The organism is Kitasatospora sp. NPDC085879 (assembly GCF_040686255.1).
Classification (GTDB): domain Bacteria; phylum Actinomycetota; class Actinomycetes; order Streptomycetales; family Streptomycetaceae; genus Kitasatospora.
The window spans coordinates 1-115,343 of the sequence record NZ_JBFBJZ010000015.1 but is presented as its reverse complement, the minus strand read 5'-3'; the positions used below and the strand labels follow the sequence as shown (position 1 = coordinate 115,343).

The window sequence follows — 115,343 nt, the reverse complement described above, 5'->3', positions numbered from 1 at the left end:
GATCAACAAGATGGTGTCCGAGGAGGACCTCATCAACACGGTCGCCACCGCGTACGGCAACGGCTGGCGCCAGGTGAAGCTGTACTTCATGTGCGGCCTGCCCACCGAGACCGACGAGGACGTGCTGCAGATCGGCGAGATGGCGAAGAACGTCATCGCCAAGGGCCGCGAGGTCACCGGCGGCAACGACATCCGCTGCACCGTCTCCATCGGCGGCTTCGTGCCCAAGCCGCACACGCCGTTCCAGTGGGCCCCGCAGCTGAGCGCCGAGGACACCGACGCCCGCCTCACCAAGCTGCGCGACTCCATCCGGCACGACCGCAAGTTCGGCAAGAACATCGGCTTCCGCTACCACGACGGCAAGCCCGGCATCATCGAGGGCCTGCTCTCCCGCGGCGACCGCCGGATCGGCGCCGTCATCCGCGCCGTCTACGACGACGGCGGCCGCTTCGACGGCTGGCGCGAGCACTTCTCCTACGACCGCTGGATGGCCTGCGCCGACAAGGGCCTGGCCGGCACCGGCGTCGACGTCGACTGGTACACCACCCGCGAGCGCGGCTACGAGGAGGTGCTGCCCTGGGACCACCTGGACAGCGGCCTCGACAAGGACTGGCTCTGGGAGGACTGGCAGGACGCCCTCGAAGAGGTCGAGGTCGAGGACTGCCGCTGGACCCCGTGCTTCGATTGCGGCGTCTGTCCTCAGATGGACACGCACATCCAGGTCGGCCCCACCGGCAAGAAGCTCCTGCCGCTGACGGTGGTCAACTCCTAGCACCGCACCGGTACAGTCCGACGGCCCCTCCCGGCACATCCGCCGGGAGGGGCCGTCGCACGACACGAGGGGGACGGATGACCGAGGACCGACCGGCCGAGGGGTGCCTGGTGGCGGCCGTACGGGTGCCGGCGCGGATCTTCGCGCTGCTGGTGGTCGTGCCGCTGCGCTTCCTGTGGGAGCTGCTGCTGGCCGTGGTCCTGCGACCGCTCGGCCGCGTGCTCGGGTGGCTCGCCGTGCAGGTCGGCCGGGTCCTGTACTGGACGGTGGTGTGGCCGCTGGTCCGGCTGTACCGGTACGTGCTCACCCCCTGCGGCCACGCGCTGGCCCGGCTGCTCCGCACTCTCGTGTGGGCCCCGTTGGCCTGGCTCGGCCGGCAGGTGCTGGCCCCCGCGGGGCGGGCGTTCCGGACGGCGCTGGCCTGGCTGGGACGGTACCTGGTGGTCGTTCCGCTCGCAGCCCTGTGGCGGTACGTGCTGGAGCCGTGCGCCCGCGGTCTGTGGTGGCTGCTCACCGTCCTCGCCCGCGGACTGGGCGTGCTGCTGCGCGTCCTGCTGGTGGTGCCGCTGGCGTGGCTGTGGCGGGTGCTGCTGTACCCGGTGCTCCGCGAGGCGGGGCGGGCGATCGGCTGGGCCTGGCGGATCGGCGGGCGGATCTGGGGCTTCCTGGTGGTGCGGCCGTGCCGCTGGGTGCGGCGCGAGGTGTGGTGGCCGGCGAAGGCCGAGATCGCGCGGGTGCTGCGGGAGGTGCGGCGGGCGTTGGTGGGGTGACCCGGTTCGGGCGGCGGGTCCGGGCGCGTACCCTTGTCCTGACAAGCAACCGGACTGTCCCGACACAGCAACCGGCCGTGACGGCCGGACGGGACACCGATCTAAGGACTGAGTAGCCCTGGCACGCCGCACGCCCGACGGTCCGCCGCCCGCGCCGACGGTGCAGCGCATCCGTCTCCGCTACACCAAGCGCGGCCGTCTGCGCTTCACCAGCCACCGGGACTTCCAGCGGGCGTTCGAGCGCGCGCTCCGCCGCTCGGCCGTTCCGATGGCGTACTCCGCCGGCTTCACCCCGCACCCCAAGGTCTCCTACGCCAACGCGGCCCCGACCGGCGTCGCCAGCGAGGCGGAGTACCTGGAGATCGGCCTCGCCGAGCTCCGCGACCCGGAGTCGCTCCGGGCCCAGCTCGACGAGTCGCTGCCCGCCGGCCTGGACATCGTGGACGCCGTCGAGGTCCGCACCGCCAACTTCGTCGAGCGCCTGGAGGCCTCCGAGTGGCAGCTGCGGCTGGCCGGTGTCGACCGGGAGCAGGCGGCCGGTGCGGTCGCCGCGTTCCTGGCCGAGGAGGCCGTCGAGGTGCAGCGGATGACCAAGAACGGCGTGCGCGTGTTCGACGCCCGTGGGGCGGTCGCGGCGTTCGAGGTACTCCCGTCGCAGGTCGGCGATGGTAACGACACTGGCACGGAGCGTGCCGACGATGTTCGTCCGGGCGCAGCCTGTGCGATACTGCGGCTGGTAGTACGACATGCCACACCCGCCGTACGACCCGACGACGTTTTGTCCGGTCTCCGTGCGACGGCCGACCTGGCGCCGCCGGTCCCCGCTGAGGTGACCAGGCTGGCGCAGGGGCCGCTCGACGAGGAGACCGGCACGGTGACCGACCCGCTGGCGCTCGATCGCGCCGCGGCCCCGGCAGGCCGATAGCGGCCGCAGGGCCGCGCGCCTCTGCCGAGCGCCGAGTGGGCAGGGAGCCAGGGCTCACCACCGGGCCGTGGCTCCCCGGTCCCCGCGGCTTCCCAGGGGAGCGAGCGTCGTCGCACGCAGCCGGGCCCCCAAGGGCCCGACCTGGACAACGAGAAGACTGGTCAGACCAGAAGACTTTTCGGTACCCCGCACCGTGCGGGGCGCCGAGCGAGACTACGAGCTCCTGTGCGGCCTCGCGTCCGCACGGCGGCACCGTGGGAGTCGGCGCGCAGTTTCCGCGACCGGCCGTGACCCAGGTGCCCAGCCGTGCCCGGATGCGGAGCCCGGGGGCCTGACGGGAGATCCACCCGCATGCTCGAGAACACCGAACCGCAGTCCGCTGCGGAACCGGCCGACACCCCTGCCGACGGTACCGCCGCGACCCCGCCGCGCCGCCGTCGCCGCGCGGTCTCCCGCCCGGCCGGCGCCCCGCAGGGTGCCGCCGCCGAGGCGGCCGAGACCGTCCTGCCGGCCGAGTCGCAGCCGGCCGGCGCCGAGGAGGTCCCGGCCGAGCCGGTCGCCGCCGAGGCCCCGGCCGCCGAGAAGCCCGTGCGGCCCCGCCGCAGCCGCAAGCGCGTCGAGGCTCCGGCCGGCGCGCCGGAGGCCACCCCGATCGTGGTGACCGGGCCCGAGGCGACCGCCGAGCCCGCCGCGGCCGAGGAGGTCCCGGCCGAGCCGGTCGCCGCCGAGGCCCCGGCCGCCGAGAAGCCCGCCCGTACCCGCCGCACCCGCAAGCGCGCCGAGTCCCCGGCCGGCCCGCCGGTCGCCGAGGAGGCCCCGGCCGAGCCGGTCGCGGCCGAGACTCCGGCCCCCGCGGAGCCGGAGCCCGCCGCGGCCGAGGAGGCCCCCGAGGCCCCGGCCCGCCGTACCCGCCGCCGCCGGGTGGTCGAGCAGGCCCCGGTCGTCGCCGAGGAGCCTGCCGAGCCCGTCGAGGAGGCCGTCGAGCCGGTCGAGGAGGAGGCCGAGGCCGCCGAGGAGCCCGCCGAGGCCCCGGCCGTCGCCGAGCAGCCCGCCGCCCCGGCCGCCGAGCCCGAGCCGGAGCCCTCGCACCGGGTGCGCCGCCGTGCGGTCCGCCCGTCCACCGCGATCTTCCAGGCCCCGGTCTTCCAGGAGCCCGCGCCCTACGTCACGGCGGCCGCGCCCGCGGCCCCGGCCGTGCCCGCCGGCAAGGCGGCCGCTGCCGCCGCGCCCGAGGCGACCGGCGAGGAGGAGGAGTTCGAGTACAGCGGCGTCGGCCGCCGCCGCCGTACCCCCGTCCGGGTGCAGGGCCCGGCCCGGCAGTCAGCCGCCCGGGCGCAGGCACCCGCCCGCGCCGAGGTCGTGCCCGCGGAGAAGGAGCCCGTCGAGGCCCCCGAGGCCGGCCCCGAGCAGGAGGGCGAGTGGGAGGAGGACGGTCGTCCGTCCCGCCGCCGTCGTCGTGGTGGCCGTCGTCGCCGCCGCGGTGAGGCCGAGGAGCCGGAGGCCGTCGAGGCTGCTGCCGAGCAGCCGCAGGCCGAGGACGAGGGCACCGAGGAAGGTGCCGAGGACGAGGAGCCGGAGGAGGACGAGGACGACCTCGCCGCCGGGCTGTCCTCCTCGCGCCGCCGTCGTCGCCGTCGCCGCCGCGGTGGTGAGGGTGCCGCCGAGCAGCCCGAGACCACCGAGGACGGCGTCCGCACGGTGGTGAAGGTGCGCGAGCCGCGCCGCCGCTCCACCGAGCCGTCCTTCGACCCGGACGAGGTGCAGTCCATCAAGGGCTCCACCCGCCTGGAGGCCAAGAAGCAGCGCCGCCGCGAGGGCCGCGAGCTGGGCCGCCGCCGGGTGCCGATCATCACCGAGGCCGAGTTCCTGGCCCGCCGTGAGTCGGTCGAGCGCGTCATGGTGGTGCGCCAGAACGGCGAGCGCACCCAGATCGGCGTCCTCGAGGACGGCGTGCTCGTCGAGCACTACGTCAACAAGGAGCAGGCCACCAGCTACGTCGGCAACGTCTACCTGGGCAAGGTCCAGAACGTGCTGCCGTCGATGGAGGCCGCGTTCGTCGACATCGGCAAGGGCCGCAACGCGGTGCTCTACGCCGGCGAGGTCAACTTCGGCGCGCTGGGCGGCCACGGCGGCCCGCGCCGGATCGAGTCGGTGCTGAAGTCCGGCCAGTCCGTGCTCGTCCAGGTCTCCAAGGACCCGATCGGCCACAAGGGCGCCCGCCTGACCAGCCAGATCTCGCTGCCCGGCCGCTACCTGGTGTACGTGCCCGAGGGCTCGATGACCGGCATCAGCCGCAAGCTGCCGGAGAACGAGCGGGCCCGTCTGAAGCAGATCCTCAAGAAGATCGTCCCGGACGACGCCGGCGTCATCGTGCGCACCGCCGCCGAGGGCGCCAGCGAGGACGAGCTGACCCGGGACGTCCAGCGCCTGCAGCAGCAGTGGGAGGACATCCAGAAGAAGGCCGCCACCGGCAACGCCCCGGCGCTGCTCTACGGCGAGCCCGACATGACCGTCCGGGTCGTCCGCGACATCTTCAACGAGGACTTCACCAAGGTCATCGTCGCCGGCGCGGACGCCTGGGGCACCATCCATGACTACGTGTCCAACGTGGCCCCGGACCTCACCGAGCGGCTGCAGAGGTGGACCTCGGACGTGGACGTGTTCGCCACGTACCGGATCGACGAGCAGCTGATGAAGGCGCTGGACCGGAAGGTCTGGCTGCCCAGCGGCGGTTCGCTGGTGATCGACCGCACCGAGGCGATGATCGTGGTCGACGTCAACACCGGCAAGTTCGTTGGCCAGGGCGGCAACCTCGAGGAGACCGTCACCCGCAACAACATCGAGGCGGCCGAGGAGATCGTCCGCCAGCTGCGGCTGCGCGACCTCGGCGGCATCATCGTGATCGACTTCATCGACATGGTGCTGGAGTCCAACCGCGACCTGGTGCTGCGCCGCCTGCTGGAGTGCCTGGGCCGGGACCGCACCAAGCACCAGGTGGCCGAGGTCACCTCGCTGGGCCTGGTGCAGATGACCCGCAAGCGGGTCGGCCAGGGCCTGCTGGAGTCCTTCTCCGAGCCCTGCGTGCACTGCAACGGCCGCGGCGTCATCGTCCACATGGACCAGCCGCACACCCACGGCGGCGGCGGTACCACCCCGGCGGCCGGCGAGGCCGGCAGCGGCAAGCGCCGCCGGCGCGGCAAGGGCGGCGCCCAGGCCGAGCCGCACGCCGAGGCCGCGGTCGCCGTCGAGGCCCCGGAGGACGAGGCCCTTGAGGCCGTCGAGGTCGTCGAGGTGGCGGAGATCGCCGAGGCGCCGGTGGAGGTCGTGGTGGCGGAGGCCGTCGTGGCGCCGCCGGCCGAGGCCGCCGAGCCGGCCGCGGCCCCCGCGGGCCGTCCGCGCCGTCGCGCGGTGCGCAAGGCGACGGCCCCGGCGGGTGCGCCGGCCGAGGCCGAGATCGTCGTGCTGCAGGCGCGGGCCGAGGCCGCCATGGAGGCCGCGCTGTCCGCCGCCGCACAGCAGGCCACCGAGCCCGCCGCGGAGGCCGTCGCGGAGCCGGTGGCCGAGGAGGCCGCGCCGGTCGTCGAGGCCGCCGCCGAGCCGGTGGAGACCGCCGAGGAGGCCGTCGAGGCCGCCGTCGAGCCGGTGGAGACCGCCGCCGAGGAGGAGGCCGCGGAGCCCGCGCCCAAGAAGCGCGCCACCCGCAAGACCGCCGCCAAGAAGACCGTCGCCGCGAAGAAGACCACCGCGGCGAAGAAGACCACCGCCCGCAAGACCGCCACCAAGCGGACGAGCGCGGCGGCCAAGAAGGCCGCGGCCGCCGAAGGTGACGGCGCCGCCGAGTAACGCCCCGCGACCCGGGGCGGCCCCGTGCCGCCCCGGGCCCGGTAGGGCCCGGTTTGCCCCCGAGCAGGCTGGTCCGTATTCTTGACCCTCGGCGTCTTACGCCATGCTCCCGAGCACCTCACCTCCCGGTACCGCACCGCGGCGACGGGGGAGGCTCATGTGTCCGTACCCATGGGCTGGCATCGGTGAGCTTCGACCGAGTACAGAAAGCAGGTACCGCATGTACGCGATCGTTCGCGCCGGCGGCCGCCAGCACAAGGTCGCCGTTGGCGACGTGCTGGAGATTGACCGCATCGACGCCAAGCCGGGTGACTCGGTCGAGCTGTCGACCGTCCTGGTCGTCGACGGTGACGCCGTCACCTCCGACCCGTGGGTGCTCGGCGGCGTCAAGGCTCACGCCGAGGTCGTCGAGGAGACCAAGGGCGACAAGATCGTCATCCTCCGCTACAAGAACAAGACGGGTTACCGCCGTCGTCAGGGTCACCGCCAGAAGTACACCGCGGTGCGCATCACGAGCATCGACTCCGTCAGCAAGTAAGGGGATAGCGAGATGGCACACAAGAAGGGCGCAAGCTCTACCCGGAACGGCCGTGACTCGAACGCCCAGCGCCTCGGCGTGAAGCGCTTCGGCGGCCAGGTCGTCAGCGCCGGCGAGATCATCGTCCGCCAGCGCGGCACCCACTTCCACCCGGGTGCCAACGTCGGCCGTGGCGGCGACGACACCCTGTTCGCGCTGACCGCCGGTGCCGTGCAGTTCGGCAACCGTCGCGGCCGCAAGGTCGTCAACATCGTGGCCGTCGAGGCCTGAGTCTGACCTCACGTCAGGACTCGCCGTGGAGGGTGGGCCGGAATGATCCGGTCCAACCTTCACGCTTTACAGCAGGACAACCTTTTCCGTCGTACTGGAGGCACCCCCATGACCACCTTCGTGGACCGCGTCGAGCTGCACGTCGCCGCGGGTAACGGAGGCCACGGCTGCGCCTCCGTTCACCGAGAGAAGTTCAAGCCGCTCGGCGGGCCCGACGGCGGCAACGGCGGCGAGGGCGGCAGCATCATCCTCACCGTCGACAGCCAGATCACCACCCTGCTCGAGTACCACCACTCGCCGAAGCGCAAGGCCACCAACGGCAAGCCGGGCGCCGGCGGCAACCGCACCGGCGCCGACGGCCAGGACCTCGTCCTGTCGGTGCCGGACGGCACCGTGGTGCTCGACCGGAAGGGCAACGTGCTCGCCGACCTGGTCGGCCACGGCACCAGCTTCGTCGCCGCCGCCGGCGGCCGCGGCGGGCTCGGCAACGCCGCCCTCGCCTCCGCCCGCCGCAAGGCCCCCGGCTTCGCCCTGCTCGGCGAGCCCGGCGAGGCCCGCGACATCGTGATGGAGCTCAAGTCCGTCGCCGACGTGGCCCTGGTGGGGTACCCGAGCGCCGGCAAGTCCTCGCTGATCTCGGTGCTCTCCGCCGCCAAGCCGAAGATCGCGGACTACCCCTTCACCACGCTGATCCCCAACCTCGGCGTGGTCACCGCCGGCTCGACCGTCTACACCATCGCCGACGTGCCGGGCCTGATCCCGGGCGCCAGCCAGGGCAAGGGCCTGGGCCTGGAGTTCCTGCGCCACGTCGAGCGGTGCGAGGTGCTGGTGCACGTCCTCGACTGCGCCACCCTGGAGCCGGGCCGCGACCCGCTCACCGACCTGGAGACCATCGAGGAGGAGCTCGCCCAGTACGGCGGCCTGGAGGACCGGCCGCGCCTGGTCGCGCTCAACAAGGTCGACGTGCCGGACGGCCAGGACATCGCCGACCTCACCCGCGCCTCGCTGGAGGAGCGCGGCTACCGCGTCTTCGAGGTCTCCGCGCTCGCCCACAAGGGCCTGCGCGAGCTGAACTTCGCGCTCGCCCAGATCGTCGCCGAGGCCCGCGCGGCCAAGCCCGTCCAGGAGTCCACCCGGATCGTGCTGCGGCCGCAGGCCGTCGACGACGCGGGCTTCACCATCACCGAGGAGGACGGCGCCTACCGCATCCGCGGCGTCAAGCCGGAGCGGTGGGTCCGCCAGACCGACTTCTCCAACGACGAGGCCGTCGGCTACCTCGCCGACCGGCTCGCCCGCCTCGGCGTCGAGGAGCAGCTCTGGAAGGTCGGCGCCCACGAGGGCGACACGGTCGTCATCGGCCCCGAGGACGACGCCGTCGTCTTCGACTGGGAGCCGACCATGGCCTCCGGCGCCGAGATGCTCGGCCGCCGCGGCGAGGACCACCGCTTCGAGACGCAGCGGCCCGCCGTCGACCGCCGCCGCGACAAGCAGCGCGGCCGGGACGCCGCCGAGGAGGAGTTCCGGGCCTTCGAGGCGCTCTCCTCCGGCCGCCAGGCCATCGAGGGCGACGACGACGAGGACCACTGAGTCCCGGCGTCCGCCAGCTGATATCCCGACGAGCCCGCTGCGCGGATCGCGTAGATTGCGACCGAGCAGCGGGCTCGATGCAGCACGACCGGAGGACACTGATGACGGGTCAGACACTGCGGCAGGACGTCCTCGCCGCGCGACGGATCGTCGTGAAGGTCGGCTCGTCCTCCCTGACCACCGCGTCCGGCGGGCTGGACGCCGACCGGGTCGACGCGCTCGTCGACGCGCTCGCCAAGGTCCGCGCCCGCCCGGACGCCCCCGACGTCGTCCTGGTCTCCTCCGGTGCCATCGCGGCCGGCCTCGCCCCGCTCGGCCTCGCCAAGCGCCCCTCCGACCTGGCCCGCCAGCAGGCCGCCGCCAGCGTCGGCCAGGGCCTGCTGGTCGCCCGCTACACCGCCTCCTTCGCCCGGTACGGCATCCGGGTCGGCCAGGTGCTGCTCACCGCCGAGGACGCCAGCCGCCGCTCGCACTACCGCAACGCCTACCGCACCCTCGACCAGCTGCTCGCGATGGGCGCCATGCCGGTCGTCAACGAGAACGACACCGTCGCCACCGCCGAAATCAGGTTCGGTGACAACGACCGGCTCGCCGCCCTGGTCGCCCACCTCGTCCGCGCCGACCTGCTGCTGCTGCTCTCCGACGTCGACGGCCTGTACGACGGCGACCCGGCCAAGCCCGGCACCAGCCGGATCGAGACCGTGCGCGGCCCGCACGACCTCGACGGCATCGAGATCGGCAGCGCAGGCAAGGCCGGAGTCGGCACCGGCGGCATGGTCACCAAGGTCGAGGCCGCCAGGATCGCCACCGGCGCCGGCATCCCCGTCGTGCTGACCGCCGCCAGCCACGCCGCCGAGGCGCTCGCCGGCCGGCCCACCGGCACGCTCTTCCAGCGCACCGGCAGCCGCTCCGCCGACCGGCTCCTGTGGCTCGAACACGCCTCCACCCCGCGCGGCGCGCTCCACCTCGACGCAGGCGCCGTCGACGCCGTCGTCCTCGGCGGGAAGTCCCTGCTCCCGGCCGGTGTCACCAAGGTCGAGGGCGAGTTCACCGCGGGTGATCCGGTCGACCTTCTTGGTGAAAACGGCCACATCGTCGCCCGCGGACTGGTCAACTTTGATGCGAGGGAGCTGCCCCGGCTGCTCGGCCGCTCCACGCGGGAGCTGGCCCAGGAGCTCGGTGCCGCGTACGAGCGCGAGGTCGTCCACCGCGACGACCTGGTCGTCCTGCGCGGCTGACGGGGCGACCCGGAGCCGGCGACCCGGAGCCGGCGCCCGGGCAGGGGACGTCGCCGAACAGGAGGCCGCCGATGGCAAGCAGGCGCCCGGGAACACTCCCGGGGGAGACGTCCGAGCGGCGGCTCACCAGCATCGCCGGCGGCCGCGCCGCCGGCGGCCCGCCCGGTGAACCCCCGCAGACCGCCCGCGAGTTGCGGCCGCACACCGGTGGCGAGGACGGCACGGAGGAGCAGGGCAGGCTCTGGCACGTCGTCCTGTCGGTGGCCGGCCGGGCCACCCCGATCGCCGAGCTCCGGGCCGGCCTGGAGCAGCTGGCCCACGACCACGCCTTCTTCCTGACCGCCCGCTACGCCGCCGACCACGCCGAGATCCGGTACTGGGAGCAGGCCCGCGACCTGCACGACGCCGCGGCCATCGCACTCCGGCTGTGGGGCGAGCACAAGGCGTCCGCGAACTTACCGCCCTGGGAGATCGTCGGGCTGGAGGTCGTCGACCGCGCCACCTACCACCAGCGGGTGGCGGAGGGCTTCGGCGATCCGCCACCGCACCTCGGCGGTGTGCACCCGTACTGACCGGCCGCGCCGCGGCCCACGTCTCAGCCGCCGAAATGCCGGCCGGGGCGGGGGCCGCGAGTCGCTACCCTTCAGGCATGACCAGCGACCACGCCACCACCGACAGCCCCGTCCTCGCCGTCGCGCGCCGAGCCCGTGAGGCGGCCGCCGCGCTCGCCCCGCTCCCGCGCAGCGCCAAGGACGCCGCGCTGCTGGCGATCGCCGACGCGCTGGTCGCACGGAGTGCCGAGATCACCGCCGCCAACGCCGAGGACGTCGCCCGGGCCCGCGAGGCCGGCACCCCCGAGTCCGTCGTCGACCGGCTCAGCCTCGACGACCGGCGGATCGCCGCGATCGCCTCCGACGTCCGCGACGTGGTCGGCCTGCCCGACCCGGTCGGTGAGGTGGTGCGCGGCTACACCCTGCCCAACGGCCTCGACGTGCGCCAGGTCCGGGTGCCGCTCGGCGTCGTCGGCATCATCTACGAGGCCCGCCCCAACGTCACCGTGGACGCCGCCGCGCTCTGCCTGAAGTCCGGCAACGCCGTCCTGCTGCGCGGCTCCGCCTCGGCCTACCGCTCCAACACCGAGCTGGTCGCGGTGGTCCGCGACGCGGTCGCCTCGGCCGGGCTGCCCGCCGACGCCGTCCAGCTGGTGCCCGGCGAGAGCCGGGACTCGGTGCAGGAGCTGATGCGCGCCCGCGGCCTGGTCGACGTGCTGATCCCGCGCGGCGGCGCCTCGCTGATCCGCACCGTCGTCGAGGGCTCCACCGTGCCGGTGATCGAGACCGGCACCGGAAACTGCCACGTCTACGTCGACGCGCAGGCCGACCTGGCGATGGCCGTCGGCGTGCTGCTCAACTCCAAGGCCCAGCGGGTCAGCGTCTGCAACTCCGCCGAGACCCTGCTCGTCCACCAGGACATCGCGGACGCCTTCCTGCCGCTCGCCCTGGAGGCACTGGCCGGCGCCGGCGTGACGGTGCACGGCGACGACGCGGTGCTGAAGGCCGCCGAGGGCACCGCCGCCACCGCCGTCCCGGCCACCGACGAGGACTGGGAGACCGAGTACCTCTCGTACGACATCGCGGCCGCCGTGGTGCCCTCGCTGGACGCCGCCGTCGAGCACATCCGCCGCTGGTCCTCCGGGCACACCGAGGCGATCGTCACCACCTCGCAGGCCGCGGCCCGCCGCTTCACCCAGCTGGTGGACTCCACCACCGTGGCCGTCAACGCGTCGACGCGGTTCACCGACGGGAGTGAGTTCGGCTTCGGCGCGGAGATCGGCATCTCCACCCAGAAGCTGCACGCCCGCGGCCCGATGGGCCTGCCCGAACTGACCTCCACCAAGTACATCGTCACTGGTGACGGCCATGTTCGGGGCGAGGCGCAGCCGACCGTCGGCTCCTGAGCCGGCCGGCGGGCCCTCCCGGCGAACAGGGCAACTGACGGGAGGCCCAGACAAACCGCCCGCCCGGTAATACGCTGAATCCCGTGGCTGAGGATGTGGGGGGCTCGCCGAACCCCGACGGCGCCGACCACGGTGGTGCGGACGACGAGTTCGCCACCGTGGTGCTCGACGAGGCCTTTGTCCGGTCCGCGGCCGTGCACGAGCCGAGTGCCCTGGAGCGGCAGCTGGCCGCCGCCGAGGCCCGGTTCGAGCCGGAGGCCGCGGGCCCGGCCCGGCCATGGGACCTGACCGCTCCGGAGATGGCCGGCACCGGCGACGTACTGCCGCTGGAGCTGCGCCCGCACCCGCGCGGCCTGGACGACGACCGGCTGTACCCCGACCCGTGGTCCGGCACCGACCGGGCCCGCCGCCGGGCCCGCTGGTCCCGGACGGTCGGCTGGGAGCCACTGCGCCACGACGGGCGCCATGTCGCGCAGCAGCGCTGGCACCGGCCCGTCGCCTGGGTGCTGGCGGTGGTCATGGGGGTGGGCGTGGTGGCCGTCGCGGTGGCCGCGATCTACCGCGGCGCCGGCGGCGCCGGCGAATCGCCGCGGCGTCCGGAGGTGGGCACCAGCAGCACCCCGGGCTCGCCGCCGGCCACGCCGCTGCCCACTGCCGTGGCTCTGCTGAGCGGCTGAGCAGGCCCCGGATGGCGTCGCGCCGGGACGCCGGCCGGAAGTTGCCCGCGGCCGGTCGAACCCTGGCCCTGCCGGTTCTACCCTGGTTCTATGGGTGACCCGCGCGAGCCTCCGGAGGGTGCGCCCGAGGGCGGTTCCGGCAGCGATGACGAGTTCCGGTCCGTCGTCTTCGACGAATCGTTCGTCCGGGCTGCCCGGATCCAGGAGCTGTCGGCGCAGGAGCGGCTCGGCGGCACCTACCGGGCGACCCGCCCGCGGATCGGCCTCGGCCCGTTCGGCACGCTGCCGCGGCAGGCGGTCGCGCTGCTGCTGGTCGTCTTCCTCGCCTTCGCGGCGGCGGTGTACTTCGGCGTCAGTTCGCCGCACCGTCAGACCGCCCCGCCGTCCGGTAACCAGCTGACCACCGGGCTGGTCGCGCTCAGCCCGACCGGGCCGGTCGCCGCGGTCGTCGACCCCGAGCACCCCTTCGCGGCCCTGCCCGCCGGCTACGGCGAGGGGACCATCGGGCTGGCGCTGCCCGCGGGCGCCGCCACCGCCCACTTCACCAGGGCCGACGTCAACCGGGCGCTCTCCGTGGTGCAGCGCTACCTCACCGCATCCGCGCTGTCGCCGGCCACCCTCGTCCAGGGCGACACGGCCGAGGCACGCACCCTCGTCACCCCGGGTGAGCAGGCGCAGTACGACGACAGCGTGAACAGCCCGCAGGACGACCAGCACCACGCCGCCACCGGCTGGCTGGTCCGCTTCGACCCGGGCCAGGTGGCGCTCGCCGACGACGCGGTGCGCACGGCCGGCACCGTCCGGGTCGGGGAGGCGGACAGCGGCACCCTGGAGATCACCACCGACCACACCTTCGTCTACGCGGTGCGGGCGGCCGGCACCTCGGACGGGCCGGTCAGCCTGTTCACCGTCCGCCGGGAGCTGCGGTTCGACTTCGACCGGCTGGACCTGAGCTCGGACCGGATGCGGCTGGTCGACGCGGCGGTGCAGGCCGGGCCGACCGCGTGCGGCACCCGGATGAGCGGCTACCTGCAGCCGCTGCTGGCGGGCAGCACGGCGACCGCCCCGCAGGCCGTCGACCCGGGCGACCGCAGCCGGCCGGCCTGGCAGGTGTGCGGGGTGCTCGGACCGCTGACCGGACCACCCGCCGGGCGGTGAACCGCCCCGGCCGGCCCGGGCACCCCGCCCGGGTCACTCCCGGCCGGCGCCGTCCGAGCCGTTCGCGCCGTCGGGCCCCTCGGAGCCGCCGCTGCGGGCCCCCGCGAAGGTGTCCCGCAGCTTGCCGCCGACCGTGCCGACACCGCCGGCCACGTCCCGCAGCAGGCCCATCAGCGGGTCCTTGCTCTCCTTGACCGACTGCGAGTACGAGTCCGCGGCGGCCTTCCACTGGGCGCCGACCGACGTCTGCGGGTCGTCCCCGCGGCGCGGGTAGGCGCCGGCCAGGATCGAGCGGTACTCGTCGCTCTCCGCCCACTTCTTCAGCTTGGCGACCCGGACCACCGCGAACGGGTGGGTCTGCGGCAGCACCTGCAGCAGCTTGAGCACACCGTCGCGCAGGTCGCCCGCGCGCTCGTACTCCTCGGCCTGCTCCAGGAAGGCGTCGACGTTCATCTCCGCCAGGTCGTGCCCGCCGGCCAGCTTCATCAGGCCGCGCATCGAGGCCTGCAGGTCCTGCCCGGCCAGCAGGCCGGCCCGGTCGCAGGAGAGCTCGGCCTTGCGGAACCACTCCTTGAGCGCGGTGATCACGCCCATGATCGCCAGGTTGCCGAGCGGCAGCCAGGCGATCCGGGCCGCGATGTTGGTGAGGATCAGCAGCATCGTCCGGTACACCGCGTGGCCGGACATCGCGTGGCCGACCTCGTGGCCGATCACGGCCCGCAGCTCCTCCTCGTCCAGCAGCTCCACCAGGCCGCTGGTCACCACGATGATCGGCGTCTCCATGCCGATGCACATGGCGTTGACCGTCGGGTCCTGCGTGACGTACAGGTCCGGAACCTTCTCCAGGTCGAGCACGTAGGCGGCGTCCCGCACCATGGCGTGCAGCTCCGGGAACTGACGCTCCGAGGTCCGCACCGCGGTGGCGAGGAACATCAGCCGGACACTGCGCTCGGACACCAGGCCCGCGAGCTTCTTCAGGACGTCGTCGAAGCCGCTCAGCCTGCGCAGCGCCACCAGCGCCGAACGGTCCGCCGGGTGCTCCCAGGCCCGGGTGGAGATCTCCGGGAAGCGCTGCCGGCGGCGGCTCGGCGTGTTGCCGCCGTCCTTGGAAAGGTCGGTCATCTGTGAGTACCTCCTGGTCGTCGCCGGCACCGGCCCCCGGCCGGCCCCCGCTGCTGATGGCTCCAACGTCCGTGCGTGCGTACTCGTCCCCGGCGGACCACGGTACGCCCCGGGGGCGGTGGCGGGTGTCCGGTACGCCCCGGCTTACGCTGGACGTCCGGAGCGAGATCCGGAGCGAGAGGAGCACCCCCGATGTCCCCTGCCACCCTGGCCGACCTGGCCGGACCGATCTCCAGCGAGAACGGGCCCGGCCTGTTCCTGCGGATCATCGTGATCGGCTCCATCGTGGGCGTGGGCCTGCTGGCCTGGATCCTGGTGCGCGCGGGCCGCGACAACTGACCCGACCTGCGGCCCCCGCGCGCCCGGCACCTATGAGGGGTCAGACGCGGTGGGCCGCCGCGCGGTTGCGCGGGGCCCACCCGTACGATGAGGCCGCGGGCCGTACGGCCCGCACCCCTCGTCCGCCCCCGAGCCGAGAAGGTCCTGCCGACCATGAGCACTGCCGCACTGCCCGCCCTGACCCAGCTCGCCGAGGGCGGCAACCACGAGAGCCTCAACCCGTACCTGACCGGTGGGGCCGCGCTGTTCATCCTGCTGCTGCTGCTCTTCCTGACCACCCGCTTCAACCGCGACCGCTGAGCCGGCCGCGCACCGCGGGGGAGCGCCTGCACAGAAGCTGCGCGCTCCCTCCCGCGGACCTCTCCGGGCGGCTTGCCGCCCGGTGACGCACGTCGCGTAAGGTGTGGCGGCATGGGACAGCAGGCCGAGACCACCGGTGCGCCGCGGACGCGGAAGCGCCTCGGCGTGATGGGCGGCACCTTCGACCCGATCCACCACGGGCACCTCGTCGCCGCCAGTGAGGTGGCGAGCGCCTTCCACCTCGACGAGGTGGTGTTCGTGCCGACCGGGCAGCCGTGGCAGAAGTCCGACCGGCAGGTCACGCCGGCCGAGGACCGCTACCTGATGACGGTCATAGCCACCGCCGAGAACCCGCAGTTCTCGGTCAGCCGGATCGACATCGACCGCGAGGGCCCGACGTACACCGTCGACACCCTGCGCGACCTGCACGCCCTGCACCCCGACGCCGAGCTGTTCTTCATCACCGGCGCCGACGCACTCGCGCAGATCCTCTCCTGGCGCGACTCCGACGAACTCTTCGAGCTCGCCCACTTCATCGGCTGCACCCGCCCGGGCCACACCCTCTCGGACGCCGGCCTCCCGGTCGGCGGGGTCTCCCTGGTCGAGGTGCCGGCGCTGGCCATCTCCTCCACGGACTGCCGCAACCGGGTCGCCAAGGGCGAGCCCGTCTGGTACCTCGTCCCGGACGGCGTGGTCCGATACATCGACAAGCGGGCGCTCTACGCGCCGGCCCAGCCTTGATCCCGGGAGGGACGGCGTGACCGGAACGGCAGACCGCGGCGGGCCGCAGGGCTACCAGCACGACCCGTACGGGCAGGGCTACGACCCCTACGGCCAGCAGGAATGGCCCCAGGAGCAGCCGCAGCAGGACCCGTACCAGCAGGGGTACTACCAGCAGCCGCAGCAGCCCCAGCAGCCGCAGGCCTACCAGCAGGACCCCTACGGCCAGCCGCAGCAGGACCCGTACCAGCAGGGCTACTACCAGGAGCAGCCGCAGCAGGACCCGTACCAGCAGGGGTACTACCAGCAGCCGCAGCAGCCGCAGGGCTGGGACCCGTACGCCGGCCAGGGCGGCCAGCAGGGATGGGTTCAGGACCCGTACCAGCAGGGCGGCGCCCCGCAGCAGACGCCGCAGCAGACCCCGCCGCGGCAGGCCCCCGGGCATCAGCCCTCCCGGCGCCCGCCGGTGCCGCAGCCACCGCTCCAGCAGGTCGCCCCGGCCGTCGGCGCCGCCGCCGCGGCGGGGGCGGCCACGCGGGCCGCGGCGCCCGGCCGGACCGCCGCGCAGCCCGCCGCCCAGCCGCCCGCGCAGCCCTCCGAGCAGGTCGGCGGCAGCCGCCAGGCGCGGCGCCCGGCCCCGGGCGGCGAGGACGCCTTCGCCACCGGCGAGTTCACCTTCGTCGACGAGGAGTCGGAGAGCTCCGAGGACGTCATCGACTGGCTGAAGTTCGCCGAGTCCCGCAGCGAGGTCCGGGCCGAGCGCCGCCGCCGGCTGCGCAACCGGCTGATCGGGCTGGCCGCGACCGTCGCCGTGGTCGGCGCCGGTGTCGGCGGCTACCTGTGGTGGACCGGCCGGAACTCCGCCGGCTCCGCCGCGGCCGCGGCCGGCGGGCGCCAGGTCAACGTCGTCCACCTGCGCGATCTGCAGGGCAAGGTCAGCACCGCGCTGCTGGTCAACGACGCCTCCGGGCACAAGGGCACCGTGCTGCTCATCCCGGACACCCTGCGGCTGCCCGGCGACTCGGCCACCACCACGGTCGCCAAGGGTCTGGACGACGTCGGCTCGTCCGGAACCCGTGAGGGCCTGGCCACCGTCCTCGGCGCCCCGGTCGCCGGCACCTGGCGGCTGGACACCCCGTACCTGACCCTGCTGGTCGCCCAGCTCGGCGGCGTCAAGGTCGACACCAACGTCGAGGTGAAGGCCGCCGACGGCAAGGTGCTCGCCTCCCCGGGCAAGGGCGTCAGCCTCAACGGCCAAGCCGCCGTCGCCTACGCCACGCTCCAGGCGCCCGGCGAGGGACGCGACGCCCAGCTGGCCCGGTTCGGGCAGGTCATGGCGGCCGTGCTGCACGCCATGCCGACCGACCTGGACGAGGCCACCGAGGACGTGCACCGGATGAACGCCGTGCTCGACCCCTCGCTGCCGGAGAAGCCGCTGGCCGGCGTGCTCGCCCAGCTCGCCCAGCAGGCCGACGGCGGGCACCTGAACACCGAGCTGCTCAAGGCCAAGCCGGACGGCACCCTGGACGAGGCCACCGCCGGCCGGCAGGTCAAGGACGTCCTCGGCGGCACGATCAAGAACGCCACCACCAGCGGCAGCACCACCCGGGTCTCGGTGGTCGACGCCTCCGGCCAGGCGAAGGCCGCCGAGTCCGCCTCGGTGCAGATCACCAACACCGGCATGGAGGTCGTGCCGAGCAGCGGCAAGGCCGGCGCCGCCCAGGCGACCAGCGAGATCCGTTACACCGACGACACCCGGGCCGACGCCGCGAAGACCCTGGCCGGCGCGCTCGGGCTGAAGCCGGAGGCCGTGAAGAAGGTCACCGATCCGCAGAACGCCGACCTCGTCGTGGTACTCGGCAAGGACTACAAGGGCCTGCCCGCGCAGTAGCCCGCCCGCTCCCTGCAGGGCCTGTCCGAAGGGCCCCCGGTCAAATCGATCGGGGGCCCTCGGCGTTCGTGAGATCCTGGGGTGGAGAACCGAGTAGCCGAGCCGGAAGAACAACGTGACTGCCACTGACCGGAGCCAGGAACTTATCAACGTCGCCGCACAGGCGGCGGCCGAGAAGCTGGCACACGACATCATCGCCTTCGACGTCAGCGACGTGCTGTCGATCACCGACGCATTCCTCATCGCCTCCGCGGCCAACGACCGCCAGGTACGGGCCATCGCCGAGGAGATCGAGGACAAGCTCCGCGAGGAGCTCGACGTCAAGCCCGTGCGCCGCGAGGGCGAGCGAGAGGGCCGCTGGATCCTCCTCGACTACCTGGACATCGTGGTGCACGTCCAGCACTCCGAGGAGCGCTCCTTCTACTCCCTCGACCGACTCTGGAAGGACTGCCCCGAGCTGCCCCTGCCGGCCGACGCCCTGGCCACCCGCAACCGCCCCGAGGGCGCCCGCACCGACGCCGCCGGCAACGCGGTCGCCGAGGACGAGAGCTGAGCCGCGCCGCGCGGGGACCGCGCATCGTCTTCTGGCGCCACGGCCAGACCTCCTGGAACCTCGAGTCCCGCTTCCAGGGCAGCACCGACATCCCGCTCACCGACCAGGGCATCTTCCAGGCCCAGCGGGCCGCACGGCTGCTCGCCGGGCTCAGGCCCGACCTGCTGGTCTCCTCCGACCTGCAGCGCGCCGCCCGCACGGCCGCCGAGCTGGCCCGGGTGAGCGGCCTGGAGGTGCACCACGAGGAGGGCCTCCGGGAGACGTACGCGGGCGAGTGGCAGGGCCTGACCAACGCCGAGATCCGGGCCCGCTACCCGGAGGAGTACGAGGCCTGGTCACAGGGCCACCCCGTGCGGCGCGGCGGCGGAGAACTCGCGACCGAGGTCGCGGACCGGGCCGTGCCGGTGGTGCTGGCCGCGGTCGAGAAGCTGCCCGAGGACGGCACGCTGGTCGTGGTCTCGCACGGCGGCACCATCCGCACCATGATCGGGCGGCTGCTCGGCATGGAGCCGGTGCTGTGGGAGCGGTTCGGCGGCCTGTCGAACTGCTGCTGGTCCGTGCTGGGCCAGGGCGTGCGCGGCTGGCGACTGCTGGAGCACAACGCCGGCACGCTGCCGCAGCCGGTCATCGGCGATGAGACCTGAGCCCGCTCCGGCAGGCGATTTCGCAGTTCCGGGCCTGACCGGTAGAGTCTTCCTCGTTCGCAGCGAGGAACGCCGACCGAAAGGAAGGCGGGCCACCGGGACTGCGGGGCTATAGCTCAGTTGGTAGAGCGCTTGCATGGCATGCAAGAGGTCTGGGGTTCAATTCCCCATAGCTCCACTCCGCACCAGCGGCCGAAGGCCGTTCGTGTCGCGGGGCTATAGCTCAGTTGGTAGAGCGCTTGCATGGCATGCAAGAGGTCTGGGGTTCAATTCCCCATAGCTCCACAGGATCCCGAGAAGCCACCACTCCGTCCGGAGCGGTGGCTTTCGGCGTTCCGGTGCTCGGTTTCTCTGCGGCTCAGCCCGTTCGGTGCTCGGCTTTCGCGCCGCTCCGCATCTCCGGTGCCCGGCCCGCGGCGTGCGTGCACTCCGCGAAGACGCCGGCCGGCTCGGCGACCATCCGCTCCAGCCGCAGCCGGTCCTCGGGGCCCTCCGGCGTGTAGACCACCAGGTACGCCTCCGGTGCCGCCGGGATGGTCAGGTACGAGGCCTGGAAGTGCATCACGCCCACCCCGGTGTGGCGGAACACCTTGCGGGAGGTCCGCGGCGGCGCCACCTCCTGCCGGGCCCACAGCTCGCGGAACCGGTCGCTGGCCGCCGAGAGGTCCCGCACGTAGCTCTCCCAGGCGGGCTCGCCCACGTGCCGCCCGTACGCGGCCCGCAGCACCCCGACCATCCGGGGCAGCTCCTCCTCCCGGTTGACGAACGGGTTGCAGCAGTCCGGCATGGTGAACGCGCACCACATGCTGTTGCGCGGCTCGCCGGACCCGGCCGGCCCGGTCGCCCGCGGGAAGAGCGCCCGGTACGCGGCGTTGTGGCGCAGCACGTCGAAACGGGTGTTGCAGATCGCCGCGGGCAGCGGGTCGAGCTGGTCGAGGATGGTCTGGGTGGCCCCGTCGAGCTCCGGGTGATCGGTGTCGGCCGGCGACGGCAGCCGTACCCCGGCCAGCCGGAACAGGTGCTCGCGCTCGGCGGCGTCCAACCGCAGTGTCCGGGCCACCGCCTCCAGCACCTGCTCCGAGGCGTTGATCGGGCGGCCCTGCTCCAGCCACGTGTACCAGGTGACCCCCAGCCCGGCGAGCTGCGCCACCTCCTCGCGGCGCAGGCCCGGCGTCCGGCGCCGCAGGCCGGGCGGCAGGCCGACGTCCTCCGGGTGCACCCGGGCGCGACAGGCCCGGAGGAACTTGGCGAGCTCCTCGCGTCGCAGGTCCTTGCGGTGGGGCGCCGCGGCGGTCTCCGAATCCAGCACGGTCATGCCTCCCATGGTCGCCCACCGCGGGCGCCGCCGACAGGTGCTCCCGGTACCAGGATCCGCAGGCTCTAACCACCCGTACCGGGCCGCGCGCACGCTGGCGGCATGACGGACCTACGCACCCCTGCCGCCCCTGTCACCCCCGCCACTGCCGTCTCTCCCGGCTCTCCTGCCGCTTCCGGCTCTCCGGGCTCTCCTGCCGCCCCCGCCAGACCCGGTCTGGTGCTCGGGCTGGTGCTCTCCGGACAGTTCATGGCCCTGCTCGACGTCTCCGTCGTCAATGTGGCCGCCCGAGCGTCCGCACCGACCTGCACGCCTCCGGCGCCGCACTGCAACTGGTCATCGCCGGCTACACCATCGCCTACGCGGTGCTGCTGATCACCGGCTCCCGGCTGGGCGCCCGGTACGGCTACAGCCGGATGTTCCGCCTCGGGCTGGCCGCCTTCACCGCGGCCTCGCTCGCCTGCGGACTGGCGCCCGCCACCGGCTGGCTGATCGGCTTCCGGGTGGCCCAGGGCATCGGTGCGGCGGTGATGGTGCCGCAGGTCATCAGCGTGATCCAGCGGCTGTTCACCGGCGCCGCCCGGGTACGGGCGCTCGGCCTGTACGCGGCGGTGCTGGCGGGCGGCCTGGCGATCGGGCAGGTCGTCGGCGGGCTGCTGGTCAGCGCCGACCTGTTCGGCACCGGGTGGCGGCCGGTCTTCCTGGTGAACGTCCCGCTCGGTCTGCTGCTGCTGGCCGCCTCCCGGCGGTTGCTGCCCGACCTCCCCGGGGACGCCGGCCGCGGCTTCGACCTGCCGGGCCTGGTGACGCTGGCCGCCGCGCTCGGCCTGCTGGTGGTGCCGCTGGTCCTCGGGCACGAGCTCGGCTGGCCCGTGTGGGGCTGGGCGATGCTCGCAGGCAGCGTGCTGATGCTCGCTCTGTTCGCCGCCGTGGAGCGGCGGGTGGCGGTGCGCGGCGGGCAGCCGCTGATCGCCGAACGGGTGCTGCACGCTCCGGGACTGCTGCCGTCCGCCGGTGCGATCTTCCTGATCATGGCCGGGTTCGCCGGCTTCATGTTCGCCTTCGCCCTGCACCAGCAGGCCGGGCTCGGCAGCAGCGCCCTGCGGGCGGGGCTGCTGTCGGTGCCCGTGTCGGTGGGCTTCGGGGCGGCGAGCCTGCTCTGGCAGCGGCTGCACCGGTCGCTGCCGGTGCTCGGCCTGGCCGTGGTGGCACCGGGCTATGTCCTGATCGGCCTGCTGCTGAGCGGGGGAGGGCCGGTCGGTCCGGCCGCGCAGGTGGCGCTCGCCGTGACCGGACTGGCCGCGGGCTGCGCCTACAGCCCGCTTTTCGCCCGGGCGCTCGGCCGGGTCGCCCCGGTGGACGCCGCGGACGCCAGCGGCGTCATGGTGACCGTGCTGCAGCTCGGCCAGGTGATCGGGGTGACCCTGCTGGGGACGGTCTTCCTCGGCGCGGTGTCCTACCCGGCGCCGGCGGACGTGTCCGGTCACGCCCTGCTGGTCACCACCACGGTCATCGGCGGCGGGCTGGTGGTGGCAGCGGGTCTGGCAGGCCTGGCCGGGCGGACCGGGCGCGCGGAATGAGACCGCGGCCCGGGCCGGTTCGTCCGTGACCGTGACCGTGACCGTGTCCGCGCCTGTGCCCGTGGCGTGCTCGTGTGCCCGTCCTGCCCGCGGCCGGTGTGGGCAGGACGGGTCCGGGGTGGCCCTCGTACGGCGCTGAGTGGCGGGGCCTGAGCGGCCGCGCCGGGCCCGGAGGTCGGCCCGGTGCTCGGCCGGGTGCTCGGCCTGGTGGTCAGGCGGTGACGGGCAGGCGGCTCAGCAGTTCCCGGCCGTCCGCGCGGACCGCGGTGGCGAAGGTCAGCTTCAGCTCCCGCTCCTCGCCCGTGATCGAGAGGTGCGTGGTGAGCAGCAGGCCGAACGCGGCCTTGGCGGCCGGGGAGGCGGTGACCGCCTCGCGGGGGAGCGCCATGACCAGCTTGGTGGGCTTGCCGCTGAGCTGGTCGACGTCGAAGAAGAGCAGCCGCCGGTCGGTCAGGGCCAGGTACACCGGGCGCGGGGTGGCGATCGCCGTCACCGTACCGGCCGTCAGGACACCCACCACGGCGGTGGTGGCCAGGCGGCGGGCGGCGGAGACCGTACCCACCTTGGTGAGGGTGGCGAACTCGACCTGCTCGTCGGCGATCAGCAGCGGTGCGGCGGCCTTGAGCAGCTGCTGCCGGCGGCGGTTGTTCATGGTGCTCCTCGGTGTGCGACTGCCCTGATGGCCGGTCATCGGCGGTCAGCCTAGGGAGGTTCCAGCACAAGCGGAGTCATAGATTCCGTAAATTCTTCGTCAAGTGAGCGGTGGCTTGCCCGAATTCGTACGGGTTCGCACCATCGGTTCCGCGGTCCGGCGGTTCGGCCGCCGCCTACGATCGCCGCCCATGAGCACCGAACCGGTCTTCGACCCGGCCGCCGCGCTCCCGGAGCTAGGCGCCGTCCGGTACGCGGCACGGCAGGGCGACTGGCCCGCACTGTGCGCGGCCTTCGCCGACTGCCGGGAGGACCACGGCCTGCTCGTCCTCGCCGACGAGGCCGTCCGGGTGCCGGGCGTCGAACACCTGCTGCGGCAGGTCCTCGCACGCCGGCCCGACGACACCCTCGCCACCGCGCTGCTGGCCGACCGGCTGATCCAGGTCGGCTGGCAGGCCCGCACCACCCGGCGCGCCCAGGACGTCACCCCGGAGGGCTGGCGGGAGTTCCGCGCCCGGCTCAACGAGGCCGAGCAGCTGCTGATCGGCGCCGTCGCCCGCAACCGCGCCGACACGTTGGCCTGGACGCTGCGCATGACGATCTCGCGCGGCATCTCCCTCGGCATCAACGAGACCCGGCGCCGCCACCGCGCGCTGACCCGGGTCGCACCGCACCACTACGCCGGCCAGCGCAGCCTGCTCCAGCAGCTGCTGCCCAAATGGGGCGGCAGCTGGGAGGAGGCCCACACCTTCGCCCGCGACTGCTTCCGCACCGCCCCGCCCGGCAGCATCAACGGCGCCCTGCTGGCCGGGTACCACGTGGAGCGGATGACCTCCTACGACCGGACGGCCCGGAACGCGTACGCCGCCCGCAAGGACGTCCGGCAGGAACTCACCGAGGCCGCCCACGGCTCCGTCCTGCACCCCGACTTCCGCGCCCGCTTCGGCCGGATCACCGCGCACAGCTCCTTCGCCCTGCTCGCCTCCCTCGGCGGCGACCGGGCCGCAGCCCGGGCGCACTTCCAGGCCATGGGCCCGTACGGCAGCACCGAGCCGTGGGAGTGGTTCGACAACGCACCGGAGCGGGCCTTCCGGGAACACCGCGACCACGCACTGAGAGGCTGAGCCGTGATCCACCGCTTCGAGGTCGACGGCGTACCGGCCCTGCACGCACCGCGACCCGGCCGCACGGCCGCCGGCCTGGTGTTCCGGGTCGGCCGCGCCGACGAGACCCTCGCCCGCGCCGGCATCACCCACCTCGTCGAACACCTCGCCCTGCACCGCAGCGGCGTCCAGGTGCACCGCTTCAACGGCGCCACCGGACAACTGCACACCCACTTCCTGCTGGAGGGCGACGACCAGGAGATCCGCGCCTTCCTGCAGAGCGTCTGCGAGTCGCTGACCGCTCTGCCGATGGACCGGCTGGAGACCGAGAAGGCGATCCTGCGCACCGAGGAGGCCGGGCGCGGCACCGGCGCCGCCGAGGCGACCGGCCTGTGGCGGTACGGCGCCCAGGGCCACGGCCTGGTCAGCTACCCCGAGTGGGGCGTGCCCGGCCTCGACCCGCAGACCGTCCAGCAGTGGGCCGACACCTGGTTCACCCGCGAGAACGCCGCCCTCTGGATCGCCGGCGAACGGGTGCCGGACGGCCTGCGGCTACCGCTGCGCCCCGGGCGCCGGATGCCCGCGCCGCAGCCGACCGCCGCCCTGCCCGACACTCCCGCGTACTTCGCCGCCGGGCAGGGACAGGTCCTCTTCGACACCGTGCTGCCCCGCAGCGCCGCCGTCGACCTCTACACCGCCTGCCTGGACCGCGAGTTGTTCCAGGACCTCCGACAGGACGGCGGCCTCTCCTACACCGCCGGCGCCGACCACGGACACCGCGGCGACGGCGTCCTCACCGTCACCGCGCTCGCCGACGCCCTGCCCGAACAGCAGGACGCCGTGCTCGGCGGCTTCGTCGACGTCCTCGCGCGGCTCGCCGTCGCGGGCGTCGCCCCGGACACCCTCGACGCCCTGCGACGCCGCGCCGACTCCGCCATCGCCGCCCCCGACACCGACCCGTCGCGCCTGCCCGGCTGCGCCGCCGACCTGCTGCTCGGCCTGCCGGTCCGCAGCCGGGACGAACTCCGCGCCGAGCTCGCCGCCGTCACCGCCGAGGACGTCCGGACGGTCGCTCAGCAGGCCCTGGGCAACGGTCTGTTGCGCGTGCCCGCCGGGCACCGCGCGGACTGGGCCGGCTATGCGACCGCACCGCTGCACTCCGCCGCAGCCGTCGAGGGCAAACGCCACCGCTCCCGCAAATCGGGCGGACCCGACCTGGTCGTCGGCGCGGGCGGTGTCAGCCTCGTCCACCAGGGACAGGCCGCCACCGTCCGGTACGACGCCTGCGCCGTCCACCTCGCCTGGCCCGACGGCGGACGGCGGCTCATCGGGACCGACGGCATCTGCGTCGAGATCGAACCGGCCTGCTTCGCCGTCGACGCGCACACCCTCGCCACGATCGACGCCGCGGTGCCGCAGCAGGCGTACGTCCGGATGCCTCCGCGGTCGACGCCCGCCCGCACCGCCGGTCGCGCGGGTTCGTGGGGCTCGGTCGGTTCGGGGGGTTCGGCCGGTTCTGGGGGCTCGGTCGGTTCGGCGGGGTTGGCGGGCCCGGCGCGGTCCCGGACCGCGGGGCCCGCCGTCCGCTCGTCCCCGGTGCAGCTCGTCGTCAACATGGTGCTCACGCTCGTCGCCGGAATCTTCCTGCTGTTCGCCCTCGGCGGGGCGCTCGGCGCCGACGACGAGTCGCGCGGCGACCCGGTCTACTGGGCTGTGATCGTCGTCGCAGCCGGCATCGCCGCGGCGCTGCTGCGCAGTGTGTGGCGGCGCAGTCGAGCGCGCGGGCGCTGAGACTCTCCGCGTGCCCGGTGGAGCGTCTCCTGCGTCAGGCCGTGACCGGCCCCGGTGCGGGGCCGGCCGTGTCGGCAGGCCCGGCCGTCGGGGTCGGCCCGGCCGCCCGGCGGTGGGCACCGAAACGGATTAGGGGAGCACCCCGGTGACCGTGTAAAGTGGTGCGTGTCGCCGGGGGAGACCACCGGGGGCCACGGCAAGGGGCTATAGCTCAGTTGGTAGAGCGCTTGCATGGCATGCAAGAGGTCTGGGGTTCAATTCCCCATAGCTCCACAGAAAGTGAAGGGCCGTTCCCTCCGGGGAGCGGCCCTTCGGCGTTCCCCGGCCCGTGCGACCGACTTCACCCGCGGACCCTCCCGGCCCGCTACGGTCGAGACATGGCCGACCTGGTGCGCAAGCGGAACGAAGAGCTCGCCCGGATACTCCACCAGCTCGGGTGGAGCCCCGAGCGGCTCGCCCGCGAGGTGAACGCCGCCCTGCCCGCCGGCCTGGCCATCAGCGCCACCGCTCCCTACAAGTGGCGCGACCGCGGCATGGTGCCCCGCGCCCCGCACGACCAGACCGTCTGCGAGGTGCTCGGCCGCGCCGTCGGCATCGCCGTCACCTACGAGCAGCTCTGGGGCCGCATGGGCAGTGGTCGCGGCGCCAAGATCCTCTCGCCGCGGCTGCTCACCGACCCGTGGACGGCCGACACCGCGCAGACCGCGCTCCGCGAGGCCGGCACCGACGCCGCCCCCGTCCGACTGACCGACCTCTTCCGCGGCGACGAACTCGAACAGGCCGCCCGGCACTGGGCCTCCCCACCGCCCGAGGTCACCGGCGGCGCCGGCGCCCTGCGCATCGCCCCCGAACAGCTCGCCGACCTCCGGCTCTCCTACGAGAGCAAACGCCGCCTGGAACGCGCCTATGGCGGAGGCCTCATCCTCGACCTCGCCAAGGCCGAACTCGCCATGGTGGGCAAGCTCCTGGAACTCGGCGCCTACGACGAGAAACTCGGCCGCGAACTCTACGGCGCAGCCGGCCGGATCGCCCGGCTGGTCGGCTGGGCCAACTACGACATGGGCAACGACGCCGCGGCCCAGCGCGCCTTCGTCGCCGCACTGCGCGCCGCACACATCTCCGGCGACCCGCGACTCGGCGTCGGCGTGGTCGGCTGCCTCGCCGTCCAGGCGACGTACAACTCCGGTGGGCGCGGGCTCGACGCGGTCGCCATGCTCTCCACCGCGCTGCGCGCCGCCGACGAAGTGCTGACCCCCCGTGAACGGGCACTGCAGCTGGGCCGGATCGCCCGCGCGCACGGCCGCAAGGGCGAGCAGATCAGCGCCGAGGCCGTGGCCGAGCGGGCCTTCCAGGCGCTCGCCGGCCAGGAGGAACACACGCAGGACCACGCCCAGGACCATGCCGACCTGGCCGGCATGGTGGGGGAGATGCACCTCTTCCTCGGCGACTTCGAGCGTGCCCGGGCGATGCTCGGCGAAGCGGTCGCCGCACTGCCGGCCGAGCGCGCCCGGACCAGGGCCCTGCTGATGGTCCGACTCGCCGAGGCGCATCGGCGCAGCGGAGAATTCGAGGAGGCCGCCAGGATCGCCGACGAGGCCAGGCAGCTCGCCGCCGGAATGCAGTCGGCGAGGGTTGCGCGGGCGTTGCGCGCCTTCGACACGGCCGTTCGCGAGGAGGTCCCGCTCGCGGGCTGATGGGGTGGACGAGTCGTACCGGTGGGGCTGTACCGGTCGGCCGGGCAGGTCGTCCCAGTGGTTCCGGCGGGCCGACCGGGCGGGGTGCCCTCGGTGGATGCACGGGTGCCTCTGCGAATGCGCGAATGGAATGTGCGGGTGGGATGCGTGGGTGGAATGCGCGGTGGGGGCAACGGGCTGTTGCGGTACCCTGACCCCATGCGAACCGTGCGCCTGCTCCTTAGCCGGCCGCGCTGACCAGGACCGGCGAAGTGCCGGAGTCGGCGTGGCGACCCCTCCTGCGAGGGGTTTTTTGCTTTCCGAGCATGTGCTGTTCCGAGTGTGTGCCGCTGGTTCGCCACTGATGACGACGGAGCCCGAAGGACCATGAGCGAGACGACGACCCCTGCTTCCGGCGCGGCCGAGGCCGCTTCCGAGCCCTTCCGCTACGGTGCCGCGCTGGCGGCCGAGATCGAGTCCCGCTGGCAGGACCTGTGGGAGAAGGAGGGGACGTTCAACGCCCCCAACCCGGTCGGCCCGCTGGCCGAGGGCACGGACGGCGGCGTCGCCGCGAAGCCCCACAGCTTCATCATGGACATGTTCCCGTACCCGTCCGGTGCCGGTCTGCACGTCGGCCACCCGCTGGGGTACATCGCCACCGACGTCTACGCCCGCTTCCAGCGGATGACCGGCCACAACGTGCTGCACACGCTGGGCTACGACGCCTTCGGCCTGCCCGCCGAGCAGCACGCCGTCGCCACCGGCCAGCACCCCCGGATCACCACCGAGGCGGCCATCGGCAACATGCGCCGCCAGCTGCGCCGGCTGGGCCTGGGTCACGACTCGCGGCGTTCCATCGCCACGATCGACCCGGACTACTACCGCTGGACGCAGTGGATCTTCCTGCAGATCTTCAACTCCTGGTACGACGATGCGGCCGGCAAGGCCCGCCCGATCGCCGAGCTGATCGCGCAGTTCGAGTCCGGCGAGCGCGAGGTGCCGGGCGGCCGTGCCTGGTCCGCGCTGTCGTCCGTCGAGCGCGACGAGGTGCTGGGCGAGTACCGGCTGGCCTACGCCAAGGAGGTGCCGGTCAACTGGTGCCCGGGCCTGGGCACCGTGCTGGCCAACGAGGAGGTCACCTCGGACGGCCGCTCCGAGCGCGGCAACTTCCCGGTGTTCAAGTCGAAGCTGCGGCAGTGGATGATGCGGATCACCGCGTACTCCGACCGCCTGATCGCCGACCTGGACGTGCTGGACTGGCCCGAGGCGATCAAGCTGCAGCAGCGCAACTGGATCGGCCGCTCGGAGGGCGCCCGGGTCGACTTCGCCGTCCCCAGTGGCGAGGCCATCACCGTCTTCACCACCCGCCCGGACACCCTGTTCGGTGCCACCTACATGGTGCTGGCGCCCGAGCACGCCCTGGTCGACTCGATCGTCCCGGCCGCCTGGCCCGAGGGCGTGCCCGCGGACTGGACCGGTGGCGCCGCCACCCCCGCCGAGGCCGTCGCGGCCTACCGGGCCGAGGCCGCCGCCAAGTCGGACGTCGAGCGCCAGGTCGACGCCAAGATCAAGACCGGTGTCTTCACCGGCGCCTACGCGACCAACCCGGTCAGCGGCGAGCAGGTCCCGGTCTTCATCGCCGACTACGTCCTGATGGGCTACGGCACCGGCGCGATCATGGCCGTCCCGGCCCACGACCACCGCGACTTCGCCTTCGCCCGCGCCTTCGGCCTGCCGATGCGCTGCGTCGTCCAGCCGACCGACGGCCGCAGCGAGGACCCGCACACCTGGGACGACGCCTTCGACACCTACGACTCGGTGATCGTCAACTCGGCCCACGACGACCTGTCGATGAACGGCCTCAGCGTCGTCGACGCCAAGGCCGCCGTCACCCGCTGGCTGGCCGGCCGCGGCATCGGCGAGGGCACCGTCAACTACCGCCTGCGCGACTGGCTGTTCAGCCGCCAGCGGTACTGGGGCGAGCCCTTCCCGATCGTCTACGACGAGGACGGCGCCATGCACGCGCTGCCCGAGTCGATGCTGCCGGTCGAGGTTCCCGAGGTCGAGGACTACTCGCCGCACACCTACGACCCGGACGATGCCGCCTCCACCCCGAAGACCCCGCTCTCGCGCAACGAGGACTGGGTCGAGGTCGAGCTGGACCTGGGCGACGGCCCGAAGAAGTACCGCCGCGAGACCAACACCATGCCCAACTGGGCCGGTTCCTGCTGGTACGAGCTGCGCTACATCGACCCGGCCAACCCCGACAAGGTCGTCGACCCGGCCAACGAGGCCTACTGGATGGGCCCGACGGCCGACAAGCCGGCCGGTGGCGTCGACCTGTACGTCGGCGGTGCCGAGCACGCGGTGCTGCACCTGCTGTACGCCCGCTTCTGGCACAAGGTGCTGTTCGACCTGGGCCACGTCACCTCCGTCGAGCCGTTCCACAAGCTGTTCAACCAGGGCATGATCACCGCCGACGTGTACCGCGACGCGCGGGGTTTCCCGGTGCCCGCCGCCGAGGTCGAGGAGCGCGACGGCGGCTACGTCTGGCAGGGCGAGCCGGTCAAGCGCGAGGCCGGCAAGATGGGCAAGTCCCTGAAGAACGCCGTCGCCCCCGACGAGATCGCCGACGAGTACGGCGCCGACACCCTGCGCCTGTACGAGATGTCGATGGGCCCGCTGGACGTCTCCCGCCCGTGGGACACCCGCGCCGTCGTCGGCTCGTACCGCTTCCTGCAGCGGCTGTGGCGCAACATCGTCTCCGAGAGCACCGGCGAGCTGGTCGTCACGGACGAGGAGCCGGACGAGGCCACCCTGCGCGCCCTGCACAAGGCGATCGACGGCATTCGCGCCGACATGGCCGGCCTGCGGTTCAACACGGCCGTGGCCAAGGCGATCGAGCTGAACAACTTCCTGGTCAAGCGGGGTTCCACGCCGCGCAGCGTGGCCGAGCAGATCGTCCTGATGGTCGCCCCGCTCGCCCCGCACATCGCCGAGGAGCTGTGGCAGCGCCTGGGCCACGGCGAGTCGCTGGCCTTTGCCGACTACCCGGTCGCCGACCCGGCCTACGTCGTCGACGAGACGGTCACCTGCGTCGTCCAGATCAAGGGCAAGGTCAAGGCCCGCCTGGAGGTCGCGCCGAGCATCTCCGACGCCGAGCTGGAGTCGCTGGCACTGGCCGATCCGGCCGTCGTGGCCGCCCTGGGCGACGCGCCGGTGCGCAAGGTCATCGCGCGTGCGCCGAAGCTGGTGAACATCGTCACCGGCTGACGTCTGCCGCTGCTTCCCGGGCCGGGCTCCCCACGAGGGGCGCCCGGCCCGGGCGTTTTCGGCGTCGGCGCGGTGCCAAGCCGGCGGCGGGCTCGCCGACGGTACGGAGGGGGCTACGGCGCGTCGGTTGCCCGCGGTCGGCCGGTCGGAGAGGCGGCGCAGCGCAGACGGTCGGCGAGGGCGGCTACATGCGCCACCAGCTCGGGCGGCTCGTGCACGGTGAACGGGAACCCCAGCAGGGCCAGGTGGAGAGCCAGGCCGTCCAGCGAGTTGGAGCCCGTGCGCAGGGTGCAAGTCTGTTCGTCGAGCGGCTCGACCACCGCCGAGGTCGGTGTGGTCTTCCGGACGACCTCCTCGGCCGACGCCCGGACGGTGCAGCGGGCCTGGTAGCGGTACTGGCCGACGGAGATCTCCCAGGAGGCCCAGCCGCGGACGTCCTGCTCCGGGGGCTCCCGGGGTACGAACCGTGGCCCGTGCGGCGGGCGCAGCGTGATCCGGTCGACGCGGAAGTTCCGCCAGTCCGCCCGGGCGGTGTCCCAGGCCACCAGGTACCAGCGGGTGCCGGTGTGCACCAGCCGGTGCGGTTCGGCGTCCCGGCGGCTCTCGTCGCCCGCGTGCGTCCGGTAGTCGAAGCGCAGTCGCTCGTGTGCCCGACACGCGGCGGCGATCGCGGTGAGCACGTCGGCCTGTACCTGCGGCCCGTGACCCGGCAGCGCCACAGTCGAGGCGGCCAGCGCATCCACCCGGTGTCGCAGCCTCGACGGCATGACCTGAAGCAGCTTGGCCAGCGCCCGCACGGAGGACTCCTCGATGCCGGACACCGTGCCACCTGCCGCGGTCCGCAGCCCCACGGCCACCGCGACGGCCTCCTCGTCGTCCAGCAGCAGCGGCGGCATCTCCGCCCCCGCGCCGAGCCGGTAGCCGCCCGCCGTGCCCGGTGTCGAGTTCACCGGGTAGCCGAGACCGCGCAGCTTGTCCACGTCCCGCCGCACCGTGCGCACATCCACATCCAGGCGGTCGGCGAGGTCCGCCCCCGACCAGTCGCGGCGGACCTGGAGCAGGGACAGCAGACGCAGCAGGCGGGCGGAGGTCTCCAGCATGCGGCCATCCTGACAGCAGATGCGGACACCTGCCGTCCTCGATGGCGAGTCCGCCACCGGGAACAGCCCCGGAAGACCCCGGACCCGGCCCCTGAGCTCTCCCTGATCTCTGCGGCCGGTACCGCCTCCCGGCTCGGACGGGAGCCCCGCGGACGCTACCGTGGAGATGCCGGGGCGGCCACGCGGGCCGCGTCCGGCGAGCGGGGTCCGTGGGCTCCGCGGAAGGTGGGGTAGGGATGGACGCGATCGGCGTGGTGATCGCCCTGGTGATGCTCTTCCTGGTGACCGCCGGCGTCATGGCCGTCGTCGGCACGGTCAAGGCCGCCAAGGCCGTCGCCGCCAAGGTGGAACGGCACGAGGCCCACGCGCGGCGCACGGTGGAGAACGCGGCGCTGCGCGCCAAGACCTTCACCAAGCCCGGCGCCCAGGGCCAACTCGCGGCCGTCCGCCTGTCGCTGCGCACCTCCCTCGACGCCACCCGGCAGGTGCTGGAGTCCGGCCTGACCGAGGACAGCCAGCTCGCCGAGTCGCTGCAACTGCTGGCCCGGCTCGACGCGCACGCCGCCGAACTCGACCGCGAGATGCGCATCCTCGAACGCGAGCCCGACAGCGTCCGGCTGACCGCGAAACTGCCCGAGCTCCGTGAGCGGGCCGGCCGGATCACCCACTCCGCGGAGACCATGCGCTGGGCCGCCCAGGACCGCATGCGCCGCTTCGCCGACGACGACCTGGCGCGGCTCAGCCGTGAGTGCGAGAACGAGGCCGGGGCACTGCGGCACTGGGACCTGCTGACCGGTGCCGACGGTGCGAGCGACGGCGGCCCCGGTGCCGCCGCAGGCACTACCGCGGCCGGCCCCCGTGCCAACGGTGCCCCTTCGGACAGCCGCTCCGCAGCCACCGCGGGAGCCGCCGCGGCCCGCGCGGATGAGGAGCAGCGCAAGGGCATCGCCAGTGGCAATCGGCTACGCGCCGAGGACGTGCTCGGTCTCGGCGAGCCCCTCAATCGGCTCGCCGACCGGCTGCGCAAGCCGAACACCGGTGGAGCGTAGGGGTCCTGTCGGACCGAGCTGGTCGGCCTGCCGCGTGCGGAGCCGGCCCGCGGCCGTTGTACGGAAGGGATCCGAGTGGCCGGCGCTGTCATCTGCGCCGGTCGCGGAGTAACCTCCGGCTCATGCCCGGCCACCTCGCCCTTGTCACCGATTCCACGGCCTACCTGCCCCAGGACGTCGTCGACCGCCATCGGATCGAGGTGGTCCCGCTCTCCGTCGTGGTCGGCGACGAGGTTCTCACCGAGGGCGTCGAGATCTCGCCCAAGGACGTCGCCGAGGCACTGCGCGCCAAGCGCAGAGTCACCACCTCCCGTCCCAACCCGGAGACCTTCGCCGCCGCGTACCGCGCCGCCGCCGAGGCGGGCGCCACGGGTGTCGTGTCCGTACACATCTCCTCCGAACTCTCGGGTACCTACGAGGCCGCCACACTCGCCGCGGCCGGGGCGGACATCCCGGTCGAGGTGGTGGACAGCCGACTGGTCGGCATGGCCCTCGGCCACTGTGTGCTGACGGCCGCCGAGGCCGCCGAAGCCGGCCTCGGCCTGGTCGAGGCCGCCGCCGAGGCCACCCGCCGATCCGCCCGGACCAGCGGCTTCTTCTACGTGGACACGCTGGAGCACCTGCGCCGCGGTGGCCGCATCGGCGCCGCCCGCGCCCTGCTCGGCTCGGCCCTCGCGGTCAAACCGCTGCTCCACCTCTCCGGCGGTCGGATCGAGCCACTGGAGAAGGTGCGGACTGCGTCCCGAGCGATCGCCCGGCTGGAGGAGATCGCCGTGGAACGCGCAGGCGATGCCGAGGTCGACATCGCCGTCCACCACCTCGCTGCCGAGGACCGTGCGGAGCCGCTGGCCGAGCGCCTCCGCGAGCGGGTGCCCGGACTGCGCGACCTGTACGTGGGTGAGGTCGGCGCCGTCATCGGTGCCCACGTCGGGCCCGGCCTGCTGGCCGTCGTGGTGTCGCCCCGCTGAGTGGAGCATCGCTGGGTGCCGCTCCGCCCAGTGCAGCTCTGCCTGGTGTTGCTCCGCCCGGTACCGCTCCGGATGAGCGCCACCCCGGATGAGGGCCGCCCGCAGATCGAGTGACGGCCCTCGCTGCAGACCCGCCTGTGGTGCGACTCCGCCTCGCAGCGGCTCCGACCCGGCTGACGAACACGCAGCCTGGCGGGTTCCCGGAGGCGTCCCGGCGGTGCTCTTTTCATCCGTGTGAGGGAAGGGAGTTGTCCACACCCCCGAGTTGTCCACAGGTGGGTGACGGAGTGCGGGTGGGGGAGAAGCGGCGTTCGTACCGTCCTCGCATGAAGCACACCACCCGCGGCGCAGCACGGCGCCGAGAGACGACCGAGACGGTTCGGCGGCGGCTGGCCGCCCTGTTCTCCGCAGCGTTGGGCGGTGGCCCGTCGCGTACCCGCCCCCGCACAGCTGCCCGCCCGTCCGGGGGCACCTCGGCCGGCGGTCCGGCCGGTGAATTCACGGGCGCCTCCTCCGGTCCGCCGAACGGGCCGACGGCACCGGCCGGCTCGACCACTGTGAGCGGAATGACCGCCCCCGATGCGCCGGCCCGGGGTGCCGGGGGCGACCGGCCGCGGAACCCGAACCGGTTCATCTCCCGCAGGTCCGGGCCGGACACACCCCAGGGAGCAGGGCGATCGCCCCGCCGTCGCGCGGTGCGCGACGGTCCGTCGATTCCCGCACCGGGCGCAGGGCTGCCGCCGCCGGAGACCTCCTCGCCCTTCGGTACCGCGGCCGACTCCGCCACCGTCCCGCCCGACCTCCCGAAGTCGCCCTCTGCCCGGCGGCTCGCTTTCTCCCTTCCCGCCGGGCTGATGCTCGACCGCAGAGCTGCGCTCGGCCTGGCCGCTCTGCTTCTGCTCGCCGTCGGGTACGCCGTCCAGCACTTCTGGCTGAGCCGCCCCGAACCGGTCGCCGTCCCGACCGTCAGCGGCAGCGCGCCGTCTGCCACCGGAGGCCCGCCCTCCTCCGGGGCAGCCGGGACGACGGCCTCGCCCGGCGCCCCGGCACCCACCGTGGTCGTGGACGTGGCGGGCAAGGTCCAGCACCCTGGCCTGCGCACCCTGCCGACCGGCTCCAGGGTCGCCGACGCCCTGCGTGCCGCCGGCGGCGCACTCCCCGGCACGGACACCGACGCACTCAACCTCGCCCGGGTGCTCAGCGACGGCGAACAGATCCTGGTCGGCGCCCCGCCCGGCCAGGGCGTCGGTGGCGCCACCACCGGCGGCCTCGTCAGCCTCAACCGGGCAACCGCCGAGCAGCTCGACACCCTGCCGGGCGTCGGCCCGACACTCGCCCAGCGGATTCTGCAGTACCGCCAGGCACACGGCCCGTTCCACTCGGTCGACCAGCTCAGGCAGGTTCCGGGCATCGGGCAGCGCAAGTTCGACGACATCAAGGGCCTGCTGACGCTCTGACAGCAGCAGCAGCAGGCAGCAGCAGGCAGCTGGGCTCCGGCCTGCCTCGCTCGGCCAAGCAATGACCGCTCAACACCGAGGAAGGTGTCTGCGATGGCCGTCACCCTCGCCCCCGCAGCCGGACGGCTGGACCGGGCCAGTGCCAGGCCGGACCGGTCGGGTGCCCCGGCCGCCCCCGCCCGCCGTCCTGCCGACCTGCGGCTGCTACTGCCCGCGCTCACTGCCTGGGCGGCAACCTCCGCCGTCCTCGCAGCGGAGCCCCGTCACCACCCGCCGCTCGCCGTCGCCGCAGTGCTCACCGCCGGAGCAGCCCTGCTCCTGCTCCGACGGCGGGCAGCGGCCGGGAGGCGCCGAATCGCCCCGCTGACCGCTGCCGTACTGCTCACCTCGGCGGCGGCCACGCTGACCACCGTCCTGCACACCGCCGACCTCCACCGAGGCCCGATCCCGGACCTCGTCCGACCGGCCCTCACCGTGCAGGCCGCTTCTCCGTCGGCCACGGGCGCAGCCGCGCCCACGTCCCCGACGCGGCCGGCATCGACAGCCACAGCCCCGTCGACGGGTCCCGGTCCACCGACCACCATCACTCCGACCGACCGATCCCCCGAGGCCCTTCGCACCTCGCAGGTCGAACTGTCCGTGGATCTCACCGTCGCCGGCGACCCGACCGCCCACACCGGACGAGTCCACGGCACCGCGCCCGGGCAGGCCATGCTGACCTTCGACGCCGTGGTGAACCGCGTGCGCTTTCCCTCCGACCCCGACCGACCGGCCGTCACCGTGCACACCCCCGTCACGGTCCTCGTCCGCGCCCAGGACATCACCGCCTGGCACGGGCTCGTGCCCTCGGCCAGGGTCACCGCAGACGTCCGCCCCTCCGCCCCGGGCGAGCGCGACCACGACTCGGCGGCGCGCCTGGTCGTCCTCGGCCCACCACACATGCTCGCCGCAGCCGACCGGTCACAGCAGATCGCGGCACGGCTCCGCGCAGGCCTTCGCGATGCCGCCGACCACCTGCCGGCGGACAGCCGAGGACTCCTCCCCGGCCTGGTCGTCGGCGACACCTCCCGGCTCCCCGACGACCTGCGCGACGCCTTCCGCGCCACCGACCTCGGACATCTCACCGCCGTGAGCGGAGGCAACCTCGCCGTCCTCATTGCCGTCCTGCTCGGAGCGCCGCGCCAGGACGGTGACGACGGCCGCCGCCGCGGCGGGCTGGCCGGCCTGCTCGGCCTGTCCGTCCGGACGACAGCCCTCGTCGGCACCGGACTGACCCTCGCCTTCATCACCGTCTGCCGTCCCGAGCCGAGCGTTCTCAGGGCGGCCGCCACCGGCCTCCTCGGCCTGCTCGCCCTCGCCACCGGCCGTCCCCGCCAAGGCGTTCCCGCCCTCGCCGGGGCCGTTCTGCTCCTCGTCCTCCTCGACCCCTACCTGGCCCGCTCCTACGGCTTCCTGCTCTCCACGCTCGCCACCGCCGGGCTGCTCACCCTCGGACCGCGCTGGGCCGACGCACTGCGCCGCCGAGGCTGGCCGTCACCGCTGGCCACCGCACTCGCCGCCACGGCGGCCGCCCAGGCCTGCTGCGCGCCCGTCACCATCCTGCTCGCGCCGCGAGTCAGCCTGGTGGCCGTCCCCTGCAACCTGCTCGCCGAGGCGGCCGTCGCCCCTGCCACCCTGCTCGGCTTCGCGGCACTCGCGGTGGCACCGCTCGCTCCCGCAGCCGCTCGACTTCTGGCCGACCTCGCCGCCCTGCCCACCGGGTGGCTGGCGGCCGTCGCCCGACACGGTGCCGCCCTGCCCGGCGCCCTGCTGGACTGGCCCGCAGGACCGGCCGGAGCGGCACTGCTCGCCGTCACCACCCTGGCCCTGAGCCTGGCCGTGCCCCCACTGCTGGCGGCCCACCGAGCCGCCCATCGCTGGGCCCGGATCGTCACGGCAGTTGCTGCCGTCATGGCGCTTGCCGCGGTACTCCTGCGCCCACCCGCTCTCACCCGAATCGCCACCGGCTGGCCGCCTCCCGGCTGGCGGCTGGCTCTCTGCGACGTCGGGCAGGGAGACATGGCCGTCCTTCCGCTCGCCGCCGACACCGCTGTCGTCGTGGACACAGGGCCGGACCCCGCCATCGCCGACGCCTGCCTCCGCGAGCTGGGAATCACCCGGATCCCCCTACTGATCCTCAGTCACTTCCACGCCGACCACGTCGAAGGTCTGCCCGGGGTCCTGCGTGGACGTGCCGTCGCGGCGCTCCAGGTGACACTGCTCGGCTCACCACCTGGTGAACAGAACCGGGTCCTGCGGTGGGCATCGGCGGCCGGCGTCCCCGTCCAGCAGGCACGCCGAGGCGAACACCGCACCGCGGGGCCCCAGCTCGCCTGGGACGTCCTGTGGCCAGGCGACTCACTCGGACCGGCCACCCCCGGTGCCAACAACGCCAGTGTCGCCCTGCTCGCCACGGTGGGCCCGCCTGGCGACCAGCTCCGGGTCGCGCTGCTGGGCGACCTCGAACCACCTGCGCAGGAGGCCCTGTTGCAACGCGGTCCGCCGGGCCGGGCGGACGTCCTCAAGGTGGCCCACCACGGCTCGGCCAACCAGGACTGGGATCTCACCGGCGCGCTGCACCCGAGGCTCGCCCTGATCTCCTGCGGCCGGGACAACCCCTACGGACACCCTGCCCCGCGCACCGTGGACCGGCTGACCGCACTCGGCGCCACCGTGCTTCGTACCGATCGCGCCGGCGACATCGCCGTCCTCGGCGGCCACCGCCACCTCGAGGTGGCCACCCACCCACACAACCACCGGAGCTGACCAGCGATGCCCGACCACCCCGCCTCCACGATCCGCAGGCTCTCCGACCGCGGACACGGCGCGCCATGCGTACCCACCAGTTCAACCACCGGTCGCCTGCCGCCCGGCCCTGGTCGGCTCACACCCCGCCCGCCGCCGAACCGGCCGTCATCTGACCTCGTCGTGCTGCGTGGCCGTGCCGCCGGTACCAGCGCCGAAGCGCTCCGTCCCGACCACCCGGAGCAGCTCCAGGCAACCGGCTGCGGTGGTGCCGGGGGCTGGGGTGAACAGCAGCAGCCGCTGGTCCTCGGTCGGCGTCAGCAGCGCCTCGCAGTCCAGGCTGATCGGGCCTATCACCGGATGCACCACGCACATCCGGCTGGTGCGGCGCACAGCCACCTCGTGCAGCTCCCACAGCTGGGCGAACTCCTCGCTTGCTGCGGCGATCCGGGCCACCAACGCCCCGGCCGTGGCGTCCCGCGACCGCCGGGCGACTGCGGCGCGCAGGTCGGCCACGTGCACCCGGCTCCAGTGGTCGCGCTCGTCCTCCGGGTAGGCCTGGCGCACCGTCGGATCGGTGAACCAGCGCCAGACCACGTTCCGCTCCTCCTCGCGCAGCGAGCAGACACTGCCGAACAGCGCGGTGGCCATGGCGTTCTGGGCGAGCAGATCGCCGAGGTCGCTGACGATCTGAGCCGGCGTCTCCTTCAACTGGTCCAGCAAGTGAAGCAGCGCCGGGCGGATGTGCTCCCCGGCCTGCCGCCCGGCCGGCGGCCGGTGACCGGCCAGCAGGTGGAGATGGTCGCGCTCGTCCTCCGAGAGCCGCAGCGCGCGGGCGAGTGCGGTGAGCATCTGGACGGACGGTTGCGGGCCACGCGCCTGCTCCAGCCGCGTGTAGTAGTCGGCAGACATACCGGCGAGCTGCACGACCTCCTCGCGGCGCAGACCCGGGGTTCGGCGGCGCGATCCGGCCGGCAGCCCGACATCATGCGGGCTCAGCCGCTCACGCGAACGACGGAGGAAATCGGCGAGCTCACGACGGTCCATCTCCATGATCCCCATCATGCGGCGCCCGGCTGGTGGGTAGCCAGGGTCTGCCGATACCACCCATGCCGACCGGACACCGACCGGACACCCGCACCGCACACCGCACCCGACACGCGCACCCGCACCGTCATGCGGAGGTACCCATCTCAGCGGGCACGTCCCCGGCCCCGCGAGGCTCGGCCCGGTGCATCACGACCTCAGGCGTCGAACGCGGCGGCCGCCGTGCCACCGCGCCGGCTCAGTCCTCCTCGCGCCAGCCATTCTGGGCACCGGCGACGGCATCTAGTTCGGCCAGCACGGCCGGCGTCCAGCCGTCCTCGGGTGCTTCCAGCACCAGCAGCCACTGGGCGTCCTCGGCATCGTCCTCACCGGCGAGCGCGTCCCGGACGAGCTCCGGGTCGTCCAGGTCGGGGAAACGGGCGGCGAAGTCCTCCCGGGCATCCTCGGCGGCATCGCGGTCGGGCAGGACGAGCAGTTGGCGGGCGTGGTTCTCGATCACCGGACCATTCTGCAATTGCCGTCGGCGGCGGACGGTCCGGGGGTGTCGTCGCTCCGTGCGATCCTGGTACGCGATGGCCAGGAAGAGTGCACCCGACGACCTGCTCGCCCCGCTGACCCTCGCGGTCGGCCAGGAGGAGCTGCTGCTCGACCGCGCAGTGGCCGAGGTGGTGGCCGCAGCCAAGGCGGCCGACCCCGACACCGACGTCCGGGACCTCGCGCCGGGCGCCCTGCAGCCGGGCAGCCTCGCCGAGCTGACCACACCCTCGCTCTTCGCCGAGCGCAAGGTGATCGTCGTCAGGGCCGCCCAGGATCTCTCCGCCGACTCGGTGAAGGAGGTCAAGGCGTACCTCGACTCGCCCGTCGAAGAGGTGATCATGATCCTCGTCCACGCGGGCGGTGTGAAGGGCAAGGGCCTGCTGGACGCCGCGAAGAAGGCCGGCGCCCGCGAGGTGCAGTGCGCCAAGCTGACCAAGAGCGGCGACAAACTCGCCTTTGTCCGCAACGAGTTCCGGCAGCTGGGCCGGTCGGCGGGCCAGGAGGCCTGCCAGGCCCTGCTGGACGCGCTCGGCAGCGACCTGCGCGAGCTGGCCGCCGCCTGCAGCCAGCTCACGGCCGACATCGAGGGCACCATCGACGAGGCGGCCGTCGCCCGCTACTACAGCGGCCGCGCCGAGGCCACCGGCTTCGAGGTCGCCGACCTCGCGGTGACCGGCCGCGCGGCGGAGGCACTGGAGCGGCTGCGCTGGGCGCTGGCCGTGGGCCAGCCGCCCACCGGCATCACCTACGCGCTGGCCTCCGGCGTCCGGAGCATCGGCCGGCTGGCCACGGCCGGCCGGAACATGCGCCCCGCCGACCTCGCCCGCGAGCTCGGCATGCCGCCGTGGAAGGTCGATCGGGTCCGCCAGCAGATGCGTGGCTGGACGGGCGACGGCGTGGCCGCCGCCCTGACCGCCGTCGCCGAGGCGGACGCCGCCGTCAAGGGCGGGTCGGACGATCCGGCGTACGCCCTGGAGCGCGCGGTGGTCGCCGTCGCCCGCGCGGCCCGCTCCGGCGCCCGCCCGTACTGACGCACAGCGCGTACAACACCCACGACTACTGGACGGCACGGCGGCCCCGCAGCACAACCGCCCGCCGCAGCAAGGCCGTGCCCGTCGCAGCCGTCAGTGCTCAGCCGCTGAGTGCCCGCAGCAGCGCCCGGCTGTCGACCACGAGCGCCTGCCGGATCTGCTCCCGGTCGGGCGCCGTCGTCTTGCCCTCCTGGAACGAGCCCGACCAGCTCAGGTAGTACGTCAGCCCGCGGTCGCGCACGTACAGCACATGGGTGATGTAGTGCCAGCTGGAGTCCGAGCTGTTCGGGTCGTCCAGGTACCCGAGATAGGCGTCCTGTCCGAGGTCGGGCACCGAGGTGATCTGGTACTTCCGCTGCTGCAGTCCGGACCGCTGCGCCTCGAACTCGGGCTCGGGGTCGACCGCCTTGTGCAGCTGCGCCTCGACGTACAGCGAGATGTAGTCGGTGTCCGCCCCGGTCTTCTTCAGGTACTGGCTGCAGTACATGTCGTCGAGAGCCGGGTGCCGGGTGGCGTAGTGGTACGGCTTGCCGTACTGCGAGGGGTAGAGCTGCTCGAAGGAGCTCAGCTTGGTCGTGGTGCAGATGTCGCTGACCGAGTGGTACGAGCCGGTGCCCGGGGCCTGACGTCCGGTGGCCACCAGCTTGGGCACGGTGAGCACGGCCGCGGCCCACACGGCGGACGCCACCAGGACACCGCCGATGCCCCACAGCAGTCCGCGCCGCGTGCCGCGTCCGCCCGGGTTCCCGGAACCGGGAGCGCCACCGCGGGGCGCGCCACCGCCGGGAGACGCCACACCCGGGCGGGCCATGCCGCTGACACCGGCCGCACCGCCGAGCCCGTAGGGACCGGGGCCGACCGCGTACGTGCCGGGACCGGTGGCGTGGGGGACCCCGGCGTGCGGTGGCGGCGGTGGTGTCGACATCGGAGCCCCCAGTGGCCGTCCGGCGAAGTGGTAGGACCGAACCATACCGGTCAACCGGTCGTGACAGAGAGTCGCGAACCGGCTGCGTAAGGTGTCGAGGGTGGTCGTGCCGGAGCAGCTCCGGCCGGCAGTGGCCGGCAGCGGCCGGCTCCGGCCGAAAACGCGGACTGCCCGTCCGGTGGAGACCGGACGGGCAGTCGGTGAGGTTCCGGTGGACCGGCTCCTCGATGAAGCTTGGTGTACCGCACCCGCGTGGCGAACGCAGGCCGCGTGCGGTACGGAGTCATGCGCCTCGGGGCTCCGGGTAGAGGGCCGGTGCGGTTCCGAGGGGTGCTGGTCGGCGGAGGCGGGTAGAGGGCCGCGATCGCGTCGACCTCCGGGGCGTGCCCGGCGTGCCGTCACCGCGGGAAGCGGTGGGGCGTCCGCGCAAATCAGGCGGCGTTGACCAGCTTGGTGATCGCCGACTTCTTGTTGGCGGCCTGGTTCTTGTGGATGACGCCCTTGCTGGCGGCCTTGTCGAGGGCCTTGGCGGCCTCGCGGGCCAGCGCGGTGGCCTTCTCGTTCTCGCCGGCGGCAGCGGCCTCACGGGCCTTGCGGATGGCGGTCTTCAGCGAGGACTTGACGGCCTTGTTGCGCAGGCGCGCCTTCTCGTTGGTCTTGTTGCGCTTGATCTGGGACTTGATGTTCGCCACGAATGAGCCTCAGTCTGTGTGTAACGGTCTCGACGGTTGCACCACGGCGGCTCCGGACCAGCTGAGAGGGCATGCCGAAACCAGGTGCAGCGCCCCACGCTACCAGGGGCGGTCGGCCGCCCCCAAACCGGACGCCCTGCCGGATCCGGCCCGCGTCGGCCCTCCGACACCCCGCCTGGACGCCCGCCGCGGCTGCCTTGCCTGCCCGCCGCGCCGTTCGGCCGGTCCCGTCGCCGGTGCTAGCCCGCCACCGTGGGCGGTTCGGCCGTGAGCACCGGCTCCCCGTAGTGCTCCACCACGGGGAACGGCTCGTAGAAGTGGTGGAGCAGCTCCCGCCACTGCTGGTACTCGGCGGAGTTGCGGAAGCCCTCGGTGTGGTCGGCCAGGGTCTCCCACTCCACCTGCAGCAGGAAGCGTGAGGTGCTGCCCTCGTCCAGGCATCGCCGCAGCCGGAGCGAGCGGAAGCCGCGCTGGACGGCGATCAGCGGCCGGGCCTCGGTGAAGGCGGCGAGGAAGGCCTCCTCCTCGCCGGGGCGGACGTCGAGCAGTGCACTCTCGAGGATCATGGGCGGCCATCCTTCCCGATCCGCCCGGAAGCCCCCGCCCGGAAGCCCCGCCCGCTGCCCGGAAGCACCACCGGATACCTCACCGGAAGCATCGCCGGAGGTCCCGCCCGGAAGCCACGCCGGAGGCCCCGTCGGGCCGTCGGCCCGGCCCCGACCGGCTCGCCGTCACGGGGGGTCGGGCTCGTGGGAGGATAGGGGGAGCCATTATCGATCGGACGAGACCGTCCGGTCCCCGGGAAGCCGGTCAGCGATGACCTGGACACCCCGGCCCCCGGACCACACGGAGAATCGGACCAAGGTGCCCGCGACCCCCAGCAATGTGCCAGAGCCCAGCCGGACCGACCCGGCGGTGATCCGCAACTTCTGCATCATCGCCCACATCGACCACGGCAAGTCGACGCTCGCCGACCGGATGCTGCAGATCACCGGTGTCGTCGACCCGCGGCAGATGCGTGCCCAGTACCTCGACCGCATGGACATCGAGCGTGAGCGCGGCATCACCATCAAGTCGCAGGCCGTCCGCCTCCCGTGGGCGCCGAGGACCGGCGCGAACGCCGGCACCACGCACATCCTCAACATGATCGACACCCCGGGCCACGTGGACTTCACGTACGAGGTGTCGCGTTCCCTGGCGGCCTGCGAGGGCACCATCCTGGTGGTCGACGCGGCCCAGGGCATCGAGGCGCAGACCCTCGCCAACCTCTACCTGGCGCTGGAGAACGACCTCACGATCATCCCGGTCCTCAACAAGATCGACCTGCCGGCCGCCCAGCCCGAGAAGTACGCGGCCGAGATCGCGCACATCATCGGCTGCGACCCGAACGACGTGCTGAAGGTCAGCGCCAAGACCGGCCTCGGCGTCGAGGACCTGCTGGACCACATCGTCGACAACATCCCGGCCCCGGTCGGCGTCGAGGACGCTCCGGCCCGCGCGATGATCTTCGACTCGGTGTACGACTCCTACCGCGGCGTGGTCACCTACGTCCGTGTCGTCGACGGTCAGCTCACCAAGCGCGAGCGCATCGCGATGATGTCGACCGGCGCCACCCACGAGCTGCTGGAGATCGGCGTCATCTCGCCGGAGCCGAAGGTGTCGGACGGCCTGGGCGTCGGCGAGGTCGGCTACATCATCACCGGTGTGAAGGACGTCCGGCAGTCCAAGGTCGGTGACACGATCACCTCCATGCACAAGGGCGCCACGGAGGCACTGGGCGGCTACAAGGACCCGCGCCCGATGGTGTTCTCCGGCCTCTACCCGCTGGACGGCTCGGACTACCCGCTGCTGCGTGACGCCCTCGACAAGCTGCGCCTGAACGACGCCGCGCTCGTCTACGAGCCCGAGACCTCGGTCGCGCTCGGCTTCGGCTACCGCTGCGGCTTCCTCGGCCTGCTGCACCTGGAGATCATCCGGGAGCGCCTGGAGCGTGAGTTCAACCTCGACCTGATCTCCACCGCTCCCAACGTGATCTACCGTGTGATCATGGAGGACGGCACCGAGCACACCGTCACCAACCCGAGTGAGTTCCCCACCGGCAAGATCGCCGAGGTGTTCGAGCCGGTGGTGCGCGGCACCATCCTGGCGCCCAACGAGTTCGTCGGCGCGATCATGGAGCTCTGCCAGTCCCGCCGCGGCAGCCTGCAGGGCATGGACTACCTCTCCGAGGACCGCGTCGAACTGCGCTACACCCTGCCGCTCGCGGAGATCGTCTTCGACTTCTTCGACCAGCTGAAGTCCAAGACCCGCGGCTACGCCTCGCTCGACTACGAGCCCATCGGCGAGCAGTCCGCGAGCCTGGTCAAGGTCGACATCCTGCTGCACGGCGACGCGGTTGACGCCTTCTCCGCGATCGTCCACAAGGACAAGGCCTACAACTACGGCGTCATGATGGCGGGCAAGCTGCAGAAGCTGATCCCCCGCCAGCAGTTCGAGGTGCCGATCCAGGCCGCCATCGGCTCCCGGGTCATCGCCCGCGAGACCGTCCGCGCCATCCGCAAGGACGTCCTCGCCAAGTGCTACGGCGGTGACATCTCCCGTAAGCGGAAGCTGCTGGAGAAGCAGAAGGAGGGCAAGAAGCGCATGAAGATGGTCGGCCGGGTGGAGGTCCCGCAGGAGGCCTTCATCGCCGCGCTGTCCACCGACGCGGAAGCCCCGAAGGAAAAGAAGTAGCGGCGTCGGCACCGCGGACGGCGGAGGCCGCCACCCGGGTCACCGGGTGGCGGCCTCCGCCGTTCTCCGAAGCGGTGGGCCACTTCAGCGGTGGGTCACTTCAGGTGGGAGAGCTTCTCCGGGTTGACCACCACGTAGGCCTCGGCGATCCGGCCGTCGGCGATGGTGAAGGCGATCACGCCGCCCACCACGCCGGGCGAGGAGTACACCACCAGGCCGAGCTCGCCGTTGACCAGGGCGAAGGCGAACGAGGACTCGGGGGAGACGAACTTCGTGACCAGGCCGACCACCAGCCGGGAGACCCGGTCGGCGCCGACGATCGGCCGGACCCCGGCGCTGACCACGCCGCCGCCGTCCGAGTGCCAGACGACGTCCGGGTCGAGCACCGCCAGCAGGGCCTGGAGGTCGCCGCCGGCGGTCGCCGCCGCGAAGGCGCTCACCGCCTGCCGGTGCTCGGCCGGGTCGACGGTGCCCCGCCGGGTGCCCTCCTTCACCCGCCGGCGGGCCCGCGAGGCGAGCTGCCGGGCGGCCTCCGGGCTGCGCTCCAGGGTGGCCGCGATCTCGTCGAAGCCGACCGCGAAGACGTCGTGCAGCACGAAGGCGGCGCGCTCGGCCGGGCTCAGCTGTTCCATCACGGTGAGCACCGCCATCGACACCGACTCGCCGAGTTCCGCGAGGTCGGCGGGGGAGGCCTCGTCGGAGACCACCGGCTCGGGCAGCCACTCGCCGTAGTACTCCTCGCGCCGCACCCGGGCCGAACCGAGCTGGTCGTAGCAGAGCCGGGTGACCACGGTGGTGAGGAACGCACGGGGCTCGGCCACCACGGCGCGGTCGGCGGCCTGCCAGCGCAGCCACGCCTCCTGCAGTACGTCCTCGGCGTCGGCCACCGAGCCGAGCAGACGGTAGGCGACGGCGCCCAGGTAGCGCCGGTAGGTCTCGAACGGGTCGGCGAGCGCCGTATCGGTGTCGGTCACCCCGCCACGCTAGCGCGATCTTCCCCGCCCGGTGCGGCCGCCCGGGCGGTGCGGCTGCCTCCCCGGTGCGGCCACCCGTGCGGTGCGGCCGTACACCTCCCGAGCCCGCGGACGCCGCGCGCCGCGCGCCGCACGGGGACAGCGGCCGGACATGCGTCGGGGGAGGCCCGGAAGTCCCGGACCTCCCCCGACAACGGTCGGACCGTCGCGGCAGCCGGTCAGTCGACCTCGGCCACCGCCTCGGCGAACTGCGCCTGGTAGAGCCGCGCGTAGGCGCCCTCCGCCTCGATCAGCTGGTCGTGCGAGCCCTGCTCCACGATCGAGCCGTTCTCCATCACGAGGATCACGTCGGCGTCCCGGATGGTGGAGAGCCGGTGCGCGATCACGAAGCTGGTGCGGCCGGTGCGCAGCCGCGCCATCGCCTTCTGGATGAGCACCTCGGTGCGGGTGTCGACCGAGCTGGTCGCCTCGTCCAGGACCAGGATGGACGGCTGGGCGAGGAAGGCCCGGGCGATGGTGATCAGCTGCTTCTCGCCCGTGCTGACGCCGGTGCCCTCGTCGTCGATGACGGTGTCGTAGCCGTCCGGCAGGGTCCGTACGAAGCGGTCGACGTGGGCGGCCTTCGCGGCCTCGACGACTTGCTCGCGGGTGGCGCCGTCGGCGCCGTACGCGATGTTGTCGGCGATGCTGCCGCCGAACAGCCAGGTGTCCTGGAGCACCATGCCGATGCCCGCGCGCAGCTCCTCGCGGGACATCGCGGCGATGTCGACCCCGTCCAGGGTGATCCGGCCACCGCTGACCTCGTAGAACCGCATCAGCAGGTTGACCAGGGTGGTCTTGCCGGCGCCGGTGGGGCCGACGATGGCGACCGTCTGGCCGGGCTCGACCTTCAGCGACAGGCTGTCGATGAGCGGCTTCTCCGGCTCGTAGCGGAACGCGACGTCCTCGAAGGCGACCCGGCCGGCCAGCTCGGCGGGGCGCTCCGGCATGGCCGGCTCCGGGGTCTGCTCGGGGGCGTCGAGCAGTTCGAAGACCCGCTCGGCGGAGGCCACGCCGGACTGCACCAGGTTCGACATCGAGGCGACCTGGGTGAGCGGCTGGCTGAACTGCCGGGAGTACTGGATGAAGGCCTGCACGTCGCCGATGGAGAGCGCGCCACTAGCCACCCGCAGGCCGCCGACGACCGCGACCAGCACGTAGTTGAGGTTGCCGATCAGCATCATCGCCGGCTGGATGATGCCGGAGATGAACTGGGCCCGGTAGCTGGAGTCGTACAGCGCCTCGTTCTCCCGGCGGAAGATCTCCGCGGCCTCCTTCTGGCGGCCGAAGGTCTTCACCAGGGTGTGCCCGGTGTACATCTCCTCGATGTGGGCGTTGAGCGCGCCGGTCGTCCGCCACTGGGCGACGAACTGCGGCTGGGCCCGCTTGCCGACCCGCGCGGCGACGACCACCGACAGCGGGACGGAGATCAGCGCGATCACCGCGAGCAGCGGGGAGATCCAGAACATCATCGCCAGCACGCCGACGATGGTGAGCAGGGAGTTCACCACCTGGCCCGTGGTCTGCTGCATGGACTGGCCGATGTTGTCGATGTCGTTGGTGACCCGGCTGAGCACCTCGCCGCGGGGCTGCCGGTCGAAGTAGCTGAGCGGCAGCCGGGCGATCTTCGACTCGACGTCCTGGCGCAGCCGGTAGACGATCCGCTGGATGGCGGTGGTGGCGAGCCGGCCCTGGACGATGCCGAAGACGGCGGAGACCAGGTAGATCGCCAGCACCCAGAGCAGCACGGTGCCGATGGCGTCGAAGTCCATGCCCTGGCCGGGGGTGAACGGCACGGTGGAGAGTACGTCGGCGACGCCGCCCTTGCCGTCGTGGCGCAGCTGCTGCAGCACCTGCTGCTCGGACATGCCGGCCTGGGTCTGGGAGCCGACCACACCGGCGAAGATCAGGTCGGTGGCATGGCCGAGGACGTACGGGCCGGCGACCGCGCAGCCGATGCTGACGGCGCCGAGGGCGAGCACGCCGTACAGCAGCCGTCGCTCGGGGCGGAACATGCCGAGCATCCGCCGGCCGGAGCCCTTGAAGTCCATGGACTTCTCGGCGCCCTGGCCGCCCATGAACCGGCCGGGGCCGGCCGGGCCGCGGCGGGCGGCGGCCTCCTGCGAGGCGCTGCGCTGGGGCTTCTGGCCGGGGGTGGTCACGCCGCCTCCTGTTCGGTGAGCTGGGAGAGGACGATCTCCCGGTAGGTCGGGTTGTCGGCCATCAGTTCCTGGTGGGTGCCGCTGCCGACGACGGCGCCCTCGTCGAGCACGATGATCCGGTCGGCGTCGCGGATGGTGGAGACCCGCTGGGCGACGATGACGACGGTGGCGTCGGCGGTCTCGGTGGCCAGGGCCCGACGCAGCTTGGCGTCGGTGGCGTAGTCGAGGGCCGAGAAGGAGTCGTCGAAGAGGTAGATCTCCGGCCTGCGGACCAGGGCCCGGGCGATCGCGAGGCGCTGGCGCTGGCCGCCGGAGACGTTGGAGCCGCCCTGGGCGATCGGGGCGTCCAGGCCCTCCGGGAACTTCTCGACGAACTCCTTGGCCTGGGCGGTCGCCAGGGCCTGCCACAGTTCCTCGTCGCTTGCCTCGGGGCGGCCGTAGCGGAGGTTGGAGGCGACGGTTCCGGTGAAGAGGTAGGGCTTCTGCGGGACGACGCCGATGGCCTCGGAGAGCCGGGTCGGGTCGATCTCGCGCACGTCCACGCCGTTGACCAGGACCTGGCCGCCGGTGGCGTCGAAGAGCCGGGGGACGAGGCCGAGCAGGGTCGACTTGCCGGAGCCGGTGGAGCCGATGATCGCGGTGGTCTGGCCGGGCCGGGCGAGGATGTCGATGCCGCGCAGCACCGGGGCCTCGGCGCCGGGGTAGCGGAACTCGACGTCGCGCAGTTCCAGCCGGCCGCGGCCGTCGAGCTCGGTGACCGGGGAGGCGGGGGCCGCGATGGTCGGCTCGGTGGTCAGGACCTCCTGGATGCGCTCGGCGCAGACCTCGGCGCGCGGCACCATCATGAACATGAAGGTGGCCATCATGACGCTCATGAGGATCTGCATGAGGTAGGAGAGGAAGGCGGTCAGGGCGCCGATCTGCATGCTGCCGCTGTCGATCCGGTGGGCGCCGAACCAGAGCACCGCGACGCTGGAGATGTTCACCACGGACATCACGGTGGGGAACATGAAGGCCATCAGGCGGCCGACCCGCAGCGAGACGTCGGCGAGGTCCTGGTTGGCGCCGGCGAAGCGGTCCTGCTCGTGGCCGTCCTTGACGAAGGCCCGGATGACCCGGATGCCGGTGATCTGCTCGCGCAGGATCCGGTTGACGCCGTCGATGCGCACCTGCATCCCGCGGAACTGCGGGCGCAGCCGGCGGACGAGCAGGACGACGACGATGCCGAGCAGCGGGACGACGGCGAGCAGCAGGGCCGAGAGCGGGACGTCCTGGTTGAGCGCCATGACGATGCCGCCGACGCACATGATCGGCGCGGCCACCATGAGGGTGAACGCCATCAGCACCAGCATCTGGACCTGCTGGACGTCGTTGGTGGTGCGGGTGATCAGCGAGGGGGCGCCGAACTGGCCGAGCTCGCGCGAGGAGAAGCTCTGCACCCGGTCGAAGACGGTGGCGCGGATGTCGCGGCCGACCGCCATGGCCGTCCGGGCGCCGAGGAAGACGGCGCAGACGGAGCAGACCGCCTGGGCGAGCGAGACGGCGATCATCACGCCGCCGATCTGCAGGATGTAGCCGGTGTCGCCCTTGATCACGCCCTGATCGATGATGTCGGCGTTCAGCGTGGGCAGGTAGAGGGCACCGATGGTGGAGACGAGCTGGAGCAGGACCAGCAGCAGGATCGTTTGGCGGTAGGGCCCGAGGTGGGCCCGCAACAGTCTGATCAGCACCGTGACACTCTCGTCCTCGACGCGGATGCGCGCATCCTCATTTAGGTCTACTCGCAACTGGGTATTTCGTGCTAGGACCGCCCTGTCGCGGGGGCGGATCCCGTCTGCACTGCAGGTCCGACGGCGTGCCAGCTGCCCTGACCCCCTTACGGAACGGCCGCGCACGCCCTAGGCTGCTGCCTGGTTCTTGTTACTTGCTGGTTAACAAGGCGGGCCGGGCCCGGCCGCCCCCACGGCCGCCCGTCCCTCACCCTCGGCCACCCGCCCCCCGGAGGTCCTCGTTGAGTTCCGTGCAGTCCATGATCGAGCGGCGTCCGCCCTCCGTGGCCCATCTTTTCCTCAGCAGGGTAAAGGCCACGCCCGACGGTGAGGCCTACCGGTACCCCGTGCCGGTCGACGAGCATGCCGCCGACGGCGCGCCCGGGGCCGAGCAGTGGCGCTCGCTGACCTGGGCGCAGACCGCGGAGCGGGTCAGAGCGGTCGCCGCCGGCCTGATGTCGCTCGGTATCGAGTCCGAGGACCGCGTGGCGGTCTCCTCGACCACCCGGGTCGAGTGGATCATCGCCGACCTCGGGAACATGTGCGCCGGTGCTGCCACCACCACGGTGTACCCCAGTACCAATGCGGATGAAACGGCATTCATCCTCGCCAACTCCGCCAGTCGGGCGATGTTCGCCGAGAACGAGAAGCAGCTCGCCAAGGTGGTGGAGCAGCGGGCCCAGCTGCCCGCCCTGGAGACGGTGGTCCTCTTCGACGCCCCCGCCGGGCAGCCGGAGACCGCGGGCCTCACCGTGCTCACCCTGGCGGAGCTGGAGGAGCGCGGTGCCGCGTACCTCGTCGACCACCCCGACGCCGTCGACAAGGCGGTCGACGCGCTGGAGCCCGAGCAGCTCGCCACCCTCATCTACACCTCCGGCACCACCGGCCGCCCCAAGGGCGTGCGCCTGGTGCACGACTGCTGGGCGTACGAGGGCCTGGCCCAGGAGCAGAGCGGTCTGCTGCGCGCGGACGACGTCCAGTTCATGTGGCTGCCGCTGTCGCACGTCTTCGGCAAGACGCTGATCTCCGGCCAGATCGCCACCGGCCACGTGATGGCGGTGGACGGGCGGGTGGACCGCATCATCCACAACCTGCCCGCGATCAGGCCGACCCTGATGGCCTCCGCCCCGCGCATCTTCGAGAAGGTCTACAACGGCATCGCCGGCAGGGCCCGGGCCGAGGGCGGCGCCAAGTACAAGATCTTCCTGTGGGCCGCCAAGGTCGCCCGCGACTACGCCCGCACCACCCAGGCGAACCAGATCGCCACCGGGAAGGCCACCGCGCCGCTCGGCCTGGCCCTGCAGCACAAGCTCGCCGACAAGCTGGTGTACGCCAAGATCCGCGCCGCGTTCGGCGGCCGGATGCGCGGCTCGGTCTCCGGCAGCGCCGCGCTCGCCCCCGAGATCGGCTTCTTCTTCATGGGTGCCGGCGTGCCGATCCTGGAGGGCTACGGCCTGACGGAGACCTCGGCCGGCTCCACCGTCAACCGGGACGGCGCGACGCGGGTCGGCACGGTCGGCCTGCCGCTGCCCGGCACCGAGGTCCGGATCGCCGAGGACGGCGAGATCCTGCTCCGCGGCCCCGGCATCATGCGCGGCTACCACGAGATGCCGGAGCAGACCGCCGAGGTGCTGGAGCCGGACGGCTGGTTCCACACCGGCGACATCGGCGAGCTCGACCAGGACGGCTACCTGCGGATCACCGACCGCAAGAAGGACATGTTCAAGACCTCCGGCGGCAAGTACGTCGCCCCCAGCGAGGTCGAGGGCAAGTTCAAGGCCATCTGCCCGTTCGTCAGCAACATCCTGGTGATCGGAAACCAGCGCAACTTCTGCACCGCGCTGATCGGCCTCGACGAGACCGTCCTCATGCCGTGGGCGGCCGAGCACGGCCTGGCCGGCAAGTCGTACGCCGAGGTGGTCGCCGCCCCGGAGACCAACGAGCTCATCGGGGGCTTCGTCCAGCGCCTCAACGGCGAGCTGCAGCGCTGGCAGACGATCAAGAAGTTCACCCTGCTGCCGCGCGACCTCGACATCGAGCACGGCGAGCTGACCCCGAGCCTCAAGATCAAGCGGCCGGTGGTCGAGCGCGAGTACGCCGACGCCATCACCGAGATGTACGCCGGCTCCAACGAGGCCTGACGCCCGCAGTCCCGTACGGCTCCGGGGCAACCCGAGCCGTACGGGACGATGCCACATGCGATACGGGACAATGGGGGGTATGCCCTCCGCACTCCCCAACGGCGAACCGGTGCCGTCCGACGGCTCGCTGCCCGCGCCCGCCCTGACCGGGCTCGGCACCCGGCCGTTCGGCTTCTACCTGCACGTGCCGTACTGCGCCAGCCGCTGCGGCTACTGCGACTTCAACACCTACACCGCCACCGAGCTGCGCTCCTCGGGCGCGGTCGCCTCGCAGGAGACCTACGCCGACAACGTGATCGCCGAGATCCGGCTCGCCCGGAAGGTCCTCGGCGACACCGACCTGCCCGTACGGACCGTCTTCCTCGGCGGCGGCACCCCCACCCTGCTGCCCGCCCGCGACCTGGTGCGGATGCTCGCCGCACTGCGCGAGGAGTTCGGCCTCGCGCCCGACGCGGAGGTCACCACCGAGGCCAACCCGGAGTCCGTCGGCCCCGCCTACCTGGCCGAGCTCCGCGAGGGCGGCTACAACCGGATCTCCTTCGGCATGCAGAGCGCCCGCCGGCACGTGCTGCAGATCCTCGACCGCCACCACACCCCCGGCCGCCCCGAGGCCTGCGTCGCCGAGGCCCGCGAGGCCGGCTTCGAGCACGTCAACCTCGACCTGATCTACGGCACCCCCGGCGAGTCCGACGACGACTGGCGGGCCTCCCTCGACGCCGCGATCGGCGCCCGCCCCGACCACGTCTCCGCCTACTCCCTGATCGTCGAGGAGGGCACCCGGCTCGCCGCCCGCGTCCGCCGCGGCGAACTCCCGATGATCGACGACGACGTGCACGCCGACCGCTACCTCATCGCCGACGACGCCCTCTCCGCGGCCGGCTACGCCTGGTACGAGGTCTCGAACTGGGCCACCACGCCCGAGGCGCGCTGCCGCCACAACGAGCTCTACTGGACGGGCGCCGACTGGTGGGGCGCCGGCCCGGGCGCACACAGCCACGTCGGCGGCGTCCGCTGGTGGAACGCCAAGCACCCCGCCGCCTACGCGCAGGCCCTCGCCGAGGGCCGCACCCCGGCGCTCGGCCGGGAGGTGCTCGCCGCGGAGGACCGCCGGGTCGAGCGCATCCTGCTGGAGCTCCGGCTGGTCGACGGCTGCCCGCTCGACCTGCTCACCGAGGACGGCCGCAAGGCCGCACTGCGCGCCCTGGAGGAGGGCCTGCTCGACCCCGCCGCGCACGCCGACGGCCGCGCCGCCCTCACCCTGCGCGGACGCCTCCTGGCCGACGCGGTCGTCCGCGACCTGGTGGACTGAGCCCCGGGGTCAGTCGACCGCCGTCACGAAGTCGATCAGCTCCTCGACCCGGCCCAGCAGGGCCGGGTCGACGTCCCGGTAGGAGCGCACCGAGCCGAGGATGCGGCGCCAGGCCGAGGGCGGGTCCACCGGCCAGCCCAGCCGGCGGCAGACGCCCTCCTTCCAGACCTCGCCGCGCGGCACCTCGGGCCACGCCGCGATGCCCACCGAGGCCGGCTTCACCGCCTGCCACACGTCGATGTACGGGTGGCCCACCACCAGCACCGAGTCGCCGGAGACCCGCTCCGCGATCCGGTGCTCCTTGGTGCCCGGCAGCAGGTGGTCGACCAGCACCCCGAGCCGGCGCCCCGGGCCCGGCGCGAACTCCGCGACGACGGCCGGCAGGTCGTCCACGCCCTCCAGGTACTCCACGACCACGCCCTCGACCCGCAGGTCGTCGCCCCAGACCCGCTCGACGAGCTCCGCGTCGTGCCGCCCCTCCACGTAGATCCGCGACTCCCGGGCCACCCGGGCCCGGGCGCCCGGCACCGCGACCGAGCCGGAGGCGGTCAGCCGCGGCCCGGCGGCGGGGGCCGCCGCCGCGGGACGGACCAGCGTCACCACCCGCCCCTCCAGCAGGAAGCCGCGCGGCACCAGCGGGAACACCCGGTGCTTGCCGAACCGGTCCTCCAGGGTGACGGTCGGCCCCTCCGCGGTCTTCTCACAGCGCACCACCGCCCCGCAGAAGCCGGTCGCCGCCTCCTCCACCACGAGGTCCCGCTCGGCCGGCACCTCGGGGGCCGGCTGCTGCCGCTTCCACGGCGGGGTCAGATCGGGGCCGTACTGCCTGCTGCGCATGGACGGGAGTCTACGAGCCCGACACCCGGTCATCGCCCGTCCGGCGTACGGCGTGCCGAACCCCCGCCCGCGCCCCCGCGCAGCCCGCACGCCCTACAGCCCGGGCGCACCCCAGACCGGGAACCACCGCGACAGGTCCGACTCCAGCCGCAGGTCGTCCCCGAGCATCGCCTTCACCTGGAGCTCCAGCGGGCTGTTCCGCTTCTCGCCGCCGCCCGGCATCGGCGCGAACGGATAGAAGGTGCCCCGCTTGTAGAGGTAGACCAGCGCCAGCGAGCGCCCCTCGGTGTCCTTGAAGCCGACCAGCGAGCAGAGCAGCTGCGGGCCGAAGCCGTTCGCCTCCAGCTCGCTGTTGACCGCGTGCAGGTCGTTCACCAGGTCCGGCAGCTCCTCGGGGGTGTGCCGGGCGAGCAGCCAGGAGTAGCCGTAGTCGTCCCGGGACGCCTCCACTGGGACGCCGCCGCGGTCGGTGTCCGCGTCCAGCAGCGCCCGGACCTGCTGCTTGACCTCCTCGAAGGCCCCGCCCTCGACCGCGGCGAAGCAGACCGAGCCCAGCCCCGTCGGCAAGAACCCGGCCGCCGCCTGAAGCGTCAGCGCGGCCGACGGAATGCCGAACAGCTGGTCCAGATCCGGCTTCACCGGCTTGCTCCGGCCCAGCAGCGCGTCCAGGAATCCCATGTGCGGTCCTCTCCCGGCCGGTCAGCGGCCGAGCTCGGCGGAGATCCGCGCCAGCTGCTCCAGCCGCTTCTCCAGCGAGGGGTGGGTGGAGAGGAGCTGGCTCGCGGCCTCCCGCGCGTTCAGCGCCGGCGCGAAGTAGAAGGCGTTGTACGGCTGCGCCTTGCGCAGGTCCTCGGTCGGGATGGCGGAGATCTGCCCCGTCACCTTGGTCAGCGCCGAGGCCAGCGCGCTCGGCCGGCCGGTCAGCTGGGCCGCCGAGCGGTCCGCCGCCAGCTCCCGGTAGCGCGACAGCATCCGGGTGAGCAGGAAGCTCAGCGCGTACACCACCATGCTGACCAGCGGCACGATCACCAGTGCGATCGCCGTGTTCGGGTCGCTGCTGTTGCGGTTGTTGCCCAGGAACCCGCCGTACAGGGCGATCCGGGTCATCACGCCGGCCAGCACGCCGAGGAAGCCAGCCACCGTCATGACCGCCACGTCCCGGTGCGCGACGTGCGACAGCTCGTGCGCCAGGACGCCCTCCAGCTCCTCCGGCTCCAGCCGGCGCAGCAGTCCGGTGGTCACGCACACCACGGCCTTCTCCGGCTTGCGGCCGGTGGCGAAGGCGTTCGGCATGTCGTTCCGCGCCACCGCCACCCGTGGCTTCGGCATGTCGGCCAGCGCGCACAGCCGGTCGATCGTGCCGTGCAGCTGCGGGTACTCCTCCGGCGATGCCGGACGGGCGCCCATCGCCTTCTCGGTGATCTTGTCACTGAACCAGAACTGCGCGACGAACAGCCCGCCCGACACCAGCAGGATCAGCGGCCAGGCGCCGCGCAGCAGGACGATCAGCAGCCCGGTGAACCCCACGTAGACCAGGCCGATCAGGAACATCGTCGTGACCATCCGGCCGGTCAGGCCGCGGTCCGGTGCGAAGCGGGAGTGCTGCCGTGTCGACGACATCGCTGCTCCTTCGGTAGCTCGCTCGCTTTCGATGCTGCCACTCGCCGACGCACGGGGCACCGCCCGCGGCCCGGAGATCGGTCGAGGATCACGTGGGAGGCCCGTTCCTGCCGTCGGGGGTGGGCCTTACACTGGCAGGTACGGTTCTGGCACTCTGCCTTCCAGAGTGCCAAGGAACGAATCGGTCACCAGGTCCAACGGGCGAAGACGGAGGTGCGTGCCCCGTGGTCAACGAGCGCAGGGACGAGCGTCTCATCGACACGCGTGCCGGCGTCCGCCCGCTCGACGAGCGCCGGCTCGCCGTGCTGCGCGCGATCGTCCAGGACTACGTGGGCACCGAGGAGCCGGTCGGCTCCAAGGCCCTCGTCGAGCGGCACAACCTCGGCGTCTCCCCGGCGACGGTCCGCAACGACATGGCCGCGCTGGAGGAGGACGGCTTCATCCACCAGCCGCACACCAGCGCCGGCCGGATCCCCACCGACAAGGGCTACCGGCTGTTCGTCGACCGGCTCGCCGAGGTCAAGCCGATGACCGCCCCCGAGCGCCGTGCGATCCGGCACTTCCTGGAGGGCGCCGTCGACCTCGACGACGTCGTGGCCCGCACCGTCCGGCTGCTCGCCCAGCTCACCCGGCAGGTCGCCGTGGTGCAGTACCCCTCGCTGACCCGCTCCACCGTGCGGCACGTCGAACTCGTCGCGCTGGCACCCACGAAGGTGATGCTCGTCCTGATCACCAACACCGGACGGGTGGAGCAGCGCATCGTCGACTGCCCCGGCACGGTCGGCGAGACCGTCCTGGCCGACCTGCGCGCCAAGCTCAACAGCATGGCCGCCGGCCGCCGGCTGCCCGACGTCCCCGTGGTGCTGGAGGACCTGCCGAGCGCCTTCGAGCAGGGCGACCGGCCCACCGTCTCCACCGTGCTCGCCACCCTCTTCGAGACCCTCGCCGAGCAGAACGAGGAGCGCATCATGCTGGCCGGTACGGCCAACCTGACCCGCTTCGGCCACGACTTCCCGCTGACCATCCAGCCGGTGCTGGAGGCACTGGAGGAACAGGTCGTGCTGCTGCGCCTGCTGGGTGAGACCGCGGAGTCCGGGATGACGGTCCGGATCGGGCGCGAAAACGACTACGAGGGCCTCAATTCCACGTCCGTCGTCTCCGTCGGTTACGGTTCGGGCGACCAGAGCGTGGCAAAGCTGGGTGTGATCGGTCCGACCCGGATGGATTACCCGGGCACAATGGGGGCGGTGCGAGCGGTGGCACGGTACGTGGGTCAGATCCTGGCCGAGTCGTAACAGCGCGCTGCGCCAGCAGCGCAGCCGGTCGGACGCAAGCACACTTCCAGAAGCGGAACAAGCGGAGCATTTGGTGGCCACGGACTACTACGCGGTACTCGGCGTCCGACGGGATGCGGGGCAGGACGAGATCAAGAAGGCGTTCCGGCGCCTCGCGCGCGAACTGCACCCGGACGTCAACCCGGACCCGAAGACCCAGGAGCGGTTCAAGGAGATCAACGCCGCCTACGAGGTGCTCTCCGACCCCGCCAAGCGGCAGGTCTACGACCTCGGCGGCGACCCGCTCTCGCCGAACGGCGGCGGCGCGGGTGCGGGCGGCTTCGGCGCCGCGGGCTTCGGCTTCTCCGACATCATGGACGCCTTCTTCGGCGCCGCCGGCGGCCAGCGCGGCCCGCGCTCGCGGACCCGCCGCGGCCAGGACGCCATGATCCGCCTGGAGATCACCCTGGAGGAGGCCGCCTTCGGCACCACCAAGGAACTCCAGGTCGACACCGCCGTCACCTGCACCACCTGCTCCGGCGAGGGCGCCGCACCCGGCACCTCCGCGCAGACCTGTGACATGTGCCGCGGCAAGGGCGAGGTCTCCCAGGTCACCCGGTCCTTCCTGGGCCAGGTCATGACCTCCCGCCCCTGCCCGCAGTGCCAGGGCTTCGGCACCGTCGTGCCCACCCCCTGCCCGGAGTGCGCCGGCGACGGCCGCGTCCGCGCCCGCCGCAACCTCACCGTCAAGATCCCCGCCGGTGTCGACAACGGCACCCGCATCCAGCTGGCCGGCGAGGGCGAGGTCGGCCCCGGCGGCGGCCCGGCCGGCGACCTGTACGTCGAGATCGCCGAGACCAGCCACGCGGTCTTCCAGCGCCGCGGCGACGACCTGCACTGCACGGTCACCATCCCGATGACCGCCGCCGCACTCGGCACCCAGGTGCCGCTGCAGACCCTGGACGGGCTGGAGGAGGTCGACATCCGGCCCGGCACCCAGTCCGGACAGTCCATCCCGCTGCATGGCCGCGGCATCACGCACCTGCGGGGCGGCGGCCGGGGCGACCTGATAGTGCATGTCGAGGTGCAGACGCCGGTCAAGCTCGACCCCGAGCAGGAGGACCTGCTGCGGCGGCTCGCCGTGCTGCGCGGCGAGGAGCGTCCGTCCGGCCAGTTCGCACCGGGCCAGCAGGGCCTCTTCTCCCGCCTCAAGGACGCCTTCAACGGGCGCTGAGGCCAGTCGCGGACCATCAGGCGCGTGGGGTGCCCCCACGCGCCCCTGGTCGTTCACCTACCTGTAAGGAAAGCCCTTCATGACTGCGCCGGTGTTCGTCGTCGAGAGTGCGGTGCTGGCCGGGGTCGTGCCGGGTGCGGTGGTGCGGCTGGACGGGCCGGAGGGGCGGCACGCCGTCGCGGTGAAGCGGCTGGAGGTCGGCGAGGCGGTCACGCTGGCCGACGGGCTCGGCCTGGGGGTCGACGGCACGGTCGCCGCCGTGCACGGCAAGGACGCGCTGGACGTCACCGTGGACACCGTCCGCGAGGAACCGGAGCCGGGCCCGCGGATCGTCGTCGTCCAGGCGCTGCCGAAGGGCGACCGCGGCGAACTCGCGGTGGAGACCATGACCGAGGTCGGCGTCGACGTGGTGATCCCGTGGGCGGCCTCCCGCTGCATCACGCAGTGGAAGGGCGACCGCGGGGCCAAGGCGCTCGCCAAGTGGCGGGCCACCGCCCGGGAGGCGGGCAAGCAGTCGCGCCGGCTCCGCTTCCCCGAGGTGCGGGAGCTCGTGACCACCCGTCAGCTCGCGCCGGTGCTCGCCGCCGCGTCCCTCGCCGCCGTGCTGCACGAGGACGGTGCCGTGCCGCTCGCCGCCGCCCCGCTGCCGGAGACCGGCGACATCGTGCTGGTGGTCGGCCCCGAGGGCGGCGTCTCGCCGGAGGAGCTGGCCGCGTTCGCCGAGGCCGGCGCGGCCCCGTACCGGCTCGGCCCGTCGGTGCTGCGCACCTCCACGGCCGGGGTGGCGGCGGGTGCCCTGCTGCTCGGCCGGACCGGCCGCTGGTCCTGAACGGGCCACCCGTGCCGGGTGGTTCGCGCCCGGTTCGTACGCTCAAGAAGAAACCCCCTGCGGTGCGGGCGGCCGGTGCCTAGGGTGCTGGTGTGACCGAACCGCAGAGCACCTCACACGGCGCCTACCTGCGCCACCCCCACCTGCACGGCGACCTCGTCGCCTTCGTTGCCGAGGACGACGTCTGGCTCGCCCCGCTGGACGGCGGCCGGGCCTGGCGGCTGACGGCCGACCGGACGCCGGTCAGCCACCCGCGCTTCTCCCCGGACGGCCGGCACATCGCCTGGACCTCGACCAGGGACGGCGCGCCGGAGATCCATGTCGCCCCCACCGAGGGCGGCCCCTCCCGCAGGCTCACCCACTGGGGCAGCCCCCGTACCGCCCTGCGCGGCTGGACGGCCGACGGCCGGCCGGTCGCCGTGACGACGGCCGGCCAGGCCACCCTGCGCCGCACCTGGGCCTTCGCCGTCCCGCTGGACGGCGGCGAGCCGGCCCGGCTGCCGTACGGGCCGGTCGGCGGGCTGGCGTTCGAGCCGGGCGGCGAGCGCGCCCTGCTGCTGTCGGCGTTCAGCCGGGAGCCCGCGCACTGGAAGCGCTACCGCGGCGGCACCACCGGCAAGCTGTGGATCGGCGAGCGCGACTTCGAGCGCCTGCACACCGGCCTCGGCGGCAACATCGAGTCGCCGCTGTGGGTCGGCGGCCGGATCGCCTTCCTGTCGGACCACGAGGGCACCGGGCAGCTGTACTCCAGCCTCCCCGACGGCTCGGACCTGCGCCGCCACACCGACGGCGGGTTCTACGCCCGCAACGCCACCACCGACGGCACCCGGGTGGTCTGGCACAGCGGCGGCGACCTGTGGCTGCTGGAGGACCTGGAGGGCGCCGAGCCGCGCCGCCTGGACGTCCTCCTCGCCGGGCCGCGCACCCGCCGCCAGCCGCACCCGGTCTCCGCCGCCGGGCACCTGGACTCCGTCGCCCCGGACCGCACCGGGCGGGCGGGCGCGGTCGTCGTCCGTGGCACCGTGCACTGGCTGACGCACCGTGAGGGCCCGGCCCGCGTCCTGGACGCCGCCCCCGGGGTGCGCGCCCGGCTGGCCCGGGTGGTGCCCGGTACCGACGGCGGCCAGGGTGTCGTCTGGGTCACCGACGCCGAGGGCGACGACGCCCTCGACTTCGCGCCCGCCGTGCTCGGCGCCGATCGCCGCCGGCTGGCCGCCGGCGGGCTCGGCCGGGTGCTGGACCTCGCCGTCTCGCCCGACGGCCGGCAGCTGGCCGTCGCCTCGCACGACGGCCGGGTGCTGCTCGTGGCGCTCTCCGACGGCACCGTGCACGAGCTCGCCCGCAGCGAGAACGGCGAAGTCACCGGCCTCGCGTTCAGCCCGGACTCCAGCTGGCTGGCCTGGTCGAGCCCGGTGCTCGGCGCGTGGTCGCTGCGCCAGATCATGCTGGCCGACCTGACCAGCCGGACGGTCAGCGAGGCCACCCAGCAGCGCTTCGTCGACTACGCGCCGGCCTTCACCGCGGACGGCAAGCACCTGGCCTTCCTGTCGGTGCGCAACTTCGACCCGGTGTACGACTCGCACTCCTTCGACCTGTCCTTCCCGACCGGCTGCCGCCCGTACCTGATCACGCTGGCCGCCGACACCCCGTCACCGTTCGGCCCGCAGCGGGCCGGCCGCCCGGTCGGCGCCGAGGACGAGGACGGCAAGGCCGCCGGCAAGGGCGCCAAGGAGGCCGCGGACGCCCGCGAGGGAGAGGAGTCGGCCCCGTCGACCCGGGTCGACCTTGAGGGCATCGCCGACCGCATCCTGCCCTTCCCGGTCGAGGGCGGCTCCTTCGGCAGCCTGAAGGCCACCAAGGAGGGCGTCGTCTGGACGCGGATGCCGCTGCTCGGCGAGCTCGGCGACACCGCCGCCTCGCTGGAGGACGACCATCCGCGGCCCGTCCTGGAGCGGTTCGACTTCAAGAAGCGCCGCGCCGAGGAGCTCGTGCACGCCCTGGACGGCTTCGCGGTCAGCGGCGACGGCTCCCGGCTCGCCGTGCTGGACGAGTCGCGGCTGCGGATCGTCCCCGCCGACCAGAAGGCCGGCGAGGACGACGAGGTGGACGTCGACCTCGCCCGGGTGCGGGTCACCGTCGACCCGGCCGCCGAGTGGCTCCAGATGTTCGACGAGAACGGCCGCATCATGCGGGACAACTACTGGCGCGCCGACATGAACGGCGTCGACTGGGCCGGGGTCCTCGACCGCTACCGCCCGCTGGTGGACCGCCTCGGAAGCCACGACGACCTGGTCGACCTGCTGTGGGAGACGGTCGGCGAGCTCGGCACCTCGCACGCCTACGTCACCCCGCCCGGCCGCGGCACCGAGGCCGCCCGCCGGCAGGGCCTGCTCGGCGCCGACCTGGTCCGCGACGGCGACGTCTGGCGGGTCGAGCGGATCCTGCCCGGCGAGTCCTCCGACCCGCGGGCCCGCTCGCCGCTGGCCGCCCCCGGCGTGGCCGTCCGGCCCGGCGACGCGGTGCTCGCCGTCGACGGCCGCCCGGTCGACCCGGTCACCGGCCCGGCCCCGCTGCTCGCCGGCACCGCCGGCCAGCCGGTGGAGCTCACCGTCGCCGGCAAGGACGGCGTCCACCGCCACCCGGTGGTGGTGCCGCTCGCCGACGAGGAGGCGCTGCGCTACCACGACTGGGTGGCCGGCCGGCGCGCCGAGGTCCGCGAGCGCTCCGGCGGCCGGCTCGGCTACCTGCACGTGCCGGACATGGTCAGCTCCGGCTGGGCCCAGCTCCACCGCGACCTGCGGGTCGAACTCGCCCGCGAGGGCGTCGTCGTCGACCTGCGGGAGAACCGCGGCGGCCACACCTCCCAGCTGATCGTCGAGAAGCTCAACCGGCGGATCGTCGGCTGGGACCGCGGCCGCGACCTGGCCAACCCGGAGCCGTACCCCGGGGACGCCCCGCGCGGCCCGGTGGTGGCGCTCGCCAACGAGTTCTCCGGCTCCGACGGCGACATCGTCAACGCCGCGATCCAGGCGCTCGGCATCGGCCCGGTCGTCGGCACCCGCACCTGGGGCGGCGTCATCGGCATCGACGGCAAGTACTCCCTGGTGGACGGCACGGCGATCACCCAGCCCAAGTACGCCTTCTGGCTGGAGGGCTACGGCTGGGGCGTGGAGAACCACGGCGTCGACCCGGACGTCGAGGTGGACTGCGCGCCGCAGGACTGGGCGGCCGCCCGCGACCCGCAGCTCGCCGAGGGCGTCCGCCTGGCGCTGGAGGCGCTCGCCGAGCACCCGGCGAAGACCCCGCCGCCGCTGCCCGCGCTGTAGGTCCGGTCGCCGCCGCCCGGCCGGGGCGCGAGCCGTGTGCTCGCGCCCCGCGCCGGGCCGCCCGCCGCGGAGGAGTGCGCAGCTCGGCTAGGCTGCGGACCGTCACGGACGCGCACGCGCAAGGAGACCGCCATGGCCGGAGAGGCCCAGCCCGACTGCCTGTTCTGCAAGATCGTGGCGGGTGAGATCCCGGCGACCGTCGTCCGGGAGACCGAGCGGACGGTCGCCTTCCGGGACATCAACCCGCAGGCGCCGACCCACGTCCTGGTGATCCCGAAGGTCCACTACCCGAACGCCGGCGAGCTCGCCGCCGCGGAGCCGGAGATCACCGCCCAGCTGCTCACCGAGGCGGCCCGGGTGGCCGAGGACGAGAAGATCGACGGCCACGGCTACCGGATGATCTTCAACACCGGGTCCGGCGCCGGCCAGACCGTCTTCCACGCCCACGTGCACGTGCTCGGCGGGGTGCCGCTGCGCGAGGGCCTGGTCTGAGGTGTCCCAGCGCGAACTCGTCGTCCTCGGCACCGCCAGCCAGGTGCCCACGCGGCACCGCAACCACAACGGGTACCTGCTGCGCTGGGACGGCGAGGGCCTGCTCTTCGACCCCGGTGAGGGCACCCAGCGGCAGATGCTGCACGCCGGCGTCTCCGCCACCCAGATCACCCGGATCGCGGTGACGCACTTCCACGGCGACCACTGCCTGGGCCTCGCCGGCGTCGTCCAGCGGATCAACCTGGACCGCGTCCCGCACCCGGTGGACGCCTACTACCCGGCCTCCGGCCAGGTCTTCTTCGACCGGCTGCGGTACGCCTCGGCCTTCCACGAGACCGCCGAGCTGCGGCCCCGGCCGATCCTCGACCCCGGACCGCTGCCGGTGCCCGGCGCCCCCTTCGAGCTGTCCGCCGTCCGGCTCTCCCACCCGGTGGAGTCCTTCGGCTACCGGCTCACCGAGCCCGACAGCCGCCGGATGCTGCCCGAGCGCCTCGCCGCCCTCGGGCTGCGCGGGCCCGCGGTCGGCACCCTCCAGCAGCAGGGCCGGATCGAGGTGGACGGCCGCACCGTCACCCTGGACGAGGTCAGCGAGACCCGGCCCGGGCAGAGCTTCGCCTTCGTGATGGACACCCGGCTGTGCGACGGCGTCGGCGAGCTCGCCGAGGGCGTCGACATGCTGGTCGCCGAGGCCACCTTCGTGGACGCCGACGCGCACCTGGCCTCCGAGCACGGCCACCTCACCGCCGCGCAGGCCGCCGAGGTCGCCGCAGCCGCCGGGGTGCGCACCCTCGTCCTGGCCCACTTCTCGCAGCGCTACCCGGTCCTCGACCAGCACCTCGCCGAGGCCCGCAAGCACTTCGACGGCGAGATCGTGATCGCGGAGGACCTGGCGAGGATCCCGGTGCCCCGCCGGCGGCCGTAGAAGGTGCCCGGCGGCCCCGCCGCCGGGCCCCGGCGCGGTGCGTTTCATCAGGTCGGAAACGGAAAACCATTCGCGTGGTTCCCGGGAGTGGCCCACCATCGAATGCGGCCGCCGCGGGCGGAGCCGCGCCGCCCCTGCCCTCCTGTGGAGGGCGTGTGCGGCGTACCCTGGTGACCTCGGACACCCCGAGCTGCACCCCGAGACGACGGATTGGGATGAGGCAGGCCGCAGGCCGACCCATGAGTGACACACCGCAGACCCGTACCAACGGACAGCCGCGCCGTGAGGCGGCGGCCAGCACCCGGATCGTGATCCCCGAGAAGCACCCGATGGTGACGCTGCTGGGTGCGGCCGACTCGCTCCTGCGAGTGATCGAGCGGGGCTTCCCGCAGACCGACATCCACGTGCGCGGCAACGAGGTGACCGCCACCGGGGTCGGCTCCGAGGTCAGGCTGGTCGAGCAGCTCTTCAACGAGATGATGCTGGTGCTGCGCACCGGCCAACCCCTGACGGAGGACGCCGTGGAGCGCTCCATCGCCATGCTCAGGAGTGCCGCCGAGGACCCGGGCCACCCGGCGCCCTCCGAGGTGTTCACGGCGAACATCCTGTCCAACCGGGGCCGCACGATCCGCCCCAAGACGCTCAACCAGCAGCGCTACGTCGACGCGATCGACAAGCACACGATCGTCTTCGGCCTCGGCCCGGCCGGCACCGGCAAGACCTACCTGGCCATGGCGAAGGCCGTGCAGGCCCTCCAGGCCAAGGAGGTCAACCGGATCATCCTGACCCGGCCGGCCGTCGAGGCGGGGGAGCGGCTGGGCTTCCTGCCCGGCACCCTCTACGAGAAGATCGACCCGTACCTGCGCCCGCTCTACGACGCGCTGCACGACATGATGGACCCGGACTCGATCCCCCGGCTGATGGCCGCCGGCACCATCGAGGTCGCGCCGCTCGCCTACATGCGCGGCCGCACCCTCAACGACGCCTTCATCATCCTCGACGAGGCGCAGAACACCTCGCCCGAGCAGATGAAGATGTTCCTGACCCGGCTCGGCTTCAACTCCCGCGTGGTGGTCACCGGCGACACCAGCCAGATCGACCTGCCCGGCGGCACCCGCAGCGGCCTCAAGGTCGTCCAGGAGATCCTCGTCGACGTGCCCGACATCCACTTCTCGGTGCTGACCAGCACCGACGTGGTGCGGCACAAGCTGGTCGGCCGGATCGTCGACGCCTACGAGCGTTGGGACGCCCGGCAGGAGGCCGACGAGGCCACCACGAACCGCAAACCCGTCCAGCGCCGGGGCGCCCGTGCCCCGCGCCAGTCCCATCGCACCGAAAGCTGAGTCACAAGCCCTCCATGTCGATCGACATCGCCAACGAGTCCGGGTGGGACGTCGACGAGGAAGCCATCCTCGACGTCGCCCGCTACGCCCTCGACAAGATGCGGATCCACCCGCAGTCCGAGCTCTCCGTGATCCTGGTCGACAGCGACGCCATGTCGGAGCTGCACGTCCAGTGGATGGACCTGCCAGGGCCCACCGACGTGATGTCCTTCCCGATGGACGAGCTCCGTCCCGGCAAGGAGGGCGAGGAGCTGCCGCAGGGCCTGCTGGGCGACATCGTGCTCTGCCCCGAGGTCGCCCAGCAGCAGGGCAAGGCCGCCCCCTCCCAGCACTCGATGGACGAGGAGCTGCAGCTGCTCACCGTCCACGGCGTGCTGCACGTCCTCGGCTACGACCACGAGGAGCCGGACGAGGAGCGGGAGATGTTCGGGCTGCAGAAGCGCATCCTGGACGACTGGCGCTCCGGCCGCGGCCTGTCCGGGATCTCCCCGGCGCCGACCACCCACTGAGGGCCGGCCGTCCGTGAGTGGTGATAGTACGAGCTTCCTCGTCGGGGCTCTGCTGCTGGTGGTGGTCGGCTGGCTCGCCGCGTGCGCCGAGGCCGGCATCTCCCGGGTCTCCCGGTTCCGTGCCGAGGAGGCCGTACGGGCGGGACGGAAGGGCTCGGCCCGGCTGCTGACGGTGGCCACCGACCCGATCCGCTACCTCAACCTGGCCACCCTGATCCGGGTGGCCTGCGAGATGGCGGCGGCCGTCCTGGTGACGGTGGTCTTCGTCCGCAACGTCGACAAGACCTGGCAGGCGGTGCTCTCCGCGATCGGCGTGATGGTGCTGGTCTCCTTCGTCGCGGTGGGCGTCTCACCGCGCACCATCGGCCGCCAGCACCCGCTGACCACGGCGACCGCCGCCTCCTTCGTGCTGCTGCCGCTGGCCCGCATCCTCGGGCCGATCCCGCGGCTGCTGATCCTGGTCGGCAACGCACTGACCCCGGGCAAGGGCTACAAGGAGGGCCCGTTCGCCTCCGAGGCCGAGCTGCGCGCCCTCGTCGACCTCGCCGAGAAGGACGACCTGATCGAGGACGAGGAGCGCCGCATGGTGCACTCCGTCTTCGAGCTGGGCGACACCATCGTCCGCGAGGTGATGGTGCCGCGCACCGACCTGGTGATGATCGAGCGGCACAAGACCGTCCGGCAGACGCTCACCCTGGCGCTGCGCTCCGGCTTCTCCCGGATCCCGGTGGTCGGCGACAACGAGGACGACGTGGTCGGCATCGTCTACCTCAAGGACCTGGTGCGCCGCACCCACGTCAACCGGGACGCCGAGTCCGAGCAGGTCGGCACGGTCATGCGGCCGGCCGTCTTCGTCCCGGACTCCAAGCCGGCCGCCGACCTGCTGCGCGAGATGCAGCAGATGCGCTCGCACGTGGCGATCGTGATCGACGAGTACGGCGGCACGGCCGGGCTGGTCACCATCGAGGACATCCTGGAGGAGATCGTCGGCGAGATCACCGACGAGTACGACCGGGAGATCGCCCCGGTCGAGGACCTCGGGGACGGCTCGTACCGGATCACCGCCCGGCTGCTGGTCGAGGACCTCGGCGAGCTGTTCGGCCTGGAGCTGGAGGACGAGGACGTCGAGACGGTCGGCGGCCTGCTCGCCAAGCACCTCGGCCGGGTGCCGATCCCCGGCTCGTCCTGCGACATCCCCGTCCCGGACGAGACGGCCACCGACCTGGTGGCGATCCGGCTCAGCGCGGAGAGCTCGGCCGGCCGCCGCAACCGCATCGACACCGTGGTCGCCGCACCCGTCCGGGCGATCGAGGACCCCGAGGACGAGTTCGCCGACCAGCAGAGCTGACGCACCCGCCGACGGCCGGGCCCCGCACCGGGGCCCGGCCGTCGGCGTCCCCGGGAACACCCGTTCGCGCGAAGACGGGCCGCGCCGCGTTTGCCGCCACGGCCCGGGCGTTTGCACCATGGAGGGTATGACGCACCAACTGCGCGCGGAGTACGGCCCGGCGGGCCGGTCCGGCGAGGTGAGCAGGTGGCACATCGTACGGACCGCCAATCCTGCCGAGGGCATGTGCGGCGCCGAGATCGAACCCGATGCCGAGACCAGGCCGGAAACGGACTGGGGGACGGGACTGCGGACCTGCCAGCAGTGCGGCTCGCTGTACCTGCACGAGATCCCCTACCACCGCGACTACCACGGCCACGGCTGACGTACGGCGGAGGCAGCGATGAAACTGCAAGACGAACTTCCCGTGGACCACAAGCTCGCGCAGGTCTACCGCTGGAGCGCGGGCGTCGGCGGCCTGTTCCTGGTGGTCTTCGGCATCCTCGGCCTCGTCGACCAGGTCGGGTTCTTCGACACCAACGGCAAGGAGACCCTGGGCCTGTCCAGCAACGGCGCCCTCAGCGTGCTGTCGATCGTGGTCGGCGGCATCCTGATCGTCGGCGCGATCATCGGCGGAAACTTCGCCTCCACCCTGAACATGATCGTCGGCGTGGTGTTCATCCTGGCCGGCTTCGTCGGCCTCATCGTGCTCGACAGCAGCGCCAACCGGCTGGCCTTCCAGATCCCCAACGTGGTGTTCAGCTTCGCCTTCGGCTTCGCGGTGGTCACCTTCGGCATGTACGGCAGAGTGAGCAGCCACCTGCCGCAGGACAACCCGTACTGGCGCAAGCGGCACAGCGGCCCGCAGACCGCGCCCGACGGGCCGGCCACCCTCGTCAAGGTGCTCAAGCCGGGCCCGCCCAACCCGATCGGCCACTGACCCCGCACCTCGTCCGGCCGGGACCGCGCCGCGGTCCCGGCCCCGCGCTGCCGACAGCCGTCCACGGAGCGGAATGGGCTTGACGCTCCGTCAGATCCGCGGCAGCGTCGGGTGGTCCACACGCGACCACGAGGGGGACCGGATGAACGAGCGCTCGCTCGGCGGCCTGAGAACCGCACCCGTCGGCTTCGGAGCGATGGTGCTCTCGCCCGGCATGTACGGCGAGACCGACGACGACCGCGGCACCGCCGCACTGCACGCCGCCCTGGACGCCGGCGCCACGATGATCGACACCGCCGACGGCTACGGCGCCGACGGCCACAACGAGGCCCTGGTCGGGCGGGCGGTCGCCGGCCGCCGCGACGAGGTGGTGATCGCCACCAAGTTCGGCTTCCGGATCCCCGAGGGCGCCGAGCCGCACCGCTTCCCGGTCGGCTACGCCTTCGGCGAGCTCGCCGTCAACGCCGAACCGAAGTACGTCCGCGGCTACGCCGAGCAGTCGCTGCGCAACCTCGGCACCGACGTCATCGACCTGTACTACCCGCACTTCCCCGACCCGCAGGTGCCCTTCGAGGACACCGTCGGCGCCGTCGCCGACCTCGTCGCGGCCGGGCTCGTCCGCCACCTCGGGCTCTCCAACGTGACCGCCGCCCAGCTGCGTGCCGCGCACGCCGTCCACCCGGTGGCCGCCGTGCAGACCCAGTGGTCGATGTGGCAGCCGGTCGACCCCGCGCTGCTGGCCGCCGCCCGCGAACTCGGCATCGGCCTGGTCGCCTGGAGCCCGCTCGGCGGCGGCTTCCTCACCGGTACCGTCCAGGGGCTCGGCGAGGACGACTTCCGCCGCCACATCCCGCGCTTCGACGAGGCCAACCTGCGGACCAACAACGACCGCTACGCCCCGCTGCGCGGCATCGCCGCCGACCTCGGCCTCACGCCCGGGCAGCTGGCCCTGGCCTGGCTGCTGCACCAGGACGAGCACGTGGTGCCCATCCCCGGCAGCCGGACCCCGGCCCACATCGCCGAGAACACCGCGGCCGCCGCGGTCACCCTGGACGCCGCCGCGCTGCGGCGCGTCGAGGAGGCGCTCGCGGTCTTCGCCCCGGCCGGCCGCGGCGCCCTGCTCGACGGCGACGGCGGCTCCGGCAGTGGCGCCGAGGGCGGTACCGAGGGCCGGGCCGAGGGCTGAGACGGGCGGTCGCCACCTGGTGGTCCGCCGGGGGCCGGGGCGGGCCGCCCGCCTATGCTCAGGGCTCATGAGTGAGCTCACCGAACTGGACCCCGAGGACAAGAAGATCATCACGCTGGCCCGCTCCGTGCGCGCCCGCAACGGTGTGGCGGAGGGGGCGGCGGTGCGCGACGAGACCGGCCGCACCTACGTGGCCGGCAGCGTGGCCCTGGAGTCGCTGCGGCTCAGCGCGCTGCAGACCGCGGTCGCGATGGCCGTCGCCAGCGGCGCCAAGGGCCTGGAGGCGGCCGCGGTGGTCACCGAGGCCGACACCCCGGCCGAGGCCGACCTCGCCGCCGTCCGCGACCTCGGCGGCGCCGGCACCCCGGTGCTGCTGGCCGGAGTGGACGGGGCGCTGCGCACCCGCGCCGAGGCACGCTGAGACACCCCCGCCGGGCCGGTCCGGGCCGATAGTCTGATGACCGGCTCGGCGGGGGAGCGGGGCCTCCGGACGAAGCCGTCGCGGTGCAGGGGAGGGGACATGGGCGTACTGGCGTTCTTCGCCGGGCTGCTGCTCACCGTCATGGGCTTCGGCCGGTGGCGGGAGACCGGCTCGCCCTACTGGCTGATCGGCTCGCTGGTGCTGCTGGTGATCGTGCTGGTCGGCGCGCTGACCGGCGGCAAGAAGACCGGCTGAGCCGCCGCCCGGGCGCGCGTCGGTTCGGACCCGGGTGATCAGGGAGAATGGTGGCCATGAATGCCCCTTCCTCCCCGTACCGCTCCGGGTTCGCGTGCTTCGTCGGCCGTCCCAACGCGGGCAAGTCGACCCTGACCAACGCCCTGGTCGGGACGAAGGTCGCGATCACCTCCGACCGACCGCAGACCACCCGGCACACCGTGCGCGGCATCGTGCACCGCCCGGACGCGCAGCTCGTCCTGGTCGACACCCCCGGCCTGCACAAGCCCCGCACGCTGCTCGGCGAGCGACTCAACGACCTCGTCCGCAGCACCTGGGCGGAGGTCGACGTGATCGGCTTCTGCCTGCCCGCCGACCAGAAGCTCGGGCCCGGCGACAAGTTCATCGCCAAGGAACTCGCCGAGATCAAGAAGACCCCCAAGGTCGCCATCGTCACTAAGACCGACCTGGTCGACTCAAAGCGGCTCGCCGAGCAGCTGATCGCGATCCACCAGCTCGGCCTCGAACTCGGCATCGAGTGGGCCGAGATCATCCCGGTCTCCGCCGTCGGCGACAACCAGGTCGGCCTGGTCGCCGACCTCATCACCAAGCTGCTCCCGGCGGGCCAGCCGCTCTACCCGGACGGCGACCTGACCGACGAGCCCGAGCAGATCATGGTCGCCGAGCTCATCCGCGAGGCCGCCCTGGAGGGCGTCCGGGACGAGCTGCCGCACTCGCTGGCCGTGGTGGTCGAGGAGATGCTGCCGCGCGAGGGCCGGCCGGCCGACCGCCCGCTGCTCGACATCCACGCCAACGTCTACATCGAGCGGCAGAGCCAGAAGGCGATCGTCATCGGCGCCAAGGGCTCGCGGCTGAAGCACGTCGGCACCACCGCCCGCAAGCACATCGAGGCGCTGCTCGGCACCCCCGTCTACCTCGACCTGCACGTCAAGGTCGCCAAGGACTGGCAGCGGGACCCGAAGCAGCTGCGCAAGCTGGGCTTCTGAGCCCCGCGTTCCACGCCCCGCACGGCCCGTCGGCACCCCGCCGGCGGGCCGTCGCCGTCCCCGTCCCCGGGCGGCGCGGCGGGGTCGGCCGACTCGCGGACCACCGGCCGGACGGCCTCCCGCGCCGGGCGCGACTGTCCTGTGCGTACGGACGGTGTGTGAGTCGTGGAGAACGAGCGCACCGTCCGTTCACACGCCCCGTGTCCGTCCTTCATGTGGCGGAATCCGGTCATCCCCCGGGAGCCGAGACCGTCACTTCCGGCCGATGAGCGCTCCGGAAGGCGAAGAACGGCATGGGACAGCCGAGGTTCCTGATCGTCAGCAGACCCGCCCGAACGGGCGCCGTCGGCGGTGACGCCGTGTGGCGGCTGCTCGGGGCGAACAACCGCCACCTCGGGCAGGGCGGTGAGACCTTCCGCGACATACCCGACTGCCTCGCCGCGATCGAGCGGCTGCGCCTCGGCCTCGACCGCGGCCGGCCCTCGATCTCCCCGGTCGACCACGGCCAGCTCTGGCGCTGGCGGCTCGACCTCGACGGGCTCACCATCGCCTGCTCCACCCGCGCCTACCGCCGGCAGCGCGAGTGCCAGTACAGCCTGGCCCGCTTCGTCGCCGGCGCCCGCGGCGCCGAACCCGCCCTGCACGCCCGCGCCGCGTCCGCCCTCCGCCCGCGCGGCACCGCGTGAACGCCCCCGACACGGCTGCCGCCGCGGCAGCCGCAGCGGGGTCCGACACCCCGCGCACCCTGCACACCGACGCCGGCCTCGCCGACCGCCTCTTCCTCGCCTGGGCCCGCGGCAGCGGCGCCTTCGTCCTGGTGGTGATGCTCTCCGTCGGCGGCTACCTCGCCGTGCGCGCCACCGACGCGCTGCGCACCGCCGGCCTCAGCTTCCTCACCGTCGAGAACTGGAACCCCGACGGTGGCCGCGGCCAGTTCGGCATCGCCGCCGTCCTGCTCGGCACCGTGCTCATCGGCGGCATCGCGGTCACCCTGGCGCTGCCGCTCGCGCTCGGCAGCGCGCTCTACATCAGCGAGTACGCGCCCCGCGGGCTGCGCCGCACCCTGGTCGGCCTGGTCGACCTGATGGCCGCGGTGCCCAGCGTGGTCTACGGCGTGTGGGGCTTCGTGCTGCTGCAGTACAAGCTCGCCGGCACGGCCCGCTGGATCGCCGCCAACCTCGGCTGGATCCCGCTGCTGCGGGTGGACGGCGTCGACCCGGACGACCCGCTCAACCCGCCGCTGATCTACACCGCCTCCAGCCTGATGGCCGGCACCGTCGTGGCCTTCATGATCACGCCGATCATGTGCTCGATCATGCGGGAGGTCTTCGACCAGGCCCCCGCCGCCGAACGGGAGGGCGCCTACGCGCTCGGCTCCACCCGCTGGGGCATGATCCGCACCGTGGTGCTGCCCTTCGGCCGCGGCGGCATCATCGGCGGCACCATGCTCGGCCTCGGCCGCGCCCTCGGCGAGACGATCACCGTCTACCTCATCCTCTCGATGCACTTCGAGATCCAGCCGCACATCCTGCAGAGCGGCGGCAGCGCGGTCGCCCCGCTGATCGCCCTGCGCTACGGCGACTCCAGCGAGTTCTCGGTCTCCGCGCTGATGGCCGCCGGACTCACCCTCTTCCTCCTCACCCTCGCGGTGAACTTCGCTGCGGCCGCCGTGGTCGCCCGCAGCCGATCGGGGGCCGGATCATGACCGCCGACACCGCAGCCGTCCCGGGCCTCGCCGACACCGCCGGCCGCACCGTGCTGCCCGCCGCGCCCACCGGGCCGGAACCCGCCCCGCGCCGGGCCGTCGGCCGCCGCGCCGGCGACCACTGGGCGCTCTGGGGCAGCCTCGCCGGGGCCGTCGCCACCAGCGCCCTGCTCTTCCAGCGCCTCGCCCCGTTCAGCGGCGGCGTCGGCTTCGCCGTCTGCACCTGGCTGGTCTTCCTCGCCCTGTACGCCCTGGTGCTCTCCCGCGAGGAGAACCGGCTCGCCGTCCGCGACCGGCTCGCCTCGGCCGTGGTGCACGGCATCGCCGCGCTCGTCCTCGCCGTCCTCGTCTGGACCGTCGGCTACGTCTTCTGGCACGGCCTCGACGCCCTGCGGCACACCAACTTCTACACCCAGGACCTCTCCACCGCCGGGCCCGCCGACCCGCTGGACCGCGGCGGCGCGCTCCACGCGATCGTCGGCACCCTCACCCAGATCACCCTCTCGCTGGCCATCACCGTCCCGCTCGGCCTCAGCTGCGCGGTCTTCCTCAGCGAGGTGCCGGGACGCTTCGCCCGGCTGGTGCGCACCCTGGTCGAGGCGATGACCGCGCTGCCGTCCATACTCGCCGGGCTGTTCGTCTACGCGGTGCTCGTGGTCACCCTCGACCGGTCCCGCTCCGGCCTCGCCGCGAGCGTCGCGCTCTCGGTGATGATGCTGCCGATCCTGATCCGCGCCGCCGACGTGGTGCTGCGGCTCGTCCCGGCCTCCCTCAAGGAGGCCTCGTACGCCCTGGGCGCGAGCCGCTGGCGCACGGTGTGGACGGTCACCCTGCCGAGCGCCCGCTCGGGCCTCGCCACCGCGATCATCCTCGGCGCGGCCCGCGGCATCGGCGAGACCTCCCCGGTGCTGCTCTGCTCCGGCTACACCAAGAACCTCAACCTCAACCCGTTGCACGGCCCGCAGGCCTCGCTGCCGCTGATGGCCTTCACCCTCGTCAAGTTCCCCTCCCAACTGCACGTGGCCCGCGCGTTCGGGGCGGCCGCCGTCCTGCTCGCCATGGTGCTGCTGCTGTTCGTCGCCGCCCGCGCCCTCGGCGGCCGCGGACCCGGCGAGCTGACGAGGCGCCAGGCCGCCGCGCGGGCCCGCCGCTCCGCCCAGGACGCGGCCCGGATGCGGCCCGCCGGCGCCGCGCCCCTCCCCGAACCCCGAAAGGTCCCCGCGTTGCGCCGAGCTCTCGCCCGCACCCTCACCCTGCTCACCGCGCTCGCGGTGCTGACCGGCTCGCTCTGGCTCGGCGCCGCGCCGCGCGCTGCCGCCGAGGACTACCGCCGGATCGGCGGCGCCGGCTCCACGTGGAGCCAGAACGCCGTCGACTCCTGGATCAGCAACGTCAAGCAGTACGGCATGACGATCGACTTCGACGGCCAGGGCTCCAGCTACGGCCGCAACCAGTTCAAGAACGGTGCCACCGACTTCGCGGTCTCCGAGATCCCGTACGGCCTCACCGACGGCGGCCAGTTCGACGCCCCGCCGCCCGTCCCGTACGCCTACCTGCCGATCGTCGCCGGCGGCACCTCCTTCATGTACAACCTGAAGATCGGCGGCGCCCGGGTCACCAACCTGCGGCTCTCCGGCGAGACCGTCGCCGGGATCTTCACCGGGAAGATCACCCGCTGGAACGACCCCGCCGTCCAGGCCGACAACCCCGGGCTGAAGATGCCCGACATCGCCGTCCGCCCGGTCGTCCGCTCCGACGGCTCCGGCACCACCGCGCAGCTCACCACCTGGCTGAGCAAGCGCCAGCAGCAGGTCTGGGACGACTACTGCCGCTCCACCCCGCGCCGCGCGCCCTGCGGGATGACGTCCTTCTTCCCGCTGAAGAGCGGCTCCACCTGGCAGGCGCTCGGCACCTCGGTCGCCGTCGCCAACGCCGTCGCCAACGAGGCCAACGTCGGCGCCATCACCTACGTCGAGTACTCGTACGCGCTCAACAGCCACTTCCCCGTGGTGAAGCTGCTCAACAAGTCCGGCTACTACGTGGAGCCCAACGGCAGGAACGTCTCGGTCGCGCTCAAGCGGGCCAGGATCAACCCCGGCGACCTCACCCAGCAGCTCGACGACGTCTACGACAGCCCGGACCGCAGCGCCTACCCGCTCTCCAGCTACAGCTACATGATCGTCCACACCGGCGAGACCGCGACGTTCAGCAAGGAGAAGGGCCGCACCCTCGCCGCCTTCGGCTACTACTTCCTCTGCGAGGGCCAGAAGCAGGCCGACGGCCTCGGCTACTCCCCGCTCACCGCGAACCTGGTGCAGTCCGCCTTCGAGCAGTTCGCGAAGGTCCCCGGCAGCGAGCGCCGCGCCTTCAACGCCTCGGCCTGCAGCAACCCCACCTTCGGCGCGAACGGCCGCAACCCGTACGCCGACAGCGCCGACCCGCCGCAGGACTGCGACAAGAAGGGCTCCGCCACCCAGTGCGCGGCCGGCACCGGCGGCGCCCGGCAGACCACCCAGGTCTCCGGCGGCTCCGGCTCCGGCGGCGGGGGCACCGGGGGCGGCGCGGCGGGCGGGGGAGCGAACGGCACCGGCGGCAGCGGCGCGGCAGGCGGCGGCACCGGAGCAGCCGGCCCCGGCGGCAGCGCGGCCGCCGCCGACCCCGCGCTCGGCGGCGGCGGGACCGGCGCGGCCGGCGGCGCCCAGCAGTTCACCGGCGACTCCGTCGCCATCGCCGCCGGCTCCGGCACCGGGCTGCGGCACGCCCTGATGGCCGTGGCCATCGTGCTGTTCTGCGGCGTCGTCGTGCTGCCCCCGCTGGTCGCAGGCCGCCGCGGCCGCGCCGGGCGGGAGGGGAACGGCCGATGAGCACCGCCCGCACCGCCGCCGTCCGCCGCGGCCTGCGCACGTGCGCCGTCCTCGCCCTGGTGCTCGCCACCGCCGCCGGCGCCTCGCTCAGCGCCGACCCCGGGCCCGCGCCCGTCCAGCCGGCCGCGGCCCGCGGCGCCGACCCGCAGATCCCCGTCGACCCCGTCACCGGGGCACCGGTGCCGATCGACGGCACGGCCGCCCCGGCCGCGGCGGGCGGCGCACCCGCAGCCGCCTCCGTCAAGGCCGCCGCACCCGGCCGGGCCCGCCCCGCCGCCGGCGCCGTCTCGCCGCGCGCGACCAACGCGGACCCGGTCACCGTCACCGGCGGCGGCGACTTCGCCGGGCTGGAGGTGACGGTCGGCCAGACCAGCCACCTGGTCAACCAGGTGATCAACGTCAGCTGGAGGGGCGGCCGCCCCACCGAGCCCAGCCCGATGGTCTTCGGCCGCAACTACCTGGAGATCATGCAGTGCTGGGGCGACGAGGCCACCGGCCCCGACCGCACCCAGTGCCAGTACGGCGCCACCAAGGGCGACAGCCGGGGCGGCGCGTTCGTCCCCAGCCGGCAGCTCAACTACGGCCGCACCCTCACCGACCCGGCCGAGACGATCCGGCCCACCCGGGAGAACGAGAACGTCTACGTGCCGTTCCGGCCGGCCACCGGCGACCCCGCCGAGACCGGCGGCACCAGCCAGTGGTTCGACATCCAGTCCACCAACGAGGTGCCCTTCGCCCCGACCCGGGCCGACGGCACCGGCCAGATCTGGTTCGAGGTGCAGACCGGCTCCGAGGCGCCCGGCCTCGGCTGCGGCCAGACCCCCAAGGGGCAGAGCGGCCCGTTCACCGAAGGCCGCCGCTGCTGGCTGGTGATCGTGCCGCGCGGCGACAGGGAGGTCGACGGGCAGCCGCCCAGCGGCCAGTCCGCACAGCTGCAGTCCTCCCCGCTGTCCACCACCAACTGGCAGCACCGCCTGGTCGTCCCGCTGCACTTCGAACCGGTCGGCATCTCCTGCCCGATCGGCAGCCAGGAGCGCCCCACCGCCGGCACCGAACTCGCCGACGAGGTCGTCGCCCGATGGCAGCCGGTGCTCTGCAGCCGCGCCGGAGGCATCTTCAGCTACACCCGGACCACCGACGACCTCGCCCGCGGCCGCCTGCTGCGCGGCGACCCCGGCCTCGCCTTCGTCGGCGCCCCGCTCGCCCCCGCCGACCAGGCCCCCGGCCGCACCCCCGTCTACGCCCCGCTCGCCGTCTCCGGCCTGGTGATCGGCTACGACATCGAGAGCCAGTCCTACTCCCGGACCCCGCCGGAGACCCGGCAGAAGGACGGGCAGCGGATCACCTCCCTCGACCTGACGCCGCGCCTGGTCGCCAAGCTGCTCACCCAGAGCTACCGCTACGCCGTCAACCCGGGCGACCCCGACGTTCCCGAGGGCAACCCCGCCGACCTCACCTCGGACCCCGAATTCCTGGCACTCAACCCGCAGTTCAAGGACCTGTACTTCCCGTCCCGGATCCCCGACCTGCTGCTGCCCTCCGGCGAGGGCGACGGAGCCCTGCAGGTCTGGCGCTGGCTGCTCGCCGACCCCGAGGCCCGCGACTTCCTGGCCGGCAGGCCCGGCACGACCTGGCACGACAGCGTCAACAAGCGCTACCTCGCCGACCGCGTCACCGCGCCCAAGGCCAACTACTCCAAGCTCGACGACTACTGCCTGGCCTTCCCGGACGACGAGACCGGCCGCCCGCCGTGGTGCAACTTCGACTCCCACCCCTTCTCCAACACCATGCGCGAGGGCGCCCGCTCCGCCGCCCGCGGCGACACCCTCGCCAAATCCGTCTGGGACGCCACCACCACACCCGGCACCCTGCGCAAGGCACCGCCGCAGGCCCAGGGCCTGCGCGGCGTGCTCACCCTCACCACCACCGCGCTCGCCGCCCGGTACGGCCTCAACACCGCCCGACTGCGCAACGGCGCGGGCGAGTTCACCGCCCCGACGGACGCCGCGCTGCTCACCGCCGCGGCCGCCGCCATCCCGAGCACCGTCCCCGGCGTGCCGGTCGTCGACCCCGCCGCGAAGACCCGGGGCGCCTACCCGCTCACCGCCATCACCTACGCCGCCACCGTGCCCTCCGCCCTTGACCGGGCGAGCGGCGCCGCCTACGCCTCCCTGCTGCGCTACGCCATGGGCGACGGCCAGAGCCCGGGCGTCGCCGCCGGCCGGCTGCCCGAGGGCTACGCCCAACTGCCGGAGGCCCTGCGCGGCCGGGCCCGGGCCGCCGCCGACCGGATCGAGCGGCAGGCCGGCGTCGCCGACACCGCGGCCGGCCCGGCCAGCCCCGGCGGAACCGGCGGCACGGGCAGCGGCGGCACCGGCGGCTCGACCGCCCGCGGCGGCGGCACGGGCGGCGCCGGCGACCAGGCCCCGGCCCCGGCCGGGCCGGAACCCGCCCGCACCACGACCACCCTCGCCCCGGTCGCGGAGGCCGCGCCGGCCGCCCGTACTGCGAAGACCGCCGTCGGCCCGCTCCGGCACCTGCCGACGGCCGCGCTGGCGGCGGGCCTGCTCGCGGCCCTCGCCGCCGCGGTGGTGCCGCGACTGCTGCGCCGGCGCCGCCCCTGACGGGCTCCCCGGACCGGACTGGTTTCAAGGCCCGCCGGGCTCGTCCTCGGGCCCGCCGGGCCACTCGACCACACCCGCGCCACCGACCCTCCGACGCACGTGCGCCACCGCCCGGCCCCACACCGCCGGCCGGGCACCCACCACGCCGTTTTCCCAGGGGAGATCCCGTGCAGATGTCCAGCAAGCGCAAGCTCGCCAAGTGCGTGACCGTCGTCAGCGGCCTCGGTCTGCTGCTGGCCGCCACCACGAGCACCGCGCAGGCCGACCCGTCCGGCCAGCCCACCTACCGTCCGCTGGCCGGTGTCGGCTCCGACACCACCCAGGGCGTGATGAACGCGCTGGCCAACGCCGTCACCATCGGCGGCCAGAAGGTGATCGCCTCGTACGACGCCGTCGGCTCGGCCACGATCAACACCCAGGCCGCGGCCGCCTGCCAGGGCCTCACCCGGCCGAACGGCTCCGGCGCCGGCCGCACCACGCTGCTCAACGAGCTGAACAAGGGCAACAACTGCCTGCAGTTCTCGCGCTCCTCCAGCCTCAACCTCGCCGCCGCCACGCCCGGCCTGACCTACGTGCCGTTCGCCGTCGACGGTGTCACCTACGCGGTCAGCGCGGGCAGTTCACTGCCGCTCGACCTCTCCACCGCCGACCTGCACGCCATCTACAGCTGCGACCCGGGCTACGTCGGCACCGGCCCGAACTGGTCGATCCGCCCGCTGCTGCCGCAGGCCGGCTCCGGCACCCGCAGCTTCTGGGAGTCCACCGTCGGCATCACCGAGACCGACGTCGCCGCCGGCAAGTACCCGTGCATCAGCGACACCAAGGGCGGCAAGAAGATCGAGGAGCACGACGGCCGCGTCCTCGACGCCGCCTCGCTGGTGCCGTTCTCCATCGCCCAGTACATCGCGCAGAGCTCCGGCACCCTCGCCGACCTCCGCGGCACCGCCCAGCTCGGCAACATCAACGGCGTGCCCTCGGTGCTGCTCAACACCGGCGCCCCGGCCACCCGCGACGTCTACAACGTCATCCCCAGCAGCAAGGTCGCCACCAGCCCGTGGAGCGACGTGTTCGTCGGCGGCAACGCGCTGATCTGCCAGCAGTCCGCCCTGATCAAGCAGTACGGCTTCGGCACCAACGCCAACTGCGGCGACACCTCCCGCACCACCGGCTGACCCTCCCCCCGCCGCACCCGACCACTGCCAGAAGGGCACATCCCGTGAGCATGTCCCGCATTCCGCGCGCCGTCGCACTCGGCGCGGCCACCGTGCTGGCCGCCGGCGCCGTCACCGTGCTGTCCACCGCCACCGCCTACGCCGACGCCGCCAGCCCCACCATCGGCACCCTGACCCCGAACCCGGCCACCGGCGCCGACGACGAGCTGATGAGCGTCGTCTCCTCCGGCACCTGCCCGGGCGGCACCAACCTGCAGGTCCTGGTCTTCGGCCAGGGCTTCCCGACCGACGGCTACGGCGTCAGCCTCAACCAGGCGCAGTCCGTCTTCCCGCCGGACGCCCAGGGCCGGATGACGGTGCCGCTGAACGACACCATGCGCAGCTTCGCCCAGAAGAACGGCTTCTCCACGCTGAGCGGCCAGTACGACTTCCACCTGCGCTGCCGGGCCAAGGTCGGCACCACCTACTTCGGCGACTTCGTCGGCTCGGTCTGGTTCACCAGCCCCACCGCGTACACCTCGACCGACCCGAACGCCCCGGCGGCGACCGCGACCACCACCACCCTCGCGGTCACCCCGAACGGCTCCGCCACCGCGGGCTCCGCCGTCACCCTGACCGCGACGGTCTCCCCGGCGGCCGGCGGCACCGTGCAGTTCCTGGACGGCGCCACCCCCATCGGCGCGCCCGCCGCGGTGAGCGCCGGCCAGGCCTCCGTCACCGTCAGCACCCTCGCCGTGGGTGCGCACAGCCTGACGGCGGTGTTCACCTCCACCGACAGCCACTACCTGGGCTCCACGTCGGCGGCCACCGCCTACACCATCAGCCCCAAGGGCGCGGCGGCCACCACCACCGCGCTGGCCGTCTCGCCGTCCGGCAGCGCCGCCAAGGGCAGCCCCGTCCAGCTGACCGCCACCGTCGCCCCGGACGCCCCCGGCACGGTGGAGTTCAAGGACAACGGCACCAGCCTCGGCAGCAAGCCGGTCTCCGGCGGCACCGCCGAGCTGACCGTCACCACACTCGCCGAGGGCGACCACTCCATCACCGCCTCGTTCACCCCGACCGACGCCACCGCCTACGCCGCCTCGGCCTCCGCCGCGGTGCCGTTCAGCGTCACCCCGGTGGTCACCCCGCCGAACCCGGGCGGCCCGACCCCGCCCTCCCCGGTCTCCGAGACCGTCACCACCACGCTCGCCCCTGGCGCCCTGGTCATCAGCGTGGCCGGCGGCAACGTCACCCTGCCGCCGCTCGCCCTGAACGCCACCAGCACCCTCTTCACCACCGCGGGCCCGATCCAGACCGTCACCGTCACCGACACCCGGGCCGGTGCGCCCGGCTGGTCGGTCAGCGGCCAGGTCGCCCAGTTCTCCTCCGGTGCGGGCGCCATCAACGCCCAGAACCTCGGCTGGGCCCCCAACCTCGTGTCCAAGGGCGACGGCCTGAAGGTCAGCCTGGGCGGCCAGGTCAACCCGGCCAACGCCGTCGAGGCCAACGACGCCGGCGCGCTCGGCCTGAAGTCCTCGCGCACCCTCGCCACCGCCACCGGTCTCGGCACCGCCAAGCTCGGCGCCGACCTCACCCTGCTCGCCCCGACCTCGACCCAGGCCGGGACGTACCAGGGCGTGCTCACCCTGACCGCGATCTGACGATCCGTCACCAAGGCCGGGCCGCCCTTCCGGGGGCGGCCCGGCCCGCCGCCCCGAACACGCCCTGCCCGAACGCGCTCTGTCCCGAACGCACCCCGCACCCCGAGGATGATGCCGCCGATGCGCCGCTGGCTCCTGCTCCTGGTCCCCGTACTCCTGGCCGTGCTGCCGACCGGCCCGGCCGCACACGCCGCCGACGGCGGCGCCCCCGCCCCCGCCGCGCAGGCGCAGACCTTCGGCATCCAGCCCGCCACCGCCACCGACCCCGACAACCGCGGCTCCTTCTCCTACGCGGCCACGCCCGGCGCGGTCGTCAGGGACCACGTCGCGGTGTGGAACTACGGGGACCGGCCGGTCACCCTGCGGCTCTACCCGGCGGACGCCTTCAACACCGACACCGGCGGCTACGACGTGCTGCCCGAGGGCCGCCCGTCCACCATGGCCGGCGCCTGGATCCGCACCGCCACCGCCTCGCTCACCCTGCCCGCCCGCAGCCGCCAGATCGTCCCGTTCACGGTTGCCGTGCCGGCCGGGGCCACCCCCGGCGACCACGCCGCCGGCATCGTCGCGGCCCTCCGCCAGGAGACCAAGGACGCCAAGGGCAACGCCGTCACCCTCGACCAGCGGGTCGGCGCCCGGGTCCACCTGCGGGTGGCCGGCGCGCTGAAGGCCGAACTCACCGTCGAGGACGTCCACGCCGTGCACCACCCCAGCGCCAACCCGCTGGGTGCCGGGCGCACCACCGTCGACTACACCGTCCGCAACACCGGCAACGTCCGGCTCGGCGGACGCCAGGCCGTCCGGGTCACCAACGTGCTCGGCACCGTCGCCACCGGCACCGCCCCCGCCGACCTGCAGGAGCTGCTGCCCGGCAACGCCGTCCACTACCGGGTCGAGGTCTCCGGCGCCTACCCGACCTTCTGGGGCACCGCCGGTGTCACCGTCGACCCGCTGCCGATCGCCGGCGACAAGGACCCCAATCTGGCCGGCAGCACCCGCAAGCAGCGCTTCGCCAGCATCCCCTGGGCCCTGCTCGCCGTCCTGCTGCCCGCCGGTCTGATCGCCTGGTACCGGTGGCGACGCCGTACCCCGACCACCCCCGCCGCGGACCGGACCGGCTCCGCAGGCCCGGGGAAGGCCGCTGCCCGGGAGGCCGTCGCGGGCACCGCCCTGCTGGCCGTCCTGCTGCTCGCCGGCCAGTTCGGCGCCGCGCCCGCCGCCCGCGCCGCCGACACCGGCACCCTCGCCTTCGACTACGCCACCGGCCACGACGACGACGCGGTCGACGTGCTGACCTCCGGCCGCTGCCCCGACCCGGACACCGCCTACCTGGCGATGCGGATCACCGGCGCCGGCTTCCCCGCCGAGGGTGCCCCGCTCACCGGCACCGTCGCCGCCTCGGTCTACCGGCACGGCACCAACGGCGGCTACGTGCTGCCGATGGGCAACACCCTGCGGGTGGTCGCCAACCGCAGCGGCGCCGGTCCGCTGCACGGCGCCTACACCGTCACCGCCAGCTGCCGCGGCAAGGTCAACCCGGCCTCCCGGCGCGACTTCACCGGCGTCCTCACCTTCACCTCGCCCACCACCTGGCAGGCCGTCACCGTCGCCCCGCAGGGCGCCCTGCACGGCGCCGCCGCCGACCCCGTCCCGGCCGCCGCGCCCGCCGTCGGCACCCCCGCGACCGGCACGGGCAAGGTCGGCACCGCTGCGACAGGCACAGGCAAGGCGGGGGAGACCGGCACCGGCGGCCCCTGGATCGCCGCCGGCGTCGGCACGGCCCTGCTCGCCGGTCTCGCGGCGCTGGCCGCCGTCCGGCTGCGCCGCCGCCCCGGCACCACCGAGGGGGAGAACGCGGCATGAGCACCACCCTCGCCCCGCCCGCCCCGCCGACCTCCCCGGCCCCGGCGGCCGTACCCGCGTCCGACGGCCCCCGCCCCGACCGGCCCCGCCCCGACCGGCCCCGGCTGGTCGGCGCGTGCCTCGCCATCACCGCCGCCCTGTTGCTCGGCCTGCTCCTCGAACTCGGCCCGCTCGGTGCCCTGCGCCACCTGCGCGACCACGAGACCGGCTACGCCGAACTCCGCGAGAGCCTCGCCCTCGGCACCACCCCGATCGGCCAACTCGACCACGACGGACGGCCCGTCGAACCCGGCACCCCCGTCGCCCTGCTGGAGGTGCCGCAGCTCGGCCTGCGCGAGGTCGTCCGCGAGGGCACCGCCGGGGGAGTGCTCGAAGCCGGGCCCGGACACCGCCGCGACACCCCCATGCCCGGCCAGGCCGGCACCAGCGTCCTGCTCGGCCGGCAGGCCGGCTACGGCGGCCCGTTCGCGGCCCTGCGGGAACTGCGCACCGGCGAGACCTTCACCGTCACCACCGGCCAGGGCAAGCACCGCTTCCGGATCATCGACGTCCGGCGGGCCGGCGACCCCGTCCCCGCCGCCGCCAAGGAGGGCGCCGGCCGGCTCGTCCTGGTCACCGGTGACGGCCCCCGCTACGCCCCGGCCGGCACCCTGCTCGTCGACGCCGACCTGGTCACCGCGGTCGAGCCCGCCAACGCCCGGCCGCTCACCGCCGCGGCGCTGCCCGCCGCCGAGCAGGCCATGGGCACCGACAACGCCGCCTGGACACCCCTGGTGCTGTGGGGCGAGGCCCTGCTGCTCGCCGCCGTCGGCCTGTCCACCGCCTGGGCCCGGTGGGGCCGCCGCCAGGCCTGGGCGGTCGGTGTGCCGGTGGTCGCCGCCCTCGCCCTCGCCGTCGCCGACCAGGCCGTTCGGCTGCTGCCCAACCTGCTCTGACCGGGCCCGCTCCCGCCGCACCTCCCGAACGTCCACCCGCACCTCCCGAAAGGGGCGCCCGCGCCATGACCAGCACCGAACCGAACGGGGCCGCCGCCCTGCTGCCCGCCGCGCCCGCCACCGGCGACACCCTCACCGCGATCCCGGTCGCGGCCTCCCAGGCCGGCACCCTGGACGCCCGCGCCATCACCGCCTGGTTCGGCGACCGGCGGGTCCTCGACCGGGTCTCCCTGCTGATGCCCGCCGGCCAGGTCACCGCGCTGATCGGCCCCTCCGGCTGCGGCAAGTCGACCTTCCTGCGCATCCTCAACCGGATGCACGAGCTGATCCCCGGCGCCGCCCTGGCCGGCGAGGTCCTGCTCGACGGCGCCGACGTCTACGCCCCCGACCGCCGGCTCACCGCCGCCCGCCGTGACATCGGCATGGTCTTCCAGAAGCCCAACCCCTTCCCCGCGATGTCCATCTACGACAACGTGGTGGCCGGCCTCAAGCTCACCGGCATCCGCGCCTCCCGCGCCGAGAAGGACCGGCTGGTCGAGGAGTGCCTCACCCGGGCCGGCCTCTGGAAGGAGGTCGCCGACCGGCTCCGCCAGCCCGGCGGCGCGCTCTCCGGCGGCCAGCAGCAGCGCCTGTGCATCGCCCGCTCGCTCGCCGTGCGCCCCAAGGTGCTGCTGATGGACGAGCCCTGCTCCGCCCTCGACCCGACCTCCACCCGGCGCATCGAGCAGACCATCCGGGAACTCGTCGACGAGGTCACCATCGTGATCGTCACCCACAACATGCAGCAGGCCCAGCGGGTCTCGGACCGCTGCGCCTTCTTCCTCGCCGAGCAGGGCACCCCCGGCGCCATCGTCGAACACGGCCCCACCCGCACCATGTTCAGCACCCCGGCCGACAGCCGCACCGAGGACTACGTCAACGGCCGCTTCGGATAGCGAACATGCGGCGGACGGCACATTCCCCCCACCCGTGACAACGCGATGATCATTTGTTTCGTCATCAAATCGTCATGAGAAGGTCAAGGAATTCCATTCTATGATCGCCCGGTGAATCACGAGGTCATCGACGGAGTCCCTGTCCTGTGGGCGGAAGCGCCCGGGCCGCTGGAAGCGGTCCTGATGTTCGGCTGCGGGGTGCGCGACGAAACCATGCGCACCCTCGGGGTGACCCACCTCGTCGAGCACCTGGCCATGAGCACGCTGCCCCGGCTGCGCCACGAGCACAACGCCTCCGTCGACCTGCTCACCACCCAGTTCACCTGCACCGGCCGGCCCGAGCAGGTCACCGCCTTCCTGGCGGCGGTCTGCGAGGCGCTCGACGCGCTGCCGCTGGACCGGATCGAGCAGGAGGCCGGCGTCCTCGCCGCCGAGGGCGGCCAGGTGGCGGACTCCGCGACCGGCGAACTCCTCTCCCACCGCTACGGCGTCCAGGGCCTCGGCCTCGCTGCCTACCGCGGCCCGGGCCCGGACCGCATCCCGGTCGAGGCCGTCCGCGACACCGTCGCCCGCCACTTCCACCGCGGCAACGCCGTCCTCGTCCTCACCGGTCCGCCCCCGGCCGGCCTGCGCCTGCCGCTGGCCGACGGCGAGCGCCCGGACCGCAGCGCCGCGCAGCCCGTCCTGCACACCGGCCCGTCCTGGCGTCAGGAGGACGTGCCCGGCCCCGGCATCGCCCTGCGCGGGGACCTCGACGACCTGGCGCTGCTGCTCGCCTGCAAGATCCTCACCGAACGGCTGCGCGCCACCGTCCGCCACCGGCACGGCCTCGCCTACGAGGTCGGCGGCGACGCCCTGCACGCCGGGCCCGGCCTCGGCGAGCGCACCGTCTGCCTGGACGCCCGCGAGGGCCAGGAGACCAGGGTCGCCGAGCTGCTCTGGGAGGAGGCCTCCCGCCTCGCGGCGGAGGGTCCCACCGAGGCCGAGCTCGCCGAGGAGGTCACCGACCTCCGCGAGCTCTACGAGGACCCGCGCTCGATCGGCCTGGAGATCGGGCAGGCCGCCGGCGCGCTGCTCTTCGACGACGGGTACGAGGACCCGCAGACCCGCCTCGCCGCCCTGGCGAAGGTCACCCCGGGGCAGGCCCGGGAGGCGTTCGCCCGCGCGCTGGAGACGGTGCTGCTCGTGGTGCCCTGCGACGCCGAGGTCGACGTGGCGCTGCCGGACGGCCGCCCGCTGCCCCGGTACTCCTGTTCCGACGACACCGGCCTCCCCGCCGGCGCCACCGTGCTGCGGCCGCCGCTGCTGGCCCGGCTGCGCTCCGGCGAGGCCCGCCGGGCGCGCCTCGCGGTGGACGCCCGAGGGCTGTGGATGCGCGGCTCCGAGGACGACGTGCACCACGTGCCCTTCGCCGAGGTGGTCGCCGTCGAGATGCGCGGCCCGGGCCGCGTGGTGTTCGGCCGGAACACCTGCATGATCCCGGTGGTGCCGGAGCTGTGGGCCGGCATCGGCGAGGTCGTGGACGCGGTCGACGCCGCGGTGCCCGAGCACCTGCGGTACGCGGCCTCCGCCCTCCGGCCGGCCGACTGAGCCCGGCCCGCCCGCCGCACCCTTCCCGCCGCACCCTTCCCGCCGCGCCCGCCCTGCCGTTCCCACCCCGTCCGCAGTTCCCGATGACCGGAGTTCCGCCGTGCCCACCTGTGCCGCCGTCACCGCCGCCGACCCCGCCCGGGTCCGGGCCGCCCTCGGGCGTTCCAAGGCCGGCGGCTACCTCTACCCGGGTGCGGCGGGCGGCACGGCGCTCCTCTTCGACCCGCCGAAGCCGCGGTTCGGCCGGATCTCCCGCCTGCGGCTGCTCCGTCCGGCCCTCGACCTCGCGTTCGAACTCAAGTCCCCGGTCTGGGTGGTGGAGGACGACGGACAGTGCGCCGGGGCCACCGCCTGCTTCGCCGACGGTGACTTCCGCGATCTGGTCTGGGCCGCCGACTGGACGCCGCCCGCGGACCCGGCGGCCCGTGCGGCGAGCCGGGCGGACTGGGACGCGTACTGCGCCAGGATCGCGAAGAAGGCCGGGCTGTCCGAGCCGGCCGCGCTGGCCGAGGTCCGCAACGACCCGGCGCCGGACGGCGGCCGGGCGAGCGGCGAGGAGGTGCTGCGCCGGCTGTGCGCGGTGGTCGGCGCGCCCGACACCGCGGTCGGGCAGTCGCTGTTCTGCCAGGCCGGCCCGCGCGGCCGGGACTTCGTCCGTTTCGAGGCGCGCCGCCGCTGACCGCCGCGGCCGGCGGTCAGGCGCCCTCACGCAGGACGAGGCCCACCAGTTCGCGCTGCGAGTCGGTGAGCTTGGGGTCGGCGCAGTAGACGGTGCGGCCGTCCACGGTGATCTCGTAGTGGAAGCCGTCCGGGACGCCGTACGAGGGGCTGCGCAGACCGCCGGCCATCGCCTCGCGGGCCAGTGCGTGCACGTGCGGTGCGTCCGGGCGCGCGGCGGTGTCCAGCTCGGCGTGCTTGGCGTGGCCGGCGAAGCCGCCGGTCCTGGTGACCTGGATACGCATGGTTGTCAGTGTGCTACGCAGGGGTGGGCTTTGCCGAGGTCTTTCACAGAGTCCACTCGTGCCTCAGGTTGTGCTGATTCCCACCTGTGACCATGCGTCGGCCACCGCGGCCGCCACCCCGCTGACCCGCGGGTAGTGGGAGTTCGCGGTGGCCACGGTGGCGCGGGCGAAGGCGGCGAAGCCGGTGGTGGGGGAGAGCCGGCCGCTGGTGAGGGTGTCGTACCAGATCCGTCCGGCGCCCTCCCAGGCGTGGCCGCCGATCGCGACCGCCGCCAGCTGGAAGGCGCGGTTGGGTATGCCGGAGTTGATGTGCACCCCACCGGAGTCGCCGCGGGTGCGCACGTAGCCGTTCATGTGTCCCGGCTGCGGGTCCTTGCCGAGCCGCTCGTCGTCGTAGGCGGTGCCGGGAGCCTTCATCGAGCGCAGGGCGACGCCGCGCACCCCGGGCGCGAGCAGTCCGGCGCCTATCAGCCAGTCCGCCTCCTCGGCCCGCTGGCCGAGCGCGTACTGCTTCACCAGCGAGCCGAACACGTCGGAGATCGACTCGTTGAGTGCGCCGGGCTGGTCGCGGTACTCCAGGTCGGCGGTGAACTGCGTGACGCCGTGGGTGAGTTCGTGTCCGATGACGTCCAGGCAGACGGTGAAGTCGACGAAGATCTCGCCGTCCCCGTCGCCGAAGACCATCCGGCTGCCGTTCCAGAAGGCGTTGTCGTAGCGGTCGCCGAAGTGGACGGTGGCGTCCAGCGGCAGCCAGGTGTCGTCGATCGAGGCCCGGCCGTACACCTCGCGGAAGAGCGCGAAGGTGGCGCCGAGCCCGTCGTAGGCGCGGTTGGCGGAGTCGTCGGCGACCGGGCCGCCGCCTTCGGTGCGGACGGTGCGGCCGGGCAGGTCCTCGCCGTGTCCGGCGTCGGAGACGGTGCGGACCAGCCGTTCGGTGGTGGGGGCGGCCGCGGCGGGCGGCGCGGCGAGCAGCCGCTGCCGGCGCAGCGCGGCGTCGACGGCCACGGAGCGCCGGGCCGGGGCGTGGCCGAGTTCGGCCAGTCGGTCGAGGATGTGGGGCGGGACGATGGCGCAGCACGGGGACGCGGAAGTCGCAGCCATGTCGCCCAGGGTGACGCATCCATGACGAGTTGTCATCACTCCTGCGGAAAACGAACCGTCTCACTGGGTGGAATCGTGGCGGGCTTCACTTCGTGTGCCCGAGGAGCTGGGTTACGCTGGTGAGCATCATGCGTTACGGGCTGCTTCTTCTTAGCTGCCGCGGCGAGGGCCTGTAGTCCATCGGAGGCCGATTCCCTCGCCGCGGGGAGTCGTGTTGCGCCCTTTTTTCTGGATGCGGCACACCAGTCGGCCGAGTTCGGGTGTCCTAGCCCCGATCAGCCCGCAATCGACATGGAAGCCGAGAGTCACCCATGACCGAGCAGTCGTCCGTCGCCCGCGCGTTCATCGACCGCCCCACCCCGATCACGGCGAACACGGTGCAGCAGAAGCCCTCCGGGATGCCGTTCCACCGCTACGTACCCTTCGGCACCGTCGACCTGCCCGACCGCACCTGGCCGAGCAAGGTGATCACGCAGGCCCCGCGCTGGCTGTCCACCGACCTGCGGGACGGCAACCAGGCCCTGATCGACCCGATGTCCCCCGCCCGCAAGCGCAAGATGTTCGACCTGCTGGTGCGCATGGGCTACAAGGAGATCGAGGTCGGCTTCCCGTCCTCCGGCGCCACCGACTTCAACTTCGTGCGCTCCCTGATCGAGGAGAACGCGATCCCCGAGGACGTCACCATCTCGGTGCTGACCCAGGCCCGCGAGGACCTGATCGAGCGCACCGTGGAGTCGCTGAAGGGCGCCCCCCGGGCCACCGTCCACCTGTACAACGCGACCTCCCCGCTGTTCCGCCGGGTGGTCTTCAAGGGCAGCAAGGACGACATCAAGGCGATCGCCGTGGACGGCACCCGCCTGGTGATGGAGTACGCCGAGAAGATCCTGGGCGACGAGACCGTCCTGGGCTACGAGTACTCGCCGGAGATCTTCATCGACACCGAGCTGGACTTCGCGCTGGAGGTCTGCGAGGCGGTCATGGACGTCTGGCAGCCGGGCGAGGGCCGCGAGATCATCCTGAACCTGCCGACCACCGTCGAGCGGTCCACCCCGAACGTCTACGCCGACAAGATCGAGTGGATGTCGCGGAACCTGTCCCGCCGCGAGTTCGTCTGCCTGTCCACCCACCCCCACAACGACCGCGGCACCGGCGTGGCCTCCGCCGAGCTGGCCGTGATGGCCGGCGCCGACCGCGTCGAGGGCTGCCTGTTCGGCCAGGGCGAGCGCACCGGCAACCTGGACCTGGTCAACGTCGGCATGAACCTGTTCTCGCAGGGCGTCGACCCGATGATCGACTTCTCGGACATCGACGAGATCCGCCGCACCGCCGAGTACTGCAACCAGATGGGCGTCGCCGAGCGCCACCCCTACGCCGGCGACCTGGTGTACACCTCCTTCTCCGGCTCGCACCAGGACGCCATCAAGAAGGGCTTCGACGCCCTGGAGGCCGACGCGGCCGCCGCCGGCGTCCCGGTCGGCGAGTTCACCTGGGGCGTCCCGTACCTGCCGATCGACCCGAAGGACGTCGGCCGCTCCTACGAGGCGGTCATCCGGGTCAACAGCCAGTCCGGCAAGGGCGGCATCGCGTACGTCCTGAAGAACGACCACAAGCTGGACCTGCCGCGCCGGATGCAGATCGAGTTCTCGAAGAACATCCAGTCGAAGACCGACGCCGAGGGCGGCGAGGTCACCCCGGCCGAGATCTGGGCGGTCTTCCAGGACGAGTACCTGCCGACCCCGGAGAACGCGTGGGGCCGCATCACGCTGGACGGCCCGCGCAGCCTGACCACCGAGGACGGCCGCGACGTGCTGCACGCCGAGGCCGTGGTGGACGGTGAGCGCACCGCGCTGACCGGCTCCGGCAACGGCCCGGTCTCCGCCTTCGTCGACGCCCTGGCCGGCATCGGCCTGGACGTCCGCGTCCTGGACTACGCCGAGCACGCGCTGAGCGAGGGCGGCGACGCCCAGGCCGCCGCCTACGTCGAGTGCGCCGTCGACGGCAAGGTGCTGTGGGGCGTCGGCATCGACGGCAACACCGTGCTGGCCTCGCTGAAGGCCCTGGTGAGCGCCGTCAACCGCGCGCAGCGCGGCTGACCCGCCGACGCGTCGTGTACGAGGGGCCGCCCGCCGGGGCGGCCCCTCGCCGCGTTTCCGGGCCGTCCCGCCCCTCCCGGCACGCTGTGTGTCCTGCGCCACATTTTTTCGCCCCGGCACCCGTTCGGGGTGCTGACACGTGCCCGTAACCGTGGCAACATCGACGCACCGGAACCGGGGTCGGTGGGACGATCGGCGGAGTCCGGTCGCGTGACCTGCCCGCAGATGTGCAGGCCGCCTGCCATGTCTGGGGAGTGGCGCCGTGACAGGGTTGTGGGGTGTCCGTCCTCGCTGGCGGACTGACGTCCTCGGTGACTTCTTCTGCCCGGGCTGCGGCGGCGACCGCAACTACCGCCGACAGCACGGCCGGCGGTGGCTGCGGTTGCTCGGCACCCCGGTCCTGCCGCTCGGCCCGGTCATCGGCAGCGTGCAGTGCACCAGCTGCCACGGCCGCTACGGCGTCGAGGCACTGGAGCAGCTGACCAGCGTCCGGCTCGCCGCGATGCTGCGGGACGCCCAGTACACCGTCGCCCTCGCCGTGCTCGCCGCCGGCGGCTCCGGCAGCCGGGCCGGCCGCGACGCCGCCTGCGCGCTGATCCGCCAGGCCGGCTTCGAGGACTGCGGCGAGGCCCAGGTGCTCGCCTCGCTCGCCGCGCTGACCGGCCGCAGCGGCGGCGAACCCCAGGACGTCGACGACACCGCCGCGAGCGGCGCCGGCGGCCTCGCCATCGAACTGCACGCCGCCCTCGAACCGCTCGCCCCGCACCTCGCCCCGGCCGGCCGCGAACGGCTGGTCCTGCAGGGCGCCTGGATCGCCCTCGCCGACGGCGGCTACCTGCCGCAGGAGCGGGCCGCCCTCGCCGCCGTCGGGCGCTGCCTGCGGATCGGCCCCCCGCAGGTCGACGATCTGCTGGAGGCCGCGACTCGCGCCCCCCGCTGACGCCCCGCACGCCGCCCACGCCCCGCTCGCCGCGCAGGCCGCGTGCCGAACCGCCGGCGCACGCACACCCCCCGACCGGGCCCGACTCCCCCCTCCCGGGCCCGCCGTGTCCCGCACCGACAGGGCAATCCCCCCGGCCCCGGTGCGGGCTCACGGCTGCCCGCGGCCCGCTCCGCGAGTGCGCCGAAGGCCGGGCCGGCGTGCGCGAGAATGGGGAGATGCCCATACTGCCCGCCCGGAGAACCGCCGCATGAGCCTGTTCCGCGACGACGGCGTGGTGCTGCGCACCCAGAAGCTCGGCGAGGCCGACCGGATCATCACCCTGCTCACCCGCCAGCACGGCCGGGTCCGCGCCGTCGCCCGCGGCGTGCGCCGCACCAAGTCGAAGTTCGGCGCCCGACTGGAGCCGTTCTCCCACGTCGACGTGCAGTTCTTCAGCCGCGGCAGCGACCTGGTCGGCCGCTCCCTGCCGCTGTGCACCCAGGTCGAGACGATCGCCCCCTACGGCGGCCGGATCGTCGAGGACTACGCCCGCTACACCGCCGGCACCGCCATGCTGGAGACCGCCGAGCGCTTCGCCGAGAACGAGGGCGAGCCGGCCGTCCAGCAGTACCTGCTCCTGGTCGGCGGCCTGCGCACGCTCGCCGCCGGGGACCACCAGCCGCACCTGGTGCTCGACGCCTTCCTGCTGCGCTCGCTCGCGGTCAACGGCTACGGCGCGAGTTTCGACTCGTGCGCCAAGTGCGGGCTGCCCGGTCCCAACCGGTTCTTCTCGCTCCAGGCGGGCGGCGTGCTCTGCGGCGACTGTCGGGTGCCTGGAAGTGCCGTACCCTCCCCTGAGACACTGGTCCTGCTCGGCGCACTGCTGTCCGGGGACTGGCGGACGGCGGACACGTGCGAGCCGCGGTACTGGCGCGAGGGCAGCGGACTGGTGGCCGCCTATCTGCAGTGGCACCTGGAGCGGGGCATCCGCTCGATGAGATACGTGGAGAAATGAGCATGGCAGCACGACGGCTCTTCGGCAGCAAGCAGCGGGTGTACGAGACCCCGGCGCCGCACCCGAGCGGTGCCCGGCCGCCGAAGATCCCGGGCGAGCTGGTGCCGAACCACGTGGCCTGCGTGATGGACGGCAACGGCCGCTGGGCCAAGGAGCGCGGCCTGCCCCGCACCGAGGGCCACAAGGTCGGCGAGGCCGTCGTCCTCGACGTGCTCCGCGGCTGCCTGGAGATCGGCGTCAAGAACCTCTCGCTGTACGCCTTCTCCACCGAGAACTGGAAGCGGTCCCCGGACGAGGTGAAGTTCCTGATGAACTTCAACCGGGACGTCATCCGCCGCCGCCGCGACGAGATGGACGCCCTGGGCATCCGGATCCGCTGGGCCGGCCGCATGCCCAAGATGTGGAAGAGCGTCGTCCAGGAGCTCCAGGTCGCCCAGGAGCAGACCAAGGACAACGACGCCATGACGCTCTACTTCTGCGTCAACTACGGCGGCCGCGCCGAGATCGCCGACGCCGCCCAGGCCATCGCCCGCGACGTCGCCGCCGGCCGGCTCGACCCGAAGAAGGTCAACGAGAAGACCTTCGCCAAGTACCTGTACTACCCGGACATGCCGGACGTCGACCTGTTCCTGCGGCCCAGCGGCGAGCAGCGCACCTCCAACTTCCTCGCCTGGCAGTCCGCCTACGCCGAGTTCGTCTTCCAGGACGTGCTCTGGCCGGACTTCGACCGCCGCGACCTGTGGCGCGCCTGCGAGCAGTACGCCAGGCGCGACCGCCGCTTCGGCGGGGCGATCCCCAACGAGGTGGAGGCCGCCGAGGCCGCTGCTGCCGCCGCCGCCGAGCTGCCCGCCCAGCGCTGATCCGCGGCACACGGACGCACGGCGCACGGCACACACGGAGCGAGGCCCGGGTCGGAGAACCGACCCGGGCCTCGCCGTGTACCTCCTGCGCCGTCAGGCCTTCTGCGCGCAGGTCCCGCAGGTGCCGAAGATCTCCAGGGTGTGCGCGATGTCGCTGAAGCCGTGCTCGGCCGCGACCGCGTTCGCCCAGTGCTCGACCGCCGGGCCCTCCACCTCGACCGTGGCGCCGCAGCTGCGGCACACCAGGTGGTGGTGGTGCCCGCTGCTGCACCGCCGGTACACCGCCTCGCCCTCGGCCGTCCGCAGCACGTCCACCTCGCCGGCCTCGGCAAGTGACTGCAGCGTGCGGTAGACCGTGGTCAGACCCACCGAGTCGCCCCGGTGCTTGAGCATGTCGTGCAGTTCCTGCGCGCTGCGGAAGTCCTCGATCTCGTCCAGCGCCGCCGAGACGGCGGCTCGCTGCCGAGTGGATCGGGCGCGCGGCGTCGGGCCTGCGGTGGTCACCGTGGGTCCTCCTGGGGGTGGGGTGCTGTCGCACCTCATTGTGCCAGCCCCCGGCCCGCGGACGGCTCGCTCTCGCGCCGCTCCTCCGGCCCCGCCGGCGCCGGGCCCGGGCCCGAAGTCGGCGCCGCCTCCGGGCCGGTGGACTGCGCGGGCAGCACCACGTCGCAGACGTCCGGCCCGGCGTCCGGAGCCGCCCGGTGCCGGCGCGCGGCCAGCGGCCCGGCCAGCGCCCCGAGCAGCGCGAAGGCCGCGATCGCCAGCAGCACGATGGCCGGACCGGACGGCACGTCGGCCTGGTACGAACCCGCCACGCCGAGCACCGCCACGGTGATCCCGAGCCCGACCGCCGCCGCCTGGGTCGCCCGGAACGAGCGGGTCACCTGCTGCGCCGCTGCCACCGGGACCACCATCAGCGCGCTGACCAGCAGCAGGCCGACCACCCGCATGGCCACCGTCACGGTGACCGCCGCCATCACGGCGAGCAGCAGGTTCAGCAGCCGGACGGGGATGCCGGTGACCCGGGCGAACTCCTCGTCCTGGCAGATCGCGAAGAGCTGGCGGCGCAGCCCGAAGGTGACGGCCACGACCACCGCGGCGAGCACGGCGATGGTGGCGAGGTCCGACGGGCCCACGGTGAGGATGGAGCCCCACAGGTAGGACTCCAGGTTGCCGCTGCCGGCCTGGGCGCTCACGCTGACCAGCAGCTTTCCGCAGGCCATGCCGCCGTAGAAGAGCATCGCGAGGGCGATGTCGCCACGCTGGTTGCCGCGCGAGCGGACGAGTTCCATCACGACCGCGCCGAGCACGCAGACCAGGACGGCCATCCAGACCGGGCTGGTCTGGAACAGGAAGCCGAGGCCGACACCGGTGAGCGCGACGTGCCCGATGCCGTCGCCCATCAGGGCCTGGCGCCGCTGCACCAGGTAGACGCCGACGGCCGGCGCGGTGATGCCGACCAGCACGGCGGCGACCAGCGCCCGCTGCATGAAGTCGAACTGGAGCATCTCGATCATGCGAGCAGTCCTCGGGGGTGGGTGTGGTCGTCGGCGTGCGGGTGGACGTGGTCGTGGCCGGGCAGCGCGTGCTGGCCGACCCCCCGGGGCGGCGGGCCGTCGTGCGCCACACAGCCGTCCCGCAGCACCACGGCGCGGTCGATCAGCGGCTCCAGCGGCCCGAGTTCGTGCAGCACGAGCAGGACGGCGCAGCCGCGTTCGGCCTCCCGGCGCAGGATGTCGGCGAGCACCTGCTGGCTGGCCACGTCGACCCCGGCCATCGGCTCGTCCATGATCAGCAGATCCGGCTCGCCGACCAGCGCCCGGGCGATCAGCACCCGCTGGTGCTGGCCGCCGGAGAGGCCGGCGACGCCGTCCTCGGCGCGGTCCCGCATGCCGACCGCGGCAAGCGCCCGGTCGACGGCCGCGCGGTCGCGCCGCCGGAAGGGCAGCAGCCGGTGCTGCGGCAGCCGCCCGGTGGAGACCACCTCGCGGACGGTCGCGGGCACGCCGCCGGCGGCGGTGGTGCGCTGCGGCACGTAGCCGATCCGGCGCCAGGCGCGGAACGAGCGGTAGGGGGTGCCGAACAGCTCCAGGCGGCCGCGGTCCAGCGGGACGCCGCCGATCACCGCCTTGACGGTGGTGGACTTGCCGGAGCCGTTGGCGCCGAGCAGGGCCACCACCTCGCCGGGGCGGACGGTGAGGTCGACGCCGCGCAGCACCGGGCGGCCGCCGACCGAGGCCACCGCCTCGCGGAGGCTGACGGCGGGGGGCCGGTCGTCGGCGGTCGCGGTCGCGTCGGCCGCGGCGGGTGCGGTGGTGGCGGGTGCGTCCGGCGCGGCGGCGCGCCCGGGGAGGACTGGGCTCATGGCGTGGTGTCCCGTCAGCTGGTGGCGCCGAGCGCCGCCCGGAGGTTGGTCAGGTTCTGCCGCATCACCGAGAAGTAGTCGCCCTTGCCGTCCTTGATGCCCTCGATCGGGTCGAGGACGGCGGTCTGCAGCTTCAGGTCCTTCGCGACGCTGGTGGCGAGCGCGGGGCTCACCAGGCTCTCGAAGAAGATGGTGGTGACGCCGTGCGCGCGGGCCGCCTGCTGGATCAGGGCGAGCCGCGCCGGGCTGGGCTCGGCCTCCGGGTCGACGCCGTTGATCGCGATCTGCTCCAGGCCGTAGTGGTCGGCGAGGTAGCCGAAGGCGGCGTGGCTGGTGACGAAGGCCTTGGACCGGCTGCCCTTCAGGCCGTCCTGGAACTCCTTGTCCAGGCCGGTGAGACGGGTGACCAGGTCGGCGGTGTTCTTCTCGTAGTCGGCGGCGTGCGCCGGGTCGGCCTGGGCGAACTCGGCGCCGACCGCCTTGGCGACCGCCGCGTACCGGCTCGGGTCGAGCCAGATGTGCGGGTCGCCGGCCGGGCCGCCGTGCTCGTGGCCGTGCTCCTCCTCGCCGCCCTCGTCGAGGTGGTGGTCGACCAGCGGGGACGCCGCGGTGGCGTCGACGACGTGATGGGAGTGGGACTGTGCGACGGCCCGGTCGACCGTCGGCTGCAGGCCCTTCAGGTAGACCACGGCGCCGGCCTTCTGGACGGCGCCGACCTGCTTGGCGGTGAGTTCGAGGTCGTGCGGCTCCACGCCGGCGGCCGTCAGGTCGGTGACCTTCACGTGCTCGCCGCCGATCTGCGACGCGAGGAACTCCATCGGGTAGAAGGACGCGACCACCGACAGTCTGCCGCCGGCGTCCTGCGCACTGCCGGTGCCGCCGCAGGCCGTCAGGGTGAGGGCGGCGGCGAGGGCGGTGGCAGTGAGGGCGGCGGCTCGGGCGGGGCGGCGGGCGCCGCCGGGGAGTCGGGGGAGCGTCATGACAACCATTCTCATCTTATGTGGAAATGATTGTCAACTCACCCGATTGGGTGAGCATCGGCCGCCGCGCGGGTGGAACACCGTGGGCCGCCGGAGTGGCCGCGCGGCAGGTCGGGTGTGCGACTGCCGGGCGGCCGGAGGCCTGCGGTGCCGCCGATACCGAGTTGAACGCGCCGGGCCCGATCCCGGTAACCTGAGGTATTCGGGTGCGTGCAACCAGCCGTGCCCTGACCGTGCCGTCGTACTGAAGAGAGCACTGTGGCCGCCGACAAGATCGACACGATCGTCAGCCTGAGCAAGCGCCGTGGCTTCGTCTACCCCTGCAGCGAGATCTACGGCGGTACCCGCGCCGCCTGGGACTACGGTCCGCTGGGTGTGGAGCTCAAGGAGAACATCAAGCGCCTCTGGTGGCGTTCGATGGTCACCGCTCGCGAGGACGTCGTCGGCATCGACTCCTCGGTGATCCTCGCCCGCGAGGTCTGGGAGGCCTCCGGCCACGTCGCCACCTTCAACGACCCGCTCACCGAGTGCCTCTCCTGTCACAAGCGCTTCCGCGCCGACCACCTGGAGGAGGCGTACGAGGCCAAGCACGGCAAGCTGCCGGCCAACGGCCTCGCCGACATCAACTGCCCGAACTGCGGGAACAAGGGCGCCTTCACGGAGCCCAAGGAGTTCTCGGGCATGCTGAAGACGCACCTCGGCCCGGTCGAGGACGGCTCCGGCCTCGCCTACCTCCGCCCGGAGACCGCGCAGGGCATCTTCACCAACTTCAAGGCCGTCCAGACCACCTCGCGCAAGAAGCCGCCGTTCGGCATCGCCCAGGTCGGCAAGAGCTTCCGCAACGAGATCACCCCCGGCAACTTCATCTTCCGCACCCGCGAGTTCGAGCAGATGGAGATGGAGTTCTTCGTCAAGCCGGGCGAGGACGAGAAGTGGCACGAGTACTGGCTCGAGCAGCGCTGGAACTGGTACCGCGACCTCGGCCTGCGCGAGGAGAACATGCGCTTCTTCGACCACCCGAAGGAGAAGCTCTCCCACTACGCCAAGCGCACGGTCGACATCGAGTACCGCTTCAACTTCGGCGGCACCGAGTTCTCCGAGCTGGAGGGCATCGCCAACCGCACGGACTACGACCTCGCCGTGCACAGCGAGCACTCCGGCCAGGACCTCAAGTACTTCGACCAGGAGTCCGGCGAGCGCTACTTCCCGTACGTGATCGAGCCGGCGGCCGGCCTCAACCGCGCGCTGCTCGCCTTCCTGCTCGACGCGTACTTCGAGGACGAGGCCCCCAACGCCAAGGGCCAGATGGAGAAGCGCGTCGGCATGCGCCTCGACCCGCGCCTCGCGCCGGTCAAGGTCGCCGTGCTCCCGCTCTCCCGCAACGCCGACCTCTCGCCGAAGGCCCGCGGCCTCGCCGCCGACCTGCGCACCGCGTGGAACGTCGACTTCGACGACGCCGGCGCCATCGGCAAGCGCTACCGCCGCCAGGACGAGATCGGCACGCCGTTCTGCGTCACCGTCGACTTCGACACCCTCGAGGACAACGCGGTGACCGTCCGCGAGCGCGACACCATGGCCCAGGAGCGCGTCTCCCTCGACCAGGTGAAGTCCTACCTCGGCGCCCGACTGATCGGCTGCTGAGCCACCGACCTCCGGCCCCCGTACCGCGAAGCACCGCGGCACGGGGGCCGTGTCGTTGCCGCCGGTCGGGCCGGTGCCGGTCGGGTCAGCGCCGGCCGCGGGAGCGGGCCGCGGGCGGCTCGGTCGGCAGCCCGGCCGCGCGCAGCGCCGCCAGGACGCCCCGGGAACGGCCCTCCTCCAGCACGACTGCCGCGCCCAGCAGCACCTGGTACAGCTCGCGGTGCGGCAGCAGGGCGCGCCCCAGCTCGGCGAGGTCGCCGGGCGAGCGCAGCCCCGCCGCCTCCCGGACCAGCAGGGCGGCCAACTGCGCGGCCGACGGGTGCGGGCCGGCGGGAAACGCCAACTGCCCGACCGCGGCCGCCACATCGGCGACCGGCCGCCCCGCGGCCTGGCGTAGCAGGTGCCGGACGTCGCCCGCCCGGCCCGCCGCGGCCAAAGCGCCGGCCAGCGCGGCCAGTTCGGCCGGCGGCGCGGACGCCCACTCCCACAGCAGGGTCTGCCCGTCGGCGGCCTGGCCCGCCCGCTCCAGCGCCGCGAGCAGCGCCGGCAGCGCCGATCCGGGCACGGCCCACAGCGCGTGGAAGAGCTCGTTGGCCTCGTCCGCCAGCCCCGTCCTGCGCAGCTCCGCCAGCGTGCCCGCGGCCTGGTCCGGCGAACCGTGCGCGGTGGCGCGGACGAGGTAGCCCGCCGCACCGTACGGGCCCCGCGCGCGCAGCAGACCCGCGAGGGCGGCCACGTCCTGCGGTGCCAGGGTCACCGCGGCCTGCGCGGCGACCGCCGCCGACTCGTGCGCGGCGCCACGGCCGTGCAGGTCGGTGATCCGCGCGGCGAAGGCCGCCAACTCCTCGGCGCTGCGCGGCGGGGGAGCGGGGGCCGCCGGCGCGGCCTCCTCGCCGCCGGCCGGGGCCGGCCGCTCCGCCTCGTCCGCGGCCTCCGGCGCCCGGACACCGCCGAAACGCGCCCCGCGCACCGGCGCCGGCGCGGCGGCGGACGCCGCGGTGTCCGGCCCGGCGGCCTGGAGCGGCTCCTCCTGGAAGGCACCGCCGAAACGGGCGCCGGTGGGACGCCGACGCTTCGCCGGTGCGGCTGCGGGCGCGGGTGCGTCGGGGGGCGCGGGGGCCTGGGCCCGGGGCCGGTTCGGCGCGTCCGCGGGCCGGGTGCCCGCCGTCTGCTGACGCGGGACCGCGTCCTGCTGCCCACCGCCGCCCTGGTCGTACGGCTCGCGGTGGTCGGGTCGGACGGTACCGCCGTTCTGCCGGACGAGGTCCTCCAGCGCGAGGAGCCGCTCGCTCAACTCGAGGCAGCGGGCGCCCAGTCCCTCCCGGAGCGACCGGGCCTGCGCGAGGCGCCGAAGTAGCTCCGGGTCCGGTTGTTGCTGCGGTTGGGCGTAGCCGTGTGTCCGGTCGGGCTCGCTCGCCGCCCGCACCGCCTCGGCGAGCCGTCGCTCGCGCTGCGCCGCGTACTGCCGTGCCCGGAGGAGTTCGTCCAGCTCCGTCCGCAGCATCCGGATGTCCGCCGCCGTGTGCCCCAGCTCCTGCACTGCCATCCTCGTCCGACCAGCCTCTCCGCCCGGGGGCCGCCCAGCCGGCCCCTGGCCCTGACTCCGGGCCATCCTCGCCAAGCCATACGGCGTCGGTGTTACAGGCGTGAGTCCGCTGATTTTCGCCGAATGACGATGCAGGTGGCGGGGGTTGAAGTCGTCGGGGGCAGTCGGCGCACCGCGGGGGCACGCACCCCGGTGCCGGGCGGCGGCGGCCAGGGCCGGTCAGGCGGCGAGCCGGGCCCGGGCCTCCATCAGCGCGAAGCCGAGCAGGTTGAGACCGCGCCACTCGTGCGGCCGGGTGGCGCGCTCGTTGTCGGCCGCCAGACCGATGCCCCACAGCCGGTCGAGCGGGCTCGCCTCCACCAGGACGCGCTGCGCGGTGCCCAGCAGGTAGGCCCGCAGCGCCTCGTCCTGCCCGAACTTGGCCACATTGCCGGCGACGACCAGCTCGAACCGCTCGGCGGCCCACCGCACCTCGTCGAAGCCGCGGACCAGGCGGCCGAGCTTCTTGGCCTCGCCCGGGGTGGCCGCGGCCAGGATGCGGGCCAGCGTCTCGCCGTCCCCGAACAGCCGGGCCTTGCCGGCCATCATCCAGTGCTCGGCGGAGCGGTAGGCGACACCGTCGACCGTGAACTCCCCGGGCCACCACTGGCTGAGCGACCCCGCGCCGATCCGGCCGTCCGGCTCCGGCCGGTGGCCCCAGAAGAGCAGGTACTTGGGCCGGGCGCCCGCCTCGACCAGGGCGGTCAGCTGCTCACGGGTGCGGGTGTCGGCCGGCAGGAGGGGTTCGGTGGTCGTCATGGCGCCATGTTCCCATCCGCCGCCGACGGCCCGCCCCGGGTTTTCCCGCCGCCCCCGGCCGGGCGCCCGCCGCCCGCGCAGCTGCGGGCGGCTCAGACGACCGAGCGCGGCAGCCGCAGGCTGAGCGCGGCGATGGCCACCGATCCGCCGAACTGCAGGGCGAGCACCAGTGCCAGCGCGTGCGCGAAGCCCATGGTGGGCGCGACGGCGAGGAACAGCGTGCCGAGCGTCGCGACGCCGAGCGCGAGGCTGGACTGCTGGGTGGTCGCCAGGACCCCGCTGCCGACACCCGCCCGCTCGGCCGGCACCTTGGACAGCACCACCCGGAACAGCGGTGTGCCCACCAGGCCCTGGCCGATGCCCGCCAGGGCGACACCCGGGAGCATCCGCAGCGGCGAGAAGTGCGCCCAGTCCGCCAGGACGGTGGCGAGCAGCGTGACCAGACCGATGCCCTGGACCACCGCGCCCGCCGTGATCACCCGGCTGCCGAAGCGGCCCACCAGACGCGGACCGGAGAGCGAGGCCGCGAAGTACCCGGTGGCCATCGGCACCAGGGCCCAGCCGGCGGCGACCGGGCCGAGCCGCAGGCCGTGCTGGAGCAGGATCGCGATGACGAACATGAAGCCGCCGAAGCCGGTGAAGTACGGCAGCGCGATCCCGAGCCCGCGGCGCATCTCGGGGATGCGCAGCAGCGAGAGCGGCACCAGTGGTGTGCCGCCGCGCCGTTCGGCGCGCCGCTCCACGGCCACGAAGGCGGCGGCGAGCAGCGGGAACAGGCCGAGCAGCAGCCAGGTCCACAGCGGCCAGCCGACGGCGCGGCCCTCCATCAGCGGGACGAACAGGGCGAGCAGCGCCGCCGTCAGCAGCGCCGTCCCCGGCAGGTCCACCCCGGCCGCCCGGCTCGCCCGGGTCTCCGGCACGTACCGCACCGCGAGCGCCGCGGTCACCAGGGCGAACGGGACGTTCAGCAGGAAGACGGCGCGCCAGCCGGTGCCGAACAGGTCCGCCGCGACCATCATGCCGCCGAGGACCTGGCCGATGACCACGGAGATGCCGCCGACCGCGCCGTAGATGCCGAGGGCGCGGGCCCGCTGCGCCCCGCCGCTCGCGGCGGTGATGGTGGCCAGCACCTGGGGCAGCAGCAGTGCCGCGGACGCGCCCTGGGCGACCCGCGCCGCCACCAGCGTCCAGGCCGTCGGCGCGAGGCCGCAGGCGAGCGAGGTCACGGCGAACAGCGCCGCGCCGGCGACGAACAGGCGCCGCCGGCCGAGCGCGTCGCCGAGGCGGCCGCCCAGCACCAGCAGCACGGCGAAGGCGATGCCGTACCCGGCGGCGACGAGTTCCAGCACCGCGGGGCCCGCCGCGAGATCGTGGTCGATGGTGGGCAGCGCGACGTTGACGATGAAGAAGTCGAGCATCGGCAGGAAGGCGCCGAGCAGGACGGTGACGAGGCCGGCGACACCCAGGGTGGGGGCGTTCGCGGCACGACCGGCGGGGGAGGTGGTCCGTGGAAGCGTCAGTTGCTGAGTCACGGGACCTACGATCCGCCCAGCCGAACCCTGGTACCAGACACGGTTTATCCAGGTATAACGACTACCTGGCAACAGGATCGGCCGAGAGGCATGCTGGGGAGCATGGCTACCACCGTCTCCTCCGCAGGCCGCCCCGCCCAGGCCGCCCCGGCACCCGCCGCGGCCCGCCGCCAGGAGCTGGCCGCCTTCCTCCGCAGCCGCCGCGAACGCATCTCCCCCGAGCAGGTGGGCCTCCCGGACACCGGCCGCCGCCGCACCCCGGGCCTGCGCCGCGAGGAGGTGGCGCACCTCGCCACCGTGGGCGTCACCTGGTACACGTGGCTGGAGCAGGGGCGGGACATCCAGGTCTCCTCGCAGGTCCTGCAGTCGGTGGCCCGGGCGCTGCTGCTCGACCCGACGGAGCGCGCCCACCTGTTCGTCCTGGCCGGTGCGGAGGATCCGGCACCGGTCGTCGAGTGCGCCACCGTCACCCCGGCCGCGCGGGCGCTGCTCGCCCAGCTGGAGCCCGTGCCGGCCGCGGTGCTGAACAGCCGGTACGACATCCTCGCCTACAACCGGGCGTACACCTGGATCACGGGCGACCTCGACGCGCTCCCGTTCGAGGACCGCAATCTGATGTGGCTGGCCTTCACCGACTCCGCGTTCCGGCGGAGCCTCGTCGACATCGAGGAGGCGGGCCCTGCGATGGTGGCCAGGTTCCGCACCGCCATGGCCGACCACGGCGCCGAGCCGACCTGGAAGACCCTGCTGAACCGGCTGCGCAAGGCCTCGCCGCAGTTCGAGGAGGTGTGGCGGCAGCACGAGGTCGCCGGCCTCGGCAACGGCCTGAAGCGCTTCCTGGTGCCGGACGTCGGCCTGCTGCGCTTCGAGTACACCAATCTCTGGCTCGGCCCGCGGCCCGGCCCGCGGCTGGTCGCCTACACGCCCCAGGACGAGGAGACCCGGGCCGGCCTGGAGCTGCTCGCGGCCCGGTCCCGGACCGCCTGACCCTGCCGACCGGAGTCCGACCGGAGCGCGGCCGGGCGCTCCTCCGGGTGGGGGACAATGGAGAGTCCCGAATCCCGTCTGCCGAGGACTCTGCCCGCATGACCACCACGCCCAGCACACCCGACACCGTCGGCGCCGCCGAAGCCGCCGGTGCGCCGACCACCGCCGCGGTTGCCGAGTTCACCCCCCTGGACATCGGCCCGATGCGGGTGTGGCCGCCGGTGGTGCTGGCGCCCATGGCCGGGATCACCAACGCGCCGTTCCGCACGCTCTGCCGTGAGCAGAGCGGCGGCAAGGGCCTGTTCGTCTCCGAGATGATCACCACCCGGGCGCTGGTCGAGCGCAACGCCAAGACCATGCAGCTGATCACGTTCGACCCGAGCGAGAAGCCGCGGTCGATCCAGCTGTACGGCGTCGACCCGGTCACCGTCGGCAAGGCCGCCCGGATGATCGCCGACGAGGGCCTCGCCGACCACATCGACCTGAACTTCGGCTGCCCCGTTCCCAAGGTCACCCGCAAGGGCGGCGGCTCGGCCCTCCCGTACAAGCGGAACCTGCTGAGGGACATCCTGCGCGAGGCCGTCTCCAACGCCGGGGACCTGCCGGTCACCATGAAGATGCGCAAGGGCATCGACGACGACCACCTCACCTTCCTGGACGCCGGCCGGATCGGTGCCGAGGAGGGCGTCTCGGCGATCGCGCTGCACGGCCGCACGGCCGCCCAGCACTACGGCGGCACCGCCGACTGGTCGGCGATCGCCCGGCTGCGCGAGTCGGTGCCCGGGCACATCCCGGTGCTCGGCAACGGCGACATCTGGTCGGCCGAGGACGCGCTGCGGATGATGCGCGAGACCGGCTGCGACGGCGTCGTGGTCGGCCGCGGCTGCCTGGGCCGGCCCTGGCTGTTCAAGGACCTGGTCGCGGTCTTCGAGGGCGACGCCGACCACGCCCGCCCGACCTTCGGCGAGGTCTCCCGGGCGATGGTGCGCCACGCGCAGCTGCTCGGCGAGTGGCTCGGCGACGAGGCCCGCGGCGTGATCGACTTCCGCAAGCACGTGGCCTGGTACACCAAGGGCTTCTCGGTCGGCTCGGAGCTGCGCGTGCGACTGGCCAACGCGTCCTCGCTGGCCGAGCTGGCGGAGCTGCTGGAGCAGATCGACCAGGCGCAGCTCTGGCCGGCCGGCGCGGACGGCCCGCGGGGCCGGACGAGCGGCAACAACCGGGTGGTACTGCCGGACGGCTGGTTGGACGATCCGTACGACTGCGCCGTCCCCTCCGTTGACGCCGAATCGGACACATCCGGCGGATGATCTGTACGGCCGGTCGAAAATCTCCTCGACCGGTCATCTGCCGCTACGGCCCAGCCCTCTTGTCCGATCTGGCCAAGAGGGCTCCTTTCTGGCAGATTTCAATCACTCTCCGCAACCGCTTCGACTACACAGAGCTGCTTCGCATGCGATCTTGTGCGCTCGGCAGCTGAGATGCGCTCGTGACGCTTGCCACATAGTCTGAGTGGTTGACGGCCGGTCAGGTCGCCGAAAGGCCTCGACAACGTGAAACGCTTCCCGAAGGGGTCGTCGCGCCGATCGGTGTGCCTGACTGCAGGAAATCAAGCCGGGGCAACAGAGTCGACGATCGGCCATCACTCTCTGTCCGGTTCATGTGATCTTCAGGTTTCGATGTCTTCACTACTTGAACGATAGCTAGCGTCAACCGGACGATTTCGGCAAGACAGGTGAATGCCTACCCGGGCATTAGATCTGCCGGGTCCTGAGTGGGTCCCACGCACGTACGGCCTATCTGCGGCACGAAAGCGCCTTTGAAATGGGTATGTTCTCCGGCGTCAGGGCAACCGTGTGCGAGGAGACCGACCCGTGGCGGCGAAGCAGAAGTTTGTTTACTCCTTCACCGAAGGAAACAAGGACCTCAAGGATCTTCTTGGTGGCAAGGGTGCGAACCTGGCCGAGATGACCAACCTGGGTCTCCCCGTCCCTCCGGGGTTCACCATCACGACCGAGGCCTGCAAGGTCTTCCTGGAGACGGGCAGCGAGCCGGCCTCGCTGCACGAGGAGATCAGCAAGCACCTGGCCGCCCTCGAGGCCGAGATGGGCAAGACGCTCGGGCAGCACGACAATCCGCTGCTCGTGTCCGTCCGTTCGGGCGCGAAATTCTCCATGCCCGGCATGATGGACACCGTTCTGAACATCGGTCTGTCCGACGCCTCGGTGACCGGCCTCGTCGCCCAGTCCGGCAACGAGCGTTTCGCCTGGGACTCCTACCGCCGCCTGGTCCAGATGTTCGGCAAGACCGTGCTGGGCGTGGACGGCGAGCTGTTCGAGGAGGCCCTGGACGAGGCCAAGCACGCCAAGGGCACCACCAACGACCTCGACCTGACCGCCGAGGACCTCAAGGCCCTGGTCGAGACCTTCAAGGGCATCGTCCTGCGCGAGACCGGCCGCGAGTTCCCGCAGGCCCCGCGCGAGCAGCTCGACCTGGCCATCTACGCCGTCTTCCACTCCTGGAACGGCGACCGCGCCCGGCTGTACCGCCGCCAGGAGCGCATCCCGAACGACCTGGGCACCGCGGTCAACGTGTGCACCATGGTCTTCGGCAACCTGGGCGAGGACTCCGGCACCGGTGTCGCCTTCACCCGTGACCCCTCCACGGGCACCCAGGGCGTCTACGGCGACTACCTGCAGAACGCCCAGGGCGAGGACGTCGTCGCCGGCATCCGCAACACCCTGCCGCTGGCCGACCTCGAGCAGCTCGACAAGAAGTCCTACGACGAGCTGATGACCATCATGAACACGCTGGAGACGCACTACCGCGACCTCTGCGACATCGAGTTCACCATCGAGCGCGGCAAGCTCTGGATGCTGCAGACCCGCGTCGGCAAGCGCACCGCCGCGGCGGCCTTCCGCATCGCCGTCCAGCTGGTCGACCAGGGCCTGATCAACCTCGACGAGGCGCTGCACCGGGTCACCGGCGGCCAGCTCGCCCAGCTGATGTTCCCGCGCTTCGCGCCCACCTCCGAGACCAAGCCGGTCGCCTACGGCATCGCCGCCTCGCCGGGTGCCGCGGTCGGCCGGGTGGTCTTCGACTCCTACACCGCCGTCAAGTGGTCCCGCTCCGGCGAGAAGGTCATCCTCGTCCGCCGCGAGACCAACCCGGACGACCTCGAGGGCATGATCGCCGCCGAGGGCATCCTGACCTCGCGCGGCGGCAAGACCTCGCACGCGGCCGTCGTCGCCCGCGGCATGGGCAAGACCTGTGTCTGCGGCGCCGAGGAGCTGGAGGTCGACACCAAGAACCGCAAGTTCACCACCGCCGACGGCCAGGTCGTGCACGAGGGCGACGTCGTCTCCGTCGACGGCGCCAACGGCAAGGTGTACCTGGGCGAGGTCCCGGTGCTGCCGTCGCCGGTCGTCGAGTACTTCGAGGGCACCCTGCACGCGGGCGCCGACGTCCAGGGCGGGCTCGTCCAGGCCGTGCACCGGCTGATGTCGCACGCCGACGTCCGCCGCCGGCTCGCCGTCCGCGCCAACGCCGACAACGCCGAGGACGCGAACCGCGCCCGCCGCTACGGCGCCCAGGGCATCGGCCTGTGCCGGACCGAGCACATGTTCCTCGGTGAGGAGCGCCGCAAGGAGGTCGAGCACCTGATCCTCGCGGACAACGACAAGGACCGCGAGACCGCGCTCTCCAGCCTCCTGCCGCTGCAGAAGGGCGACTTCCTCGAGCTGTTCCAGTCGATGGACGGCCTGCCCGTCACCGTCCGGCTGCTCGACCCGCCGCTGCACGAGTTCCTGCCCGACATCACCGAGCTGTCGGTGCGCGTCGCCCTCGCCGAGGCCCGCAGGGACCCGAACGAGAACGACCTGCGCCTGCTGCAGGCGGTGCACAAGCTGCACGAGCAGAACCCGATGCTCGGCCTGCGCGGCGTCCGCCTCGGCCTGGTCATCCCCGGCCTGTTCGGCATGCAGGTCCGGGCGATCGCCGAGGCCGCGGCCGAGCGCAAGCTGGCCGGCGGCGACCCGCGCCCCGAGGTGATGATCCCGCTGGTCGGCACCGTCCAGGAGCTGGAGCTGGTACGCGACGAGTGCGAGCGGGTGCTCGCCGAGGTCGCGCAGTCCACCGGCGTCCAGCTGGACATCAAGCTCGGCACCATGATCGAGCTGCCGCGCGCCGCGGTGACCGCCGGTCAGATCGCCGAGGCCGCCGAATTCTTCTCCTTCGGCACCAACGACCTCACCCAGACGGTGTGGGGCTTCTCCCGCGACGACGTCGAGGCGAGCTTCTTCACCGCCTACCTGGAGAAGGGCATCTTCGGCGTCAGCCCGTTCGAGACCATCGACCGGGACGGCGTGGGCTCGCTCGTCAAGCACGCCGCGGAGGCCGGCCGGGCCACCCGCCCCGACCTCAAGCTCGGCGTCTGCGGCGAGCACGGCGGCGACCCGGACTCGGTCCACTTCTTCCACGAGGTGGGGCTGGACTACGTGTCCTGCTCTCCCTTCCGCATCCCGGTGGCGCGTCTGGAGGCAGGCCGCGCCGCCATCGAGACGGCGGGCAGCGATTCGCGCTGACACGAAGCAGCGCGGTCCCATCGCTGACCGCACACCCCCTCCGCAGGGGAGGGGCGTTCGACGGAGCTCGGCGCAGGAGAGCCGTCGGACGTAGCAGCCGGGGCGGGAACGGACAATGGGGTCCGTTCCCGCCCCGGCGGCCTTTCCACGTCCGGGTGCGGGCGCGCGGACGACCGCCGGGCGGTCCGCGCCCGATGCTCCGTCTGCGGCCGAACGGGTGAGAGCGGCGCGAAGGTCGGCCCGGCGCGCTCCGCCGAGCGGGCAAGCTGTCCGCCATGACCAGCCGAAACCACGTGATCGTCGCCGTCCTGGTGGTGTGCGCCATCCTTGCCGCGGCCGCCTACGCGCTCGGCGACCGCACCGGTTCGACGAGGAACCCCACCACCGGCGCCACCCCCGGCGGCACCCCGACACCGGCCGGGACGCCCACCGGCACGCCGAGAAGCGGCGCGAGCCCGGTCTGGCTGCCGAGCGACCCGGCGATCGCCGACGTCTGCCGCACCCGGCTCCCCGCGCAGGCGGGCACCACCCTCGGCCTGATCGCCGCGGGCGGTCCCTACCCGTACCGCTCGGACGGGGTCGTGTTCGAGAACCGCGAGGGCCTGCTGCCGCGGCACACCACCGGCTACTACCACGAGTACACCGTCGCCACCCCGGGCTCCGACGACCGCGGCACCCGGCGCATCGTCACCGGCACGTCCGGCGAGCGCTACTGGAGCGCCGACCACTACGCCAGTTTCCGCGAGATCGACCCCCGCTGCTGAGCCCGCGCGGCCGGCGTGCCGCGGCCTCGGCGACCGGAAACACCCTGGCCGGGAGCGTGCCCCGGCTGCCACCATGGTCGTGATGTCCCGACCCACCGACCGCACACCGTCCACCGACCCGTCCGCCGCCTCCTCAACCGACCGCTCAGGCCTCCGGCTCGGCGCCGCATTCGACTCGCTGCAGGGGCTGTCCGTCGGCGACGCCCTCGGCGCCCAGTTCTTCGTCCCCGCCAACCGGCCGCACCTGGACCGGCGACAGGCCCCGCCGGGCCGCTGGCCCTGGACGGACGACACCGAGATGGCCTGCTCCGTCCACGCCGCCCTCGTCGAACGGGGCCGCATCGACACCTTCGACCTCACCCACGCCTTCGCCCGCCGGCACGACTTCGACCGCGGCTACGGGCCCGCCGCGAACCGGATGCTCCGGCTGATCCGCGAGGGCGGCGACGCCCGCCGGCTGGCCGCCGAACTCTTCGACGGGCAGGGCTCGTACGGGAACGGCGCGGCCATGCGGGTCGCGCCGCTCGGCGCCGCGCACGCCGACGACCCGGCCGCGGCCGTCCGCCCGGCGGCGGACACCGCCGTGATCACCCACACCCACCCGCAGGCGGTGGACGGCGCGATCGCGGTCGCCGTCGCCACGGCCCTCGCCGCCCGGGCCCGGATCCAGGACGACCGGCCGGCCCCGGCGGACTTCCTGGCCGAGGTGCGGCGGCTCACCCCGCGCGGCGCGGTGCGCGACGGGCTGGGCGAGGCGATCGGGCTGCTCGGCACGGCGGACCCGCACACCGCCGCCAAGGTCCTCGGCAACGGCAGCCGGGTCAGCGCGGCCGACACCGTCCCGTTCGCGCTGTGGGCCGCCGCCCGGCACCTGGGCGACTACCCGGCCGCGATCTGGGACACCGTCACCGCCGGCGGCGACGTCGACACCACGGCCGCCGTCGTCGGCGGGGTGGTCGCCGCCCGCACCGGCGCCGCCGGCATCCCGGCCGCCTGGCTGGCCGCCCGCGAGGCACTGCCCGCCTGGGCCGCCCCCGCGCCGGGCAGCGTGGCGGACAGCGGACCCGGCCCGGCCGGCCACACGGCCGTCCTGCTGCCCCGACCGGTCGACCTCCCCGAGCTGCACTGGACGGACCGGGACTGGCAGCGCATCAGGACCTCCCGCCGCGACCGGACCGGCGCCCTGCTGACGCACACCGCCGAGGGCGTGCTCCACCTGCGGGACGGCCGCTCCGGCCACGGCGTCCTGGACGTCCGGGTGGAGGCGCTGCCGCGCACCGGCTGGCGGCCGGTCGAGGCGCGGCACGAGGCCCACCCGGCCCGCTCGCCGCACGACCCGGCCGACCTGCTGGCGGCACTCCGCCTGCTCTGAACCGGCTGCTCCGAACCGCCCCTACCAGGTGTCGACGGCGTTCATCCGCCGCAGGCAGGACGGGATCTCCTGGAGGGTCAGCCAGCACTCCCACATCCGGCGGTCGGCGCCGTCGCCCCACGGGTTGCCCAGGCAGATCCGGCCACCCGCCACGTCCACGTCCTTGACGAAGTAGGCGTGGCTGGCGGCCAGCCGGCCGCCGTGCAGGCGCTCGCGGTCGTCGCCACGGCCGTGGGTGCTGGCGGTGAGGGCCTGGCCGCGGGCGCGGCGGTCGGCGAGCTCGTGGCAGAGCCAGGGGTTGGCGAGGTCGATCTCGCCCTCCCGGGAGGGGCGGCCGGTGAGCAGGCCCAGGGCGTCGCTCGGGTGGCCGCCGTCGGCGACGGCCCCGTAGCCGCCGTAGAACCGGGCGGCGGCCTTCTCGTAGTAGCCGGGCCAGGTCTCCGCGTACCGGGCGTCGTCGCTGTGGCCCTTGGCGCCCCACAGCACACCGTGCCCGTAGGGCAGGTCGGGCACCACGGTGATGTCGATCGGCCGGCCCCGGTCGTACAGGGTGCAGGTGACGGTGCCGTTCGCCTCCTGGCGCAGGTGGCGCGGGGCGTGGTGCGGATTGGCCTGGATCACCGCCTGGATGCTGGTCAGCAGCCAGCAGGTGCCGAACCTGCCCTGGTCCATGTCCTGCCAGCTCATCGCCTCGGTCGAGCCGGAGACCCGCTGCCACCGCTCGGTCACGTACGCGCCGTCCACCTGGGCGAACGGGCCCTGCGGCAGCACCCAGCCGTGGTCCCCGCAGCCGCAGTCGGGCTCGTACTCGGGCTGGCTGCAGGGCATCGCGGTGCCGATCAGCATCGCGGCGTACGGGCTGACCGAGCGCAGCAGCCAGCCGAACAGCTCCTGCTGGCGCCGCCAGTCGTACGCCGAGCGGCCCTCGGCGTCCTTGACGTGGGTGAGCGCGTCCCAGCGGTCCAGGCCCGGCGGGCCGAATCGGCGGACGACCAGGTCGAGTTCGGCCGGCGGCAGCGGCATCAGCAGGTTGCCGATGTGGTCGAGCAGGGCACGGGCGCCGTACCGCTGCTCGTCCGAGAAGAGCAGGTCCCAGGCCTGGCGGCCGACCGCGTCGGCGCGGTGCGGGTCCGGCGGCGGGCCGGGCGGCTGCCACGGCAGTTCGACCAGCGGACGGCCGCCGGGCACGTACTGGATGCTGCGCCGGTCGGCCCGGTCGATCAGCCGGTTGGCCGCGTCGACGGTGCCCAGGATCGCCCGGCCGCCCGGGACGAACGGCGCGGCGGCCCCCGCCACCTGGCGCCAGTTGTTGCGGTGGTAGCCCATCCGGTCCCCCTCGTCCGTTCCACCCGACCCACGAGGGTAAGGGGTTCGACCGGGAACCGTTCGCACCGGCCCTGGCCGACGGAGCGTTAACACGACCGGCTGCAGCCCGGACTGGGGCGGCGTCAGCTGCATCGGCGGACGCGGAAACTCGGCTGCGGCGCCGGGCGCCCGGGCCTACGCTGCGCGCATGCCGACACTGCTCTCCGTCAATCTGGCCCGCCCGCGTCCCAACCCGGCGAAGCCGGACACCGGCGGCACCGGGATCGACAAGCGCCCGGTCGAGCACCCCGTGGAGGTGCGCGCCCCGGGGCCGAAGCGGACCGGGCTGCACAGCGGCCTGGTCGGCGACCGGATCTTCGACACCCGCCACCACGGCGGCGACGACCAGGCGGTCTACGCCTACGCCCGGGAGGCCCTCGACCGGTGGGCGGCGGAACTCGGCCGGGAACTGCCCAACGGCAGCTTCGGCGAGAACCTCACCACCGCCGGGCTCGACGTCGACGGGGCGGTCATCGGCGAGCGCTGGCGGATCGGCGGGCAGGTGCTGCTGGAGGTGGCGGTGCCGCGCATCCCGTGCGCGACCTTCGCCCACTGGCTGGACGAGCGGCGCTGGGTGCGCCGGTTCACCGAGGCCGCGCTGCCCGGCGCCTACCTGCGGGTCGTCGAGCCGGGCCCGATCCGCTCGGGCGACCCGGTCACGGTCGAGCACCGGCCCGGGCACGGCGTCACGATCGCCGGCTGCTTCCGCGCCCTGACCGGCGACGCCGCACTGCTGCCCCGGCTGGCGGACATCGCCGAGCTGCCCGGGGACGTCCGCGACCTGGCCCGCCGCCGCACCGCCGCCGACCGCCCGCCCTACGCCCCGGAGCCGGACGCCCCCTAGGAACCACCCTCGCGCCCCTTGAGTACCACCGGGCCGGGGCCGGCCGTCAGGCCGGGATCAGCGGGCCGCCGTGTCTAAGGCACTCCTGGTTGAGAGACGGGTCCGGGGCGCTCGGCGAGGTGGCCGCGGCGATCCGCAGCTCGATGATGTCGCGGACGGCCGGCCACTCCTCGTCCAGGATCGAGTAGAAGGCGGTCGAGCGGACCACCCCGTCGAGGCCGCGCGAGTGGGCCCGCCGGACCCCTTCGCAGGTGGCGCCGAGCCGCTCGATCGCGGCGCGCGAGCGCAGATTGCGGGCGTCCGCGCGGAGCGAGATCCGCTGCACCCGCCACGCCTCGAAGGCGTGGCGCAGCATCAGCAGCTTCGCCTCGGTGTTGACGCCGGTGCCCTGGGCCCACGGGGCCAGCCAGGTGTTGCCGATCTCGGCGGCGTCCGGCACCGCCTCGCGCGGATCGCCGAAGGGCACGCCCGGCACCGGCGGCCACACCAGCGGGCCCTGCCAGTAGTCGAGCTCCAGGAAGCGGGTGGAGCCGACCACCCGGTTGTCGGCGGTGCTCACGGTCGCGAACGGCAGCGACCGGCCCGCGGCCTGGTCGGCGAGGGCACGCCCGATGTACTCCCTGGCCGCTTCGAGGCCGTGCGGGACGGGGGTGAAGGCGTAGGTCGTACGGTCCGCTGCACCTGCCTCGGCCAGTGCCTCCGCGTGGTGCTCGGCGAGAGGCTCCAGCCGCACGGTGCGGCCGATGAGGGTGACGGGAACGGGCACGGAATCCTTCGGTCCTTCGGCGATCGGAGGGTCCCTCGGTCCGGGGTCGCGGCGTCGAGGGTCTGGTCTTTCGCCCCGCTCCGGGGCCTCCGCCGCACCGTCGGCGCACGCCGGTGGGGACCGGTCGGGCGGCGGGGAGCGACGGCCCGGAGGCGGGCAGCGCGGTGCCGGAACGGGAACGGGTCGACGACCCGGACCGGCGGGATGAGCGAGGGGACAGTGTGCGTCCGCGAGATGGCCGAGAGAGAGACGAGAGCACGAAGGGAAGCAGGCGGCCAAGTGAAGGCAAGGTGCGCAGAGGAGGGCTGGCAACACACCTGTTCGGGGCGTGGCCGGCGACGTCACGGACGGCGCGGCGACGACGCGACGGTGCGAGGCAGCGAGAGGACGATACCCGCAAGAAGGCGGTGCGTCACTTCGCGGCGCGAGATCGGGGGCGTGCGCGTGTCGGGGGTACGCCGTGACGGGCGTCCGGGGGCCCTCGGAAAGCCGTCCGGACGCCTTTCACCAGCCCTTTCGGCGCGAAGTGAGAATATTCTGCAAGCGGGGTGGAGACACGCGGCGGCTGCGGGAATTCCCGCGGTCCCGGGCACGCTGGAGTGATCGGACGGGCGTCCGCGCGACGCCCGCCGGGGCGGCGCCGACAGCGGGCGGCCCCAGGACGACGTGACGAGACGGAACGGGGTTGGGTGCGCCGTGCGTGATCCCAAGAAGCTGTACGAGCTGGAGCCGGCGGGTGTCGAGGCGGTCGCCGCGGCGCAGGAGTCCGCGGCCTCGGACGGCGGCGGGCTGGTGCTGCTCTACCACTTCGAGGGGTTCATGGACGCCGGCGAGGCCGGTACCCAGGTCGTCTCGCACCTGCTGGAGCACGGCATGCCGCAGGTCGTCGCCCGGTTCGACCACGACCGCCTGGTGGACTACCGGGCCCGGCGGCCCGCGATGGTCTTCGACCGCGAGCGCTGGACGGACTACGACCCGCCGGAGATCCTCCTCCAGCTGGCGCACGACTCGGTCGGCGCGCCGTTCCTGGTCCTCTCCGGCCCCGAGCCGGACACCGAGTGGGAGCTGTTCGCCGCGGCGGTCCGCGGGCTGATCGAGCGCTTCGACATCCGCCTCGCGGTGGACTTCCACGGCATCCCGATGGGCGTTCCGCACACCCGCCCGGTCGGGCTGACGCCGCACGGCAGCCGGATGGACCTGGCGCCCGGCTACCCCCGCTGGTTCGACCAGGCGCAGGTGCCCGGCAGCGCCCAGGCGCTGTTGGAGTTCCGGCTCGCCGAGGCCGGCCACGACGTGCTCGGGTTCGCCGTCCACGTTCCGCACTACATCGCCCGTTCGGCCTACCCGGCCGCCGCCGTGCAGATCCTGGAGGCCGTGCAGTCCGCGACCGGTCTGGTGCTGCCCGGTACCGAGCTGCGGCTGCGGGTGGACGAGGTGTACGCCGAGATCGAGGAGCAGCTGGAGCAGGGCGACGGCGAGCTCCGCTCGGCCATCCGCGGCATGGAGGGCCAGTACGACGCCGTGGCCGGCGCGGACAGCCGTGAGAGCCTGCTCGCCCAGGCCACCGACCTCCCCTCGGCCGACGAGCTGGGCCGGCGCTTCGAGGAGTTCCTCGCCGAGCACGAGCGCGACACCGAGTGATCCCGGCGCCTCCCGCGGCCTGACCGGCCCGGGCCCGGCACGTGCGGGCGCCCGCACGACACGGCCGGCCCCGGAGCGGGGAGTCCCCGCGGGCGTCCCGTACGTTGGGACGACCAGGAACGAACCCGGGGGGACACATGGTACGACGGCGCGGCGGCAGCGGGGCCGCCCTGGCCGCGCTCCTGCTGCCCGCACTGCTCGCCGCGGCCGGCTGCGGCACGGGCGCCGACACCGGGGCGGCCCCCTCCGCCGCCCCCGCGGTCCGACAGTCCGCGCCGCAGCCGGCGGCGACGCCGGCCGGCCCGTACGTCGCCCTCGGCGACTCCTACACCTCGGGTCTCAAGGTGCCCCCGCAGGGCGGCACCCCGGCGGGCTGCGCCCGCTCCGGGGTGAACTACCCGTCGCTGGTCGCCGAGGGCCTCGGGCTGACCGGCCCGGCGTTCCGGGACGTCAGCTGCAGCGGCGCCCGCACCGGCGACCTGACCGCGCCCCAGCGGACCGCGGACGGCACCAACCCGCCCCAGCTGGACGCCCTGACCGGCACCACCCGGCTGGTGACGGTCGGGATCGGCGGCAACGACGCCGGCTTCATGGACGTGATCACCCGCTGCGCGCGGGAGAGCCTGCGCGCCTCGCCGGCGGCCGACGGCACCGGGGACACGGCGGCCGGTTCGGCCTGCCGGGCCGTGTACGCCGCGGCCGGCGGCGGGCCGGACGAGGTGCAGCGCAAGGTGGCGTCGGCGGGTGCGAAGGTCGGCGACGTGCTCGCCGAGATCCGCCGCCGGGCGCCCTCGGCGCGGGTGTTCGTGGTGGGCTACCCGGCGCTGCTGCCGGCCGACCCGGCGGCCTGCCGGGAGACCCTCGGGGGGGGGGGGGGGGGCGCCCCCCCCGGGGGGGGGGGCCCCCCCCCACCCCCACACGAAAATAATAGAGGGCGGGCGGGGCCCGGCCGCCCGCCCGGGCGCCC

Annotated in this window: 95 protein-coding genes, 3 tRNA genes and 1 pseudogene (1 of these 99 running past the window's edge); 73 read left to right on the top strand and 26 right to left on the bottom strand. The window is 73.5% G+C overall.

Going from position 1 to position 115,343, the window contains the following annotated elements; translation table 11 throughout:
* From AB0P35_RS14545 to AB0P35_RS14490, 12 genes are all read left to right on the top strand, one after another.
* Positions 1–772: the end of a TIGR03960 family B12-binding radical SAM protein gene (locus AB0P35_RS14545; protein ID WP_363510491.1), read on the top strand. It extends 1,157 nt beyond the left edge of the window; the window shows 772 of its 1,929 coding nt (coding positions 1,158–1,929); its start codon lies off the left edge, out of view; it ends in the stop codon at positions 770–772.
* A gap of 77 nt (positions 773–849) precedes the next feature.
* The gene (locus AB0P35_RS14540; protein WP_363510488.1) at positions 850–1,542 is read left to right on the top strand and encodes a hypothetical protein; all 693 of its coding nucleotides are present in this window, start codon (positions 850–852) and stop codon (positions 1,540–1,542) included.
* Positions 1,543–1,702: 160 nt separating this feature from the next.
* Positions 1,703–2,467 carry a TIGR03936 family radical SAM-associated protein gene (locus tag AB0P35_RS14535; protein WP_095874883.1) on the top strand — a complete coding sequence of 255 codons (765 nt, stop codon included), beginning with the start codon at positions 1,703–1,705 and terminating at the stop codon, positions 2,465–2,467.
* Positions 2,468–2,818: 351 nt separating this feature from the next.
* On the top strand, positions 2,819–6,310 hold the full coding sequence (locus AB0P35_RS14530; protein WP_363510485.1) for an Rne/Rng family ribonuclease: 3,492 nt from the start codon (positions 2,819–2,821) through the stop codon (positions 6,308–6,310).
* Positions 6,311–6,530: 220 nt separating this feature from the next.
* Positions 6,531–6,848 carry a 50S ribosomal protein L21 gene (rplU, locus tag AB0P35_RS14525; RefSeq protein ID WP_095874885.1) on the top strand — a complete coding sequence of 106 codons (318 nt, stop codon included), beginning with the start codon at positions 6,531–6,533 and terminating at the stop codon, positions 6,846–6,848.
* A 12-nt stretch (positions 6,849–6,860) separates the two neighbouring features.
* Positions 6,861–7,118 carry a 50S ribosomal protein L27 gene (rpmA, locus tag AB0P35_RS14520; protein WP_014135732.1) on the top strand — a complete coding sequence of 86 codons (258 nt, stop codon included), beginning with the start codon at positions 6,861–6,863 and terminating at the stop codon, positions 7,116–7,118.
* 108 nt (positions 7,119–7,226) lie between these two features.
* Complete coding sequence (gene obgE / locus AB0P35_RS14515; RefSeq protein WP_095874886.1) at positions 7,227–8,705, top strand: GTPase ObgE; 1,479 nt, start codon at positions 7,227–7,229, stop codon at positions 8,703–8,705.
* 101 nt (positions 8,706–8,806) lie between these two features.
* Entirely contained in the window at positions 8,807–9,943 is a 1,137-nt protein-coding gene (proB, locus tag AB0P35_RS14510; RefSeq protein ID WP_095874887.1) for a glutamate 5-kinase, read from the top strand.
* A 71-nt stretch (positions 9,944–10,014) separates the two neighbouring features.
* Positions 10,015–10,515, top strand: a complete 501-nt coding sequence (locus AB0P35_RS14505) for a hypothetical protein (protein ID WP_363510480.1) — start codon at positions 10,015–10,017, stop codon at positions 10,513–10,515.
* A gap of 77 nt (positions 10,516–10,592) precedes the next feature.
* Positions 10,593–11,900, top strand: coding sequence for a glutamate-5-semialdehyde dehydrogenase (locus tag AB0P35_RS14500; protein WP_363510477.1), 1,308 nt, complete (start codon positions 10,593–10,595; stop codon positions 11,898–11,900).
* 83 nt (positions 11,901–11,983) lie between these two features.
* Positions 11,984–12,577, top strand: coding sequence for a hypothetical protein (locus AB0P35_RS14495; RefSeq protein WP_363510474.1), 594 nt, complete (start codon positions 11,984–11,986; stop codon positions 12,575–12,577).
* A 90-nt stretch (positions 12,578–12,667) separates the two neighbouring features.
* Positions 12,668–13,735 (top strand): hypothetical protein, encoded by a 1,068-nt coding sequence (locus tag AB0P35_RS14490; RefSeq protein ID WP_363510471.1) that lies wholly within the window; start codon positions 12,668–12,670, stop codon positions 13,733–13,735.
* 33 nt (positions 13,736–13,768) lie between these two features.
* On the opposite strand, the gene AB0P35_RS14485 is transcribed toward AB0P35_RS14490, so the two are convergent.
* The gene (locus AB0P35_RS14485; RefSeq protein ID WP_363510468.1) at positions 13,769–14,857 is read right to left on the bottom strand and encodes a M48 family metallopeptidase; all 1,089 of its coding nucleotides are present in this window, start codon (positions 14,855–14,857) and stop codon (positions 13,769–13,771) included.
* 192 nt (positions 14,858–15,049) lie between these two features.
* Here AB0P35_RS14485 and AB0P35_RS14480 point away from each other — a divergent pair, with 192 nt between their 5' ends.
* The 8 genes from AB0P35_RS14480 (at position 15,050) to AB0P35_RS14445 (ending at position 19,589) form a co-directional block, all read left to right on the top strand.
* Positions 15,050–15,196, top strand: a complete 147-nt coding sequence (locus tag AB0P35_RS14480) for a hypothetical protein (protein WP_179419485.1) — start codon at positions 15,050–15,052, stop codon at positions 15,194–15,196.
* Between the two features lie 153 nt (positions 15,197–15,349).
* Positions 15,350–15,496, top strand: coding sequence for a hypothetical protein (locus AB0P35_RS14475; RefSeq protein ID WP_179419486.1), 147 nt, complete (start codon positions 15,350–15,352; stop codon positions 15,494–15,496).
* Positions 15,497–15,607: 111 nt separating this feature from the next.
* On the top strand, positions 15,608–16,237 hold the full coding sequence (gene nadD / locus AB0P35_RS14470) for a nicotinate-nucleotide adenylyltransferase (protein ID WP_095874894.1): 630 nt from the start codon (positions 15,608–15,610) through the stop codon (positions 16,235–16,237).
* Between the two features lie 16 nt (positions 16,238–16,253).
* The gene (locus AB0P35_RS14465) at positions 16,254–18,107 is read left to right on the top strand and encodes an LCP family protein (RefSeq protein ID WP_363510463.1); all 1,854 of its coding nucleotides are present in this window, start codon (positions 16,254–16,256) and stop codon (positions 18,105–18,107) included.
* 115 nt (positions 18,108–18,222) lie between these two features.
* Positions 18,223–18,660: a ribosome silencing factor gene (gene rsfS, locus AB0P35_RS14460; protein WP_095874896.1), complete on the top strand. Its 438-nt coding sequence runs from the start codon at positions 18,223–18,225 to the stop codon at positions 18,658–18,660.
* Positions 18,657–19,304, top strand: a complete 648-nt coding sequence (locus tag AB0P35_RS14455) for a histidine phosphatase family protein (RefSeq protein ID WP_095874897.1) — start codon at positions 18,657–18,659, stop codon at positions 19,302–19,304. The genes rsfS and AB0P35_RS14455 overlap by 4 nt, the downstream gene beginning before the upstream one ends.
* Before the next feature lie 105 nt (positions 19,305–19,409).
* Positions 19,410–19,482, top strand: a tRNA-Ala gene (locus tag AB0P35_RS14450).
* 34 nt (positions 19,483–19,516) lie between these two features.
* Positions 19,517–19,589: transfer RNA gene (locus tag AB0P35_RS14445), tRNA-Ala, on the top strand.
* A gap of 73 nt (positions 19,590–19,662) precedes the next feature.
* Here AB0P35_RS14445 and AB0P35_RS14440 read toward each other — a convergent pair.
* Entirely contained in the window at positions 19,663–20,619 is a 957-nt protein-coding gene (locus tag AB0P35_RS14440) for a helix-turn-helix transcriptional regulator (protein ID WP_363510459.1), read from the bottom strand.
* A 305-nt stretch (positions 20,620–20,924) separates the two neighbouring features.
* Here AB0P35_RS14440 and AB0P35_RS14435 point away from each other — a divergent pair, with 305 nt between their 5' ends.
* Positions 20,925–22,199, top strand: a complete 1,275-nt coding sequence (locus AB0P35_RS14435) for an MFS transporter (protein ID WP_363510544.1) — start codon at positions 20,925–20,927, stop codon at positions 22,197–22,199.
* A gap of 211 nt (positions 22,200–22,410) precedes the next feature.
* On the opposite strand, the gene AB0P35_RS14430 is transcribed toward AB0P35_RS14435, so the two are convergent.
* Positions 22,411–22,851 carry a hypothetical protein gene (locus AB0P35_RS14430; RefSeq protein WP_363510456.1) on the bottom strand — a complete coding sequence of 147 codons (441 nt, stop codon included), beginning with the start codon at positions 22,849–22,851 and terminating at the stop codon, positions 22,411–22,413.
* Positions 22,852–23,041: 190 nt separating this feature from the next.
* Here AB0P35_RS14430 and AB0P35_RS14425 point away from each other — a divergent pair, with 190 nt between their 5' ends.
* From AB0P35_RS14425 to leuS, 5 genes are all read left to right on the top strand, one after another.
* A complete protein-coding gene (locus AB0P35_RS14425; RefSeq protein ID WP_363510453.1) occupies positions 23,042–23,974 on the top strand; it encodes a hypothetical protein in 933 nt (310 codons plus the stop codon).
* 3 nt (positions 23,975–23,977) lie between these two features.
* Positions 23,978–25,744 carry an insulinase family protein gene (locus AB0P35_RS14420; protein ID WP_363510450.1) on the top strand — a complete coding sequence of 589 codons (1,767 nt, stop codon included), beginning with the start codon at positions 23,978–23,980 and terminating at the stop codon, positions 25,742–25,744.
* A gap of 200 nt (positions 25,745–25,944) precedes the next feature.
* A tRNA-Ala gene (locus AB0P35_RS14415) sits at positions 25,945–26,017 on the top strand.
* Between the two features lie 104 nt (positions 26,018–26,121).
* Positions 26,122–27,438 carry a hypothetical protein gene (locus tag AB0P35_RS14410; protein ID WP_363510447.1) on the top strand — a complete coding sequence of 439 codons (1,317 nt, stop codon included), beginning with the start codon at positions 26,122–26,124 and terminating at the stop codon, positions 27,436–27,438.
* 366 nt (positions 27,439–27,804) lie between these two features.
* A complete protein-coding gene (gene leuS / locus AB0P35_RS14405) occupies positions 27,805–30,690 on the top strand; it encodes a leucine--tRNA ligase (RefSeq protein ID WP_363510444.1) in 2,886 nt (961 codons plus the stop codon).
* Positions 30,691–30,803: 113 nt separating this feature from the next.
* Here the strand turns inward: leuS and AB0P35_RS14400 are convergent, their stop codons facing one another.
* Positions 30,804–31,790 (bottom strand): transcriptional regulator, encoded by a 987-nt coding sequence (locus AB0P35_RS14400; protein ID WP_363510441.1) that lies wholly within the window; start codon positions 31,788–31,790, stop codon positions 30,804–30,806.
* 236 nt (positions 31,791–32,026) lie between these two features.
* On the opposite strand from AB0P35_RS14400, the gene AB0P35_RS14395 reads away from it, so the two are divergent.
* The 4 genes from AB0P35_RS14395 to AB0P35_RS14380 all read left to right on the top strand — a co-directional run bounded on the left by AB0P35_RS14395 (position 32,027) and on the right by AB0P35_RS14380 (position 38,069).
* Positions 32,027–32,839 carry a hypothetical protein gene (locus AB0P35_RS14395; protein WP_363510438.1) on the top strand — a complete coding sequence of 271 codons (813 nt, stop codon included), beginning with the start codon at positions 32,027–32,029 and terminating at the stop codon, positions 32,837–32,839.
* 122 nt (positions 32,840–32,961) lie between these two features.
* Complete coding sequence (locus AB0P35_RS14390; protein WP_363510435.1) at positions 32,962–33,807, top strand: DegV family protein; 846 nt, start codon at positions 32,962–32,964, stop codon at positions 33,805–33,807.
* 695 nt (positions 33,808–34,502) lie between these two features.
* Entirely contained in the window at positions 34,503–35,264 is a 762-nt protein-coding gene (locus tag AB0P35_RS14385; RefSeq protein WP_363510432.1) for a ComEA family DNA-binding protein, read from the top strand.
* A 93-nt stretch (positions 35,265–35,357) separates the two neighbouring features.
* Positions 35,358–38,069: a ComEC/Rec2 family competence protein gene (locus tag AB0P35_RS14380; RefSeq protein ID WP_363510429.1), complete on the top strand. Its 2,712-nt coding sequence runs from the start codon at positions 35,358–35,360 to the stop codon at positions 38,067–38,069.
* A 147-nt stretch (positions 38,070–38,216) separates the two neighbouring features.
* Here AB0P35_RS14380 and AB0P35_RS14375 read toward each other — a convergent pair whose 3' ends face one another.
* Together AB0P35_RS14375 and AB0P35_RS14370 are read right to left on the bottom strand one after the other, a co-directional pair.
* Positions 38,217–39,101: a helix-turn-helix transcriptional regulator gene (locus tag AB0P35_RS14375; protein WP_363510426.1), complete on the bottom strand. Its 885-nt coding sequence runs from the start codon at positions 39,099–39,101 to the stop codon at positions 38,217–38,219.
* A 232-nt stretch (positions 39,102–39,333) separates the two neighbouring features.
* Complete coding sequence (locus AB0P35_RS14370) at positions 39,334–39,570, bottom strand: hypothetical protein (protein ID WP_363510541.1); 237 nt, start codon at positions 39,568–39,570, stop codon at positions 39,334–39,336.
* A gap of 97 nt (positions 39,571–39,667) precedes the next feature.
* Here AB0P35_RS14370 and holA point away from each other — a divergent pair, with 97 nt between their 5' ends.
* Complete coding sequence (gene holA, locus AB0P35_RS14365; RefSeq protein WP_363510423.1) at positions 39,668–40,663, top strand: DNA polymerase III subunit delta; 996 nt, start codon at positions 39,668–39,670, stop codon at positions 40,661–40,663.
* A gap of 100 nt (positions 40,664–40,763) precedes the next feature.
* Here holA and AB0P35_RS14360 read toward each other — a convergent pair whose 3' ends face one another.
* The 3 genes from AB0P35_RS14360 to AB0P35_RS14350 all read right to left on the bottom strand — a co-directional run bounded on the left by AB0P35_RS14360 (position 40,764) and on the right by AB0P35_RS14350 (position 42,846).
* Positions 40,764–41,351 carry a hypothetical protein gene (locus AB0P35_RS14360; protein WP_363510420.1) on the bottom strand — a complete coding sequence of 196 codons (588 nt, stop codon included), beginning with the start codon at positions 41,349–41,351 and terminating at the stop codon, positions 40,764–40,766.
* 668 nt (positions 41,352–42,019) lie between these two features.
* Positions 42,020–42,280 carry a 30S ribosomal protein S20 gene (gene rpsT / locus AB0P35_RS14355; RefSeq protein ID WP_095874926.1) on the bottom strand — a complete coding sequence of 87 codons (261 nt, stop codon included), beginning with the start codon at positions 42,278–42,280 and terminating at the stop codon, positions 42,020–42,022.
* A 239-nt stretch (positions 42,281–42,519) separates the two neighbouring features.
* Complete coding sequence (locus tag AB0P35_RS14350) at positions 42,520–42,846, bottom strand: antibiotic biosynthesis monooxygenase (RefSeq protein ID WP_363510416.1); 327 nt, start codon at positions 42,844–42,846, stop codon at positions 42,520–42,522.
* Between the two features lie 298 nt (positions 42,847–43,144).
* Here AB0P35_RS14350 and lepA point away from each other — a divergent pair, with 298 nt between their 5' ends.
* Positions 43,145–45,013 (top strand): translation elongation factor 4, encoded by a 1,869-nt coding sequence (lepA, locus tag AB0P35_RS14345; protein ID WP_095875671.1) that lies wholly within the window; start codon positions 43,145–43,147, stop codon positions 45,011–45,013.
* 95 nt (positions 45,014–45,108) lie between these two features.
* On the opposite strand, the gene AB0P35_RS14340 is transcribed toward lepA, so the two are convergent.
* From AB0P35_RS14340 to AB0P35_RS14330, 3 genes are all read right to left on the bottom strand, one after another.
* Positions 45,109–45,987, bottom strand: coding sequence for a sigma-70 family RNA polymerase sigma factor (locus AB0P35_RS14340; RefSeq protein WP_363510413.1), 879 nt, complete (start codon positions 45,985–45,987; stop codon positions 45,109–45,111).
* A 218-nt stretch (positions 45,988–46,205) separates the two neighbouring features.
* On the bottom strand, positions 46,206–48,104 hold the full coding sequence (locus AB0P35_RS14335; RefSeq protein ID WP_363510538.1) for an ABC transporter ATP-binding protein: 1,899 nt from the start codon (positions 48,102–48,104) through the stop codon (positions 46,206–46,208).
* Positions 48,105–48,184: 80 nt separating this feature from the next.
* On the bottom strand, positions 48,185–49,918 hold the full coding sequence (locus AB0P35_RS14330; protein ID WP_095874929.1) for an ABC transporter ATP-binding protein: 1,734 nt from the start codon (positions 49,916–49,918) through the stop codon (positions 48,185–48,187).
* A 281-nt stretch (positions 49,919–50,199) separates the two neighbouring features.
* Here AB0P35_RS14330 and AB0P35_RS14325 point away from each other — a divergent pair, with 281 nt between their 5' ends.
* Both AB0P35_RS14325 and hemW read left to right on the top strand, forming a co-directional pair.
* Positions 50,200–52,098: an AMP-dependent synthetase/ligase gene (locus tag AB0P35_RS14325; protein WP_363510410.1), complete on the top strand. Its 1,899-nt coding sequence runs from the start codon at positions 50,200–50,202 to the stop codon at positions 52,096–52,098.
* Between the two features lie 79 nt (positions 52,099–52,177).
* Positions 52,178–53,407 (top strand): radical SAM family heme chaperone HemW, encoded by a 1,230-nt coding sequence (hemW, locus tag AB0P35_RS14320; protein WP_363510407.1) that lies wholly within the window; start codon positions 52,178–52,180, stop codon positions 53,405–53,407.
* Positions 53,408–53,416: 9 nt separating this feature from the next.
* On the opposite strand, the gene AB0P35_RS14315 is transcribed toward hemW, so the two are convergent.
* From AB0P35_RS14315 to htpX, 3 genes are all read right to left on the bottom strand, one after another.
* Positions 53,417–54,244, bottom strand: coding sequence for a DUF3097 domain-containing protein (locus tag AB0P35_RS14315; RefSeq protein WP_363510404.1), 828 nt, complete (start codon positions 54,242–54,244; stop codon positions 53,417–53,419).
* A gap of 93 nt (positions 54,245–54,337) precedes the next feature.
* A complete protein-coding gene (locus tag AB0P35_RS14310; protein ID WP_363510401.1) occupies positions 54,338–54,922 on the bottom strand; it encodes a hypothetical protein in 585 nt (194 codons plus the stop codon).
* A gap of 21 nt (positions 54,923–54,943) precedes the next feature.
* Positions 54,944–55,864 (bottom strand): zinc metalloprotease HtpX, encoded by a 921-nt coding sequence (gene htpX / locus AB0P35_RS14305; RefSeq protein WP_363510398.1) that lies wholly within the window; start codon positions 55,862–55,864, stop codon positions 54,944–54,946.
* A 254-nt stretch (positions 55,865–56,118) separates the two neighbouring features.
* Between htpX and hrcA the strand changes: the two genes are divergently transcribed.
* The 26 genes from hrcA to AB0P35_RS14175 all read left to right on the top strand — a co-directional run bounded on the left by hrcA (position 56,119) and on the right by AB0P35_RS14175 (position 86,918).
* Positions 56,119–57,159, top strand: a complete 1,041-nt coding sequence (hrcA, locus tag AB0P35_RS14300) for a heat-inducible transcriptional repressor HrcA (RefSeq protein WP_095875673.1) — start codon at positions 56,119–56,121, stop codon at positions 57,157–57,159.
* 73 nt (positions 57,160–57,232) lie between these two features.
* Positions 57,233–58,372 (top strand): molecular chaperone DnaJ, encoded by a 1,140-nt coding sequence (dnaJ, locus tag AB0P35_RS14295; protein ID WP_095874935.1) that lies wholly within the window; start codon positions 57,233–57,235, stop codon positions 58,370–58,372.
* A 79-nt stretch (positions 58,373–58,451) separates the two neighbouring features.
* Positions 58,452–59,201: a 16S rRNA (uracil(1498)-N(3))-methyltransferase gene (locus tag AB0P35_RS14290; RefSeq protein ID WP_363510395.1), complete on the top strand. Its 750-nt coding sequence runs from the start codon at positions 58,452–58,454 to the stop codon at positions 59,199–59,201.
* A gap of 92 nt (positions 59,202–59,293) precedes the next feature.
* Positions 59,294–62,527, top strand: a complete 3,234-nt coding sequence (locus AB0P35_RS14285) for a PDZ domain-containing protein (protein WP_363510392.1) — start codon at positions 59,294–59,296, stop codon at positions 62,525–62,527.
* A 132-nt stretch (positions 62,528–62,659) separates the two neighbouring features.
* Positions 62,660–63,019, top strand: a complete 360-nt coding sequence (locus AB0P35_RS14280) for a histidine triad nucleotide-binding protein (RefSeq protein ID WP_095874938.1) — start codon at positions 62,660–62,662, stop codon at positions 63,017–63,019.
* A 1-nt stretch (position 63,020) separates the two neighbouring features.
* A complete protein-coding gene (locus tag AB0P35_RS14275; protein ID WP_095874939.1) occupies positions 63,021–63,941 on the top strand; it encodes a ribonuclease Z in 921 nt (306 codons plus the stop codon).
* A 329-nt stretch (positions 63,942–64,270) separates the two neighbouring features.
* Positions 64,271–65,284, top strand: a complete 1,014-nt coding sequence (locus AB0P35_RS14270) for a PhoH family protein (RefSeq protein WP_257019338.1) — start codon at positions 64,271–64,273, stop codon at positions 65,282–65,284.
* A 14-nt stretch (positions 65,285–65,298) separates the two neighbouring features.
* Positions 65,299–65,793, top strand: coding sequence for an rRNA maturation RNase YbeY (gene ybeY, locus AB0P35_RS14265; protein WP_095874941.1), 495 nt, complete (start codon positions 65,299–65,301; stop codon positions 65,791–65,793).
* A 13-nt stretch (positions 65,794–65,806) separates the two neighbouring features.
* A complete protein-coding gene (locus AB0P35_RS14260) occupies positions 65,807–67,141 on the top strand; it encodes a hemolysin family protein (protein WP_095874942.1) in 1,335 nt (444 codons plus the stop codon).
* Between the two features lie 127 nt (positions 67,142–67,268).
* On the top strand, positions 67,269–67,505 hold the full coding sequence (locus tag AB0P35_RS14255; protein ID WP_095874943.1) for a hypothetical protein: 237 nt from the start codon (positions 67,269–67,271) through the stop codon (positions 67,503–67,505).
* A gap of 18 nt (positions 67,506–67,523) precedes the next feature.
* On the top strand, positions 67,524–68,060 hold the full coding sequence (locus AB0P35_RS14250; RefSeq protein WP_363510387.1) for a DUF4383 domain-containing protein: 537 nt from the start codon (positions 67,524–67,526) through the stop codon (positions 68,058–68,060).
* Between the two features lie 142 nt (positions 68,061–68,202).
* Positions 68,203–69,246 carry an aldo/keto reductase gene (locus AB0P35_RS14245; protein WP_363510384.1) on the top strand — a complete coding sequence of 348 codons (1,044 nt, stop codon included), beginning with the start codon at positions 68,203–68,205 and terminating at the stop codon, positions 69,244–69,246.
* Positions 69,247–69,313: 67 nt separating this feature from the next.
* Positions 69,314–69,667 (top strand): cytidine deaminase, encoded by a 354-nt coding sequence (locus AB0P35_RS14240; protein WP_095874946.1) that lies wholly within the window; start codon positions 69,314–69,316, stop codon positions 69,665–69,667.
* A 99-nt stretch (positions 69,668–69,766) separates the two neighbouring features.
* Positions 69,767–69,922 carry a hypothetical protein gene (locus AB0P35_RS14235; protein ID WP_179419489.1) on the top strand — a complete coding sequence of 52 codons (156 nt, stop codon included), beginning with the start codon at positions 69,767–69,769 and terminating at the stop codon, positions 69,920–69,922.
* Positions 69,923–69,978: 56 nt separating this feature from the next.
* Complete coding sequence (gene era / locus AB0P35_RS14230; RefSeq protein WP_095874947.1) at positions 69,979–70,908, top strand: GTPase Era; 930 nt, start codon at positions 69,979–69,981, stop codon at positions 70,906–70,908.
* A gap of 293 nt (positions 70,909–71,201) precedes the next feature.
* A complete protein-coding gene (locus AB0P35_RS14225; protein WP_363510380.1) occupies positions 71,202–71,594 on the top strand; it encodes a hypothetical protein in 393 nt (130 codons plus the stop codon).
* A complete protein-coding gene (pstC, locus tag AB0P35_RS14220; RefSeq protein WP_363510377.1) occupies positions 71,591–72,613 on the top strand; it encodes a phosphate ABC transporter permease subunit PstC in 1,023 nt (340 codons plus the stop codon). The genes AB0P35_RS14225 and pstC overlap by 4 nt, the downstream gene beginning before the upstream one ends.
* Positions 72,610–75,477 carry a phosphate ABC transporter permease PstA gene (pstA, locus tag AB0P35_RS14215; protein ID WP_363510374.1) on the top strand — a complete coding sequence of 956 codons (2,868 nt, stop codon included), beginning with the start codon at positions 72,610–72,612 and terminating at the stop codon, positions 75,475–75,477. Before pstC ends, pstA begins: the two co-directional genes overlap by 4 nt.
* A complete protein-coding gene (locus AB0P35_RS14210) occupies positions 75,474–78,101 on the top strand; it encodes a hypothetical protein (RefSeq protein WP_363510371.1) in 2,628 nt (875 codons plus the stop codon). Before pstA ends, AB0P35_RS14210 begins: the two co-directional genes overlap by 4 nt.
* A gap of 173 nt (positions 78,102–78,274) precedes the next feature.
* Complete coding sequence (locus AB0P35_RS14205) at positions 78,275–79,273, top strand: substrate-binding domain-containing protein (protein ID WP_363510369.1); 999 nt, start codon at positions 78,275–78,277, stop codon at positions 79,271–79,273.
* 50 nt (positions 79,274–79,323) lie between these two features.
* A complete protein-coding gene (locus AB0P35_RS14200; RefSeq protein WP_363510366.1) occupies positions 79,324–80,916 on the top strand; it encodes an Ig-like domain-containing protein in 1,593 nt (530 codons plus the stop codon).
* Positions 80,917–81,036: 120 nt separating this feature from the next.
* Entirely contained in the window at positions 81,037–82,779 is a 1,743-nt protein-coding gene (locus tag AB0P35_RS14195; protein ID WP_363510364.1) for a hypothetical protein, read from the top strand.
* Positions 82,776–83,714 (top strand): sortase, encoded by a 939-nt coding sequence (locus AB0P35_RS14190; RefSeq protein ID WP_363510361.1) that lies wholly within the window; start codon positions 82,776–82,778, stop codon positions 83,712–83,714. Before AB0P35_RS14195 ends, AB0P35_RS14190 begins: the two co-directional genes overlap by 4 nt.
* Positions 83,715–83,779: 65 nt before the next feature.
* Complete coding sequence (locus tag AB0P35_RS14185; RefSeq protein WP_363510358.1) at positions 83,780–84,649, top strand: phosphate ABC transporter ATP-binding protein; 870 nt, start codon at positions 83,780–83,782, stop codon at positions 84,647–84,649.
* Positions 84,650–84,760: 111 nt separating this feature from the next.
* Entirely contained in the window at positions 84,761–86,239 is a 1,479-nt protein-coding gene (locus tag AB0P35_RS14180; protein ID WP_363510355.1) for an insulinase family protein, read from the top strand.
* Between the two features lie 100 nt (positions 86,240–86,339).
* Entirely contained in the window at positions 86,340–86,918 is a 579-nt protein-coding gene (locus AB0P35_RS14175; protein WP_363510352.1) for a hypothetical protein, read from the top strand.
* Between the two features lie 16 nt (positions 86,919–86,934).
* Here the strand turns inward: AB0P35_RS14175 and AB0P35_RS14170 are convergent, their stop codons facing one another.
* Together AB0P35_RS14170 and AB0P35_RS14165 are read right to left on the bottom strand one after the other, a co-directional pair.
* A complete protein-coding gene (locus tag AB0P35_RS14170) occupies positions 86,935–87,201 on the bottom strand; it encodes a protealysin inhibitor emfourin (protein WP_095874949.1) in 267 nt (88 codons plus the stop codon).
* Between the two features lie 63 nt (positions 87,202–87,264).
* Complete coding sequence (locus tag AB0P35_RS14165) at positions 87,265–88,302, bottom strand: M4 family metallopeptidase (RefSeq protein WP_363510349.1); 1,038 nt, start codon at positions 88,300–88,302, stop codon at positions 87,265–87,267.
* 311 nt (positions 88,303–88,613) lie between these two features.
* On the opposite strand from AB0P35_RS14165, the gene leuA reads away from it, so the two are divergent.
* The 4 genes from leuA to AB0P35_RS14145 all read left to right on the top strand — a co-directional run bounded on the left by leuA (position 88,614) and on the right by AB0P35_RS14145 (position 93,192).
* Positions 88,614–90,395, top strand: a complete 1,782-nt coding sequence (gene leuA / locus AB0P35_RS14160; protein WP_095874951.1) for a 2-isopropylmalate synthase — start codon at positions 88,614–88,616, stop codon at positions 90,393–90,395.
* Between the two features lie 262 nt (positions 90,396–90,657).
* The gene (locus AB0P35_RS14155; RefSeq protein ID WP_363510345.1) at positions 90,658–91,335 is read left to right on the top strand and encodes a TerB family tellurite resistance protein; all 678 of its coding nucleotides are present in this window, start codon (positions 90,658–90,660) and stop codon (positions 91,333–91,335) included.
* A 250-nt stretch (positions 91,336–91,585) separates the two neighbouring features.
* Positions 91,586–92,332, top strand: coding sequence for a DNA repair protein RecO (gene recO / locus AB0P35_RS14150; RefSeq protein WP_363510342.1), 747 nt, complete (start codon positions 91,586–91,588; stop codon positions 92,330–92,332).
* Between the two features lie 2 nt (positions 92,333–92,334).
* Complete coding sequence (locus tag AB0P35_RS14145) at positions 92,335–93,192, top strand: isoprenyl transferase (protein WP_363510339.1); 858 nt, start codon at positions 92,335–92,337, stop codon at positions 93,190–93,192.
* 93 nt (positions 93,193–93,285) lie between these two features.
* On the opposite strand, the gene AB0P35_RS14140 is transcribed toward AB0P35_RS14145, so the two are convergent.
* Genes AB0P35_RS14140 through AB0P35_RS14125 form a run of 4 tightly spaced genes read right to left on the bottom strand, consistent with a single transcriptional unit; the run spans position 93,286 to position 96,537 of the window.
* Positions 93,286–93,696, bottom strand: coding sequence for a Fur family transcriptional regulator (locus AB0P35_RS14140; protein ID WP_095874955.1), 411 nt, complete (start codon positions 93,694–93,696; stop codon positions 93,286–93,288).
* Positions 93,697–93,731: 35 nt separating this feature from the next.
* Positions 93,732–94,706, bottom strand: coding sequence for a metal ABC transporter permease (locus AB0P35_RS14135; protein WP_363510534.1), 975 nt, complete (start codon positions 94,704–94,706; stop codon positions 93,732–93,734).
* Positions 94,706–95,557 (bottom strand): metal ABC transporter ATP-binding protein, encoded by an 852-nt coding sequence (locus tag AB0P35_RS14130; RefSeq protein WP_363510334.1) that lies wholly within the window; start codon positions 95,555–95,557, stop codon positions 94,706–94,708. The genes AB0P35_RS14135 and AB0P35_RS14130 overlap by 1 nt, the downstream gene beginning before the upstream one ends.
* 14 nt (positions 95,558–95,571) lie before the next feature.
* Entirely contained in the window at positions 95,572–96,537 is a 966-nt protein-coding gene (locus AB0P35_RS14125) for a metal ABC transporter substrate-binding protein (RefSeq protein WP_363510331.1), read from the bottom strand.
* Positions 96,538–96,795: 258 nt separating this feature from the next.
* Here AB0P35_RS14125 and AB0P35_RS14120 point away from each other — a divergent pair, with 258 nt between their 5' ends.
* Positions 96,796–98,178, top strand: coding sequence for a glycine--tRNA ligase (locus AB0P35_RS14120; RefSeq protein WP_095874958.1), 1,383 nt, complete (start codon positions 96,796–96,798; stop codon positions 98,176–98,178).
* A gap of 85 nt (positions 98,179–98,263) precedes the next feature.
* On the opposite strand, the gene AB0P35_RS14115 is transcribed toward AB0P35_RS14120, so the two are convergent.
* The 3 genes from AB0P35_RS14115 to AB0P35_RS14105 all read right to left on the bottom strand — a co-directional run bounded on the left by AB0P35_RS14115 (position 98,264) and on the right by AB0P35_RS14105 (position 102,054).
* Positions 98,264–99,718 carry a hypothetical protein gene (locus tag AB0P35_RS14115; protein WP_363510328.1) on the bottom strand — a complete coding sequence of 485 codons (1,455 nt, stop codon included), beginning with the start codon at positions 99,716–99,718 and terminating at the stop codon, positions 98,264–98,266.
* A gap of 225 nt (positions 99,719–99,943) precedes the next feature.
* Positions 99,944–100,522, bottom strand: coding sequence for an NADAR family protein (locus AB0P35_RS14110; RefSeq protein ID WP_363510325.1), 579 nt, complete (start codon positions 100,520–100,522; stop codon positions 99,944–99,946).
* A 92-nt stretch (positions 100,523–100,614) separates the two neighbouring features.
* A complete protein-coding gene (locus AB0P35_RS14105; RefSeq protein WP_363510322.1) occupies positions 100,615–102,054 on the bottom strand; it encodes an MFS transporter in 1,440 nt (479 codons plus the stop codon).
* 102 nt (positions 102,055–102,156) lie between these two features.
* Between AB0P35_RS14105 and AB0P35_RS14100 the strand changes: the two genes are divergently transcribed.
* From AB0P35_RS14100 to AB0P35_RS14080, 5 genes and pseudogenes are all read left to right on the top strand, one after another.
* Positions 102,157–103,041, top strand: coding sequence for a helix-turn-helix transcriptional regulator (locus tag AB0P35_RS14100; protein ID WP_363510319.1), 885 nt, complete (start codon positions 102,157–102,159; stop codon positions 103,039–103,041).
* A 203-nt stretch (positions 103,042–103,244) separates the two neighbouring features.
* Positions 103,245–104,351, top strand: coding sequence for a tRNA dihydrouridine synthase DusB (gene dusB / locus AB0P35_RS14095; RefSeq protein WP_363510531.1), 1,107 nt, complete (start codon positions 103,245–103,247; stop codon positions 104,349–104,351).
* A gap of 564 nt (positions 104,352–104,915) precedes the next feature.
* Positions 104,916–107,624: a pyruvate, phosphate dikinase gene (gene ppdK, locus AB0P35_RS14090; protein ID WP_363510316.1), complete on the top strand. Its 2,709-nt coding sequence runs from the start codon at positions 104,916–104,918 to the stop codon at positions 107,622–107,624.
* A gap of 275 nt (positions 107,625–107,899) precedes the next feature.
* On the top strand, positions 107,900–108,388 hold the full coding sequence (locus AB0P35_RS14085) for a ribonuclease domain-containing protein (protein ID WP_363510314.1): 489 nt from the start codon (positions 107,900–107,902) through the stop codon (positions 108,386–108,388).
* 82 nt (positions 108,389–108,470) lie between these two features.
* Positions 108,471–109,418: pseudogene (locus tag AB0P35_RS14080) on the top strand (ADP-ribosylglycohydrolase family protein); the annotation flags it as partial.
* A 363-nt stretch (positions 109,419–109,781) separates the two neighbouring features.
* On the opposite strand, the gene AB0P35_RS14075 reads toward AB0P35_RS14080, so the two are convergent.
* Positions 109,782–111,086 (bottom strand): C2 family cysteine protease, encoded by a 1,305-nt coding sequence (locus AB0P35_RS14075; RefSeq protein ID WP_095874965.1) that lies wholly within the window; start codon positions 111,084–111,086, stop codon positions 109,782–109,784.
* A 187-nt stretch (positions 111,087–111,273) separates the two neighbouring features.
* Here AB0P35_RS14075 and AB0P35_RS14070 point away from each other — a divergent pair, with 187 nt between their 5' ends.
* Positions 111,274–111,969, top strand: coding sequence for an MOSC domain-containing protein (locus tag AB0P35_RS14070; protein ID WP_363510311.1), 696 nt, complete (start codon positions 111,274–111,276; stop codon positions 111,967–111,969).
* A gap of 46 nt (positions 111,970–112,015) precedes the next feature.
* Here the strand turns inward: AB0P35_RS14070 and AB0P35_RS14065 are convergent, their stop codons facing one another.
* On the bottom strand, positions 112,016–112,735 hold the full coding sequence (locus tag AB0P35_RS14065; RefSeq protein ID WP_095874966.1) for a GNAT family protein: 720 nt from the start codon (positions 112,733–112,735) through the stop codon (positions 112,016–112,018).
* Positions 112,736–113,431: 696 nt separating this feature from the next.
* Between AB0P35_RS14065 and AB0P35_RS14060 the strand changes: the two genes are divergently transcribed.
* Positions 113,432–114,376 (top strand): PAC2 family protein, encoded by a 945-nt coding sequence (locus tag AB0P35_RS14060; protein ID WP_095874967.1) that lies wholly within the window; start codon positions 113,432–113,434, stop codon positions 114,374–114,376.
* A gap of 137 nt (positions 114,377–114,513) precedes the next feature.
* On the top strand, positions 114,514–115,343 hold an 830-nt coding region (locus tag AB0P35_RS14055; RefSeq protein ID WP_363510307.1), incomplete at its 3' end, for an SGNH/GDSL hydrolase family protein.

Coding starts and splice junctions, on each gene's coding strand:
- AB0P35_RS14375 (WP_363510426.1), bottom strand. CDS start 39,101: ATGGAGATGGACCGTCGTGAGCTCGCCGATTTCCTCCGTCGTTCGCGT.
- AB0P35_RS14165 (WP_363510349.1), bottom strand. CDS start 88,302: ATGGCTGCGACTTCCGCGTCCCCGTGCTGCGCCATCGTCCCGCCCCAC.
- AB0P35_RS14200 (WP_363510366.1), top strand. CDS start 79,324: ATGTCCCGCATTCCGCGCGCCGTCGCACTCGGCGCGGCCACCGTGCTG.
- dusB (WP_363510531.1), top strand. CDS start 103,245: ATGCGGGTGTGGCCGCCGGTGGTGCTGGCGCCCATGGCCGGGATCACC.
- AB0P35_RS14170 (WP_095874949.1), bottom strand. CDS start 87,201: ATGCGTATCCAGGTCACCAGGACCGGCGGCTTCGCCGGCCACGCCAAG.
- AB0P35_RS14390 (WP_363510435.1), top strand. CDS start 32,962: ATGCCCGGCCACCTCGCCCTTGTCACCGATTCCACGGCCTACCTGCCC.
- AB0P35_RS14270 (WP_257019338.1), top strand. CDS start 64,271: ATGGTGACGCTGCTGGGTGCGGCCGACTCGCTCCTGCGAGTGATCGAG.
- AB0P35_RS14130 (WP_363510334.1), bottom strand. CDS start 95,557: ATGAGCCCAGTCCTCCCCGGGCGCGCCGCCGCGCCGGACGCACCCGCC.
- AB0P35_RS14290 (WP_363510395.1), top strand. CDS start 58,452: ATGACTGCGCCGGTGTTCGTCGTCGAGAGTGCGGTGCTGGCCGGGGTC.
- pstA (WP_363510374.1), top strand. CDS start 72,610: ATGACCGCCGACACCGCAGCCGTCCCGGGCCTCGCCGACACCGCCGGC.
- AB0P35_RS14505 (WP_363510480.1), top strand. CDS start 10,015: ATGGCAAGCAGGCGCCCGGGAACACTCCCGGGGGAGACGTCCGAGCGG.
- AB0P35_RS14480 (WP_179419485.1), top strand. CDS start 15,050: ATGTCCCCTGCCACCCTGGCCGACCTGGCCGGACCGATCTCCAGCGAG.
- AB0P35_RS14210 (WP_363510371.1), top strand. CDS start 75,474: ATGAGCACCGCCCGCACCGCCGCCGTCCGCCGCGGCCTGCGCACGTGC.
- AB0P35_RS14350 (WP_363510416.1), bottom strand. CDS start 42,846: ATGATCCTCGAGAGTGCACTGCTCGACGTCCGCCCCGGCGAGGAGGAG.
- AB0P35_RS14255 (WP_095874943.1), top strand. CDS start 67,269: ATGACGCACCAACTGCGCGCGGAGTACGGCCCGGCGGGCCGGTCCGGC.
- AB0P35_RS14145 (WP_363510339.1), top strand. CDS start 92,335: ATGGCAGCACGACGGCTCTTCGGCAGCAAGCAGCGGGTGTACGAGACC.
- AB0P35_RS14085 (WP_363510314.1), top strand. CDS start 107,900: ATGACCAGCCGAAACCACGTGATCGTCGCCGTCCTGGTGGTGTGCGCC.
- era (WP_095874947.1), top strand. CDS start 69,979: ATGAATGCCCCTTCCTCCCCGTACCGCTCCGGGTTCGCGTGCTTCGTC.
- AB0P35_RS14380 (WP_363510429.1), top strand. CDS start 35,358: ATGGCCGTCACCCTCGCCCCCGCAGCCGGACGGCTGGACCGGGCCAGT.
- hemW (WP_363510407.1), top strand. CDS start 52,178: ATGCCCTCCGCACTCCCCAACGGCGAACCGGTGCCGTCCGACGGCTCG.
- ybeY (WP_095874941.1), top strand. CDS start 65,299: ATGTCGATCGACATCGCCAACGAGTCCGGGTGGGACGTCGACGAGGAA.
- AB0P35_RS14110 (WP_363510325.1), bottom strand. CDS start 100,522: ATGACGACCACCGAACCCCTCCTGCCGGCCGACACCCGCACCCGTGAG.
- AB0P35_RS14100 (WP_363510319.1), top strand. CDS start 102,157: ATGGCTACCACCGTCTCCTCCGCAGGCCGCCCCGCCCAGGCCGCCCCG.
- AB0P35_RS14430 (WP_363510456.1), bottom strand. CDS start 22,851: ATGAACAACCGCCGCCGGCAGCAGCTGCTCAAGGCCGCCGCACCGCTG.
- obgE (WP_095874886.1), top strand. CDS start 7,227: ATGACCACCTTCGTGGACCGCGTCGAGCTGCACGTCGCCGCGGGTAAC.
- AB0P35_RS14425 (WP_363510453.1), top strand. CDS start 23,042: ATGAGCACCGAACCGGTCTTCGACCCGGCCGCCGCGCTCCCGGAGCTA.
- AB0P35_RS14240 (WP_095874946.1), top strand. CDS start 69,314: ATGAGTGAGCTCACCGAACTGGACCCCGAGGACAAGAAGATCATCACG.
- AB0P35_RS14475 (WP_179419486.1), top strand. CDS start 15,350: ATGAGCACTGCCGCACTGCCCGCCCTGACCCAGCTCGCCGAGGGCGGC.
- htpX (WP_363510398.1), bottom strand. CDS start 55,864: ATGTCGTCGACACGGCAGCACTCCCGCTTCGCACCGGACCGCGGCCTG.
- AB0P35_RS14530 (WP_363510485.1), top strand. CDS start 2,819: ATGCTCGAGAACACCGAACCGCAGTCCGCTGCGGAACCGGCCGACACC.
- rpmA (WP_014135732.1), top strand. CDS start 6,861: ATGGCACACAAGAAGGGCGCAAGCTCTACCCGGAACGGCCGTGACTCG.
- AB0P35_RS14540 (WP_363510488.1), top strand. CDS start 850: ATGACCGAGGACCGACCGGCCGAGGGGTGCCTGGTGGCGGCCGTACGG.
- AB0P35_RS14235 (WP_179419489.1), top strand. CDS start 69,767: ATGGGCGTACTGGCGTTCTTCGCCGGGCTGCTGCTCACCGTCATGGGC.
- AB0P35_RS14205 (WP_363510369.1), top strand. CDS start 78,275: ATGTCCAGCAAGCGCAAGCTCGCCAAGTGCGTGACCGTCGTCAGCGGC.
- AB0P35_RS14315 (WP_363510404.1), bottom strand. CDS start 54,244: ATGCGCAGCAGGCAGTACGGCCCCGATCTGACCCCGCCGTGGAAGCGG.
- AB0P35_RS14500 (WP_363510477.1), top strand. CDS start 10,593: ATGACCAGCGACCACGCCACCACCGACAGCCCCGTCCTCGCCGTCGCG.
- AB0P35_RS14075 (WP_095874965.1), bottom strand. CDS start 111,086: ATGGGCTACCACCGCAACAACTGGCGCCAGGTGGCGGGGGCCGCCGCG.
- AB0P35_RS14250 (WP_363510387.1), top strand. CDS start 67,524: ATGAAACTGCAAGACGAACTTCCCGTGGACCACAAGCTCGCGCAGGTC.
- AB0P35_RS14195 (WP_363510364.1), top strand. CDS start 81,037: ATGCGCCGCTGGCTCCTGCTCCTGGTCCCCGTACTCCTGGCCGTGCTG.
- AB0P35_RS14125 (WP_363510331.1), bottom strand. CDS start 96,537: ATGACGCTCCCCCGACTCCCCGGCGGCGCCCGCCGCCCCGCCCGAGCC.
- AB0P35_RS14485 (WP_363510468.1), bottom strand. CDS start 14,857: ATGACCGACCTTTCCAAGGACGGCGGCAACACGCCGAGCCGCCGCCGG.
- recO (WP_363510342.1), top strand. CDS start 91,586: ATGAGCCTGTTCCGCGACGACGGCGTGGTGCTGCGCACCCAGAAGCTC.
- nadD (WP_095874894.1), top strand. CDS start 15,608: ATGGGACAGCAGGCCGAGACCACCGGTGCGCCGCGGACGCGGAAGCGC.
- proB (WP_095874887.1), top strand. CDS start 8,807: ATGACGGGTCAGACACTGCGGCAGGACGTCCTCGCCGCGCGACGGATC.
- AB0P35_RS14335 (WP_363510538.1), bottom strand. CDS start 48,104: ATGGGCGGCCAGGGCGCCGAGAAGTCCATGGACTTCAAGGGCTCCGGC.
- leuA (WP_095874951.1), top strand. CDS start 88,614: ATGACCGAGCAGTCGTCCGTCGCCCGCGCGTTCATCGACCGCCCCACC.
- AB0P35_RS14410 (WP_363510447.1), top strand. CDS start 26,122: ATGGCCGACCTGGTGCGCAAGCGGAACGAAGAGCTCGCCCGGATACTC.
- leuS (WP_363510444.1), top strand. CDS start 27,805: ATGAGCGAGACGACGACCCCTGCTTCCGGCGCGGCCGAGGCCGCTTCC.
- AB0P35_RS14280 (WP_095874938.1), top strand. CDS start 62,660: ATGGCCGGAGAGGCCCAGCCCGACTGCCTGTTCTGCAAGATCGTGGCG.
- AB0P35_RS14395 (WP_363510438.1), top strand. CDS start 32,027: ATGGACGCGATCGGCGTGGTGATCGCCCTGGTGATGCTCTTCCTGGTG.
- rplU (WP_095874885.1), top strand. CDS start 6,531: ATGTACGCGATCGTTCGCGCCGGCGGCCGCCAGCACAAGGTCGCCGTT.
- AB0P35_RS14440 (WP_363510459.1), bottom strand. CDS start 20,619: ATGACCGTGCTGGATTCGGAGACCGCCGCGGCGCCCCACCGCAAGGAC.
- AB0P35_RS14190 (WP_363510361.1), top strand. CDS start 82,776: ATGAGCACCACCCTCGCCCCGCCCGCCCCGCCGACCTCCCCGGCCCCG.
- AB0P35_RS14225 (WP_363510380.1), top strand. CDS start 71,202: ATGGGACAGCCGAGGTTCCTGATCGTCAGCAGACCCGCCCGAACGGGC.
- AB0P35_RS14070 (WP_363510311.1), top strand. CDS start 111,274: ATGCCGACACTGCTCTCCGTCAATCTGGCCCGCCCGCGTCCCAACCCG.
- AB0P35_RS14400 (WP_363510441.1), bottom strand. CDS start 31,790: ATGCTGGAGACCTCCGCCCGCCTGCTGCGTCTGCTGTCCCTGCTCCAG.
- AB0P35_RS14245 (WP_363510384.1), top strand. CDS start 68,203: ATGAACGAGCGCTCGCTCGGCGGCCTGAGAACCGCACCCGTCGGCTTC.
- AB0P35_RS14490 (WP_363510471.1), top strand. CDS start 12,668: ATGGGTGACCCGCGCGAGCCTCCGGAGGGTGCGCCCGAGGGCGGTTCC.
- AB0P35_RS14310 (WP_363510401.1), bottom strand. CDS start 54,922: ATGGGATTCCTGGACGCGCTGCTGGGCCGGAGCAAGCCGGTGAAGCCG.
- AB0P35_RS14185 (WP_363510358.1), top strand. CDS start 83,780: ATGACCAGCACCGAACCGAACGGGGCCGCCGCCCTGCTGCCCGCCGCG.
- holA (WP_363510423.1), top strand. CDS start 39,668: ATGGCCAGGAAGAGTGCACCCGACGACCTGCTCGCCCCGCTGACCCTC.